Here is a 115,343-nt window from a genome sequence, read left to right on the forward strand (position 1 = left end):
CCGTTCGCCACTCTCAACTACCCGAAAGTAATCTACCGTTCGACTTGCATGTATTAGGCCTGCCGCTAGCGTTCATCCTGAGCCAGGATCAAACTCTCCATTGTAAATTATCATTATTATACACTGTTCATGAAAACGCACGAAGCAATTCCCATAAACGTCTCCCTGTCTGTTCTCAGGTTACTATTTTTTTTCGTCTTACATCACTTCAAAGAACTTAATACCACTCATTTGTGGTCTTGCTCAGATGCCTCAATCTCCCGATTTCTGCTCCGTTTTTTCCCCTTCCTTGCTGAAGGGAGTGCAAAGGTAAAAGGTTATTTTTAAACCGCAATACCTAGCGCGAAATTTATTTTTGAAAGTTTTTCAGGTTACTACTCTCGCCTCTCTCTCTACCCATCCGTTAGATCGGTGCGCAAAGGTAAGGACTCTTTTTTCTCTTCCTAGCTCTACGCCTAAATTTCTTTTTTCAATCTAATCTAGAGAATTTTCCCTAATCCCTCTAACACCGTGTGCGTCGTTTGGGAGTGCAAATATCTACCTTTTTTGATTAGGGACAAGAGGTAATGCTGGATTTTAACAGCATTTTACATAAGGGCCTGATAAAGACAGAGAAAAGTTTCTCCAAAATAAAAATGCCCTGATGATGCGATCATCAGGGCACTCTCTCTTAGATAGATTTCAATTTAAAGCTTCTTCAAAACAATGTTTTTCCAATAAACTTTGATTCCTCCACCGTCATGGATCTGAAGGTTAACACCACCTTTTCCTTGTCCAATTTTAGAGTCAGAGAAATTTACCATTTCTACTCCATTCAAATAGGAGGTCACATTATCACCTTTGACAACAATCTTCATCTTGTTCCATTCTCCAAACTTCAAGTTCTTATCTTTTTCTGGATCTGGCTTTACTAACCAGCCTCTACCGTAAGATTCATAGATCCCACCTGTGTCACGACCTGGGGGTGCTACCTCCACTTGCCACCCAGTGATCTTAGTCCCCTCAACTGTAGATCTGATAAATACCCCTGAGTTACCATTAGCTTCTTGTTTGAATTCAAGAGTGATCTCAAAATCATCATAATGCTCATTCGTACCTAAATAACCATAGCCCTTATCTGGGCCACTTTCAGAAACTAGCAAACCATCTTCCACATACCATTTTTCTGTACCATAGATGGTCCAGCCTGAAAGGTCTTTACCATTGAAGAGTTTAACTTTCTTCTGCGCGTAGGCAAAATTTACAGATGCTACTAATAGCATCATTAATAATACTTTTTTCATTTATTTATAGTTTGTCATTTGAATGTTACAACGAATCTAGGGGGATTAAAATCAAGGTCCTTTTGGCACTACTAATCATCACGGTCTGACTCACCGAACCCGAACTTAGAGTTTCCTAATTTTAATGTTTTTAAACCAAGTCTCTGCACCATGATCCTGCAGTGAAATCAATCCAGTCTTGGAAATAGCATAATCTGGGAAGTCATTCCACTTACCGGAGTTACGAGCTTTAGTCCATGCTTCTGAATAAGGGACAAACTCTACTGTTTTCTTTCCATTCAGATAATAGCTGGATCCTTCCTCCGAAAAAATAATTTTCGAAGTATTCCATTCCCCTGCAGGTTTGACTGCACCTTCATAATCAGGCTCAGTCATCGCATAATCTGCTCCTATTGATTGCCAAATCTCCAGAGGCTCAGCAAATCCTAATTGATCGATCATCTGATATTCAGGCCCTGTTTCATAAGGCGCCTTGTATTTTGGATCCTCTACCACATGATACAACACACCGCTGTTTCCACCTGGAGCTATTTTCCATGTCCATTCCATCTCAAACTCCTCAAACTCAACTGGACCAAAAACGATGTCTCCACCTATATCGCCTCCCTTCCCCAATGCCTTCAAAGCACCATCTTCTACCGTCCAGCCGTCAGAAGGAAAGCTGTCTCCGTTAAATGCTCGCCAACCGTCAGTATTGATACCATCAAAAAGAAGCATCCAGCCTTCCGCCTTCTCTTCTTCGGTAAGGGAGTTTTCTGCCACCAACACCTCTTCTACTACAGTTTCAGTAACTGAATTTTCTGCGGGCTTCGGTCCACATGACCAAACCAAAGCAACTAGTGCCACCCATGCGTATCTTGTGTTTTTCATATTTTGATTTTATTAGTTCGATGTACAATTACTACTCGAGTAGTCTCTTCAGCTAGCTTTGAGTTCAAACTATTGCTAGACCGATGGAAGGTTCACTGTTTTTGCAGGCAAAAGTTAATTGAAATTTTTAATAAAGTCTGCTATGTAAATAAATTTTTTCATGAGCGGTAGCTGACTTCTACTCATCGCATCGTATCAAAATAAGCTTTTGCATGAAGTAACCGGCTTCCATACCAGGAGAAAATCTCCCCATCTACCAAGTTGACCTTAGCCTTCGGCAAAAGTGATTGGAATGATTTGATATGATTCTCCTTGAATGGATAAGGCTCTGAACTTAACAGCAGATATTCCGGATTCAGATTGCATAATTCTTCCTCAGTCAACTCAGGATATCGTCTAGCAACTACTGCGTTTTCAAACCCAGCAAACCCCAACATCTCATTTATAAAGGTATCCACTCCTGCTACCATTATGGGATCCTTCCAAATCAAGTACACCGCACGCCCCCGCATCGGCGAGGGTTGAGCAAAATCAATACCTAATTGCCTAATGATGGCTTCTGCCTTTTCTCTAACTTCCAGCATATCACCCAAACTCAAAATCATCCCCAAACTATCCTTCAGGGTATAGATATCACTCATCCAAACAGGATACTTTTCCATCAACTTCTCGATACCCACCTGCTCATTTTCCTCTTTATTACCAATAATCAAATCAGGCTTTAACGATTCAATCACTTCCATTCTATAGTTTTTCGTACCTCCGACAATAGTTTTCCGTTTGGTCAAGCCGTGAGGATGCACACAGAATTTGGTTACTCCTACTATTTTTTCCTCCAAACCCAGATCTACAAGCAACTCAGTCTGCGAAGGAACTAAGGATATGATTCGCTGTGGAGAAGATGAAAGTGAAATTCTACGATTGAGTTGGTCAGTAAACTGCATAGTGACTTTAAGTCTATCGCTCATGGCAACCATGAACTTGGACCCATTAGCTAATGGCTACTTTATATATCTAAAATCAAATTTTGGATCAAAGTCTAGTAAGAATTCATACATCAACTCAATCACCTGCTCGATATCATCTTTGCTTGCCATTTCGACTGTCGTATGCATGTACTTCAAAGGAAGAGAAATCAAGGCTGAAGGCACCCCCTCATTAGAATAAGCAAATGCATCCGTATCCGTTCCTGTTCCTCTGGAAGCGGCAGCTCGTTGGAAAGGAATCTCGTGCTTCCGTGCTGTCTCAATTATTAGATCCAACAACTTCTTATGCACCGAAGCTCCAACAGGAAGAACTGGTCCTTTGCCTGCGGTGGTATCTCCACTGGTCACCTTATTATATAAAGGCGCCGTTGTGTCGTGACAAACATCCGTGATGATAGCCAAATTAGGTTTGATCTTGGCAGCGATCATTTGTGCACCACGAAGGCCTATTTCCTCCTGAACGGCATTTACTATATAGAGTCCAAATGGTAGTTTTTTCTTGGATTCTTTGATTTTCTTCGCCACCTGAGCGATCATGTAGCCTCCGATTCTATTGTCAAGTGCTCTTCCTGAATAAAACTTCCCATTCAATTCCGTCAACTCATCTTTGAATGTAATCACGCAACCTACGTGAATTCCCATTTCCTCCACTTCGTCTTTTGACCTCGCTCCCACATCGATGAAGATATTATCCAAGGTCGGCGCATCTTCTTTTCCTTCTTTCCTGACGTGAATCGCCGGCCAACCAAAAACTCCTGGTAATATCCCTTTATCTGTATGAATATTCACTCGCATGGAAGGAGCGATCATGTGATCCGAACCTCCATTGCGGCGCACGTAGATGTAACCGTCGTCTTTGATATAGTTCACAAACCAGCTAATCTCGTCGGCATGCGCTTCGATCACCACTTTGTATTCTGCCTTAGGGTTGATCACCGCCACAGCCGTTCCATAGCTATCTGTGAAATAATCATCCGTAAATGGCTTGATGTAATCCAACCAAATCTGTTGCCCAGATACTTCGAAGCCAGTTGGGGAGGCGTTATTTAGGTACTTATATAAAAAGGTATTCGAATCCATTTTGAAAATTGTCTTTGAAATTTAATGTTTTAAGAATATCAGAGAGGTAAGAGCATTAGTAGAATTAATTAACTCAAGCAAATCCTCTTCTTCGGTCTCCTGTCTTCCTGCTCTTTTATTACAACGGAATATTCCCATGTTTCTTTCTCGGGATCTTATCCACTTTGTTCTCTAGCATTTTGAAGGCTTTGATTAGTTTGATGCGGGTTTCGGACGGCATGATGACTTCGTCAATAAACCCTCGATGTGCTGCTCTGTATGGATTGGCAAACTTCTGAGTGTACTCATCTACTTTTTCCTGAAGTTTTGCTTCGGGGTCTTCAGCTTCTGCGATTTCTTTTTTGAAAATAATCTCCGAAGCCCCCTTCGCTCCCATTACCGCAATCTCTGCAGTCGGCCAAGCAAAATTCAAATCCGCTCCGATATGCTTAGAATTCATCACATCGTATGCTCCACCGTATGCCTTTCTCGTTATCACAGTAATTCTAGGCACGGTCGCCTCCGAAAACGCATAAAGCAACTTTGCCCCATTGGTAATAATCCCATTCCACTCTTGATCTGTCCCCGGCAAAAAACCTGGTACATCCACCAATACTAAAAGCGGAACATTAAAGCTATCGCAAGTTCTCACAAAGCGCGCTGCTTTCACAGAAGCGTCATTATCCAAGACTCCAGCCATAGATTGCGGTTGATTACCTACTACTCCTATACTTCTTCCTGCGATTCTCGCATAACCTACCACGATATTGTCGGCGAAGTTTTCATGTACTTCCAGAAAAGAGTCCTCATCAACAATGCCTCTCACTGCATCTCGAATGTCATACGGGTGATTTGGATTTTCTGGAATTAGGGCATCCAATTCTGAGCGACTTTCATCCGCGAGCATTTCATAAGGATAGACCGGAGCTATTTCCTCACAGTTTTGAGGCATGTAGCTTAGGATTTTCTTAATATGTTGGATACACTCCAGCTCATTTGCGCAAGCGAAATGCGTGACGCCACTTTTGGTACTATGAGCAGATGCTCCGCCAAGTTCCTCGGCAGTGACGTTTTCCTGCGTCACGGTCTTCACCACATTTGGTCCTGTGACGAACATATAAGAGGTATTTTCTACCATTAATATAAAGTCGGTGATCGCTGGTGAATATACTGCCCCTCCAGCGCATGGCCCCATAATAGCCGAAATCTGAGGCACCACTCCTGAGGCAAGTGTATTTCTATAAAATATATCGGCGTAGCCACCTAATGAATTTACTCCTTCTTGGATTCTAGCTCCTCCCGAATCATTCAACCCGATCACTGGCGCACCATTTTTCATCGCCATATCCATAATCTTGCAGATTTTCTCCGCATGAGTTTCTGATAAAGAACCTCCGAAAACCGTAAAGTCCTGCGAAAAAACATAAACCAATCGCCCATTCACCTCACCATAACCTGTGATCACTCCATCTCCTAGATAATGTTCTTTGTCAAGACCAAAATCCTTTGCCCGGTGCATGACGAATTTATCAATCTCCTGAAAAGTGCCTTCATCCAACAGTAACTCCACACGCTCACGAGCAGTAAGCTTACCTTTCTTATGCTGGGAAGCGATTCTCTTTTCCCCACCACCCAGAAGTGCTTCCGCATTTTTCTTCTTCAACAACTCGATCTTGCCGTTTTTTCCAGGCAAGGTATAATTGGGTTTATCCTGTATGCTCATTAGATTGTTTTTATGACTTGCTCAAATATAACAGGCTTTGCCAGCTATGAAAAATTGAAGTAGGATCTCTCAGAGGGAATCTCATCCAGCGATAATTCCTCAATAAATGAAATGCAGAAAGTCCTACTTTGAAATAACTTTCTATATTCGCCCATCCAAAAAAACTGGCAGCATATGAGTACCCGAAAGGCAGCGGTGATAGACATGGGAACCAATACCTTTCATTTGTTATTGGTCGAAATAGATAGTGTAAACTTCCATACGATTTACAAGGAGAAAATCCCTGTCAAATTGGGAAAGGGAGGCATCAATCAAAACCATATCGCTGATGACGCCAAAAAACGCGCATTGCATACCCTCACCCACTTCAAGAACCTAATTGAAGGAGAACGGATTACCAAAATTTTTGCCTTTGCCACCAGTGCCGTTCGCAATGCCGAGAATGGACAAGCCTTCGTTCAAGAGGTCAAAGAAACCTTAGGCATTGAGATCAGGGTACTTTCCGGTGAGCAGGAAGCTCAAATGATCTATGAAGGAATCCGCCTTTCCGGCTCGCTCCATGACCAAACAGAACTGATGATGGATATCGGAGGGGGTTCGGTAGAATTTATCATCGGCAATCGAAAAGAGGCTTTTTGGAAGCAAAGCTTTGAAATAGGAGGACAGCGACTGTTAGAACTTTTCCACTACCATGACCCTATCCTCCCTGAGGAAATAGAACGACTGGAAGCTTATTTGGAAGAAAAACTACACCCTCTAATCCAAGCGATCGCTACCTACAGACCCGCAGGATTGGTGGGAGCTTCCGGCACTTTTGACACGCTGACGGATATATACTTTGAATCCATGCTGCAGTGCAAGCTTACGGGGCGCCACGTATTCGAGCTGCCGGTAGAAGAATATGAAGCGATTCATCAAATGCTTCTCAGCAAAAACAGGCAGGAGCGGCTACTGATTCCAGGCATGATTGCCATGCGTGTGGATATGATCGTGGTGGCGTCGAGTTTGATCGAGTTCATCCTACGCTATATCGAGGTAGATTTTATCACCTGCTCGCATTATGCGCTCAAAGAAGGGGCGATCTCCTCCCTGCTGACTCAACCTCAAACTGCCTGATCAGGTCGTTCAAAAGATTTCCTTTCTTATCTTTAGCCAAAATTTACCGGCTGTATTTCCCCCTTTTTCCCCATGAATTACTCCTACGAACAACTCCACGCATTTACGCTAGACATGCTTACCAAAATTGGTTGCCCGGAAGATCAGGCCAAGACTGCGGCTGATGTCTTGCTATCGGCGGATCTTCGAGGAGTGGACAGTCATGGCGTGGCGAGGCTTTCGGGCTATGTGCGATTGTGGGAAAAAGGCCGAATCAACGCTACTCCAAATATCAGTATAGTACACGAAACTCCCTCCACGGCAGTAGTGGATGGAGATGGAGGATTGGGATTGGTAGTAGCTCCCTTTGCGATGAAAGTGGCAATAGATAAAGCCAAAATCGCCGGTACAGGCTGGGTTTCGGTGAAAAACTCTAATCACTATGGCATTGCAGGTTATCATGCCATGCAAGCTTTGGATCATGATATGATCGGTATTTCTCTGACTAATGCCAGCCCGCTGGTGGCCCCTACTTTTTCTCAGGAAAGACTTCTAGGAACTAACCCGATCGCTGTGGCAATCCCTGCCAAAGATCAGCCTCCATTTGTTGCCGATTTGGCTACGACGACAGCTGCCAATGGGAAACTGGAAATCCTTCAGCGTAAAGGAATGGACACCCCAACTGGCTGGGTTCAAGACAAAACAGGAAATCCTACTACTTCTGCCAATGGTGTGAAAGACGGAGGAGCTTTGCTTCCGCTGGGTGGTGATCGTGAGCACGGTTCGCACAAAGGATATGCACTAGGTTCCGTAGTGGATATTTTCTCGGCTGTTCTATCCGGTGCCAATTACGGCCCGTGGGTTCCACCATTCGTGGCGTTCTTAGAGCCAGACCCTAATCCTGTAGGCGAAGGAATTGGTCACTTCTTCGGTGCGATGCGTGTAGATGCATTCCGTCCTGCGGATGAATTCAAAGCACACATGGATAATTGGATCACTCGATTCCGATCTGCCAAACCTACTCCGGGAAATGAAAAAGTTTTAATTCCCGGAGATCCTGAGCGGGAACTGGAAGCTATCCGGATGAAAGATGGAATACCATTGTTAGATCCAGTAGTGAAGGATTTGACTGAATTGGGAGAGCGATTTGGAGTGAAGTTTTAGGAAGTGGGGTGTTGGATGTCGGGTGACCGATGCATGCCTCCCACTCTTATGAGCGAATTAGAGATTAAGTGAAAAGAGATTGGAGAGAAGAAGTTATATCCATACGATTTTTTCAAATTGACTTTATACCTTTAAAGCAAGATGTCTGACAGTCCAAAAAAATACAAACTCGACCGATCTGCCTTTCATGCAAGAAATGCCTCTGAACAAGTCAACTACGCCAAAGAATATAAAGATTCCTCTTGGCAAGAAAGGCTGCCAATCCATCGCTACTTGAATAGCATTGCCTATGGATATGACATTGACAATCCTCCTAGGATGGATAAAACAGCCTTTAGCGTAAGATCTCGGGAATAATGGGTAATATTTTTGATGAAGATTTTAGAGAGTTCATTGAAGCGTTAAACAAGCACAACGTCGAATATATTCTGGTTGGTGGTTTCTCTGTTATTTTTTATGGCTATTCTCGAACTACTGGAGTTCTTGATCTATGGGTGAATAAATCTGCCGAAAACTATGCTAGACTTGTTAAAGCTTTCAATGAATTCGGGATGCCAGTATTTGATATGACTGAGGATAATTTTTTGAATCACCCTTTTTGGGATGTATTTTCTTTTGGTAGATCGCCTGTGGCGATTGATATAATGACTTCGGTCAAAGGTTTAAATTTCCAAGAGGCATATCTAAAAAGCAAAATATTTGAAGAGCAGGGAATACAAATAAGAACCATACATAAAAATGACCTTATTAATGCCAAAAAAGCTTCCAACCGTCCTAAGGATCAAGATGACTTAGAAAATATTGGAGATTAAAATCAATTACAGAAGAAAACATGCCTCTCACTCCCCCCACCTCTCGCCCTTCTTTCGAAGAAAACCCAAAACTTGCCAAAGCCGCTCACAATTTGAGCACACTCATCACTGCCATAGCTCAAAAAAAGATCCCACACGCTCAGCAACAGAAAATCAACGAAATCATCGCTGGGGTAAATAACTTCGCCGGGCCAGATCCAGAATTGCTGAAGCAAGTAAAATCCGCACAAGCAGCCATTGTTAAACTGCTAGACCTAGAACTCAAGCTCGTGCCACAGAATCACTACCAACTTCAATGGATGGTGCTTGGCATGGCTATGTTTGGCATACCTATGGGAGTTGCCTTCGGAACCGCCTTGGGAAACTTGGCATTTTTAGGAATCTGTCTTCCCATTGGAATGGCTATAGGTATAGCCGTGGGAGCATCAAAAGACAAGAAAGCCAAAGAAGAAGGCCGACAACTGGACTGGGTAGCTAAATAGCCGGCTCTACACTCCTCGCTCCTAAATCACATCACTTCCAAGTACAAAAATCACATCTTTATACCTTACCAGCGCTTAAATCGACACAATACGTTGTTCGAGTAATTGCCAATTCCTGCCATTTTGTGAGCTCATCTGGTGTTTTTTCTCAGGTTTTCCTTACCAAACTATAACCAAATATAAATTTTACCGAGTCTATCAACATGATAAGTCAGTTATTCAAGTTATTAAGTTGATTATAGAACCTATGAAGTTGCTTATTCAAGTCAATAAGTGAACTCTATCTCCTCCAGATAGATCTAACGATCAAAAAAGAGTACTCGTCGGTGCATTTTAGTGATCATTCCTACTTTAAAAGTAGAATATCCAACTTATAAAGTAGAAAAGTTAACTGCATAAGTTGACTGGATATGTTTCGACTAGGAATGAAACTGTTTTTCACTGACTTGATTGTATAAAAGACTGATTGAGCTTAGCTAGGAGCTTCTGCAGGTATGTTTTTTACCTTAAAAATGGAGATGTACTACGAGTGGTTATTTCCCTATAGAAGCAAACTTCCAATGAAAGCTGCGTTATCTAGCTCTGAGGCTTCGCTTTAGCTCTTTTTCCCATACCAGCAAAGCGAAATTTCAGCTCATTATAGATCGTACTCGCATTGGTGATGCCCATTTTCATGGCCGATTTGACGGTTTTATAGTACAGATTTCCCTGACGATTGGCCTCATAGCCTGCAAGTGCTCGGGTAGCAGTCAGCGAATCACGGATTTGGATGACTTTAATGATGAGCGAACGCATTTGCTTGGTCAAATCATAGTCTTTTTCCAATTCTTCCAACTCCATAAAGCCCGGTATAAATTCAGGATTCGTCTTGGCAAAAGCGATGCATTTGCTCACATATAAGGACGCTTTATCTCCGAATTTGTCCTTGCGCTGCCTGTCTTTTGCAGACATCTCCACGGTGTACTTATGCAAAATCTCGGTGGATTTGCTCAGGTATTCATTCAAAAGAATCATATCCTCGTCGGATATCCGCACAGAAATCTGATTTTCAAGTCCCATGGAATCAAAAGTTTAAGTAGAGAAAAGTATGAAACTAAGATAGCTTTTTCGGAATAGAAGCCTAACAATGTCACGTAAAAATCGCTCTTCATGGACAAATGCCTGTCCACAGGAAATCACTTGCCAATGTGCTATCTTTTTGTAATTTGAAGCGCTTTTAACTCAAACCCATAAGCTATGAATCCCCTTAATCGAAGAGAATTTTTAAAAGGAAGTACCGCTTTAGCTACACTTGCCAGTTTTGGCCTGCTAGGCATGGACTTCAAAGACCGTGAAGGCCCCTTGCAAGTGGCGCTCATCGGCGCAGGCTGGTACGGAAAATCTGACCTTTTTCGCCTTATCCAAGTGGCAGATATAGAAGTAGTCGGACTTTGTGATCCAGACAAAAATATGCTGAAAGCCGCTGGAGATATGGTCGCAACACGTCAGAAGTCTGGAAAAGTCCCAGCGCTTTATGAAAATTACAAAGAGCTTTTAGCTAAGGAAAAACCGGAATATGTTATAATCGGTTCTCCGGACCATTGGCATGCGCTACAATGCATTGACGCGCTGAAAGCGGGAGCGCATGTCTATGTACAAAAGCCGATTTCTGTGGATGTGATAGAAGGAGAAGCGATGGTCGCAGCTGCTAGAAAATATAAAAAAGTAGTGCAAGTGGGAACTCAGCGCAAAAGCACCCCGCACCTCATCGATGCAAAAGAGCAAATCATTGATACCGGCAAGCTCGGCAAGATTTCACATGTAGAAGTTTGCTGCTATTTCCACATGCGTGCCAATGGAAATCCTCCCGTGGAACCTGTTCCTGACTTTTTCAATTACGACCTGTGGACTGGCCCAGCTCCACTTCGCGAGTATGATGGACTGCCGCACAGACGTTGGTGGAGAACTTTCATGGAGTATGGAAATGGTATTACGGGAGACATGTGCGTACACATGCTGGACACCGTTCGATGGATGTTGAAACTTGGCTGGCCCACTCAGATCACTTCCACGGGTGGAATTTATGTGCAGAAAGATGGAAAATCCAACATCTCCGATACCCAATCGGCGATCTTCGAATACCCAGAACTCAATGTTGTATGGCAACATAGAAGTTGGGGAAATCCAGATGATGCAGATTATCCATGGGCGTTTAAGATTTTTGGAGAAAAAGGTATGCTTGCTGGAAGTACGATGCGAGCAGATTATACTCCTTTGGACAAAAATGAAAAACCAATTCATTTTGAGTGCCTTTTCGAAAGAGAAAAATATCCAGAAGACCTTACAGAACCAGATATAGAGCTAAATGCTGCACCAGCAACTCGCCTTCACATGCGGAATTGGCTGGAGGCTATAGATAAAAACACGCTTCCGGTGGCAGATATAGAGGAAGGGCATATTTCTACTGCAGCCTGTATCTTAGCAAATATCTCGATGGAGCTAGGAGGCAGGACGTTGAAATACGATCCAAAAACGATGACTGTTCTTGATGATAAGGAGGCAACTGCACTTCTAAGAAGACCTTATCGAAAAGGCTACACGCATCCCGAGCCTAAGAGCGTTTGATTGATCGCTCAGATTACAAAATTTTCCAAAACCGACTGCTTTATCCAAAGGGTCGGTTTTGTTATTTTTACACCTGACCTTATTACTCCCTAACTATGGTGTCCATCACCCCCGCCAAACTTGAAGATCTGATCCACGTGCAATCTATTGCTCAACGTACCTGGCCTGATACCTTCAAAAATATCCTATCTCCAACTCAGATAGAATATATGCTGAATTGGATGTATAGCTTGCAAATGCTTGAAGAGCAGCTAAAGGATGGCTATCAATTTTTCTTGGCTGAGGAGAATGAGGAAAAGCTAGGCTTCTCTGGAATAGAAATCAACAATGAGCCCGGGAAGACAAAAATCCACAAAATCTATATTCTTCCTTCGGCGCAGGGAAAAGGTATAGGGAAAAAGCTAATCCAGCTGATAAAAGAAATTGCAATAGAACATAACCAAAAAAGTCTCCTCCTCAATGTCAACAAATACAATCAAAACGCGATTGCTTTCTATGAATATTTGGGATTTGTGAATATCAAAGCTGAGGTCATCGACATCGGAAATGGGTATGTGATGGATGATTATGTGTTTGAGATGGGGCTTTAAGTTTTTTCTCGCGGCGGCGCGGCGGCGCAACATAAGATTTATTTAATTTTTCTAACCATTCTGGCGAAAGTCTTAAGACCTGTCTGCACAGCATGCAGGCTTGCTCTAAACGAGTAATGATTTGAGTCACTTTCACCTTTGAGATGCCTGCCTACCGAAGGAAGGTCACCCATATCGCAGGCTGAGGATCTCCTCGAAAGTTTCTGTAGGAAGTTAAAACCTTCGAGGAGGTTGTTCACTCCTACGTCGCTCACGACGACACCTCAAAGGTTGGTTAACACCGTCTCCCAAAGAACCAACCCATTGGCAGGAGCAGGGGGTAATCTTTCAAACTTTTCTGCCGATTCAAAGCGTTTCTCAATCTCAGAAATTTCCATTTCTCCTTTACCTATTTGCCAAATCGCTGACATCATCATACGCACCTGATGATGGAGAAAACCTGTACCGGTGATTTCGAAGTAAAACATCTCCTGCGGAAAAAATTGTCCTAGAAATTCATTCGAGGTAGAAATCTTAGCAGAAATTACTTCACGCACATAATCAGTCTTATTTTCCGAAGGCTTACAAAAGCCTTTGAAATCATGCTGTCCCAGAAATAATTCACAAGCATCATGCATCAATTTCCAATTTAATTTTCCTGAGATATTAAAGAGAAAAGCAGAAGCAAAAGGATGAAACTTTGAAGCATTTGAAAAATAGTAGCGGTAGGTTTTCTGCTGAACTGATTGGATCAAATTGAAAGTGGCAGGGACATCTTTCACAGAATTAAGCTGAATGTCCTGAGGAAGATGTTCGTTAAACTCAGGCAATAGGGTATGCATAGCGACTTTTTCACGAAGGAAAACCTGCACATATCCACCCAGGCAAGAAACTCCAGAGTCTGTTCGGCTCGCTCCTATCAGCGAAAAATCCTCATGCCCGAGCACATGTCTAAGCACTCGTTCCAGTCTCTTTTGAACAGTCGGCTGACTCGGTTGCGGAACCCAGCCTTTGTAGCGCGCTCCAAAATAGGATATGGTAAAAAGGTAGGATTGTGGTCGGGATTGCAAGGATAATAAAGAGTTGAGATTTAAAATGAGGTAATTGAAGATGCTATTTCAACTCCAAGTAGTATTCCATGGTGCGATAAGTGTCCACATCAGGGTAACCATCTGAAGTTGGTTTTAAAGTTTTGAAATGATTTTTAGGAAAAAGGGATTCTTTCACAAGTTGATTATATAACTTTTTATTACTGGGAGGAGTGGCATTTTGAATCATCGTAGGCGGCAGAGTACCATCTCCTTCACGACGGATCCCCCATTTTACCAACCCATTTTCGTCAGTCACAAAGGCTGCATTCTCTTTAGTATGAACTTCAGTAGCGATGGACCAAGCTATCCCACGATCTTTGCCCGGCTCGGTAAAACCTACCATAAATGCGTATCGTTTCCCTCCCTCCAAATCCAGTTCAGAATCCCCTTTAAGATCAAATCGAATGTATCTCAGATGTCCCTCTTGCTCGCCATTTGGCTTACCTTCTCGCTGATACACAGGCTGAGTAGTGTGTGGAACATCAGGAAAAACTCCGCCAGAAACAAGATGGAGGAAGGTATATTCATCACCTTCTAAAAAATCATCGCAACGGTTGAATTGATGGTCAAAGCCATGGGTAGCTTCATCACCTTTGAATGTTCCATTTTCGTTAATTCTAATTTCCTCACCTTTTTTGGAATTCACCTCAAAGAAAACAAGATACATCTCGGCTCCAGAAGCTCCAGCCATCAGCGCATTATCTCCCTTTGAAGTTCTGAGGACCAAGGCATCCACTTTCACATTTTTCCCCGCTGGCACATTAAATACCTGGCCCATATCTCTATTTCGCTGGAAATAGCCAAAGCCATTGCTATCCGGACTTCCTTTCCAGAGTAACGTTTCTTGCGACTCATTACGAATACTCGTGTTGCCGTGATTTACTTTCTCTGTGGGAATATGAAAATAAAGGCCTTTCATCAGCTTATCTTGAGGCAATTCGTAGGTTTTGCCGAGATCATAAATTTCAAGTTGTGACTGGCAAAGAGCCTGCATGTGCAGCAAGGTCAAAATGCAAATACCGACAATAGAGGTTAATCTTATCATTAGGTTTGGAGTTAGGTTAGTTGTGCTGACTAAATAAACAAAATATTTCCAAAAGCACCGAGATGAGTTGGTGCCTAGCTTTTCGCTTAAGTAACACTTGGTAAATATACTAGGCTCCAAATCTCAATGAGCCAGAAAAGCTTGGGCAGCAATACAAAAATTAATTCTTACAGGTGATTTATCAGCTTTAAGTTTGAGATTAAAGCCCTCAAACGGGTTGGTATATAAAAAGGAGTTATAATTCCGCGACTAAAAAGTAAAAAACCACCCCATTTCTGAGGTGGTTCATATTTTTTAAAGCTAGTTTTAAGCCAAAATCTTAGCAGCTAGCCAGTCGCCAACTTCAGAAGTCTTGTAAGCGGTACCGCCATCAGCGATATCCTCTGTCACGTATCCTTCTTCTAGTGATTGATTCACCACATCAGAAATCAATTGTGCTTCTGCCTTCAAGTCAAAAGCATAATCAAACATCATCGCTGCAGAAAGAACTGTTGCCAATGGATTGGCGATATCTTTTCCAGCTGCCTGAGGATAAGATCCGTGAATTGGTTCGAACAATTTGATAGAAGTACCCAAAGATGCAGATGGCATCAAGCCCATAGAACCTGAGATCACTGAAGCCTCATCTGTCAAGATATCTCCGAATAAGTTTTCAGTAATCAAGACATCGTAAGCTTTTGGCCATTGAATCAATCGCATCGCTACTGCATCTACGAATTCGTATTCTACTTTCACATCTGGATATTCCGGAGCAAGTTCTTGTACGGTTTCTCTCCAAAGTCTGGAAGTCGCCATCACGTTTGCTTTGTCCACGCAGGTCAATAGTTTTCTTCTTTTTTGCGCAGCTTCGAACCCCATTCGTGCCAGACGAGTGATTTCTTCTTTGCTGTACACATTGGTATCAAAAGCCTTCGTGCCTTGCTCATTTCTTCCTCTTGGCTCGCCGAAGTAGATTCCTCCAGTCAGTTCTCTAAAGAAAACAAAGTCAACCCCATCCACCCGATCTAATTTCAAAGGAGATTTGTGCACCAAGGAAGGGAAAGTGAAGGTAGGGCGCACGTTGGCAAATAAGCCTAATTTCTGACGCATCAACAACAATCCTTGCTCGGGACGCACCTTAGCCTTGGGATCATTGTCATATTTGGGATCACCGATAGCACCGAAAAGAACCGCATCCGAAGCTGCAGCGATTTCGTGGGTAGCATCTGGGTAGGGTTCACCAGTCGCATCAATTGCGGCCGCTCCTACTACTGCTTCTGTAAATGTGATGTTGTGTCCGAATTTCTGGGCTATAGCTTTCACTACTTTCACAGCCTGGTCGATTACTTCAGGTCCTATGCCGTCACCCGGCAACAGCGCGATATTCATTTCCATAAAACTTGGATTCTTCTTTCGTTGGTGTTTGATTGAATGATTCGACGATGTTCAGCATTTTCTCCGTGGCCATCATCGCAGCCACTGTTTGATCGGGATCTAGCCCTTTCGTTTTAAATATTTTTCCATAATCCCATGTCACGACCGTCTCCACAAATGCATCTGTTTTTCCTCCTGGAGGAATAGAGACATGATAATCTATCAACTTAGGGAGTTGTCTCTTTCTGCATTTGTAGATTTCTTTCACAGCTCTCATGAATGCATCATATTGTCCATCTCCAGAAGCATGAGCATCATAGGCTTTTCCGTAAATATTCAGTCTGAGCTGCACAGAAGGTTTGAGCCCATGCGAATGAGTCATGTGATAACCTTCGATGAAAATATTCTTGGAGATAGAGTTGTTCTGCAAGACATCCGAAATGATGTAAGGCAAATCTTCTGTGGTTACGCGCTCCTTTTTATCGCCGAGCTCGATGATGCGCTGAGTCACTTTGGTAAGCTCATCCTTTTCCAAAGAAATCCCCAATTCTTCCAGGTTCTTGAGAATATTGGCTTTGCCGGAAGTTTTGCCTAGCGCATATTTCCGTTGACGTCCAAATCGCTCAGGAAGCAAATCGTTGAAGTAGAGGTTCTTTTTATTATCTCCGTCTGCGTGAATTCCCGCAGTTTGGGTAAAGACATTTTCACCTACCACAGGCTTATTAGCAGGGATATGCTGACCGGAAAATTGCTCTACCAATTTGCTTACCCGGTAGATTTTCTGCTCCTGCACATTGATCTCCAGATCAGTGAAATCTTTGATCACAGCGATCACTGACTCCAGCGGGGCATTTCCAGCTCGCTCGCCCAGGCCGTTGATCGTCGTGTGAATCCCTGAAGCACCGTACATAATCGCTTCCATTACATTGGCTACAGAAAGATCGTAGTCATTATGCGCGTGAAAATCGAAATGTGCTTGTGGGAATTTTGAGGAGATTAGGATGAAATATGCTTTCGTTTCCTCTGGAGAAAGTAGCCCTAAAGTATCAGGAAGCATGATCCTTTTCACAGGAAGCGTAGTCAGAAAGTCAATCAGCGCTAGCGTATATTCTGGTGAATTTCGCATGCCATTAGACCAATCTTCCAGATACACATTCACATCTATTCCATTCTCCTGAGCATATGCTATGCTTTTTTGAATATCGGAGAAATGCTCTTCCTGTGTTTTTTTCAGCTGATGAACGAGATGATTTAATGAGCCTTTGGTGAGAAGATTCATCACCTTAGCACCAGCTTCCAACAACCAATCAACCGAGGCAGGGGTATCTACAAAACCAAGAACCTCCACTCGATCCAGGTAGCCTTTTTGCGCAGCCCAGTTTGTGATTTTTTGTACTCCTTCTAACTCTCCATCTGAAACTCTCGCTGAAGCCACCTCTATCCGATCCACCTTCAATTCATCCAGCAAAAGTTTAGCGATCTGCAACTTTTCTGAAGGCAAAAAGGAAACGCTCGAGGTCTGTTCACCGTCCCTCAGCGTAGTATCCATGATTTCAATGCGCTTCCTTGCGGTCATTTTCACTTATTTATTCGCTGCAAATGCGTCGATTTCCTCCGACATATTTAATAGGTAGTCGATGTCATCAAAGCCATTTTGCATATTTTGCTTCTTGTATTCATTGATGTCAAAAGACTCGGATTCTCCCGTCGAATCTAGCGTAATCTTCTGATTCGGGACATCCACGGTAATCGTAGCAGCTGGATTTGCAGTAATTGTATCCATCAATTTGTCCGCAAAAGCAGGAGATACAGTCACCGGTAGCACGCCAATATTTAGGCAGTTGTTTTTAAAGATATCTGCGAAAAAGCTGGAAACTACACATCTGAATCCGTAGTCATAAAGAGCCCATACAGCGTGCTCACGGCTGGAACCCGAACCGAAATTCCTACCAGAAACCAGTATTTTACCACTGTAAGTTGGGTCATTGAGAACAAAATCCTTTTTAGGATTGCCTTCCACATCGTATCTCCAGTCACGGAAAAGATTGTCGCCGAATCCTACACGCTCAGTAGCCTTGAGGAATCTAGCTGGGATGATTTGATCTGTATCCACATTGTCTGTCGGTAAAGGAACCGCAGTGCTTGTGAGCACAGTAAATTTATCGTAAGCCATTATATATTGATTGAAAGATTGGAAAATTGGGAAATTGGAAAATTCGATTGCTGATAAACTTTATTTACCGAATCAAATTCCTACTTCCCATTTCTGACTTCGTATTTTTAATTTTGAAATACTTCTCTTGGATCGCAGATTTCACCTTTTACGGCCACGGCAGCTACGGTCAGCGGAGAAGCGAGCATAGTCCGAGCACCTGGTCCCTGACGGCCTTCGAAGTTTCGATTGGAAGTGGAGACTGCATATTTTCCGGAAGGAATTTTATCATCGTTCATTGCCAAACATGCTGAACAGCCCGGCTGGCGAAGTTCGAATCCTGCTTCTTCCAGAATCTTCACCAAACCTTCTTCATGTGCCATTTTCTCCACTTCACGAGAACCTGGAACGATCCAAGCCGTGATGTTATCCGCTTTCTTATGTCCTTTTACAAATTGAGCAACCGAACGAATGTCTTCGATACGACCGTTGGTACAAGAACCTACGAATACGAAGTCAACTTTTTTACCCTTGATCGCTTCACCAGGCTCAAAGCCCATGTAAGCCAAAGATTTCAGGTAAGAGGTTTTATTACTTCCTTCCATTCCATCTGTGGTAGGGATATTTCCTTTCACTTTGATACCCATACCAGGATTTGTACCATAGGTGATCATCGGCTCAATATCGGCAGCATCGAAGGTATATTCCTTATCGAAAACAGCACCATCGTCTGTTTTCAGCGTTTTCCAATAAGCCACTGCCTTGTCCCAATCATCACCTTTAGGCGCGTATTGCCTTCCTTTGAGGTATTCGAAAGTAGTCTCATCTGGCGCGATCAAACCTCCACGAGCTCCCATTTCAATAGACATATTACAGACGGTCATTCTAGCTTCCATGGAAAGACTACGAATCGCAGATCCGGCATATTCTACAAAGTAGCCGGTAGCACCTGCTGCTGAGATCTGAGCAATCACGTAAAGAATCAAATCCTTGGAAGTCACCCCTGGTCCAGCTACCCCATCGATGGTAATTCTCATTTTCTTAGCCTTGGACTGCATGATACACTGCGTCGCCAAAACCATCTCCACCTCAGAGGTACCGATTCCAAAAGCAATTGCTCCGAATGCACCGTGCGTAGAAGTATGAGAGTCACCACAAACGATCGTCATACCTGGTTGGGTAATTCCAAGTTCTGGTCCGATCACGTGAACAATCCCGTGATGCGCAGAACCCAAATCGTGAAGTTCTATGCCGTATTTGGCACAGTTCTCACGAAGTTTTTCCACCTGCATCCGAGAAAGCTTGTCCTTGATCGTTTTATCTTGATCTATAGTAGGGACGTTATGATCTGGAGTAGCGATAGTTCGGCTAGGATTTTTCACTCCTATACCACGAGTTTCGAGACCTAGAAATGCTACCGGCGAGGTCACTTCATGGATAAAATGTTTATCGATGAAGAACACATCAGGGCCAGCCGGAACTGATTTCACGACATGGGCATCCCAGATTTTATCAAATAATGTTGTCTTTTCCATAATTATGCGGTCGCGTATTCTTTGACCGGGATTTTATTAAGTGCATCGACAAAAGCTTGGGCAGAAGCCAATACAATGTCTGTGTGTGAAGCGAAGCCATAGTATGGTTTCTCTCCTTTGATTAATCTCATGTGAACTTTCGCCACATCATCACTTCCGTGTGTGATCGCCTGAATGAGGAATTCTTCCAACTCTACAGCTGGCTTGGCTATTTTCTCAATAGCTTTCAAGACTGCATCCACAGGTCCATTGCCATGTGCGGAGGCAGTGTGGGCTTCCTCTCCGATTTTCAGTTCTACCTGAGCCTGAATAGTTCCGTTGGAAGAATAGGTGATTTTCCCTAACTCAATGAAATTAGACTCGGTCACAAATTTTCCTACCAAGCTCATTAAGTCTTTGCGTCCGATGTCCCGCTTGCTGTCTGCGAGGATTAAGAACTCTTCGTAAACGTCCCGGAGCGCTTCACCTTCAAGTTCTACTCCTAATGCATCCAAATGATGCTTCAAGGCAGCTCTTCCGGATCTAGCCGTTAGGACAATGGTCGATTCGCCTACTCCCACGTCTTTCGGATCGATGATCTCGTAGTTTTCTCTATGCTTCAATACCCCATCCTGATGAATCCCTGAAGAGTGGGCAAAAGCATTTCTGCCTACGATCGCCTTGTTTGGCTGCACGGGCATATTCATCAGTTTGGAAATCAAACGACTGGTATTGTAGATTCTAGGAGTAATGATATCCGTATGAACCGGAATGGATTTGTGGCATTTGATAGCCATCACTACTTCTTCCAGAGAGGTATTCCCCGCTCTTTCTCCAATACCATTGATGGTCACTTCCACTTGACGAGCTCCGTGCTGTACACCTGAGACGGTATTTGCGGTAGCCATCCCAAGGTCATTGTGACAGTGAGTCGCGATGATAGCTTTGTCAATATTTGGTACATTATTTTTCAAACCAGCGATGATCGCACCGTATTGCTCTGGAAGTGTGTAGCCCGTTGTGTCGGGAATATTCACCACCGTCGCGCCTGCTTTGATTACTTCTTCGATGATTTTATTCAAGAAATCAGGCTCTGCTCGACCTGCATCCTCGGCATAGAATTCTACATCATCGACAAATCTTCTAGCGAATTTCACCGCAGCTACACCCCGGGCAATAATATCCTCGGGAGTGGAGCGCAGCTTATATTGAATATGATAAGGAGAAACACCGATTCCGGTATGAATTCGGCCTTTTTTAGCAAATTTGAGGGATTGAGCCGCTACTTCGATATCTTTTTCTACAGCTCTAGAGAGGGCACAGATAATTGGGCTGGAAACAGCTTTAGAAATCTCCAGGACGGAGTTGAAATCTCCAGGGCTGGAAATTGGAAAGCCGGCTTCAATAATATCTACACCTAGTGCTTCCAGTGCTTTTGCTACCACGATCTTCTCCTGGGTATTCAGCTGACACCCGGGTACTTGCTCCCCATCTCTCAGGGTAGTATCAAATATCCATAGCTTATCACTCATAATTATTGGGGTTTTGTATTAGTTATTTTCTGGTCTCAATTGACGGACGACAGCACCTGCCTGCCACATTTCTGAATCTCTCAATTCTTTTAATTCAGCTTCCAATTTTACTCTGTAATCTTCTTTAGAATTGGAGTCAATAGACTTTTGAGCTTCTTTTCCTGACTTCACAGACTCATATAAAGCTTCGAAAACTGGCTTGGAAGCATCTCTGAAAGGCTTCCACCAATCCAACGCACCGCGTTGTGCTGTAGTAGAGCAGTTGGCATACATCCAGTCCATGCCGTTCTCGGCTACCAATGGCATCAACGACTGGGTCAATTCCTCCACGGTCTCGTTGAATGCCTCAGACGGGGTATGTCCATTTGATCTCAATACCTCGTACTGAGCTGCGAAAATACCCTGAATAGCTCCCATCAACGTACCTCTTTCTCCTGTCAAATCAGAAGTCACCTCACGGTAGAAGTCTGTTTCAAACAAATATCCTGAACCTACACCTATACCAAGTGCAACTACGCGGTCATAAGCTTTGCCAGTCCCGTCCTGATAGATCGCGTAGGATGAGTTCAATCCTCTTCCTTCCACAAACATTCTTCTGAGAGACGTGCCAGATCCTTTTGGTGCTACCAAGATCACATCTATATCTGCGGGAGGAATGATTCCGGTTTTCTCCTTGTAAGTCACTCCGAATCCGTGAGAGAAATACAATGCTTTACCTGGAGTAAGGTGTTTCTTCACTGTTGGCCAAAGAGCAATCTGCCCTGCATCAGAAAGAAGGAACTGAAGAATTGTGCCTTTTTCACAAGCTTCCTCCAATTCAAAAAGAGTCTCGCCAGGAACCCAGCCATCAGCTACGGCTTTGTCCCAAGTCTTGGAGCCTTTACGCTGACCTACAATCACGTTGAATCCGTTGTCTTTCAAGTTGAGCGCCTGACCAGGACCCTGTACTCCGTAACCCAATACTGCGATCACTTCGTCCTTGAGTACTTCTCTTGCTTTTTCCAGTGGAAATTCTTCCCTAGTTACTACGTTTTCTTCTGTTGAGCCGAATTTTAATTTCATCTGTTTTTTATTTATTACAAGTGTTTAATAGGTTCCTTCAGAAACCTTTTTATTGGTTTAATATTATTTGACAAAGCTATCTATAGTCAACATCCTCTTTGCGACAGCTACTCTTCCAGACCTAGCAAATTCCAAGAGGCCGTACCCCTTGAGGATTTCTAGCAGTTCCTGAGTTTGCTCCTTGTGACCCGTCAATTCCAAAACCACAAAATCAGGTTCTGCGGCAATGATTTTAGCATTATGCTGGCGGATAATCTTCTCAAGTCCTCCATCTAGGCGTGAAACCGGGATTTTGTACAAGGCAATCTCCTGATAAACAACACTCTCATCTTCATGATAAAACGCTTTGATCACATCGATGATTTTCTCGATCTGATTGACTAGTTGGATTACTGTATCCTCTGAAGCTGTGACTTCGATAGTTATCCGATGGATTCCCTCCAGGCGGCTTTCTGAGGCTGTGAGCGCATCTATATTGATACCTCTTCGAGTAAAAATGATTGTAATCCTGTTGAGGATTCCGATAAAATTTTCGGTTATAACGAAAATGGTGTAACGCTTCATAGTTGGGAGTTAGCTTAATCTTACTTCTTCTACAGAACAGCCTGTGGCGATCATAGGAAAGACATTGTCTTCTTTCTCTACTACCACTTCAAGGAAATAAGGTCCGTCGTGAATCAACATATCTTCTATCGCTTCTTGGAGATTGCCACGTTCGGTGACTTTCTGAGTTTGGATATTATAAGCTTCAGCGATTTTAATAAAGTCAGGATTGTCCAATTCGGTGAAGGAATAGCGCTTGTCAAAGAACATCTGCTGCCACTGTCTCACCATTCCCAAGAAATTATTGTTGAGCAAAACGATTTTCACAGGAGCTTTGGTCTGCATGATTGTGCCCAATTCCTGAATAGTCATCTGGATACCGCCATCCCCCACTACGCAAACAACCTGCCTGGAGAAATCATACATCTGAGCTCCAAGAGCCGCCGGAAGAGCAAACCCCATAGTTCCCAAACCACCTGAGGTAACTTGGGTTCTTGGCTTTTTATAGTTGAAATACCTCCAGGAAATCATCTGATGCTGCCCTACGTCTGTGACTAAAATAGCATCGTCGGCTTTGTATTTATTGATCTGATGAATCACTTCACCCATGGTCAATCCTGCCTTCGTAGGTGTCAAATCCGGATCTATCACTGTAGCTCTCTCCTGATCCGCTAATTCCTTAAACTTCGCCATCCAATCTGGATAGGTATTTTCTTTCACCGCTTCGGTGAGTAGCACCAGACTATTCTTACAGCTACCAAGAACAGCCACTTCACATTTTACGTTTTTATTGATCTCTGCCGGATCGAGTTCCAGATGGATCACCTTTGCTTGCTTGGCATAGCGCTTCAGATCCCCGGTCACACGATCATCAAATCTCATCCCCACTGCAATCAAAATATCGCACTGATTTGTCAGCATATTTGGCGCATAGTTACCATGCATACCAAGTTTACCTACATAATTTGGATGATCTTCTGACAAGGCTCCTGATCCCAGCAAGGTACAAGCGGCAGGGATGCCAGATTTATCCAGAAATGCTTTGAGTTCAGCCTCAGCCTCGCCCAAGATAACTCCCTGACCAAATAATACATAAGGTCTTTTGGCCATATTGATTAGAAAAGCCGCTTCTTGAATGGCGGATTTCTCTACAGGGATATACGTTCTGTAAGATCTAAAACCCAAACATTTGCTGTAGTTATACTCACCAAAGTTGGTCTGAGCATCCTTAGTGATATCGATCAAAACAGCTCCCGGCCTTCCAGATTTGGCAATATAAAAGCCCTTAGCAATCGCAGGCGCTATATCCTCAACTCTTCTTACCTGAATATTCCACTTAGTAGCTGCCATAGAAATTCCTAGGACATCTGTCTCCTGAAAAGCATCTGTACCCAGAAGGTGTGAAGCTACCTGACCTGTAATACAAACCAAAGGAGTACTGTCGATCTGCGCATCAGCCAGGCCGGTGATCAAATTCGTAGCTCCAGGACCCGAAGTGGCTAGACATACCCCGACTTTGCCGGAGACTCTGGCATAACCTTGAGCTGCATGGATCGCTCCCTGTTCATGACGCGTGAGTACGTGTCTTACTTCATCATGGTAATCATGTAATGCGTCGTAAACAGGCATGATCGCCCCTCCGGGATACCCGAAGATAATTTCCGCATTCTCGGCGATGAGTGATCTGACTACGATGTCAGCTCCTCTTATCATTGATTCCTTCATGGGCTTAAAATTTGTCTGTTACGCAGCCTTCAGATGCGGTAGAAACTAATTTGTTGTATTTCTTCAATGTCCCCTGGAGTTCAGGCATTTCTTTCTGTTTCCAAGATTTTTTTCTTTCTTCCAATTCCTCATCGGAGACTGCTACAGAAAGCTTCAATCCTTCTGCATCGATGGTGATGATGTCTCCATTTCTTACTAAGCCAATCGGCCCACCGCTCCAGGCTTCTGGGGTGACGTGTCCTACCACGAATCCATGGGTACCACCAGAGAATCTGCCATCTGTAATCAGCGCAACCTCCGAGCCCAGGCCAGCTCCAATAATCATAGAAGTTGGTTTCAGCATTTCCGGCATTCCGGGACCTCCTTTTGGACCTATATTTCTGATTACTAATACTTCGCCCTTTTGTACTTTATGATCCCGGATGGCATCATTTGCCTCTAGCTCCGAGTCAAATACATGGGCAGGACCAGTGAATGAACTTCCTTCTTTCCCTGTGATTTTGGCCACAGCTCCTCCCGGGGCCAAATTCCCATCGAGTATGCAAAGATGACCGGTGGCTTTAAGAGGAGTTTCCAGCGGATGAATCACATTCACCATAGAAACAATCACAGGATCTATATTTTTTAGATTTTCTTCTACCGTTTGCCCAGTCACTGTCAGGCAATCTCCATGCAAAAAGCCTTTCTGAAGCATGTACTTCATAAATGCCGGAATACCACCCTGCTCATGTAGATCTTCCATCATGAATTTTCCTGATGGCTTGAAGTCACCGATCATTGGGGTTTTAGCGTTAATCGCTTTGAAGTCTTCTATAGTAAAATCTACACCGGCAGTTCTCGCTATAGCAATGATATGCATCACCGCATTGGTACTTCCACCCAGCGCTATCGCGACGGTGACGGCATTTTCTATACTTTTTCTGGTGACGATATCGCTTGGTTTGATGTCTTTTTCCAAAAGAATTCTCATGTACTTATTCACATCTCTGCACTCCTGCAGTTTTTCAGGAGAATTTGCAGGATTGGAAGCCGAATAGGGCAAGGACATCCCTAATGCTTCTATGGCAGAAGACATGGTGTTCGCAGTGTACATTCCTCCACAAGCTCCTGCGCCCGGGCAGGCATTTCGGATTACACCGTCATAATCTTCATCGGAGATATTTCCGTTTACTCTCTTTCCAAAAGCTTCAAAAGCCGAAACAATATTCAGTTTTTCCCCTTTATAAGTACCTGAAGCGATCGTTCCGCCATACACCATAATTGATGGCCTATCGATACGCAGCATTCCCATCACAGCACCAGGCATATTCTTATCACAACCCGCTACTGCCACGCATCCATCAAATGAATGTCCAAGGATAAAAGACTCAATGGAATCCGCTATAATCTCCCGGGAAACCAAAGAATAGCGCATTCCCAGCGTACCCATAGAAGTCCCATCTGAAATACCAATGGTATTAAAAACCAAACCGGTCAGATCATGGTCCTGAGAGGACACTTTGATCAGACCGGCAAAGTCGTTCAGGTGCATATTGCAGGGATTACTCTCGTAGCCGCAGCTCGCTATCCCTACAAATGGCTGTTTCATTTTCTTATCACTCATCCCAGTGGCATACAACATAGCCATGCCTGCTGGGTGCTCTGGGTTATCACTTATTTCCCAACTGTGTTTCTTTAGGGTCATATCTTGGGGTATAAAAAAAGTGCCTCAGGTTAGTGAGGCACTTCAGATTTATTTTTATTTCATTATAAAGAATAGTCTAGTGCCTCACATTCAAAATCCAATGAGAATAATTAAGCTTAGCAAAATGACTACTTTATACATAGAGGTTTTTAGAGACTTACTTCTACTCTGTGCAGAAGTGTGAGACAAACTTAAAACCGAAATTTGAGACTTACAATATTTAATTTTACATTTTTCAACTATCTCAGATAAAAAATGTATGTGAAATTTATTTTATCAAAATATAAATCTGCAAGACAGGCGGATTACCCCCAGTATTCAGCAAATGATTTGTTGAATATTTGGATTTCCAAAATTTTGTACTGATTTCCACTTTCTTCAAACATTAGTAAAAGTTTTTCTCTTTTTTTTAATAAGAAAAATGATATACCACATTTACTTCAATAAAAGCTAGAATTATTACCGAATTATCAATTGACCTAGAGACCAATTCCCCTAAAAATTCTTCTAATTTTGAATAAAAAACATCCCAATGATTTCATTTCCAAATGCTAAGATCAACCTAGGACTTCACATCACTGCCAAAAGGAAAGATGGATACCATGAGATCGAGACGTGTATGGTCCCTATTCCCTTGACTGATGCACTGGAAATGGTCGTCAACACTAAAAAAACAACTTTTGAAAGTTCTGGCCTGGATATACCTGGGAACACAGCTGACAATCTTATCCTAAAAGCACAGAAGCTGCTGAAAAAAGACTTTCCAAATCTTCCGGAATTGAGCATTCACCTGTATAAAAACATCCCGATGGGAGCTGGACTGGGAGGAGGTTCCGCAGATGCCGCGTTTGCGCTGAAGTTGATGAATAATCTCTTTGATCTGATTTTAGATGATTTCTTCCTAGAAGAATATGCAGCTCAGCTTGGAAGTGACTGTGCTTTTTTCATTGAAAACACCCCGAAAATCGCCAGAGGTCGTGGGGAAATCTTGGAACCTGTTGATATGGACTTGATAGGAACTCATTTGGTGCTGATCAATCCTGGAATACACATTGGTACCAAAGAAGCCTACGCAGGCGTCACTCCCGCTTCGCCAAAAGTTAATTTAAAAGAAGTATTGGCTGATCGAGGCAGATGGAAAGATGAACTGGTCAATGATTTCGAAGCAAGCATTTTTCCCAATCACCCAGAGATCGCAGCGATAAAAGAAAAACTCTATGAAAATGGCTCTTTTTACTCGGCCATGTCTGGTTCTGGTTCTTCAGTCTTTGGGCTGTTTAAAGAAAAGCCTACTTCTATTAATTGGCATGAATCTTATTTTAATTTTGAAACGGCGCTTTAATATATTAGAAATAAGAGAGTTACAATATGTGTTTATTTTCCATATATGTAATTCCTAAATACAAATCACAAGGGCGACTTATACAAGTACACTTCCAGACGACCTACTCCAGCGGCTAGCGGATTATGCAAAATAGCTTTCTCTGCCAAAGAATAAAGTGGTTGAAAACGCCCCCAATCTCTACCTCGATCATCTAAAGAGTGCAGAATATATCAAGTCCTATAGCTAAGCTGCTGAAGATAAGGCAGGGTAAAATCTGGATGTCTGACCTCAGCCCTGTGATAGGTTCTGAGCGATCTGGGAGAAGACCAGTAGTGATCCTCAGCGGGAATGTGATGAACAAATTTCTGCAACCTGCTAGTAGTGATCACCGCTCCACTTACTTCCATAATCAAAAATTATCAGGGAAATCCGGTTTTAGAACCATCAAGTGTAAATGGGCTGAAAGTTGAGTCTGAACTACTCGTTTTTCATAGTAGATCTAAATGATTATTCGCTTTTCTACCAGTGAGGTGGAATAAGCAACGTAGCAACTGTTAAACTTAAGAATTGAGGCCGCTTCGGTCATCGTTCTTCCAACCAGATAAGCAAGGAATATAAGATGACTGGCATTATTGCGGATAGTCATATAGATCTATTTCGAAAGATCTACTGATAGAGAAAATCGGAGAAACATCTACTAAGTAGCTAAATGAAGCATTAGCCACGTTGAAGGATATTACTACTTTTTAAAATAGATCAACCCAACGGTCTAACTGGCTTTCTGCGCTTGTTCAGGTAATTCAAAACGGGATAAGTCAGCACCGACACCAGAATTATTCCCGTCCCTAAGTAAAACTGCGGAGTCATTTTTTCACTTTCCCCAAAAATCAAAACAGCCAGAACAATCCCATATACCGGCTCCAAATTCACAGTCAAATTGATTGAAAAAACTGAAAGTCTCTTCATCAATTCTACCGAAACGGAAAACGCATACACCGTACAAATCCCACCAAGAATAAATAACCAAAACCAATCGAAGCCGATCCAGCTAAGCTGAAGGCCATCTTCAGTCATGAAGTTGGAGTAAATTGGCATAAAGAGAACCGTGAACAAACATGCCCCAGCCATCTCGTAGAAGGTAATTTGATAGGGATTGTGTTTGTGAGCCAATTTTCCATTGAGCACGGAGAAAACAGCCCCAAGAAACGCAGAGCCCAAGGCCATGCTTATTCCTAGCCAATAGCCCGACTCAAAACTGAAAATGACCAATAAGCCTGAAATCACCATCAGACCTAGGCCTACCTCGTACCATTTGATCTTGGTTCGATTGAATAATGGCTCTACAAAAGCTGTCCAAAGCGAGGTGGTGGCCATTCCAGCCAAGCAAACAGAAGCTGTAGATACTCTGGCTGACCAGAAAAAAAGAATCCAATGCAATGCAATCACAAAACCGACTCCAGTCACTTTCATCATATCTGGAAATGGCATGAGCAAATTTTTCTTCTTCAAAAGAAAAAGTCCCGCTACCCCCACTGAAGCTATCAAAGTTCTGTAGAAAACTAACTCTATGGCGGGTAAACTGATCAACAAACCTAAAATGGCGGTAAAACCCCAAATGAGTACAATCAGATGGAGCATCAGGTAATCCTTAAGCGTAGCGTTCATCTAGCGTGGAACTGTTTTATAAAGTAATAGTCCAGTGACAGCGAAAATAATATTGGGTAGCCAAACCGCGAAAATCGGGTAATCCGTGCCGTTTTCTGCAAATGTCCTGGATAGTATAAAGAGTATGATATAGATAAAAGCTAGTAAAAAGCCCATGGCGATCTGAAAACCAGAGCCACCCCTAGTCTTCCTTGCAGACATAATCACGCCAATGAAGGTGAGAATAATCGCTGCAAAAGGAGACATAAATCGAACGTAGCGTTCTATTTTATAAAAACCCACATTATCGGCGCCACGGCTTTCTAACACTTTTATTTGCCTGCTCAATTCAGGGAGCTTCAATGTTTCGTGATGGTTTTCTGGAAGATTAAAATCATCGGGAGTGATAGACAGCGTGGTGTCCAGCTTATCCCCTACCTCGAAGTCTTCCCCATCCTCCCGCAGTTCTCGTAGTCTCCAATTCATAAGTGTCCATACACTTTTTGCAGTATCCCATTCAATCCGATCTGCCGAGAGTTTTGCCAATAATTCGCCGTCTTTGATGGTTTCCAAGGTGAAGGTATGACCAGTATTTCCAGTTTTAAAAAACCTGCTTAAGTAAGCATAGGAATTCTCGCCCACCTGGATATGAAGGTTGGATTCAGAAGACGTTTTCTCCTTATCCAAATAAGTAATTCTGAACTTAGTTACTCCAGCCGTGGCCCCTGGCAAAACCCAGCCATTCAACAAGAAGCTAGCCCCACCGATCATGCTGGCCGCAAAAAGAAATGGCCGCAGCATCCTCATAAAACTCACTCCACTACTCAGGATCGCAATGATCTCGGTCCTTCCTGCCATTTTGGAAGTAATAAAAATAACTGTGATGAAGACTGTGATGGGAGTCAGGAGATTGTTCAGATACAGTCCATAATTGATCATGTATTTAAAAATCTCATTAGAAGGCACATCATTCCTGATATATGTGTCGTTCTTTTCGGTAAAATCCAAAACCAAAACCACCAGAATTAGCATGACCACTACGAAGAAGTAGGTCTTGAGAAAATCCTTGATGATCAGTTTGTCGAGTATCTTCATATCAGAGTCTGGTGCTCACTTTTTTCACCATTTGATCTTTCCAAACGGCAAAATCCCCAGCTAGGATATGCTCCCTAGCTTGGCCTACCAGCCAAAGGTAAAAACTCAAGTTATGAATGCTGGCTATTTGTGCAGCCAAAATTTCCTTACTTATCGTCAGATGCCTAAGATATGCCTTGCTATAAAAGGTGCTCACATATCCCCCTACCGTAGGATCAATGCCCGTGAAGTCATCTTTCCACTTCTCATTACGGATATTAATAAAGCCTTCAGAGGTAAACAACATTCCGTTTCGCGCATTTCGAGTAGGCATCACGCAGTCAAACATATCCACTCCGAGAGCGATACATTCCAATATATTCGCAGGTGTTCCTACGCCCATGAGGTAACGAGGTTTGTCCTGAGGTAAAATATCCGTCACCAACTCGGTCATCTCATACATCATCTCGGCAGGCTCCCCCACAGAAAGTCCACCAATGGCATTGCCCTGTTGGTTAGTCGATGCGATGAATTCTGCACTTTGCTTACGCAAATCCTTATACACGGAACCCTGTACTATGGGAAATAGCGTCTGATTATAACCATATTTTCCTTCAGTCTCATCGAATCTACCGATGCAGCGCGTCAACCAGCGGTGAGTCATCTCCATGGAATTCCGAGCATAGCCATATTCACATGGATATGGTGTGCACTCGTCAAAAGCCATGATAATGTCGGCACCAATCGTCCGCTGAATATCCATGACATTCTCCGGCGTAAAGTGATGCTTTGACCCATCGATATGCGATTTGAACATCACGCCATCTTCTTTGATCTTACGAGTTCCAGAAAGAGAAAAAACCTGATACCCTCCACTATCTGTCAGAATTGGCTTCTCCCAACCGTTAAATTTGTGCAGTCCACCGGCCTTTTCGAGCACATCCAGACCAGGTCTCAAATACAAGTGGTAGGTATTCCCAAGGATGATCTGAGCCTTGATATCCTGATCCAATTCCCGCTGATGAACCGCTTTCACAGAGCCGGCTGTACCAACAGGCATGAAAATCGGTGTTTGAATCTCGCCGTGATCGGTTTGGACTACGCCTGCTCTGGCTTTGCTCTTGGAATCTTGGTGGGCTAAAGTAAACTTCATATCGCTAAAGGGTTGCTGGCGAGACTTTCTACAGATTGTCCCGTTCAGCCTACAAAAATATACGCTTATTCTTAAATGGTTTGCTGAATTTGATTTTATATTTGCGCAGCAAAAGCGACCTATGGGCCTATTTTTACTTTGGTTTTTCTTCGGTATTGGCATACTTGTCCAAGCTATTTACCTCTTGGTCATTTTTGGAAAAGTGGCTTTTTACGCTGGCAGCAAATCTCCACAGACCACTAAAAACGAAGAGGGTGTGACCGTGGTGATCTGTGCTCACAACGAATTCTCCAACCTCAAAACACTCATTCCCAAACTCTTCGAACAGGATTATCCTGCCTTTGATGTGATGATCGTGAACGACCGATCCACAGATAGCACAAAGCGATTATTGGAGAAAATGATGGAGAGTTTTCCCAAACTCCGCTCAGTCACTATCAAATACACTCCCGCGCATGTCACAGCGAAAAAGTATGCATTGACCCTCGGCATCAAAGTAGCTAAGCATGATATCATCCTACTCACTGATGCAGATTGCTTGCCCGAATCAACACAATGGATCAGAAAAATGACAGATCCCATTCGAAATGAGGGAAAGACCTTTGCTTTTGGATTTTCGGGATACGAGCAGAAGCCTGGCTTCCTTAACAACTGGATTCAGTTCGAGACTTTACTCACGGCATTATATTATATGTCGTTTGGACTTTGGAAGCGCCCATTTATGGCAGTCGGGAGAAACCTTTGCTACCGTAGAAGCTTCTTTCTAGGCGTCAAGGCATTCAAACATCTTTGGCACATTGAAGGAGGTGATGACGACCTTTTTGTCAACCTCTACACGAATGGTGACAATACTTCCATCGTTTTGGACCCTGAGGCAAATACGATTTCCAAACCCAAGGAGACATTCAAAGAATATTTAATTCAGAAAAAAAGGCATCTGCATGCAGGGAAATACTATGACGGTGCCGATAAGCGAAAGATTGGATTATATTCCTTTTCGCATGCATTATTCTGGATTGCAGGGATTGGATTGCTGATTTATTTCGGTTTAGACCAAAGCTGGGAACGTTTTTCCGCTGTTTTCGGTATTATCCTTTTGAGGTCTATTCTTACGGTGTTTGTCTTCAATGCTGCTGAGAAAAAGATCCAAGGAACTAAATCACCCAAAACTATCTGGCTACTTGATTTCTTGTATTTAGGTTACTTTTGGATTTTAGGGACTATTTCCCATCAGGCAAAAGACATCCAATGGAAATAAATGAACGCGGTTTTTCAAAGAAAGCACTCGAAGATTTCGAGCTGATCGATCAAGCAGTACAGCAGAAGGATCAGCAAGCATTCGCTTCTTTAATGAAGCGCTACAAAAAGGCCGTTTATTACATGATCTTGAAAATGATCAGAGATACTGACGATGCGGAAGATCTGACCATGGAAGCTTTTGCCAAAGCCTTCAAAAACCTTCACAGGTTCAAGAAAGACTACACATTTTCCACTTGGCTCTTTAGAATAGCCACCAACAATACCATCGATTTCATCCGAAAGAAAAAGCTCAAAACTATGAGCCTGAACACCACCATGTCCGATGATGGAGGAAATGCAGTAACCATCGACGTGCAGGATGATGACAATAATCCTCAGGACGAATTCATTCGGACTCAGCGGATTGAGATGGTGCGGATTTTTGTGGACAAACTTCCTACGAAGTATCGTAAATTAGTTCAGCTTCGCTATTTCGACGAGCTTTCGTATGAGGAAATCGCCCAAGAACTCGAAAAACCATTGGGAACTGTGAAAGCCCAACTTCATCGCTCCAGAGAATTACTTTACGAAATTGCCGCTGGCAAACAAAAACACATTTGATGAACTCAGGCACTCAGCTTATTCAGTCTTATTTCCCTGAACTCACAGAAGGTCAGCTTGCTCAGTTCGACAAACTACAAGAGCTTTATGAGGATTGGAATTCCAAAATAAATGTGATTTCCCGTAAAGACATGGAGCAATTCTACGTGCATCACGTGCTGCATTCCTTAGGAATCGTGAAAGTCATGCCTTTTGAGCCAGGAACGAAGATTCTGGATATCGGCACTGGAGGTGGATTCCCAGGGATTCCGCTGGCAATCATGTTTCCAGAGACGCATTTTCACCTAGTGGATTCTATCGGCAAAAAGATCACTGTAGTCAAAGATGTGGTGAAGCAACTAAAGCTCTCTAATGTGGAAGCACAGCAAGCTAGAGCCGAGCAATTGGTTAGAAAATATGACTTTGTAATCAGTAGAGCAGTTACTCGAATGGTGAATTTTTACCCTTGGGTGAAAAACAAAATCCGTAAGGAAGACATCAACGAGTATCCAAACGGCATCCTTTATCTAAAAGGTGGAGAAGTGGATGAAGAAATGGAAGAGCTAGGCAAATCCTACGTGGTCTATCATTTGGAGGACTACTTCCAAGAGGAATTTTTTGAGACCAAAAAGGTCATCTATATGCCTTGGGAAGATAAGAGGTAGGTTGGTTGTTGGGCGCTGGAAGTCGGATAAACTATGAAAAAGCTCTCAATAATGCACTTTAGAAAATATACTTTTTTACATTAAATGTATCTTCAAAGATACACCTATCTGTAAATATTGTATCTTTGAAGATACAATGCAGGAACTAATTCGAAGATATCAAAGCTTAATTACAGGAATTGATCTGAAATTCGAGCGTTCCCTTTTGACTAAAATCAACTGGGATGCTCGTGCAATAGGTATTAAAGGTGCGCGTGGAACTGGAAAATCAACCCTATTGCTTCAGCACCTCAAGGCTTCAAATTATGGCGAAAAGGCTATTTATTTTTCACTAGATGATCTGTATTTCAAAAACTCCACACTGCTAGAAACTGGGGAAGCCTTCTATCAAGCAGGTGGTAGAAAGCTTTTTTTAGATGAAGTTCACAAGTACCCCGACTGGCATCGGGAAGTAAAAAACTTATACGATTTCTACCCTGATCTTCAACTGGCATTTTCAGGCTCATCGATTCTTGAGCTTCAAAAATCGAGTGTTGATCTAAGTCGAAGAGTCCTTTTTTATGAGCTCACTGCTTTATCCTTCAGGGAATTTCTCCAATTAAAATATGGCTTTGATTTCCCTGCTTACACTTTCGAAGAAATCCAAAGCAACCATATTGAGATAGCAAGGAGCATAAAACAACTACTTGAATCTCCGCTCCCCTATTTCCAAGAATTCCTGTCGTACGGATCCTATCCTTTTTTCAATGAAGGCCTTGAAGAATATAGCTACAGATTACAACAAATAATTAATGTCATAATCGATTATGATCTTCCTGAAGCAAAGGACATATCGGTCAGTACACAGAACAAATTAAAAAAACTACTTTATGTGATTTCTGAATCGGTTCCTTTTACGCCAAATGTGTCTAAGCTCGCAACACAAATAGAAACAACACGTCCCATTCTACTTGAAATGCTTCATATATTGGAAGAAGCTAGGCTAATACGCAATCTAAGGTCTGCGACGAAAGGAATCAGTCTGATGAATAAGCCAGAAAAAATACTACTCTCCAATGCAAATCTAGTTAAATCACTATCCGAAAAGGGCTGGAACTCTGGAAACATCAGAGAAACCTTTGCACTCGATCAACTTCAGAATGCTGGCTTTACTATTACCCATCCTTCAAAAGGTGACTTTTTGGTTAATGAAGAAGTTCTATTGGAAATTGGAGGAAAAAACAAAGCTTTAACCCAAGTAGCTCACCATGAAAATCACTTTGTTTTTTCGGATGAATTAGAAATAGGCTGGGGAAAGCAGATTCCTCTTTATCTGTTGGGTTTCTTATTATAAGGGTGAGCGTTTCGCTCTACTTTTTAGAAGATTAAGTTTCACAATTTCAAAATAGAAATACAGCCTGACTCTAAATACATTTACTAAATCCTATGCTCTCTGCGCAAACCTCCGTGTTCATCATGGTTTAAAAAACTTTCGCAAAATTCTCTGACAATTACCTCCAGTACGCTTGCCTCCTTTCAGAGATTAGCCCTAATTTGAAGGCTCAATTACCCAAGCTGTATGTATTTAATTTTTGATACCGAAACCACCGGTCTTCCTCGCGATTACAATGCTCCCATGTCCGACGTGGACAACTGGCCACGCCTTGTCCAGCTCGCTTGGCAACTGCATGATGCTAAGGGAAATCTGATTTCAAATCACAATTACATCATCCGCCCCGAAGGATTTACCATTCCATACAATGCGGAAAAAGTCCATGGAATTTCCACCAAGCGCGCCTTAGCCGAGGGTCATGACCTAAAGCAAATCCTTGGGATTTTTGAAGGAGATGTGAAGCAAGCCAAATATTTGGTTGGACACAATGTCGAGTTTGATGTCAACGTCACCGGGTCGGAGTATTACCGTGCTGAGGCTACTATGCCATTGACAGCAAAACAGCTGGACACCAAAGACATTTCAACGGATTTCTGTGCACTTCCCGGCGGCCGAGGAGGCAAGTACAAATGGCCAACACTCACTGAGCTTCACCAAAAACTATTTGGAAAAGGCTTCGGGGATGCGCACGATGCAGCGTATGACGTGGATGCAACTGCTCGCTGTTTCTTCGGCTTGATCACCCAAGGAGTGCAAGCTCCTGAAGCTGGAATTTCTATCGCTGAAGTAATCTACGAAGCTCCGAAACTGGAGGAAGCGAACTTTGCGCAAGCAAAAGATGCTCAAAAAGCTGCTGCAAAAGATGTATTAAAGCAAGCTGGAAAAGCTGACATTTCAGACCTCACAGACATTCCATTCACTCACTTGCATGTGCATAGCCAATACTCAGTCTTGCAAGCCACTTCTGAGATTCCTGCGATGATTGCTCGCGCAAAAGAACTAGGAATGCCAGCGATTGCTCTGACAGATCACGGCAATATGATGGGTGCTTTCCACTTCGTAAAAGAAGCCTTGGCAAAAGACATCAAACCGATTTTGGGTTGTGAATTCAATCTCTGTCGTGACCGGAAAAACAAGTCAAACAAGGATGACGGCTACCAAACTGTACTCCTTGCAAAAAATAAAGCAGGATATCATAACCTGGCCAAATTGGCTTCCTACGCCAACATAGAAGGCTTTTACTACGTCCCGCGAATCGATAAAGATCTGCTAGTTCAATATAAAGGCGATCTGATTGCCACCACGGGAGGACTTTGGGGAGAGATTCCTTTTCTTATTCTCAATGTGGGTGAAACTCAGGCAGAGGAAGCTTTCGTCTGGTGGAAAGAACAATTTGGTGAAGACTTTTACGTAGAACTCAACCGTCATGGAGTTCCTGAAGAGGAGAAAGTAAACGAAGTACTTCTGGATTTTGCAGCAAAGTATGACGTAAAGTATTTCGCAGCAAACAATTCTTACTACAGCGAAAAAACCGATGCCAAAGCGCATGACGTGTTGCTATGCGTGAAAGATGGAGAGCTATACGACAAACCGAAAAAGTACATCGGCAAGCGTGGACGTGAATTTCGCTATGGCTTTCCAAATGATGAATTCTACATCAAGACTCCCGATGAGATGAAAAAGCTCTTCGCGGATTTGCCGGAGGCTATAGCGTGTACGAGTGAGATTACTGAAAAAATCGAGACCTATAAACTCGCGCGGGAAGTGCTACTTCCTGCTTTTGAAATCCCCGAAGAATTTAAGCATGCGGAGGATGAAATAGATGGAGGAAAGCGTGGAGAAAATGCTTTCCTAAGGCATCTGACTTACGAAGGAGCCAAAAAACGCTACCCAGTAATCACACCAGAGATCACAGAACGTCTGGACTTTGAATTGGCAACTATTGAGAATACGGGCTACCCAGGTTACTTTCTGATCGTACAGGATTTCATTGTTGAAGCCAGGAAGATGGGCGTTTCCGTAGGTCCAGGTCGTGGATCTGCTGCTGGATCAGCTGTTGCTTATTGCACAGGCATTACCAATATCGATCCTATCGCTTACAACCTCCTTTTCGAGAGATTCCTGAATCCTGACAGGGTTTCCCTTCCCGATATTGATATTGACTTTGACGATGAAGGCCGGGGTTCGGTGATCGATTATGTGATCAAAAAATACGGTTCCAATCAAGTTGCCCAAATCATCACCTACGGAACGATGGCAGCCAAGTCAGCCATCCGAGATACCGCACGTGTTCTAAATCTGCCGCTTCCAGAAGCTGGCAGACTTGCCGGCCTTGTACCTGACATTAAGCTAAAAGCATTATTTGGTTTAGCTGGAAATCGGGCTGCACTTTCCGACAAACTCAAAGGCCAAGCCGAGATGATCGCCAAAGCAGACGAACTCATCCGAATCTCCAAAGGTCAGGATGATTCCGCCAAAACGATCAATCAGGCCACGATGCTGGAAGGTTCGGTTCGAAATCTCGGAATCCATGCTTGCGGTGTAATCATCACTCCCGCGGACATTACGAACTATGTACCGGTAGCTTTGGCCAAGGATTCTGACATGGTTTGTACGCAGTTTGACAACTCCGTGGTGGAATCTGCCGGTTTGCTCAAGATGGACTTTTTAGGATTAAAAACCCTTACCCTGATAAAAACCGCGGTTCGAATCGTCAAGGAAAGACATGGGATTGAGCTGGATGCGGATCACTTTCCGATTGATGATACGAAGACATACGAGCTTTTCCAGCGTGGCGAAACGGTCGGAATCTTTCAATATGAATCTGCCGGGATGCAGAAGTACATGCGCGAGCTGAAGCCAACAGTCTTTGCGGATTTGATTGCCATGAACGCCTTGTATCGTCCAGGACCATTGGCGTACATTCCTTCTTTTATCAAAAGAAAGCATGGAACGGAAGCGATCGAATACGATTTGGACGACATGCAAGAGTACTTGGAAGAAACGTATGGCATTACCGTTTACCAAGAGCAAGTGATGCTTTTATCTCAAAAACTAGCTGGATTCACCAAAGGTGAGGCGGATGTTTTGCGTAAGGCGATGGGTAAAAAGCAGAAGGATGTACTGGATAAGATGAAGCCTAAATTCGTAGAACAAGCTTCAGCCAAAGGTCACGATGCCAAGAAACTTTCGAAGATTTGGACTGACTGGGAAGCTTTTGCCTCTTATGCCTTCAACAAGTCCCACTCAACTTGCTACGCATGGATCGCTTATCAAACAGCGTATTTGAAAGCGCATTATCCAGCGGAATACCTTGCTTCGGTGCTGAGTAACAACATGAATGACATCACGCAAGTGACGTTTTTCATGGAGGAATGCAAGCGAGCTGGAATCCCAGTTTTAGGCCCTGATGTGAATGAATCAAAAAATGGATTTACGGTAAACCAAGCTGGAGAAATCCGATTTGGGATGGCTGCTATCAAAGGCGCTGGCTCCGCAGCAGTGGATGCGATTATTGAGGAGCGAGAGAAAAACGGCCCATATAAGAACATCTTTGACTTTGCGAAGCGCGTTAGTTCCAAGGCTTTGAATAAGAAAACCATGGAAGCTTTGGCGATGGCAGGTGGGTTTGATTGCTTCCCACAGCATCATAGAAGACAATATTTGGAATCTGCAGATGGCGATCTGAATCTGATAGAAAAAGCCACCAAGTACGCTCAAAAAGTACAGCAGGAAGAAGAAAGTAATCAGGTAAGTCTTTTCGGCGGAGGTGCAGGAAGCATGGAAGTCCCCCTTCCTACTATCGCGCCTATGGAGCCTTTCACGCAGCTACAGCAATTGAACATCGAAAAAGAAGTGGTTGGGCTTTATATTTCTGGTCATCCACTCGACCAATTCCGATTGGAAATTGAGTCGTTCACTAATGCCTCATTGCCTGATCTGAATGATTTGGAAAATCTAAAAAGCCGCTCAGACATCAAATTGGCTGGTTCAGTCTCGACTTTTGCACACAGGACGACTAAGAATGGCAAACCTTTTGGCACGCTAACGCTGGAAGATTATCAAGGGGCATTTACATTTTTCCTCTTCGGAGACGATTACGTGAGGTTCAAAGAATACTTTATGCCAGGCTGGTTTCTGTTTATCAGCGGGACGGTAGCGGGTAAGCGTTGGGCTGAAAACGAACTTGAATTCAAGATTAACAACATCACTTTGCTGGACGAGATCCGCGGGAAGATGGTAAAAGGTCTTCGTATCAATATCAATCTGGATGATTTGACTTTAGACTTGATGGAAAAGCTACAGGCGATTACTGAGAAGTATAAGGGCGATGCCAAGCTGTATTTTGATGTGATAGACCGCAAGGAAAATATTGCGCTGGAGCTTTTCTCCAAAAAATTCTCTATCGATCCAAGTGCAGAAATGATCACGGAACTGAAGCAGATTCCGGAGGTGATGTATAAGGTGGTGTAATTGAAAAAGCTGGAAGTTAAATGACCGAGGTTGCTTTATGAATTAGTTTGAAGCTAAAAATCTCAGTTTAAGACTTCATTAGAACAAGGCAAAGTGACTAATCCAGACCATTTCAATCCTAACCATTTTCAATCGATCATTGTCAAAAAAATCAGATGCCTCGGAACTTATTAATCCTCTATCGGCTTTTGCTCATATATTTGAAAAATAAGAAACTTTAAACTAAACATACAATGGGAAAAGCGATAGAAATTACCGACGCTAACTTTGAAGAAATCATCAAATCTGAGCAACCAATTCTAGTGGATTTTTGGGCTGAATGGTGCGGACCTTGTAAAATGATCGGTCCAGTAGTAGAAGAATTAGCTGGAGATTATGAAGGCAAAGCTGTCGTAGGTAAAGTAGATGTGGATGCAAATCCAGGTGTGGCACAAGCATTCGGCATCAGATCTATCCCAACGCTCCTTTTCTTCAAAGGTGGCGAGATCGTTGACAAACATGTCGGAGCAGTTCCAAAATCAGTTTTGGCACAAAAGCTAGATGCTCAACTTTAATTAGTTGACTATTTTACATTCAGAGCCGCAAGGAATTACTTGCGGCTTTTTTTATCTTCAAACTTTATGGCCGAGCAGTTAATTTCTTTGGAGGACTTTTGGAAGTTGCGGAATGAGTTTCCGTTGATCGATGCCCGCAGCGAAGGGGAATTTGCCCAAAGCCACGTCCCAAACTCCGTCAATATCCCGATCCTTAACAATGCCGAGAGAATAGTCGTCGGAACGCTTTACAAAGAAATGGGTTCTGAAGAGGCCACCATTAAAGGCTTTGAACTGGTCGGTCCTAGATTTCATCTTATCTTAAAAGATGCGTTGGAAAAATTCCCAGAAAAAAAAGCACTCATCTATTGCTGGCGAGGTGGCATGCGCAGCCAGATCCTTTCTTGGTTATTGACGATGGTAGGATTTGAAGTTTACCGGCTAAAAGGCGGATACAAAAGCTATAGAACTTATACTTTTGACGCAGTCAGAAAAGAAAGGAAACTACTTGTACTTGGAGGAAAAACAGGGAGCGGAAAAACCAGATTACTTCACATGCTCCAGGAAGCGGGCGAGCAAATCATCAATCTGGAAGGGCTGGCAAATCATAAAGGTTCATCATTTGGATCTATCGGCCAGCCACCTCAGCCTTCCGTGGAGCAATTTGAAAACAATTTTGCTGAGAAACTTAGAGACCTGGATGATACTAAATACATCTGGGTGGAAAACGAAAGCCGGAAAATCGGCAGAACTATTTTGCCCCAAGAATTCTATGATCAGATGCTGGCCGCGCCACTGATCGATATTGTAAAAACAGAGCAGGAACGCATCAATCTGATTGCTGAAGAGTATGCAGATCTTCCGACAGATGAACTGATCCTAGCTGTACTCAGATTGAAAAAACGCCTAGGCGGGCTAAGAACTTCCCAAGCGATAGAGGCAATCGTGGAAGGTAACGCTGAAGCTTGGATATCAAATATGTTGCTCTATTACGATAAAGCCTACGCTTTTGACTTGGACAAGCATGCCCAAGGAAAAACTATTCAACTCGATCTTCGAAATGTTGATCCTGCCACATCCGTCCAAAAACTACTTGAAGCAAAATCTCAATTTCATGGAAAATACACCAACTAGACTAACCGAATGGAGTGAAGGCTCCGGGTGCGGATGCAAAATTTCGCCGGCAATTTTAGATCAAATACTCAGTTCCAGCGGCTCATTTTCACAATCTGACCCAAAACTTTTGGTGGGAAATTCAGGGAAAGATGATGCGGCAGTTTATCAAGTTTCTGAGGATTTGGCAGTGATCAATACAGTGGATTTTTTTACACCTATCGTCGATGATCCCTTTGATTTTGGGAGAATTGCTGCCGCAAACGCACTTTCGGATGTGTATGCAATGGGTGGAAAACCGATTTTCGCGAATGCGATTCTAAGTTGGCCGGTAGAAAAACTGGCTCCCGAGCTTGCAGCTAAAGTCATGGAAGGAGCAAAAGCTATTTGCAAAACAGCTGGAATCGAATTGGCAGGCGGACATTCCATCGCTGCAAAAGATCCCATTTTTGGACTTTCAGTAAATGGGGTTATTCATCCTCATAAAATCAAAAAAAATCAAGGAGCAAAAGTGGGTGATATCATTTACCTCACCAAACCGCTGGGAGTAGGTGTATTAGCAACAGCGCTGAAGCGTCAAAAGATCTCGGACAAAGACTACATGAGTTTATTGGATACGGCTTGCAGATTAAATTCCATCGGCGAAATCATAGGCAATCACGAGGAAGTTCATGCGATGACGGATGTCACTGGCTTCGGCCTTCTTGGGCACTTAATAGAAATGTGTGAAGGGTCTGAACTTTCAGCGGAAATTGATCTCTATAGGTTGCCAATGATCGCAGGCGTGCAGGAATACATCAATCAATTTATTTTCCCTGACAATACATACCGCAACTGTCATGCATACAGTGCTAAGACAAAAGGTGTGGTGGGAATGGATCTGGTCAAGCTCTGCGATCCTCAAACGAGTGGCGGATTAATGCTTGCCGTTAATACTATGAATAAGGACAGGTTTGAAGAAGCGATGAAAGAGCAAAACCAAGTGATATGGGAAATCGGAAGATTTAAGGAGAAAAATGATTTTGTAGTGGAAGTATTGCCATGAAAAACCCATTCTGAGTATCCGCAATGATGCGAGTACCTAAGATTTCTTTGTTCATGCGGTCAAAAGACCGAGGACAGCTACAGCTTTAATTCTTAAGTAACTACCCCTGAAATGATTTAGACTCTTCACTACTGACGAAACCGCTTTATTCTTAACGAGAAATTCCGCTCTTCCAATTTTAGAAATCCGGGCACAAAAAAACCGTCATGCGACAGCTTTTTCTTCTTCTAACATTTTCTTTAATCGACTTTTGAGGACTAAATCGTCTGCATCAATTCGATACTTCATAGTCAAATATTGTGAGACCTCTTTGAGATCTTTGCCATTTTGCAGGTGAAGCTGCTGCAAGGCCTGGGTGATTAGGTCTTTTTGCATGGATATGGGATTTTAAGTGCTTTAAGATACGAATTTCTGCTTTTTAAACTCAGAAAAGAGCATAAAAATTATAGTCTAGTAGCCACGACAATGGTCTTACGTATCACCATGACTTGTCCAGATAAGTCATATAACTCCACCATCAACACATAATATCCAGGCCTCACCAACTTTCCCTGACTATCTGTGCCTGTCCAGGTAAACAAACCTGAAGCACCAAGCAACTCGTGTTGGGCCAAGACCTGAACCATCTGACCTGTAGTAGAATATATCCGAAAACTGCCTACCCAGCCAGGCTGATCCAACTCGTAGCGAATAGCCGTAAAGGTATTCCCATTACTCCCCTCAGGATCAAACACTTCAGGCTCAATCAGAATCAAATCCCCTTCAAATTCCCCAGAAATAACCTGTGAATTTTTTCTACCAGGAGTCCCATAGCCCTCTACGGCTGAGGCTGAATGCCAATTTGCAGGTGAAGAAGCTGGAGATTCCGTAGAAAGTCGCTCTAATGAGACTCCCTTCGGATCTCTCAACAGCGGATGGTGCAGCTCTTCAGAATAGGTGAATGAATCTGCTAACTCCCCTACCGAATTCAGCAAAACAACGGTTTGACCAGCTATCGGATAACTGGGAAGTGCCTTGATTTTGGTGAATTGACCAAAGGAGGATTTTGGAAAGTCTAGCTTCAGCTGATCTGTATTAGTAGTAATCGCCAGAAAGCCTTTTGGAGGAATGATCACCGAAGTCTCGCTAAGTTGCTTCAACTGATCTACTTCCCCAAATTCGTCCTTATTTGCAAGCATCCAATCTTTGACCTCCACATAGCTATCACTCACGTTAACCAGTTCGATAAACTTCGGTGATCCAGTTTTTGGATTGAAAAGAAGTTCATTGATCCAAACCTCGCCGATCTGCGCCTGTAGCGGCAGAACAAGTCGTATCACTTCATCTTGCACAAATTGGTTTCCGAAGCAATCAAAGACTCCATTGATTTGAAGGGTATAAATAGTATTTGGAGAAACTTCATTCTCCAAGAAAATCTGAATCTGGTTGGACTTGACCACAAATAAAGAGTCAATCGAAAGGTTTGGGTCAAACCCAAAGTTGGACTGATCCAACCCCACCAAAACAGGTTTTGAGAAGGTAAGTAAAAGACTCTTCTCGGTAAGAAACTCAGCAGAGATGAGCGAAAGTAAGCTTACATCTGGAGCCAAACTAAGTACTGAATTTTCGCGACCTGGAGTTCCTCTGAGCAGATCTACTGAGGCTTTCAACAAACTACTTTGATCACAGGGGTAAAAGGGATTAGGCACTTCCAAGCTGTACCCTCCGCTAGCAAAATCACTACCAGCCCAGCTACCAGTGGTGTAGGAAATGACATCAATCAATTTCCCCTGGTCATCTCTCAAACTCACTTGATCACCAGAATTCAATAATGTCGGCCAATTTCTAACCGGAATCACTCTCCCATAGTCACGCAGAAGTGACGCTTGATTTTCAGAACAAAAAATCAAGAATTCCCCAGGCTGAACCCACTCTGAGCCCAATACAACCCTATTTCTGGAATTAGCATAGCTGACGCCACTAAGCCGAATCGGATACTCCCCAGCATGAAAAATCTCTACATATTCTACATTCGGCAAGTCTAAGTCAGCTTTTGGAGCAGGCATGAGCTCATTGATCACCAAAGTTTTATGTGGAATAAAAGTAGGGTCAAAAAACTGAAAATTAAGGAGCGAGTCCTGAAGGAAGTTCCCCTCCAGGTCAGGGATTTGTAAAACCTCCAATTGGTAATTTCTTCCATTTTCGAGTTTCACTTCAAAAGTCAAATAAACTAGTGAATCTGATTTGCGCTTAGCTTCCAAAGGCTCTATCCCATCCAATTTATAATTGAGAATGAACTCAGAAAAGACTGGATCCAGCTCCTCATCAAACTGGATTTCAATTTCCCTTTCATCAAATCCACGGACATTTTTAATCTTAGGTGCAGCTGTATCTTCTACGAATTCCCCAAACTCAAAATCATCCATCAGCCATTTTGCGCAGCTCCCAATCCCAGGCCCATAGCGAATCTCTAGCTTGAGGTAAACTTCACCTGCTTCCTGCAACCCCTTAGGTAATTCAATCGCAAACAACCTGAATTCCTGATCTTCATTCTCAAATTCATCTGGCTCACCAAGTGTCTCCCGGACTGAGTAATCTCCGTCCAGCTGCTCTCCCCATCGATAAGAAACTAACGCAGATCTATCACCTGAACCATTTTTGACTGATCTAGCCCAGAACTTAACTTGGGGATCAGTGAATTGACCCGGAGCTAGCCTGATGACAATTTCTCCATCAAAAGTAGAAATAGGCTGAACAGCAAGAGCTTTACTTCCATTTCTTCCAAGTCCATTTGCCGGGTAAATCCGTGAGGAAGTTGCTCTGATTTCATTTCCAAACCATCCAGTCAAAAACTCATTAGGATAGTTTTGGATAGCAAATACACTCTCAAAATCCTGAGTCTGCCTGTTTAGATCAGCCTGAGAAATATCTTTCACTGAGAAAACAGTGAAAAACAGTAATTGCCAAATAAAAAATAAGCTCAGCATACGTAGGTCAATTAAAAAGTCTTGACTAAATATAATTATCAAAATGATGACAAACCACGACCTTTGTTGAAAATAATTCAGTTTTAGCCAAAATATTTGAAATTCAGGTCTAGAAATGAATTAGTAGCCCTTACTTTTGTGCTTCAAAAATTTTCAACAACTACTTTTAAGCAGAAGCAGATGAAATTAGCAGTGGTAGGAGCTACCGGATTGGTGGGCTCAGAAATCCTAGAGGTGCTAGCAGAGCACAACTTCCCTTTTGACGAACTTCTATTGGTCGCTAGTGAGCGATCTGTAGGTAAACAGATCGACTATCAGGGTAAACCGTACAAGGTGATAGGACTTGCTGAAGCTGTTTCATTGAAACCTGAAGTAGCTATTTTTTCCGCAGGAGGAAGCACTTCTACCGAATGGGCTCCCAAGTTTGCAGAAGTTGGCACCATCGTGATTGACAATTCCTCGGCATGGAGAATGGATCCAACAAAAAAACTGATCGTACCTGAGATCAATGCAAAAGAACTAACTAAAGACGATAAGATCATTGCCAATCCAAATTGCTCTACCATTCAAATGGTATTAGCTCTGGAGCCTTTGCGCGAGCGCTACGGCATCAAGAGAATCGTAGTTTCTACCTACCAGTCGGTGACAGGTACAGGCAAGGCTGCAGTAGATCAAATGATGGCTGAGCGTGTTGGCGAAAAGGCAGACATGGTCTATCCTCATAAAATCGATATGAACGTACTTCCTCACATAGATGTGTTCCAGGAAAATGGCTATACCAAGGAGGAAATGAAGATGATCAAGGAAACGAAAAAAATCTTCAGTGACGAATCTATCCAAGTAACTGCAACTACGGTAAGAATCCCAACTATGGGCGGCCACTCCGAAGCAGTAAATGTGGAATTTAAAGAGGATTTTGATCTGGCGGAAGTGCGTGAGCTATTGGCAGCAGCTCCCGGCGTGATCGTACAGGATGATCCGGCTAATAATGTATATCCTATGCCGATCAACGCGCATAAGAAAGACGAGGTATTCGTAGGTCGCTTGAGAAGGGATGAGTCTCAGGCAAATACACTAAATATGTGGATTGTGGCAGATAACCTTAGAAAAGGCGCTGCAACCAACGCCGTACAAATCGCAGAATACGCGCTCGCAAACGGTTTGATTTAATGGATTTGACCCAGTTTCATAGGGCCGATTTCCAACAATTTGTGCAGGATCATCTTAGGGAAGATCCTGCACTTTTGCTTTTTAGATACCAAGGCAAAACTGATTTCGATCTAAAAGCAGCGGTGCAACAAATCTCCGCACGACAAAAGGCAGCTAAGAAACTCCCTTCATGGGCTGCAAATCCTCAAGTGATTTTTCCAGCATCTATTTCTTTGGAGCAGAGCTCTTCCGAACAAACTGCTGAATTCAAGGCTAGAGGCAGAAAAGGTAAACTTATGATAGACCTCACTGGAGGCTTCGGAATAGACAGCTATTTTCTAAGCAACCATTTTGAGAAAGCCATTTACTGCGAAAAGCAGGAGGATTTGGCAGAGATTGCGGAGCATAATTTAGAAGTGCTGGCAACTGAGAAATTTGACATCGTAAAAGGTGACGGATTAGCATTTTTAGCTCAGACGGAAAAGCACTTTGATTTGATCTTTGCCGATCCTGCACGAAGGGGAAAAGGCAACCAGAAGCTATACAAACTTCAGGATTGCGAACCTGACGTGGTCAGTTCTTGGGAAATGATGAAAAGTAAAGCGGATTCGATTTTGTTAAAATTATCTCCAATGCTCGATATTTCTCAGGCACTCAGCGAGCTTCAAGATATTCAGAAAGTCCAAGTCATCTCTGTAAAAAACGAAGTAAAAGAGCTGCTCCTTCATTGGGATAAAAACTCATCCGATGCCCATAATACCATTGAAGCGGTGGATTTGGGGGCAAAAGAAAGCAGTTTTTCATTTACTGCTGAAGAGGAAGCATTGGCAACTTCTGAATATGGAGAAATGGAAAAGTATGTGATTGAACCACTTTCAGCAGTATTGAAAGCGGGTGCATTTAAGACTTTTGGAGAGCGATATGACCTGAGAAAACTTGACCAAAATAGTCATTTGTACACTTCGTCTGAAGTTCCAGTTGAAATCCCAGCGAGAATTTTCGAGGTAATCCGAGAAGTCCAGCCGAAGAAAGCAGAAGTCAAAAAGCTTTTTCCCTCAGGAAAAGTGAATGTGATCACTCGCAATTATGCCAGCGGATCAGAAGTACTGAAGAAAAAATTAGGGATAAAAGATGGAGGAGAGGACTTTTTGATCGGCACAAAAACTCAAACTGGTTTTAAGATTTTTTGGTGTAGGCTGATGTAGGCTAATTAAAAAATTTTTTGATTTGGAATCGGAATTTTAAGCTCTGAGTATCTACCCTCTTGGGTGTAGTCAAATCTCCGTAAAGACCGGATGAAGCTTTTTAATTTGGCTTAATATCCATACCAATTTGCCAACTTTCATATCGACATATACCATAAGAAAAGTAAAAATTTCTATTTATATGAAGGCGTAATTGCAAATTACGCCTAGGCTAACGCTCAATTTCAAATTATTACTACACTGCATTCAAAGGGGGATTAGGATGGACCCAGGATACGTTTTCTGCCAGCATCAGCTAAGGCATAGCCCCCAGGAATTTTGTTATCCTGCCCTGATTCTTAAATAGACTAGAATTACAACTTCTATAGGATAAGAAGGTGGTATTGCAAATTCCACCCAGTCACCACGAACTTTTGACTAAGCTGAGAGAGGGCTTCACTTTTCAAAATCAACCGAAAACCCCAAAATTAAAGCATATGGAAAACAAATGTCCAACTATCCTATTTTAGTCCGACAGTAGAGATTTTTAATAAATACTTTGATCAAGGGCTTGAAATTCAATTAAATGAATGAATCTACATTTGCCCGTTGACGAACATTTTTGTTCGGGACCTTTGCTTTACACTTTTGAAAAGTTGGTCATTTAGCCAATTTGGAGACTTTTTTAATGGCACAAAAATGGAAAAGTTTTCTCTGAGTTTTTTTCGCCAAACATAAGCAAAGATGAAAAGCTTGGATTTGTATCTTGAGATATCCCACCCAAAAAAGTAAGTATGATGATCAATAATTACCTCAAAATTGCATTAAGAGGATATCTCAGAAACAGGAGGTTTACATTTTTGAATTTACTGAGTTTGGTTGCAGGTTTATTTGTCGCCTATGTAGGAATTACTTACATCAAGTTCGAAAATAGCTACGATAGTTATCATGAAAATTCTGATCGGATTTACCGATTGGTTAGAACTTATAGGTCACAAGATTACAGCATCATTGGGTTTCCAAGTTGGTCTGATGAAGCTTCTGAAGAACAACAGCAGCAAGCAGAAAGTCTGAAATCTTCTCCGGGAATTGAAGAAGTGACTCAATTTATAAGCTCGCCTACTACGGAATTTATCACATCTGGCGAAAATCAAATTCAAAATGATGGAATTCTAACTACCAATACCCCAGCTGGCTTTGTCAAAATGTTTACTTGGAACCCAGTTTTAGGTTCATTAGATAATTTTTCAAGAGGCAACAAAAAGGCAATTCTGACTGCTTCTGTGGCTGAAAAGCTGTTTGGCTTTGATTTCTATTCACAAGCTGAACTAATTAGCAGCCCAATCCAAATTGGAGGAGAGAATTATGAATTGGTAGCTATCATAGAGAATGTTCCCGTGAATTCCCATTTTGATTTTCAGGTAGCCCTGAGCACAGATAGAATCGATTATTGGGGAAGTAGAATTTATCTTCAAACCAATGAGAACAGTAAAATAGCTGAGGTAGAAGATCAGTTAAATTCAACAATTGCCACATTTAATCCTCGATTGGCAAAGGATGAATTGTACTTTGGACATTATCTTCAACCTATTGAAAGCATTCATCTGAACTCTAATATTCTTTATGAATCCAAAACTCCTGGAAATAAAAAATACATCACCCTGATTTCCTTCTTTGCAGGATTTATTTTGATCATCACACTTTTCAATTACGCCAACCTGACTTTGGCAATTAAATCAAAAGAAAGTAAAACGATAGGGGTAAGAAAAGCTATGGGAGCCCAAAATTCCATGATTACCAGTCAATTTATAATTGAGGGTGTGCTGCTATCCTTGATTTCTATCCCCTTTGTTGGAATTTTGATTTCATTGGTAATTCCAAAATTTAATGAATTGATGGGAACAGCTATTGCCAGCAACCTGATTCAAGATCCATCGACTTTTCTCATTTTGCTTGGTTTGGCAATTCTGATTGGGATTTTGGCCAGTTTATCCCCTTCAATTTATTTGAGTATGCGTGGGGCTGTCAGTTTGTTTAAAGAAGATCTCAAACAGTCTAACTTTCAGCAATTCCCGATTAGAAAATATCTGGTAATCAGTCAATTTGTAATTCTGATTGCGATTAGCTCGGTTTCGTTTTTGATTTCTCAGCAACTCGAGTTTGTAGATAGAAAAGACATTGGATACAAGAAAGAAGGAATTCTTTACGCCTACACCTCGCAGGTAAATCAGGAAATATTTCGTCATAAGCTTCGACAGATTCCCGGGGTAATTGCAGTGGGAGCTGGCAGTTCCTTTGGGCTTCAAGCCTTCAATCAAGGGACTTATAAATTAGAAGGCTTAGAAAATGTCTATGATGATTCTAATCAATTGTATCTGGATTTAGAGGGTTTAAAAGCTTATGATTTGAAGACTACGCTTGAAGGAAATCCGAGCACTGGACTTACCTTAATCAATCGTACTGCCGCAGAAAAATTTGCCAATGTAAAAGGGGTACGAGTTGAAGATTTGATAGGTACTCAAGTAATCACAGAACCGGAATATATCAATGAAGAGACTGGACAGATAGGGTTTCCTTTTACCATTGGGGGGATTTTCGAAGACATTCATCTCTTTTCTCTACATGAGAAAGTAACTCCCTATTTTTTAACCATTTCAGAGAATGTGGAAATGGATGGCCGAAGTATCATTTCATATTATCCTGAAAATTCAGCCGAAGTTTTGGCGGGGATCAATTCTATCTATAATGAACTGGATGAATCCTTTCCTTTGGAACTGGAATATTTAAGTGAAAATGTCGCCCAACTCTATGCTCAGGATAGACAAACCGCAGATTTGCTCCTTTACTTCAATATTATCGCAGTCTTTTTGGCTGCACTTGGGATTATAGGAATCACTATTTTCTTGACTATGGCTCGGAAAAAGGAAATCGGAATTCGTAAGGTTCTTGGAGCTTCTGTTTTTTCCATCATTAAATCTTCTACTAAAGAATACTTAATACTTGTTGGAGTAGCATTTTTGATTGCTTGGCCTATAGCCTACTATGCAGCTAATTCCTGGCTTTCAAATTTTGCCTATCGAATCAATATTAATCAACTTGTTTTTGCATGCATTGGATTGATCACTTTCATCTTTACTGCTATCCTAGTAGGGATTATTGCCTACCAAGCTGCTCAAGCTAATCCTGTAAAAAGTCTGAAAAGCGAATAGAAAACAGATTAAAGAAATATTAAACCATTGATGATTTGACAACCACTTTTGGGTGTAGTGAAATCACTGTAAAGACTGGATAAAGTTTTTATATTCAGCTTAATATCCTTAACAATATGCCAACTTTCATATCGACATATACTATAAGAAAAGTAAAAACTTCTATTTATATGAAGGCGTAATAGCACATTACCTTTAGGCTAACGCTCAATTTCAAATGATTACTACACTGCACTCAAAGGGGGCGCAATTATAAATGCACTTGCTGGAGCAGGTGCTGGTGAAGCCCCCCGCATTACCGGTAGCAATAATAGGTTGTGAAATCTGTGGTTTTATTGGTACTATTGGAGGTGCTCTTTCAGGCGCAGCTGCTAACCGTGATTAATTGTAAGATATGAAAAAATTTATTATACATCTCGCGAGCAAGTATCCATATCAACTACTTAAAACCATCTCTTTAGTTTTCAACCTAGCTGCCGTAGTGGTTACGTCATTTCAAACAAAAAACGCGGTCAATTACCTTGGTACAAATGAAGCTTGGCGATTTTATTTTTCAACGATCTCTTTAGTGATCTTTTCATCTATGCTTTGTTTAACTGTTTTTTACGTGTTTTTCTATAAAAGAGATTTACCTAAAAGTCAAGTCGATTAAATGCTTGTTTAATGAGTGAAGCTCAAAAGATATTCCAGCGAGAATTTTCGAGGTAATCCGAGAAGTCCAGCCGAAGAAAGCAGAAGTTAAAAAGCTTTTTCCCTCAGGAAAAGTGAATGGATTTAAGATAACAAATTTCTAATCGCTTTCTAGGATCAATTTTGACCCTATAAAAATCAGCTAATTAGTCCAGCTTCCGGAGAAGTAGGGCAACTGTTAAAATTGTGCTCTCAGTGTAACCTCTGCGGTAAAAGAAGAATAAAAAAAGTGAAGGATTACTCCTTCACTTCTTCATAATCGACGTATTCTCCGCCTCTTATATCTTTTTGCCTTTTTTCAGCATATTTTTCGGGTATAATATCCACATGAACCCCATCCTTGGTAGTCTGAGAACGCTTCCTTTGCTCTCGTTCCGCTTCCTTGGCTACTTCATTCACATGTTGTGCAAATTTGGCCAATTTGCTTCTCAGAAAATATCGGATCAGCTGGCCAAGTAGCCAACCAACTCCGAGTACTATTACAAGAAATTTCCACACAATAGGTTAATAGTTTATTCCTTATTCAATTTAATTTTCCCTATTCAGCTTTTAGAATTAAGACTTCAGCTTTTATTATCTACTCAAATACAGATTTCGCTCCGCGTATATTTTGAGGAAGTAGTCATCCATCAGATCTTCGATAAAGTAAATCGCTTCACCGGTGGATTTCATTTCAGGCCCCAATTCTTTGTTTACTTTTGGGAATTTATGGAAAGAAAAAACTGGTTCCTTAATAGCATAACCCTTTTTGTAAGGCTTGAATTCAAAGTCAGTCACTTTTTTCTCCCCTAGCATCACCTTTACGGCGTAGTTGACATAAGGTTCCCGGTAAGCTTTGCAAATAAATGGAACTGTACGTGAAGCTCTTGGATTTGCCTCGATGATATAAACCTTGTCATTTTTGATCGCAAACTGTATGTTGATCAAGCCTACGGTTTTCAACGCCAAGGCAATCTTCTCCGTGAAAGTTTCAATCTGACGAATCACCAAATCTCCCAAGTTGTAAGGAGGAAGCACTGCGTAAGAGTCTCCTGAGTGAATACCAGCCGGCTCGATGTGCTGCATGATTCCGATGATATAGACATTCTCCCCATCACAGATTGCATCAGCTTCAGCTTCTATAGCACCTTCCAGAAAGTGATCCAGCAAAATCTCATTGTTAGGAATATCTCTCAACACATCCACTACGTGTTGCTCCAGTTCCTTCTCGTTGATCACGATTTTCATCCCTTGCCCGCCCAATACATAACTTGGACGAACCAACAGTGGGAAACCAATCGTCTTACAAAGCTCAAGCGCTTCGTCAGTATTATGTATTGTCCCAAACTCAGGATACGGCACATTCAATTCTTTCAAAAGACTAGAGAATCTCCCTCTGTCTTCTGCCAGGTCCAATGCTTCGAAACTAGTTCCGATGATCTTAATTCCGTATTTATCCAGCTTTTCGGCAAGCTTCAAGGCAGTCTGACCGCCCAATTGGACTATCACGCCTTCAGGCTTCTCATGAAGAATAATCTCGTAAATATGCTCCCAGAATACCGGCTCGAAATACAACTTATCTGCAATATCAAAATCCGTAGAAACGGTCTCAGGATTACAGTTGATCATGATCGTCTCATAGCCACATTCCTTGGCTGCTAGCACCCCATGTACGCAAGAGTAATCGAATTCAATTCCTTGACCAACACGATTTGGACCAGAACCAAGGACAACGACCTTTTTACGGTCAGAGCTTATCGATTCATTTTCGGAGCCAAAAGATGAGTAGTAATACGGAGTCTTCGCTTCGAATTCTGCTGCGCAGGTATCTACCAACTTATATACTCGCTTGATGCCCATTTCGGTGTAGCGCTTGTCGAAAACTTCGCTTTCCATGCAATCCAGCAAATGTGCTATTTGACGGTCTGCGTAGCCCTTTCGCTTAGCCAGATCCATCATCTCAAACGGAATAGTATCTATTTTATATTTCTCGATTTCTCTTTCTAGGTGAATCAATTGTTCGATTTGCTTCAAGAACCACTTGTCGATCTTGGTCAATTCCTGTATCGTTCGGAAAGAAATACCAAGCTTAAATGCATCATACACATGGAACAATCTGTTCCAGCTAGGGTTAGCCAGGGAGTACAGGATCTCTTCTTGATTCCTCAATTCTTTTCCATCTGCCCCGAGACCATTTCTCTTGATTTCCAGAGATTGACAGGCTTTCTGAAGTGCTTCTTGGAAATTTCTTCCTATTCCCATCACCTCACCTACTGACTTCATGGACAAGCCCAATCTTCTGTCAGCGCCTTTGAATTTATCGAAGTTCCAACGAGGCACTTTCACAATCACATAATCTATGGAAGGCTCAAAAAATGCCGAGGTTGTTCCTGTAATTGAGTTTTTCAACTCATCCAAATTATATCCTATGGCTAATTTAGCTGCTACTTTCGCGATCGGGTAACCAGTCGCTTTGGAAGCCAAAGCCGAAGAACGGGACACGCGTGGATTGATCTCAATACCGATGATCTCAGAGTTATCTGGACTCACAGAAAACTGGACGTTACAGCCGCCGGCAAAGGTGCCGATGCTATTCATCATCGTGATCGCAAAATTCCTCATGCGCTGATATGTCGTATCTGGCAAGGTCATCGCAGGAGCCACCGTGATAGAATCTCCCGTATGCACTCCCATCGGATCAAAATTCTCGATAGAACAGATCACGATCATGTTGCCGATATTATCACGCATCACTTCCAGCTCATATTCTTTCCAGCCGATGATACTTTGCTCGATCAATACTTCATGAACTGGAGAGGCTTGAAGTCCTGCTACGAGAGCCGCTTCGAATTCTTCCTCTTTTTCTACAAACGCTCCTCCTGCTCCACCTAAGGTATAGGAAGCTCTGATGATCAACGGAAAACCAATTTCTTGCGCGATTTCCTTTCCCTGTAGGAAAGAAGTGGCGGTACCACCTTTACAGACGCCTACGCCGATTTTTTCCATCAGCGCTTTGAATTTCTCTCTGTTTTCTGCGGTGTCAATGGCATCGATGTCCACACCGATCATTTTCACCCCATATTTATTCCAAACACCGCCCTTTTCGCAGTCAATCGCCAGGTTCAAGGCCGTTTGCCCACCCATAGTAGGAAGAACTGCATCGATATCCGGATGATCTTTTAGGATTTGAACGATGGATTTTTTCTCCAAAGGAAGCAAATACACATTATCTGCTGTGACCGGATCGGTCATGATCGTTGCAGGATTAGAATTGATCAGCGTCACAGTGATGCCTTCTTCACGAAGAGACCTGGAAGCTTGGGAACCTGCGTAATCAAATTCGCAAGCTTGACCAATAACGATGGGACCTGAACCAATGATGAGAACGTGCTTGATGCTGCTATCTTTCGGCATTAGAGAGAGGGATTGATGGTAAAGTTTTGCTTAAGTCCAAATTAGGGCAAAATTAAAAAAATATTCGGAAGAGGCATGGTAAAATGCCAAAGAAATCCAAAACTACTTTTGAATATCCAGCAATTTTAACTGGGTAAAATTTCGTTTTTAGCAAAAAAAATGAATGAGAATTATTTGTTAACCAATTATTGACATCTATTATTGTCTAATCATAAAGGACAAGAGTGGTTTTATTTCCCCTCCTTTTTTTGATAAATCCACAAATCGTAAAACATCCCACGCGATGAATAAAAGAATAATCACACTGGGTGAGATCATGCTTAGGCTCTCCACACCTGGCTATGAGCGCTTCATCAAAACCCAATCTTATGAGGTAAATTATGGCGGAGCAGAGGCAAATGTAGCTGTTTCCCTTGCATACTGGGGCTTGTCAGCTGCTCACATCACCTCCTTTCCCGATCACGACATTGGCAAAGCTGCTGTAAATACGCTTCGTTTTTCTGGAGTCGATACTTCTTTCATTCGCTATAATGAAGGTAGAATGGGGGTATATTTTGTGGAAAATGGCGCCATGCAGCGCTCTTCCAAAATCATTTACGATCGCTTCGATTCAGCTTTTGCCAAGGTCAATGTGAAAGATTTTGACTGGGAAAAAATATTCGAAGGTGCCGATTGGTTTCACTGGACAGGCATCACGCCTGCAGTATCTCAGTCTGCCGCAGACCTGTGCTTAGCTGCCGTAAAAGCTGCTTCAAAGCTAGGGGTAAAAATCAGTGCTGACATCAATTACCGTCGGAATCTATGGCAATATGGCAAAGAGCCATTAGACATTATGCCAGAGCTGATCGAGCCATCGCATCTCATAATTGCGGGCTTGACAGACTTCGAAAACTGCATGGGAATCACCGAGACAGACTATTTGCAAGCTTGTGAAAAAGCCAAAAGCATGTGCCCTGCCCTGAAGTATGTATCTACTACCCACCGGGATTCTATCTCTGCCTCAGCCAATGACCTGAACGGCGTCCTATGGAATGGGCAGGCTATGCTAGAATCCAAAACCTACGAAATGACACACATCGTGGATAGAATAGGTGGCGGTGATGCGTATATGGCTGGATTGATTTACGGATTGCTGCATTTGGATGATCAGCAAGCGCTAGATTTTGCAGTGGCGGCTTCAGTATTGAAGCACTCGATTCCAGGCGATGCCAACTATGTCTCTATTGAAGAGGTCAATCAGCTAGTGGAAGGAAAAAATGTAGGTAAACTTTTACGATGATCAGAAGAATGAAATCTACATGATAAAAATCATCCTTAATACACACGGGGCAATGATGATTTTAATCGTTAAAGATTCCATGTGACCATAAAAAATCAACTATAAACACATGAAATTTTCAAACAGTGAGATGTTAAAAGCCATGAGCGAAACAGGGATGATTCCTGTATTCAATCATGAGGATATTGAAATAGCCAAAGGCGTTCTGGATGCTTCATATAGCGCAGGAATTCGCGTGTTTGAATTCACCAACAGAGCGACAAACTCCTTGGAAGTTTTCAAAGAACTCTGTGAGTATGCATCAAAATATGAAGACATGGTCATGGGAATTGGCACTATTTTCACCATTAAGGATGCTAATGCATTCCTTGAAGCAGGAGCAGACTTTATTGTTTCCCCTGCATTGATCCCAGAATTAGCCGTGCATTGCAATTCCAAGAATGCATTCTGGATTCCAGGTTGTGCTACCATGTCTGAGATTTTTCAGGCGAAAAAGCTTGGTGCTACCCTGGTGAAAGCTTTCCCGGGAAATGTGGTAGGTTCGGCATTTGTCGCAGCTGCTAAGTCTGTCTATCCAGAGCTACATATCATGCCAACCGGCGGAGTGGAACCTACCGAAGAAAACCTGAAAGAATGGTTTGATGCTGGGGTGTACTGCGTGGGAATGGGATCCCAGCTTTTCAAAAAAGATTGGATCAAGAATCAACAATATGATTTATTGGAGCAAAAAATTGCGGAGACGCTGAAGATTATTAGAAATATATAGGCAGTATAAAGTGTAAGTGGCAAGTTGTTTATTGAGGACTACTCACCACTTACAAACTGTTCTTATTTATCTTTCTCGTTCCCTCAGGTTACCTGGGATATTATGCAGCTTTTTCAACTTCAATGAAAACCAAATGGCTCCAACTCCCAAAAGAATGAAGGTGATAGCTGTGAGGGAGACCAAAGTCAAGCCTACTACTGCTGGATTCCAAATCAATAAAAAGGACAAAATAACTCCTATTATGCTCATCCAGAGTAGTGATTGATATTCATCCCCGTGATCTTTCATACTGAGCGCAAAACTAATCCCAGCTACCGAGCGAAACATCACCCCAAAACCTACATAAAGGGGAAGTGTGACCATAGACAAAGCCGGATTGGACAGCAGAAGAATTCCTATCATAGCACTGAAAATCCCAGAAGCCAGAAACCAGCCCCAATTGTCAATGTTGTCTCTGTTTCCCAAAGCAAAAGAAATCTCCGCAATACCCGAAAGCAGGAAGGAGATACTAAAAAAAGTAGCTAAAACTAGGTAGGAAGCCAATGGAGTACGGAATACCCATATCCCCAAAAGAATAAAAATCACACCTATTATGGTAATTAAATACCAGTGTGATATTGCATTTTTAATTGATTTTAATGATTGTGAAGTCATAAAAAGATAGAGTTAAGGTTATAAGATATTTTGTTGAAATTTTACTTTTTCTGGTGGGGAATCAACTCATAATATTGCTCTAATAAGGGTACTCCATAAGTCCTTGATTTCATCTCGCTGATTTTCTTAAATCCCATTTTTTCATACAAACTCGCCGCTGCGTCCATGCCCGTACTGGTATATAAATAGGCACCTTCGTACTTGCGATCTTGATAGAACTCTATCCACTCGTTTATCAATATGCTTCCAATGCCTTGACCACGAAATTCTTTTTCCAAGATAAAATACCTTAGCTGCGCACGGTTTGAGGGTCTATGCATCAGTAACACAAAGCCTACCATCTTCCCTGCACTCTCCACCACCCAAACTCTATCTATTTTGGGATTGTACGCGCGATAGAATTCCAGCAAACTTTCCATCACATAAGCTTCGAAGCCAAGCCCAAAGTCATGTTCCTCGGCATAGACTTTCCCATGCAATGCCGCCACCTGTCCAAGATCTCCTGGCTCAAGGGTATTTCTTATGGAAAATTGGGGAGAGTGTAGCATTCATTTAAAGTAGGAAAAAATCATGAAATAGCACGCTATCACCAAAGCAAAAAATCCCTGAACGACTAAACCCTTAGAAAGCGGTGAAGGGAAAAGATTAGGACGTGGACTACCTTCACCTCATCAAACAAGTCATTTTTCAGCAGAAAGATCTGAGGCTATTTTATCAAAATTCTTGCTAATCGGACCGGAAAAGGTAATGATATCACCGTCTTTCACCACAAATGAAATACTTGTTATCGCCTTATCTCTGATATTTCCTTCTCCAAACTCTCCCTCAATATCTAATAACAAAGGATATGGAAATTGACTTGATGACATCCACTCTTTTAATTTAATAGTACCTTACCTGCATAATAAAAAATATATTCAAATTCTGGATGCTTCACATGACTCTCTTCCCAAGGATGGTGTAAGGATGACCACTTACCAATTCCTTTAGTATAAGTAACTACCTGATATCTGGCAGATGTATTGGGTGAATCACGTATAGTTTCAGGAACTCTGATCTCCTTCACACGATCTGTATGATGCATAGGAATATACTCTTCCTGACTACTGCCAGAACTTGTACAACTGATAGAAACTACCACTACGAGTAAAACAAGGGTACTATAGGTTAGGGATTTTCGCATAGAGTATAGCTGGATTATCTTCCTCTTTAACGGTTTCAATTATTGATAAAGCTTCTTTAGAGAGATTCAGGTTTTGTCTATTTCGAACAAGGTACAACGCATAGCTAATAAATAATATAGTATCATTTTCCAAACCTATGGGAGTCATAAGGTGACCATTTATATCTGCACTTACTTTTATTTTTCGCGCTACTTTTGAGTCCTTATTTAGGATTACAAGTTCCTTCCAAATCTCTCCTTCTTTTTGAATAAAGAATAGAAGACCATAAATGAACACCCTAAGTCCTGCTTCTGGAGAAGTAGGATAACTGTGCCCTCTGCGAAACCTCCGTGATCACCGCGGTTAAAAGCAAAAAAAAAGCCGCCCAAAGCTGAACGGCTATACATGTCTTAACCTTCGGTATAGTTGAAACTATCCACCTGCTCCTTGATCCAGTCCTGGTACTTTTCGGTTCGGAATTCTATCCAGTCCTTTTTGTACTTGGAGTCCTCGATCAAAAACTTGAATGCTGTGTTGGCTTTTGGTTTGGTCAGCGAACTCACCAAATCATCGGCTAGATTTTTTTCTTTGACACGACGGTCAATAAAATCCTGCATCATCTGATGCTCCTGAGCTGGCTCCATCTGGGTAAACTCGGCGTAATTGTCCGGGTTTTCCTCAATTTCGTCCAGTATATCCTCTTCATCAGGTGTCAGATCGTAATTGTAATAATCCTCGTCATCCGGCATGTGATGAATTTTTTTCTTGTCGATCTGATAGAAGCAGATCATTCCTTTGAGTAATTGGGTGGAGATAAGGTCTATCTCCTTGTCAGTGAGGGAAAGCATTGATGGTTTACAAAATTTTTCGAAAAGTAATTAAAGACAACTTGTGATCAAATTCAATCAGTAAATAAGCAATTGAAGCACCAATATAATTGGATTTACTTATTTGAATCAAGAATTCTCGAAAGCATTTCAACTTCCACCGTATGACCTCCATCAAAAGTGAGTTCTTTCACATCCTTGCCCAGTTTTTTGGTTAATTCCTGCTGAATTTCAATACTTTCGGGAGTGACAAATTCATCTTGATTTCCAATAACAAGGGTAAACTTTGTCCTGGAAAATTTTTCTATCGCAGCTTCCAATACCATGTCCTGCGCAAAACCTCCTGCCCAGAGCACCAAATGATTCACCTCGCCAGACCAGCGACTTGCCCAGCGTGTAGCCGTCGCCCCACCCTGAGAGAATCCCAACACATTGATTATTGGTCTATTTTGATACTTCGAAAGCAAATCCTCCATCAGCTGATCTAGAAAGCGGTGGTTATTTTCAATAGCCAGTTCCCGTTCATGCTTGGTCATCCAGTTGGCCCCAACTCTTCCAGAAAAACCAGTCAGGTAGCCGTAATTCGTCGCTTCAGGCGCGATGAAAAGTCGATCGGGAGAATCAAACCCTTGGAATTTTCTAATGAAAAACTCCGCCAATTGTCCATAACCATGCAAAACCAGCCAAATTTCTTTTTCCTCGAAAGTTGGCTCATGGGAAATCGAATACTGCGCTTGATACTGAAATTTGATGCTTTTCTTCAAAACCCTACCCGTTCAAATCGTCAAACTTAAACGGCAAAAGCGTTTGAATGCCAGGAAATCGAAGTATGCTTCCATCCGGATTCTGAATCAAAATAGAAATAGGTTGATTGAATCTCATCTCTGTTTCATTGATCGTCTGCCGGCAAAGTCCACAAGGTGATACGCCTGCCCAAACTTCATCTCCTTTTCTCCGCGCCACGATGGCAATGTCTGTGACTGCCTGATCCGGAAAATTTGCTCCTGCATAGCCCAACACCAATCGCTCTGCACAAACCCCCACCGGGAAACTCACATTTTCCTGATTGCTGGATTGCAAGATCTCTCCAGATTCGAGTCGGACAGCTGCTCCTACATGAAACTCAGAATAAGGCGCATAGGCCTTTTCAGACACTTTCCTTGCCCGCATCATGAGCTGCTGCTCCTTGATATCGAGTTCCTCCCAAGCTAGTTCTTCAAACTCCGCTTCTATTTTTATTTTCTTGCTCATCTATCTCTAATTGGAGTTTTCCTAACGATCAAGGTAGTAAATTGTTCCTTTTAATATTCTTGTCTCAATTTTTTACCCTTAAATATATTCTCCATTTTAGACCTAGCAACTCAAGATAACATGCATACCATTTTGATTTTAGGTGGCGGGAAATCCGCCATTTTTCTGATTGATTTCCTGGCGGAAAACTGCCAAGCGAAGGACCGCCAACTGATCTTGGCAGATATCGACTTAGCTTCTGCTCAGCAAAAGCTTAAAAATCAACCCCATACACAAGCACGACAGTTGAATATTGAAAACATAAAGGACCGACAGTCCCTGATCCAAGAGGCTGATGTGGTAATCTCCATGCTCCCGGCTTTTATGCATCCTATCGTGGCGAAGGATTGCCTGAAGTATGGTAAGCACTTTTTCTCTGCTTCCTACGAATCGGATCAAATGCGGGAAATGAAATCCGAGATCGAGCAAAAGGGTCTCTTTTTCCTCAATGAATGCGGACTGGATCCAGGGATAGATCACATGTCTGCCATGCAAATCATCAACAGAGCCAAAGCTAACGGTGAGGAAATCACCTCTTTCAAATCCTATTGCGGCGGACTCCTCGCGCCAGAATCTGAGGACAATCCCTGGAAATACAAATTCACCTGGAACCCTAGGAATGTGGTACTCGCAGGACAGGGAACCTCCCGCTACATAGAAAAAGGCGACTTGAAGTTTGTGCCCTACCATCAACTTTTCAACCGCCTCGAAACGATTCAGTTCCCTGGATTAGGAGACTTTGATGGGTATCCCAATCGGGATTCGCTTAGCTACAGAAAAGTATATAGATTGGAAAATATTGACACCATGCTCCGCGGGACGCTGCGAAGAGATGGGTATTGCAAAGCTTGGAATGTCTTCGTGCAGCTCGGCATGTGCGATGATAGCTTTCAGATGAACCTAAAAGAAGGCACTACGCTGAAGCAGTTCCTCAACTCATTTTTAGCTTACGATCCAGAACTTACCGTAGAAGAAAAGCTCGGCAACCTGATTCCGGACTTTGATTTTCCTACATGGGAAAAAATCCAGTGGCTGGGCTTTTTCGGAGATGAGGTACTGCCAAAAGTCAACGGCTCTCCGGCGGCGATTCTACAGGCTATTTTGGAAAAAAACTGGACCCTTCATCCGGAAGACAAAGACATGATCGTGATGCAGCATTTGTTCGAAATCAAAACTGCAGAAGGTACCAAAGAAATCAAATCTAGCTTAGTAAGCTTTGGCGAAGACGCAAGCTACACGGCGATGGCCAAGACCGTGGGACTTCCGCTCGCCATAGCTGTTGATTCATTTCTAGATGGAAAAATCAACCTAACAGGCCTCCACGTCCCAGTTCTCCCTGAAATTTACAATCCTATTTTGGACGAGTTGGGCAGACGAGGAATTCGGTTTGAGGAAGAGGAAAGGGTGGTTTAAAAATCTGAAATTGTGCAGGTGACCTTATCCCTTTGGTTGAAAGTCAGGATGACCGATGTCCGATGACCGGTGCGCCTGTTTCGTCCAGCTTCTGGAGAAGCAGGACAACTTCGCCCTTTGTGCATTCTTTGCGTATTTTATAGTTACTAAGGGTTTCGATAAAAAACAGCTTAGGAAGTGAAGCCCAGTAAAAAACCAGATACCACACTCGCGTAGCTAGCGTGCGGGGTTTCGTCTTCATTTTTGATAAAAATGGGAGTGGAATTAAACTCTTTTTCAGATCTAGAAAAGGCACAAATCTCCCGCTGAATTCGCTTTCCGGGTTTGTCTTGAAGTGTGAATTTTGTGGCTAAAAACATTCCTTTCTTCTCAGCCTTTTGCTCAAAATCCTGCATTTGCCGTGGCGGAAGAATAAGCCAGAACATCCCAGCCTCCGTCAATAGCACTTCCACTTTTTCCAATAAATCATCAAATGAAAGCTCGTCAGTATGCAATGCCAGATTTCGCTGCGCATCAGAGGATTTCAAGTGATCGGGAAAGTAGGGCGGGTTGCTGACGATGAGATCGTATTGTCGCGAAGGCTGAAAATCCTGAAATCTCCCCTCCCAAAGTTCCATCCGACGCGAAAAAACGTTCGTGCGAAAATTATCCAACGCCTGAGAAGCAGCCTGTGAATCAATCTCTACTGCTTGGATTTTTGCGTCAGCGAAGCGCTGTGCCAGCATCAAGGCAATCACTCCAGTGCCTGTGCCTACATCCAAGATTTGTCGCGGTGATTCAACTTCTGCCAATGCTCCCAGCATCACCGCATCTGTGCTGATTTTCATCGCACAGTGCTCTTGATTAACTCTGAATTGCTGAAACTGGAACCAGGAATTGGCCATTAGGTTCGTGCCTTACTAAAGAAGTTCATATTGAAGCGAGGCTTGTCATCCATCACATTCAGATCATCCTCAGATACTCGCTTCACACTTTCAATGGTGTAAAATGCCTTCTCATCTATACGCTTGACATTGTCCACAAATTCCTTCAGATTGTCTCTTTTCATCACCGTAAAGAGCAGATTCACCTTACCGAATCTTCCCTCTCCACCTACGTTGGTAAAGCGAAAATCCCGCTCCTTCATGTATTCAATCAACTCAGGAAGAGGCTGAGGCGTGATCACTCGTACCAGTACTCGTCCAAGAGCCAATTTCTCCTCAAAGTACATTCCTACAAAAGTCCCCATACCAAAGCCACCTGCATAGGCAAGGTAGGAAAGTGGATTATCGATATTCTGAAAAATCTGACCAATGGCAAGCAACCAAATCAAAGCCTCAAAAAAGCCTAGAAAGGGAGCAATGTTCTTTTTCCCATTCATCATAAACATGATCCTCAGGGTATTGATAGACACATCGCCTACCCTAGCACAAAAGATGAGCAAGGGCATAATCAGATAATCGAATAATTGTTCAGAAACGCCTAGGGTATGAAAGAATTCTTGCATGAGATCAGGATTCAGATTGAACCCACAAAATTACACCCTATTCCTAAGAGGGCGAAAGAAAATTTGGAATTAGATTTTGCGGGCTCTCCCGGCAGGAATGCCAAAAAAAGTAAAGGCCAAGGCGAAGAACAACAAGAAGTAAATCAGCACATTCCAGTTGTCAAATAGATCGAGAGAAACCCCAAAAAGCAAAGGCCCTAGAGCTGCCAAATAATACCCAGAAGACTGTACCATGGCAGAAAGTTTGGCAGTAGTCTGATCCTCAGCCGTGCGCAATGCGATCAGCGTATAAGCTATACTCAAACTCGATCCCATACAGATTCCCACCAGCCCGAGCGAAAGATAAGTGACGAGTTCATTTTCTATAAACAAACCCAAATAACCCAAGACATAGGCAATGCCCACTGCCAGCACCACGCCACTTTGCTCCTTGAGTTTGATTAGAATATTGGGCGCAAAATAAGATCCCAACAAAGAGACTACCTGCATCACAGAAGATACTAAACCAGCCTGTGCCGGTGTCCAACCGCGGAAAATCAACATATCTGGCAGCCAAGTCACCACGGTGAAATACATCACCGATTGACAGCCCATGAAAATCGTGATCTGCCAGGCCAACTTGGATTTCCAGACGTTTTTGGCAGGATCAGTCACTTCATGAAGATTAGCCTTCGGTCGCTGCAGCTGCGGAATCCACACGATCATCGCTAGCACCATAAATACCGCCCAGAAAGCCAGAGATCCTCTCCAGCCCAGATTCCAGTCCACCGCCAGTGGCACACTCATGCCTATAGCGATTGCTGCAAAAAGCGACATCATCGTAGCAAAAAGCGCCGTCATCAAACCTAACTTCTCAGGAAGCCTGACTTTGATAAGAGGAATCAACAGCACATTTGCTATCACGATCCCAATTCCCGTAAGCGCTGTCCCCAAGAGTAGCAATTCAATTCCTCCCAACACACGTAGAATCACTCCCGCAGCCAGAATTCCTATCCCTAGAAAAACAGCCCTCCCCATTCCAAGCCGCTTTCCTATCCCAGGGGCAAAAAGCGAAAAGGTGGCAAAAGTCAATAAGGGAAGCGTGGTGAGAAATCCAGCCAAGCCATTGGACAAACCTAAATCCTCCCTGATAAATGGAATCAGGGGCCCAACCGAGGCAATCGATGTGCGCAGATTAATCGAAATCAGGATAATTCCGGTGATGAGAAGAGATTGGGAGGCGGGTGATTTGGACAAAATGAATCGTAAAAATTAGCAAGTGAATGAGCGGCGAGAATACATGCGCAAAACTAGGGAAATTTGAGGTATTTATATTTCGATTGGGATCGTGACATTAGTGGGAGATTTTTTTACCACAAATTTCACAGAGGATGACACAGAGAACGCAATCATAATTTGACCAATTAATTTGCGCCTTAGGGTCTCCTGTACAGCTTTAGAAGACGGGAGATTTTCATTTTTTCATGGATGGTGCCCTTGGTACTGAGATTCATATTTTGACTCGCATACCCGAATTTCACTTCGCTGTATTCGGGGCTAGTATCGGTTGTGCCGTTGGCACAAAGTCCCTTGCCAAAGGCAAGGCCTGTAAAAGCCCAGAATGCAATTCTAAGTTTACGATGAAAGTTGCAACCAACGAGTGCTAACGGCATGATCGATAAGGCAAAGACTATCCTAAAAAAAATGCGCCTACTCGCCTTGGAGATAGACACACTACGGGAGACATACTTTGTAGAATCTTATAAGCAGTAAATAGTATTAATAAGACTCCACTGATTCAAAACCATTAGAGTGCGGCGCTATCAAAAAAACTGTAGCTTTTCCTATTCAAAGTTTTTCAAATGTAAAAATAAGCAGTTTGGAGTCAACTAATTGAGTAACGATAATTAATTGAATTATAGCGGGTTATAAATCTAATTTTACCATGTACTAAAAATAAAAGACCTGATTATCAGCTTTTTAACTAAATCTTTCGAATGATTTCAACCTAAAACTTGGTTGTATAAATTATGCTAGCATATATTAGGTTCAAGTTCGAGTCACCTAAGAATTCTGAATATGAAAATTCCAGACGTGGCCCATGTGAAGAATATTTAGACAACAGTCTAAAAGCATGCAGAAATGGAGCCTTGATAGCTGCTGGAGCATGCGGTCTATTATCACCGACTATACTTCCAGCTTTGGGCTGTGGTTTAAGTATGTGGTTAGGCGAACTAGTCTGTATTGAGCTTGCAAATGATGATTTTGAAACCTGTAAAACTTACGAGGTACTATGAAAAATATAAAACGATTAGAACAGTTTTCGATAGTAATAGCTGTTGCGGTGATCTTTTGTGCATTGATAATAAGGTCTATTCCTATTGCATTATGCATCTTGTTTTTTGGAGTTTTAATCCAAGGCTATATTTACTTTTTGTACCAAAAAGAGAATATGGGGACAAAGTTTCTAAGAAGTAAAATTGGACCTTTAATTGTTGGGGTTTGTTTTATTATATTCTTCTTGATAAAAGATTGATTTATTAAATAATGAGCAACCGAATAAGAAAAGATCAAGATTGCTAAGCAGTCATTTGATTTAGCACTTTTCTCCCAAGGCTTGCTTACAGGTAAAGATTTTACTGTTTGTTAAGAAGGATGGGGTTGCTTACATAGGGGTTGACCCTTGGGGGTTTCCAAAACCTCAAAAGTTAAATACGCTGCGCCGTCGCGTCGCCGCGAGAAACAAATTATCAGAATCTAAAACCTTCGAGGTTCGAAAAAAACATCAAAGGTTAAATACGTTGCGCCGCCGTGGGAAACAAACCTTCAGAATTCAAAACCTTTGAGGAGGTCCTGAAGTCTTCTACGTTCGGGATAACCTACCTACGACAGGCAGGCACTTCAAATGTTAATCCGCTTCGCTGCGCCGCCGCGCCGTTGCGGGAGGCTTTACTCCAAAACCTTCGAGGTCTGAAAAAGACCTCAAAGGTTACCTGCCTGCAACAACCCCAGCTTCCTGTTAATCTCCGAGATCTCTATCCCCACTTGCTGCAGCGTCAGCGGCTCCTGCGGGAATTCATCACTCATATAGTATTCAAATTTCCAGATCTCCCGAATTTCCTCTGCCGGCACTTCATAAGGCGTGTAAATAGGATTCAGCGAGCGTAGCAAAAAGCTTCTCTCCTCGGCCTGAAAACTCAGCATCTTAAAACTCAGCCCTTCACTTGCCGTCACCACCACGCAGGGAGTCTCTTTGGCAAGTCGCCACTCGGATAAATAAGACCCGATCACATAGGCTCCATCCGCGATTGGCAGCATGCTGTCTCCCTCCGTTTGGAACATGCGGTACTTTTTATCCTTGGGTAAATTGGGAAGTGAAAATACAGGCAGCGTGCTCAGATACTCCGGATCTCCAAAACCTCCCAGATATCCAGCTTTCGCCTTAATCGGCACCAGCTCGATATTGTCCTCATTACTTGAGCTCACCGTCGTAGCGAGGATCCGAACTTTCGACCCGCTCAGAAAAACGTCATTCCCAGCCTCCAGATCAGCAATTTTCAGTTCGCTGAGTTTGGACAGATCCACCCGAAGCAGCGTATCCACACTCATCCTGAAGTAATCCGCACACAGCAGCAAATCCTCAATTGCCGGCGATTTGCTATGTCCATTTTCATGTGCATTCAACTTGGCGCGCGTCATGCCAAGATTTTCGGCCAGCATGTCCTGACTCAATTTGCGTCGTTTTCTGAGAAATTTCAGATTAGTAGACCAGAAAAAGCTTTGAGATCCCATTTTTAATTGATACAATTAGTGACAGTAAAATGATATTAATAGTATCAAATATAGGAAAGAATCTGAGAAATGGAAAGGCATATCGTGCATTTGGATTTGGACACGTTTTTTGTGTCCGTGGAGCGGTTGAAAAATACTGCCTTGTTGGGAAAGCCGGTGATCATCGGCGGAAGTTCCGACCGTGGGGTGGTAGCTTCCTGCAGTTACGAAGCGCGGAAATTCGGCGTGCATTCTGCCATGCCGATGAAACTGGCGCGGCGACTTTGCCCTTCGGCCTTTTACGTCAAAGGGGATTTTGATAGCTACAGCAAAAGTTCGCGGCTGGTCACCGAGGTGATTCAGGAGCAAGTTCCACTGATGGAAAAAGCCTCCATAGATGAGTTTTACATTGATATGACGGGAATGGATCGCTTTTTTGGCTGTGAGAAATTCACCAAAGAACTGCGGGAAAAGATCGTCCGGGAGTCGGGCTTGCCGATTTCCTGTGCTTTGGCAGTGAACAAACTCGTCTCCAAAGTGGCCACCCATGATGCCAAACCAAACGGGCAGACGACCATCCCCTTTGGCACAGAGAAACCTTACCTCGCACCTCTTCCTATCAGACGCATGCCCGGCATAGGAGAAAAGACCTCCACGCTGCTGGAGCGGATGGGGGTGGAGAATATTCGCCTACTCAGTGAGATCCCTCCCCGGATGATGCAGAATCTACTCGGTAAGTGGGGAATAGACCTTTCCCGTAAAGCCAATGGAATCGACGAGTCTCCTGTCATCCCCTATACCGAGCAGAAGAGTATAGGCACGGAAAATACCTTCGAATCCGATACCATAGACATGAAATTTCTACATAGCCAGCTCGTGCGGATGACGGAGAAGGTAGGCTTCGAACTGCGTCAGAAAAACAAGCTCTGCGGCTGCATTACGGTGAAGCTGCGCTATGCCAATTTCGACACCGTCAGTCGTCAGTGCGTGATCTCTTACACCAGTTCGGACGAAATCCTACTCCAGCGGGCTAAGGAGCTTTTTGCGAAGCTCTATGAAAAGCGGATGCTCGTGCGCCTCATCGGCGTGAAAGTCAGCCATCTCGTGCAGGGCAATCAGCAGATCGACCTTTTCCAGGACACAGAGCAAGGAGTGAGTCTGTACCAAGCCATAGACCGAATCAAAAACCGCTACGGAGAGAATAGTCTCACCCGTGCTATCACCCTTACTCCCGCTTAGTATGTTTATCAATTGCAAAACATGGTTTAGCTACCGGTATGGAACCTACAGCACCGAGGCGCTGGTGGATGCCGCAGCCGAGCAAGGGCTCAGTTCTCTTGGGCTCTGCAATATCAATAGCACGGCGGACTGCTGGGACTTTGTGGATTTCTGTAGGGAAAAAAACATCAAGCCTCTCATCGGTGCAGAGATCCGAAATGAGGATTCTCTCTGCTACACCTTACTGGCCAGAAGTGATGCCGGACTGCTGGAGATCAACCGCTTTCTTTCTGAGCATTTACAGGAAAAAAAGGCGTTTCCTGAGCGACCGACTTGCTTTTCGGAGGTTTTGATTATCTATCCTTTTGGGAGTTTTGCTGCGCAAAGCTTAAAAGAACATGAGTTCATCGGCATCTTAGCAACTGAGCTAAATCGTGTCAAAAAGCAGGAGGTAGAAGCTTTTCCCAAGAAATGGATCATCCGCCATCCCGTCACTTTTCAAAACAAAACCTACTTCAACGTCCACCGCCTGCTGCGCGCCATTGGCAAGAATACGCTGATCAGTAAGTTGGGGGAAAAAGACTTCGCAGCTCCGGACGAGATGTTTATCCCGGAAGCGGCGCTGATGAGTGCTTTCCGGAATTTTCCCGGCATGATCAGCAACACACTTCAGCTGATAGATAGCTGTGACATAAAGACTAAACTCCATACGGATAAAAATAAAAAGCATTACAGCGCGAGTAAGGAAGACGATCGGGTCCTGCTGGAGAAACTTGCCATGGAAGGTTTGCTCTATCGCTACGGAAATAATCCTGTGGCCAAAGCCCGGGTGATCAAAGAACTGAAGATCATCGATCAACTGAATTTCAACGCCTACTTTCTCATCGTCTGGGATGTAGTCCGCTATGCCCAAAACCGTGGTTTTTACTACGTGGGCCGAGGCAGCGGTGCCAATTCCATCGTGGCCTATTGCCTGAAAATAACCGATGTGGACCCTATCAAACTTGATTTGTACTTCGAGCGATTTCTCAACCCCCACCGAACTTCCCCTCCGGATTTTGACATGGACTTCTCCTGGAAAGACCGAGATGAGGTCATCGATTATATTTTCAAGCGCTACGGCAAAGACCATGTGTCTCTACTCGGAATGTACAGTACCTTCCAACGGCGAGCAGTCATCCGTGAACTGGGGAAAGTTTTTGGCCTCCCAAAAGAAGAAATCGACCAACTCGTGCGCGGCAAAGATCAGCCCATGAACGAGGATAAAATCCAGCGCACCATTCTGAAATACGGACAACTGCTGGAGAATTTTCCCAATCACCAATCCATCCACCCTGGAGGAATGCTGATTTCCGAAAAACCGATCTATCAGTACACCGTCAATGAGATGCCTCCCAAGGGTTTTTGCACGGCACAGATCGACATGTTTCTGGCGGAAAAAATCGGCCTGTTCAAATTGGATATTCTCAGCCAGCGCGGGCTTGGGCATATCAAGGAAGCGATCCGACTGGTGAAGCAAAACAAGGGAATCGATATAGACATTCACCGAGTAGAGGAATTTATGAGTGATCCCAAGGTTGCCAGCCAGATCCGAAAAGCGGACACCATAGGTTGCTTTTACATAGAAAGTCCCGCCATGCGGCAGCTCCTCACCAAACTCAAATGCGACGACTACCTCCGGCTAGTGGCGGCGAGTTCCATCATTCGCCCGGGCGTGTCACAGTCAGGCATGATGAAGCAGTACATCGAGCGCTTCCACGATCCGAAAAAAATCGTCTATCTCCACCCCAAGATGAAGGAGCTATTGGAGGAAACTTACGGTGTGATGGTCTATCAAGAGGACGTGATCAAAGTTGCGCATCACTTTGCCGGCTTGGACATGGGCGAGGCGGATATCCTGCGCCGGGCCATGTCCGGCAAGTATAGATCGCACAATCAATTCAATGTGATCAGAGAAAAGTTCTTCGCCAACTGCAAAGCCCTTGGGCATGAGGATAGCGTGGCAGCGGAAGTCTGGAGGCAGATCGAGTCCTTCGGTGGGTATTCCTTTTCCAAGGCGCACTCAGCTTCCTTTGCGGTGGAAAGCTATCAGAGTCTGTACCTGAAGACCTACTTCCCCATGGAATTTATGGTTGCCGTGATTAATAATTTCGGAGGGTTTTACAGCACAGAGTTCTATTTCCATGAGCTCAAGCGCACGGGAGCCAAAGTAAATCCGCCCTGTGTCAATCGCAGCGAATACCTCACCAACATCAGTGGAGAGGACGTTTTTGTAGGTTTGATCCATATACAGCAGTTGGAGAAGAAGCTCTGTGATTTCATTCTCGAGGAAAGGCAAGCCAATGGCGCTTACCTGAGTTTGGAGGATTTCATCGAGCGCACACATGCCGGACCTGAGCAACTGAACATTCTGATCAGCGTAGGAGCATTTGGATTTACGGGTTTGGGAAAAAAGAAACTGCTCTGGAAAGCCAACTTCGCCCAAAAGAGACTGACTGCTATTCCGGATTCTCCAGCCCTTTTCAGAGAACCTGCAATGGACTTCACGCTACCGGATTTCCCGGATTATCCACTGGAAGATGCGCTGGACGAGATCAATGTGTTGGGCTTTGCGCTGACGGATATGTTCCGGCTTTGTGCGCATGACGGCAAAGGAACCGTCTTCGCCGAGCAGCTTCCAAGCTTGCTGGGAAAAAATGTAGAGGTACTTGGACAGTTGGTCGTGACCAAAGACGTGCGCACGATCAACCGGGAGCACATGGCTTTCGGGACTTTTCTTGATCCAAAAGGTGACTGGCTGGACACGGTTCACTTCCCTCCTTCGCTGAAACGATTTCCATTTCAGGGCAAGGGCTTTTACAAATTGCGTGGAAAAGTGGTTATTGAGTTTGGCGCTTACGCTGTAGAGGTACAGGGCATGTGGAAAGTGGGGCTTAGGGGGAAGAGGGAGGTGGTGAAGACCGCTGACGAACTTGTTATTTCGTAGATCATTTTCATAAAATGAACTTCGTAAACGAAATGGAAATAAGAACTCTTAACAAAATGCAGTCAGGAGACTGCAATATCTTAGGTTCAATTCAGGAGACTTGAACCACAGCTAAAGTATATATCACCTCACCCGCTCCTTAATCCACTCCAACACCACTTCCATCGCTTTTGGAGAGAAGGTCTGCTCTATCTCAGCATACTCGCTTGGTGCGCCAGTTTTAGCTTCTTGGAATAGGTGGTTCAAACCTGGCAATTCCATTGTCGTCACTTTGGTGTTTCCGCCTTTTGCTAAGGCAGCTTTTATCGCTTCCAAGTTCTCTTTTGCTGGGACTTGGAGGTCCTTTTCTCCGTTGATCGCCAATACAGGACAACTCACTTTCTCCAAGGCTGGAGCTGGATCGTACTTGATGAAATACTGCATCCACGGGGTAGCCAGCGAAGCCATCTGAGCCATTTGCTCGTCGACAAATTTCCCCTCCGTCATCCCGCTAGGCAAATTGGCTGTTGGGATATTTCTATACGTCTGAGCCATGTAATTTCGCAGGTCTCCCTTCAACTCTTCTGTTCCCTGATCTTTGAGCACGATATCGAAGATGCCTCGGTTGAGCATCGCGCTTTCTTCCAACTGATTAGGACTCATGCCTGATACTTCTCCGATCAGTCTTTGCTGAGCGAGAAGCAATTCATCTCCGCGAATCCCTGTTCCTGCCAGCAGCACAAGAAAGTCAATGTCATCTGAACCACCAGCTACCATCGGCGCGATGATTCCTCCTTCGCTATGACCTATCAGACCGATTTTACTTTTGTCGATCTCAGGTCTAGCCTGCAAGTACTGCACTGCCGAAGCTACATCCGTAGCAAAGTCAACCGAAGTAGCCGCAGCAAAATTTCCTGTAGAAGCTGCCGTTCCCCGATCATCAAAGCGCAAGACTGCAATCCCATTTTTGGTGAGGTAATCCGACAAGACCAGAAATGGTTTGTGCCCCATCAATTCCTCGTCGCGATTCTGTGGACCAGATCCAGAGATCAGCACTACCGCCGGGTAAGTCCCTTCCTTTTCGGGCATGGTGAGCGTCCCTGCAAGTAAAATTTCCGCTTGACTATTTTCAAAAATCACATCTTCCGAACGATAAGGAAAAGGCTTTTTAGGTTCCTGAGGTCTATTTGAACCCAGTTTTGCTATCTCCTTTCTCGATAAGTTCATAGGGAAAGATTGTCCTCCTTGATTGAAAACTCCGATGATGATGTTGTCCTCTCCCAGCGTTCCTTCGTAGGTGATATTTGCGTTGGTGATCGCGACTTTCAACTTATCATCTTCAAAACTCGCCGCAGTTGCTGGAATCCCGAATGCTCCCTGATCTGGGCTATCCATGGTGGCACTGTAACCAGTTTCGGATTTCTTGATATTGAATACCAACCTCAGTTGCACTCCGGTTACTTTCAAGACGCCATTCCATTGACCGGTGATATCTTGGGCGAAAGATGCTAGGGTGAAAAGAAATGCGAGGAGAAATAATGGGAAGATTTTCATGGGAATTGGAAATAATGTGGCTTTTCTATCGACTAAAGAAAAGTAAAAGAAACTAGTTGCCAAAATAGAGTCATGAATACTCAGCTCAATGTATTACTGCTAAGACGAAATGATTGCTATTTGAGGAAATTCTATTTGTGGCGAATTCGTCATAGTTAAAATCTGAATTTTGAACTGACATTCAAATGTCAAAACTCAACCATTTTACTAATAGTGGAATAAATAGACATACTCTGATAATGGAAAAGTTCTTCATAAAATGGAAATCCGAAGGACAAAGTTTCGCCCCATTCGGGGCTCTAAAAAAAATCAAGGTTTACCTTACCCCGCACTGCGTACGGGGTCATGAATCGTGACGCTCCTTCGGAGCTATACTTTGGCAATGGAAGAAATGGATTTAAAACCATTTGCCTCTGATAGTGATGCTTTTTTTAATTCCGTATTCTCATCGCAGCATTTGCAAAACCATTTAAAATATAGCCGTCATGATAAGAGTTTTCCGAAAAGATCCGAAGGATTGAAACCATTCATGACCCTCGGCGAAGCCGGGGGTAATCATAATATAATGTATATGGAAGCCCCGAATGGGGCGAAACTACAACGTATCACCCGTTCTGGCCTCTTTAAAACTAAGCATTCACCTGCTCAGTACTTTCTACACAGTCATGAAGCGTGACGCTCCTTCGGAGCTATGCTTTGGCAATGGAAGAAATGGATTTACGACCAATTGCCTCTGATAGTGATGCTTTTTTTAATTCCGTATTCCCATCGCAGGATTTGCAAAACCATTTAAAATATAGCCGTCATGATAAGCGTTTTCCGAAAAGATCCGAAGGATTGAAACCATTCATGACCCTCGGCGAAGCCGGGGGTAATCAGAACATAATAGGTGTGTGGAAGCCCCGAATGGGGCGAAACTACAACGTGTCACCCGTTCTGGCCTCTTTAAAACTAAGCATTCTCCTGCTCGGTACTTACTACAGAGTCATAAATCGTGACCCTCCTTCGGAGCTATACTTTGGCAATGGAAGAAATGGATTTAAAACCAATTGCCTCTGATAGTGATGCTTTTTTTAATTCCGTATTCCCAACGCAGCATTTGCAAAACCATTTAAAATATAGCCGTCATGATAAGAGTTTTCCGAAAAGATCCGGAGGATTGAAATTATTCATGACCCTCGGCAAAGCCGGGGGTAATCAGAACATAATATGTATATGGAAGCCCCGAATGGGGCGAAACTTCACCGTATCACCCGTTCTGGCCTCTTTAAAACTAAGCATTCTCCTGCTCAGAACTTACTACACAGTCATGAAGCGTGACGCTCCTTCAGAGCTAGTCTTACGGTTAAAATCAGACACCTAATTTATCTACCCGTTCAATAACCGCTTCTATTACTCTCGCAATCAAAGACAACCATTGCCTCCCTCATTCTAATTCCCTATTTTCCATCATACAATTAGCAAACCCATCCAAATCCCAACTCAGTGCTCACACTTTTTAGTTTTCTAGCCTTTACTGGCTTTGTAGCAGCCTACTCTACCTTGATGCTGCGCAAACAAAACCTTCAAACTCAAGACGGGTACTTCTTAGGAGGTCGAAGTCTCACTGGAGTAGTCATCGCTGGATCCATGCTCCTCACCAATATCTCTACCGAGCATCTGGTAGGAATGAATGGCTCAGCCTATAAAAACGGGGCTATCATCATCGCTTGGGAAGTCACTTCGGCTATTGCGCTCGTGATCGGCGCATTATATTTTATCCCAAAATACCTGAGAATGGGGCTGACCACCATCCCTGAATTCTTGGAAAAGCGCTTTGATAAAATGACGCAAGCGCTCATTTCCCTGCTATTGATCATCTCTTTTGTCGTGACGCTTTTGCCTATCGTACTCTATACTGGGGCAATCAACATTGAATCTATCTTTGGGATATCGGAAACGCTGGGAATTACTCAGGCAGAAGGAATCTGGCTTACGGTAGTTGTGGTGGGTGTAATCGGATCAGTTTATGCAATTTTCGGAGGACTCAAAATGGTGGCCTATACGGATACCATCAACGGTTTTGGCTTGCTCATCGCAGGCTTACTTGTACCGATTTTTGCACTCTGGGATATTGGGGATGGAAATATTATTACCGGTCTGACTAAAGTTTTCAATAATGCTCCTGAGAAGTTCAATGTAATTAGTAAAGAACCTTCGATTGGGCCAGGCTCTAGAGATTCCATTCTGCCTTTCGAAGTGCTATTTACAGGCCTGATCATCAATCAGCTCTACTTCTGGACTATGCATCAATCCATCGTGCAGCGAGCATTGGGCGCGGTGAGTTTGAAGGAAGCTCAAAAAGGGCTTTTGTTTACAGGAATTCTGAAAATCCTCATTCCGTTGGTGATTGTGCTTCCAGGGATTATTGGGTTCTACTATTTCGGAGATTCGTTTTTTGATTCTCAAGACAGCGTATATCCAGAATTGGTCAAGCGGGTACTTCCCACTTGGATGACGGGCTTCTTTGTAGCCGTGATCATGGGAGCAATTTTGAGTACGTTCAACAGTGCGCTGAATAGTGCTGCGACGATTTTCAGTCTGGATATTTTCAAGGTTTATATCAACAAAGCCGCTAAGGAAACGCAGCTCGTTCGGATAGGAAAGTGGACTTCGGCGATTTTAGCTTTAGCAGCGATTCTTGTTGCGCCTTTTGTAGCCAATGCTCCTGCAGGACTTTACCAACTTTTGCAACAGCTGAACGGCATCTTTTTTATCCCCATGGCCACTGTGATTATTGCCGGATTCTTTTTCCCCAAAGTATCTGCTGCAGGAGCCAAAGCAGGACTACTCTTTGGGCTTGCCTTCTATATTTTGATGGATTTGGTATTCAAGGTAGATATTCACTTTGTCCACATCTGGGGAATTGAGTTTGTGCTTAACCTTATCGTTATGCATTTGGTATCTGCTAAGTATCCGGTCACCGGGCCGTTTGTGATGGCGGACTCTGGCAAACTGAGCATCGCCCCTTGGAAACATGCCAAAACTCTAGGCTGGATCTTGATTGCGATCACGGTAATTATTTATGTAATTTTAGGTACAATCGCTTAATACTATGGAGACTACGGAAAAAGAATTCAGAAACTATGACCATGTAGATGTCAAAGCTGCTGTGAAGGAACACTACCGCAAAATGCGCATGTATCAGACGTATGACTACGTGCAAAAAATGAAGGAAAAATATCTCACGTTTGACAAACCCATGAATCTCTGGGATGCAATGGAAAAGCTCAATTCACTAATCGATGTAAGTGATCCTGACTTGGACTTGCCCAATGTGCAGCATCTAATCCAGTCAGCAGAAGCGCTACGTGCTGATAATCGTGCAGACTGGATGCAGCTGGTAGGTTTGATTCATGACCTGGGAAAAGTGATGTATTTATTCGGAAGCGATGAAGATGGCACCAGCCAAGCAGAGCAGTGGGGCTTGGTCGGCGATGTGTTCGTAGTCGGGGCCAAATTGCCTGACACCTGCGTATATCCTGAGTTCAACGAATTGAATCCTGACATGAAAGATCCGCGCTACAATACAGAGCTGGGGATTTACGAAAAAGGCTGCGGCCTAGACAACTTGCAGTTAGCCTGGGGACACGACGAGTATTTTTACCAAGTTTTAAAAAACCATCCTACCAACACAATCCCTGAAGCAGGTATGGTGATGGTTCGCTATCATTCGTTTTATCCTTGGCACAATGGCGGAAGTTACGCGCAGTTTGAAGCTCCTCAAGATGCGCAATACAAGGAGTGGATTTTGGATTTCAATCAATATGACCTTTATACCAAGTCTCCAAAAATGTATGATCTGGAAGACATGAAGGATTACTACCTACCGATTGCTGAGAAATACCTGGGTAAGGGGCCGCTCTTCTGGTAAAAAAATTAGTATAAAAAAAGGCAGACACTTAGAATTGATCTGCCTTTTTTTGGTTGGATAGTTTCTATTTGGCTTTACTAATCGTGGAATTGTCCTAGAAACATTGTGCCTTTGCCTATATTTATTTCGTTCAGTCCTCCACCATTTTTCTCTGACACCCCGAAAAAGAGATTGTAAACGCAGTTATCCTTGAAAGTAACCTCAGATGTGCCACTTTGGATAGGATTACCGAGTGTCACACACTTGCCTTCAATCTTCACGCTGAGGGTATTATTGGCAAATACTTCAAATTCCCCAACTGTCCCATCAGGATACGGACTTTCTGCAGTCGCATACTGCATGGTTAATGTGTATTTCCCTACTACTGACGGCGCTACTGTGCCGGCTGATTCACCGCTGGCGATAGTACTTTGACATACCGTGTTGCAGTCTCCCAGTTCGGGTTCGTCATCGTCGGAGCAAGAAAAGCTAAGCCCTGCGAATAGCAAGCATGCAACTAAAAATAGTTTTGAGTTTTTCATAATGATAAGTGATTTTGATTACTCAAAAATCCACCTATCTCAGCTCCTGGTAAATACGACAAATGCACTAGATGAAAGCCACATCCTAAAAAATCAAATTACTTCTTTGATCCTTTCTTGATAGCCTCTACTTGAAGCTTTATAAGATTAAGCTGGTCTTGGGTTTTTTCTTTGATTTGAGAGAGGTTTCCTACTTGAGTGCTTAGTCCTTGCGAGCGTTTGATCTCAGTTTGGACCAAGCCCTCCATATCTTTTAAACGCTTTTTTTGGATCCTATCTTGACGGACATACTCACGAAACAACAGGATATGCAACAAGGCAATACTGCCAAGCACGAGCAGAATTAAAATCCCAAGTAGGTGAGTTTCAAAAATGGAGGAGACCATTGAGCATAAGGAAAAAAGATCTTTCCAAAACTACTCATTAGGTATTCAGGAGGTAATACGGCAAATGGACTATATCCAAACCCAGTTCACTCCTTACACATCTGTTTGGTTAGAATTATTCGGCAATCTGAGCGTGACTGCTGTTCCTTTTCCAGACTGTGACTGAATCTCCAACTTTCCACCAAGTTCCTCAGCCCGCTTCCGCATGTTGTAAAGGCCATTTCCTGCCTTGACCTGTGCCTCATCGAATCCCGTCCCATTATCTTTAATTGTGAATTCCAATCCATCTGGCTGTTGAAAAACACCCACATATAGCTGGCTGGGATAGGCATATTTGAGAGAATTCTGAATGGCTTCCTGCACGATTCTATAAATCTGAATTCCTTCAGATGAAACCATGCTAAAGTCTAAATCCAAACCTTTTTCCACCTCAAAATCAAAGGTAATTCCGCGTGTGGAAATGTCAGCTCGCTCCAGGTAATCTGAAATCCTGACGGAAAGCTGACCCAAGGTGATATGCCCAGAGTTCATCGCCCATATCGTATCTCTGAGCTCCGTGATGGTCTGTTTGGTGAAGTTCGCGATGGAGTCATATCGATGTGTAAGCGTCTCTTTGATCGGGTCAAAGTACTTAAGGTTTTCGATCGCAGAGATGATAAAAGTGAGTTGCGCACCAATGTTATCATGAAGATCCCGAGAAATGAGCATTCGTTGCTCTTGCAGTTTATTCTGAGTTTCTATTTGTCCTAAAGCTGATCTGAGTTTAGCTTCCTGTCTGAGTTGCTGATTTTTTAGTTTTTGCTGGGAATAAAGCAAATACCCTACGATCGCCAGAATCAAAGCAAGCGCTAAGGATCCAAATAGTTGTAGATTTTTGGTACGAATGGCTAATTCTTTTTCCGCCAGCTCCCTGTCTTTTTTCTCTGTCTGATAGCGTGCTTCCAAATCAGATGTCAGCTGTAGGATTTCTTGTTCACTTAGCTTTCGTAGCAAAGAAATGTATGCATCGGTGTAGTAAGCAGAGCTATCAGGCATATCAAGAGCTGCATATACTGGCGACATCAGCAAATACATAGTCATGATGTCTTCCTCTGCATTTTGAGATTTGAAGCCAGAGACTGCTTGAAGATAATACTGTCTAGCTGTTTCAAATTCTTTAAGATCGGAATAGGACTGGGCGAGGTTGGATTCCAGCAAAGCATAATCATATGCGGCTCCAGCCTGCTCTGCCAATTCCAGGCCTTTCATCGCATATTCTACAGCTGCCTGACTTCTTTTCTGACTATTATAAAGTGTAGCCAAGTTATTGTAAGTCGTCGCTAAATAATATACGTCTTCGTATTCAGTAAGAATATCAAGGGCTTTGAGATACACTTCTTCGGACTTTTCCTCTTGCTCTAGGTGGCGATAGATCGCTCCGAGGTTATTGTAAGTCATCGCAAGACTATAGTAGTCCTCATTTTCCTCCCGATATGCCGCTACTTTTTCTAAAATATCGCGGGCTTTAGTATAGTTTTTTAACTCCGAATAAATCACCCCGATGTTATTTCGAATGAAGTCCACGTTTTGCTCATTGCCAGTTCGCTCAAAAAAACTAAGTGCTTTGAGATAGTTTACCATTGCGGAATCGGACTGAAAATCACGCTGATAGACAGAACCTAGGTTTGTGATAGTCCCGTAGATTTTGACAGAATCCCCAGTCTCATATCGCAAGTTCAGCGCATGTTGATAATTATTCCTCGCGTCTATCAGCTCTCCTTTTTCCATATACGCATAGCCCAGGTCGCTGTAAGCTTGACTGAGCAGAATAGGGTCATCAAGTGAGGATGCTAAGGCCACATTTTCTTTGCCATAAGCGATCGCTGTATCATGAGAAACTGGCACATAATACCAAGTCAGCTCGGAGAGGATGAGCGATCTATCCGTCGGTTCTTTAGTGCTAGAAAGTTCAGATTTTAGACTGTCTAAAAGTTCGTATGTAGTCTGGGCAGAAAGTAGCTGACTTGTCAAAAGAAAGACAGTTATACCCACGAATCTGTAGAATTTACTCATAAAGCAGTGATTTGAGGGGAAATAAAACAAAAAACTCTTCAAGCGCAAGATGCAATTTAAAGCTGCTAATAGCACGATGGAGATCAGAATACCATGACCAATCCTGAAAACACTTATTTATTTGATCGATAAAGGATTAAAATAAAAATATACTACGGAATCACGCGATTTGTTGAATCCGAACTATTTCCGAATCTTAGGGTTTGAATAACGATAGTAAACCCAAATATCCCTATGCTAAATTTCACTCAAAACGAAAATCAACGAATGATCGCCCAGATGATTCGTGATTTCGGAGCCAAAGAGATCACCCCATTTCGTAAAGACTGGGACGACAGATCTCATTTTCCTTTGGAACTTTTCAAAAAACTAGGCGAACTCGGCCTAATGGGCGTATTGATCCCTACCGAATACGGAGGCTCTGGATTTGGATACATGGAATATGTAACGGCCATCGTGGAGCTCTCCAAACTTGACCCATCCGTAGGCCTTTCCATGGCAGCACATAATTCTCTTTGCTCTGGACATATTATGATGTTTGGAAATGAGGAGCAAAAAAAGAAATATCTACCTAAACTAGCTACCTGCGAATGGCTAGGTGCGTGGGGATTGACTGAACCAAATACTGGCTCTGATGCCGGAAATATGCGGACTGTTGCTAAAAAAGAAGGCGATAATTGGATTATCAACGGAGCCAAAAACTTTATTACCCATGGCGCCTCTGGTGACGTAGCGGTAGTGATTGCCAGAACTGGCGAGATTGGAGATTCGCACGGAATGACAGCATTCATTGTGGAAAGAGGAACTCCTGGTTTCAAAGGAGGGAGAAAAGAAGACAAATTGGGAATGCGTGCTTCGGAGACGGCCGAGATGCTTTTCGATGACTGTATCGTTCATGAGAGTCAAGTGCTGGGCGAAGTCGGTGATGGTTTTATTCAATCTATGAAGATCTTGGACGGTGGAAGAATTTCAATAGCGGCATTGGGTCAAGGAATAGCCGAAGGAGCTTTGGAAGCTGCCATACAATACTCCAAAGAACGTCATCAGTTCAACAAACCGATCAGTTCTTTCCAAGGTATTTCCTTCAAGTTGGCAGATATGGCTACCCAAGTCGAGGCTTCTAGCCTACTTATTTTAAAAGCAGCTGATCTGAAAAACCGAGGTGAAAAAGTGACTTTGGCAGGAGCACAAGCCAAGTATTACTCTTCAGAAGTAGCCGTTTCAGTTTCGAATGAAGCCGTTCAGATTTTTGGCGGATATGGTTTCACCAAAGATTATCCAGTAGAAAAATTCTATCGTGATTCTAAGCTTTGCACTATTGGCGAAGGAACTTCAGAGATCCAGAAATTAGTGATCGCACGAGAGATTTTAAAATAATAAGTGTAGTAGTTAGCTTAAAATTAAAGCCTGAGATCTGTAAAGATTTCAGGCTTTTTCGATGTAGGTGACTATTTAGTGATCGTAATCACCAAAAATACCAAAACCGGAATTTACTTAGACTTCACTTTTTCAGCTAGAGGCTAGTTTTTGGTAGAGGGAATTTGGGTTTTGTCGTGTGTCCCAAAAGATTAATAATTTGATACTATTTTTCTCTGGCATGTAAAACAATACTACGTTCTGGTGAATCAATACTCTCCTTATATCAGGGTATTCAGTCTTTTCACCCAAATAAGGATAAGTTAAAAGGGATTCTAACTTTTGATCAGTAAGGCTAATAAACTTATCTACAATTATATGCCACCATTTATGATCCAGAAAATAAACACACTCATAAAAGGACTCTAATGCAAGAGGAGTCCAAAAAATTTTGAGCTTCATTTCCTGTTCAACAATTCTCTTACCGAGGTATGAGGGATCAACTTCTCGTCAGGAGTAGATTTTGCAAGTTCCAATAGCTTCTTGATAGGGTCAGGTAAAGATTGCTCTCGTTTATTCTTTCGAAAATCTGCAAGAGAATCCACAAGATTTTCATCCTCTAACTCTGTGATCCATTGAATCAATTCAATTTTCTTCTGCGCGATAGTCATATTGGTACGTTATGTAGTGAAATGCTCAATTTACAAACTTAAAACTCCTAGTCCCCTAGCGAAAGTTCCTCAAGATCCAGCCACCAAATACAATCCTGCCGCCAAGGCTGCTCCTACACAAGGCCCCAAAATAGGTACCCAAGCATAGCCCCAATCCGAACTTCCTTTGTCCTTTATAGGTAGTATCGCATGCATAAGTCTTGGCCCAAAGTCTCGCGCTGGATTGATCGCATAGCCGGTAGTCCCTCCCAATGACAACCCGATCACCCACACCAGAAATGCTACTGGAATAGCACCAAGTGAACCCATGCCTATTGGGGTGCTTTCTGTATCGCCTATCTTAACTCCATCATTGTACAAAATCACTATAATTAAAACAAAGGTACCAACTACCTCCGAGAAGAAGTTTAAAGGCAAATTCCTAATCGCTGGGGAAGTTGCAAAAGGTGCTGCTTTCAGACCCGCATCGTCGGAAGTATCGTAGTGATCCTTGTAAAAAAGCCAAGCAATCCCAACCCCAATCATGGCCCCAATAACCTGAGCAAGGATATATCCAGGGGCTAAAGCCCACTCGAACTGCCCCGTCAAGGCTAGTCCAACAGTTACTGCTGGATTCAAATGAGCCCCGCTATACGGTCCTGCCACAACAACTCCAATAAAAACCGCCAATGCCCATCCTGTACTTATAGCCATAATTCCTCCCCCATTGCCTTTGGTCTTAGGCAGAAGCATATTGGCAACAACGCCCGATCCCATCAATAACAAAAGTCCAGTCCCAAGTAATTCTGCAAGATATACGTTCATGATTCTACCCAGTTTTTTGAGCGCTTTACCGCTTTGTGCCAAAATTGTATCAACTTCTTTTGCTCTTTTTTATCCATGTTTGGAACAAAGCTTTTATCTGCATTCCAGAGCGCTGCTATTTCTTTCTGATCTTTCCAGAAGCCAACTGCTAAGCCTGCTAGAAATGCAGCTCCTATGGCCGTGGTCTCGATGATCTTTGGACGTTTGATTTCACAGTCCAACAAATCCGCTTGAAATTGCATCAAGAAGTTGTTAGCCGTAGCTCCACCATCCACACGAAGCTGTTGAGTGGGTTTGCCACTGTCTTTTTCCATAGCTTTGAGGACATCAAAGACTTGATAAGCGATCGCTTCGAGTGCAGCTCTAGCCATGTGGGCTTTGGTGGTACCTCGGGTGATGCCAAAAAAAGCACCACGTGCGTCCTGATCCCAATGCGGAGCTCCCAACCCAGAAAGCGCCGGCACAAAGTAAACCCCATCATTTCCCTCTATGCTCTCTGCCATACGCTCACTTTCACGTGCATGCTTGAAGAGTTCCAAACCATCTCTCAGCCATTGAATAGCTGCTCCACCTATGAAAACAGATCCTTCCAAGGCATAATTAATCTCATCTCCGATTTTCCAGGCTATCGTAGTAAGCAACTGATTCTTTGAGCTTACTGCTACTTTGCCTGTATTCATCACCAGAAAGCAACCTGTTCCATAGGTAGTTTTGGCCATTCCTGGCTCTGTGCAAAGTTGACCGAAAAGTGCTGCCTGCTGATCTCCGGCGATGCCAGCAATAGGTATCTTCACTCTAAGGACGTCTCCTGCGGTTTCACAATAAACCTCAGAGCAGGATTTGACTTCAGGCAAAACTGAAGCTGGTATTTCAAACAAATCTAATAACTCCTGATCCCACTCTTGGGTGTGAATGTTGAAGAGCATGGTGCGACTGGCATTGGTAATATCAGTGATATGCGATTTGCCAGAGGTAAGATTCCAAATCAGCCAAGAATCCACGGTGCCGAAAGCAAGCTCTCCTGCCTCAGCTTTTTTACGCGCGGTATCCACATTGTCGAGAATCCATTTGATTTTAGTGGCAGAAAAATATGCGTCGATAATGAGTCCAGTCTTCGAAACCACCAGCTCTGAATGCCCCTTTTCTTTAAGCTCATTACAGTAACTCGCAGTTCGCCTATCCTGCCAGACGATGGCGTTATGTATTGCTTTACCGGTTTTCCTATCCCAAACAATCGTCGTTTCGCGTTGATTGGTGATTCCTATTGCTGCCACCTCATCAGCTTTAATTTTCTTATTGACCAAGGCTTCTATCATCACGGAAGACTGAGAAGTCCAGATTTCGTCGGGATCGTGCTCCACCCAGCCTGCTTTGGGAAAGTGTTGCTTGAAATCTTTTTGTGCCACCGAGACGATTTCTCCTTTTTTGTCAAAAAGTATGGCTCTAGAACTGGTAGTACCTTGATCCAGAGCCATGATGTATTGTTTATTTTGGCTCATTTTGGGTTATTATTTTATCAAATATTTCGAAGCAGTCTTGTTAAAATCCGCCAATTCAGACGCTATCCATTGTTCATCTTTCTGCATTTCTTCAGCCATCAGTTGAGCGACTATTGGAGCTGTGTCTATGGCCGCCTGGGCATCCAGAATCAGCATACGTATTCTTCTGGAAAGAACATCCTCCACTTTCATAGCCATTTCCTCACGTACGGCCCAGATGACTTCCGCTGCTATGTTGGGAAAATCCGGGTGCAGCCTCCTCGCCCACTCTTTATTTTCTTTGGACAACTCCTGAATAGGCTGAGCATCAAATCCATAAACCCCCCAGTGTCCTTCAGGAACATGATTGGTGGCACCGTGAATTTTCATATCCAGGGATCTACTTTCTTTAAGTTTTTCACCTGTGACTTTGGTGAAATACTCCACCGTATCCTCACCCATCTTTCGGAAAGTCGTCCATTTGCCTCCAGTCAATGTCACTAGCCCTGAGTCGGATAAGATAATTTTATGTGATCTAGAAATTTCCTTGGTCTTGGTACTGCCTTCCTTCGGTCTAGCGAGAGGTCTGAGACCAGCAAAAACCGACTTCACATCTGCTCGGGTTGGTGATTTGGCTAAATACCCAGCAGCCGTTTCCAGCACAAAATCTATTTCCCGCTGTAGGGCTTCTGGTTCCAACTTAGGCTTTTCACGAAGTGTATCTGTAGTGCCTACAACCAATTTTCCATGCCATGGAACTGCAAATAACACTCTGCCATCTCGAGTTTCGGGGATCATCAACGCATCTTTACCTCCTAAAAAATCAATATCTAGAACTAAATGAATTCCTTGACTGGGCTGGATCATTTTTGGCGCGGTTGGATTATCCATTTGCAAAATTTTATCCGCAAATACTCCTGTGGCGTTCACCACCATTTTGGCTTTTACTTCATATCGTTTTCTGGTGAGTTTGTCCGAAACATTCAATCCAATAATCTTTCCTTTTTCATTTTTGACCAAGCTGTTTACGCTCACATAATTAAGCACACAGGTGCCAGCTTCATCTGCAGACTGGGCGAGATTCAGCGCAAGTCTAGCATCGTCAAACTGCCCATCGTGATAGACCACGCCTCCATAAAGTCCTTTAGATTTCAGACCGGGAATTCGCCTGAGTGTTTCTTCTTTAGAGATAAATTCTGATTTGCCCAGGCTCAATCTACCCGCCATCCAATCGTACATCTTCAATCCTACACTGTACATGAGACGATCTTTCCAACTGAAAATTGGAATGATAAACGGCTGATCATGAGCTAGGTGAGGCGCGTTTTTCAGCAGTTTCCCGCGCTCCTTTAGCGCTTCAAACACCAACCCCACATCGCCTTGGGCAAGATATCTGACCCCTCCATGGACAAGTTTGGTACTTCGGCTGGACGTTCCTTTAGCGAAATCAGCTTTTTCGAAAAGCACCACTGAAAGGCCTCTGGATATCGCGTCTAATGCTACTCCGAGGCCTGAAGATCCACCGCCAATGACGGCGATATCCCAAATTTTACTTTTATCCTGTAGTTGACTGAGGTTTTCTTGGCGATTCATAGCGATTAATATACCGTTTTAAGGTAGGAAAAAAATCAGGAAAGAATAACCTAAAACGATAGAAGAATCCTCTTGACTGAAAGCGACTTAAAAATCCTTATAAAGCTTTTCTGATATTTTGATCTCGTTTGAAATTAGCTCTACTACATAGAGTTTGTTGTATTCATCGTCTGAAAAATCTTTATAAATATCTCCTTTATCCAAAAGAATATTGACCAATTGACTTACCGTGTTGCTATGTCCTACGACAAGTACATTTCCCTCAATTGTTCTTAGCTTCTTTGCCAATTCTTCCTGATCTCTCGGGTCATAGCTTTCAATCTCAATCCCGGCTTGACTTGCAGTAGGGCCGGCCGTGAGCCGAGTTCTCTTATAGTCAGTGCTAAAAATATGAGTGATTTTCTTGTCAGCCAGGATCTGCGCCAGCTTCTTGGACCGTGCTGTGCCCGCTACCGAGAGCTCAGGATCATTGCCCGTTAGCTGCTTTTCGGCATGACGGACGATGTAGATGGTTTTTGGCTCTGGCTTGCTACCGCAGGCAGCAATAAATAATACAAGTAAAAAGAGTAGGGTATATTTCATCCTGAAAAGTTAAACAATTCTATAAATGAAATTTAGTCATGTATAAAAAATGAAAATCCGGAGAAAAAAAAGCTTGCCTTTGAAAGAGAGAAGCTAAAGTCCAATAATCTCTGCGCCTTCTCTGCGAAAATCTTTGTGGCCTTTGCGGTTAAAAACATAAAAAAACCTTCGAGATTTTTTAAATCTCAAAGGTTATGAACTTATCCGCTAAAGGAATTATCCAAGTGTTGGTCTTTCGTTTTTATGGTTTCGAACTCCAAGAATTGCTCCCAGAATTCCTCCTCTGGCACTGCCGCGCGTAGGTACAGTTTTTCCTTTTTGATCGGGTGAACGAAGACCAGATTAAATGCGTGAAGGTTAATACTCGCGTCAGGATTTGGCTTTGCGAAGCCATACTTAATATCTCCTCGGATCGGGCAACCCATAGATGCAAGCTGCACTCGGATCTGATGTGGACGACCGGAAACAGGGCGTACTTCGATCAGCCAGTGATCATTCATGAAGCCCAAGGTCTTGTAATTCAACTCTGCTTTTTGTGAACCTGGCACCTCTCGGTCATGAGCTGTCACTACGTTTTTCTGCTCGTCCTTCACGAGGTAATGAGTCAATTTTCCGCTTTCTTCCCTCGGCTTTCTTTTCACCAAAGCCCAGTAAACCTTGTGAATTTCTCGCTTCCGGAAAATCTCCATCATCCGCTCCAGTCCTTTGGACGTACGGGCAAAAGCCACCAAACCACTAACCGGACGATCCAGCCTGTGAATCGGGTGTAGGAAAACTGCTCCCGGCTTATCGTATTTCTTCGCAATGTAATCTTTGAGGTAATCCGTCAACGTCTTATCCCCAGTCTTATCTCCCTGCACGAGTATTCCGGCAGCCTTATTTACTATCAACAGGTGATTGTCTTCATAGACAACTGTGAATGGTTTCTTTTTCATCTGTTTATACTTGTTTTTCAATTGACTGATAGCTAGTCCCAATAATTCTTCGGGAAAATTTCGAAGTGAATTTATCCTTTCACTTGGTGGCTTTCAGAATAGTGTTCAATTTGACAATGAGTCACAAAGGTAGGTATTTAGTAGGAGTTGAGTTACTGATTTTTAAGACGCTTCGCAAAAGTGGCAGAGTTCCTATAGGCCGTGGTGGATTTGACTGGATTTATCTAATACGCTTCTGCACAAATAAGCAATAGACAAGGAATGGTATGCGCTCATCGACTAGGATCGGTCTGTAAGAGAAATTGGTCTTAAGAAGTGATCAGCCATAGAATTACGCGGTTTACGTATGATTTTCATACTTTTTACGAAAGGTTAAAAAAACCAATAATTGCCTTAATCGGTCTGATTCTTGATATTCAAAGGAAAATTAGATTTCGACAACTATGAAAAGCCTCTTGACCTTACTAGCCATTTGTGCTAGCCTATCATTGATTACTTCCTGTTCCAATAGCCCAGAAAACACGGATACACAAGCGGAAGTGACTAGTGAAGAAAAAATCACAGAGAAAACACCACTTTACAAAGGGGATAATTCGGCCACTTCTTTAGACTGGAATGGTTCTTACAAGGGAACCGTACCCTGTGCAAGCTGCGAAGGTATAGAAACAGTTCTTACATTGAATCAGGATATGACATTCAAATTATCCACGCATTACCTCGGAAGAAATGATGCTTTGGAAGAGGATGTAATGGGAAATTTCAAATGGGATGATACAGGCTCTATCGCCATTTTGGAAAATGTAAAAAACAGACCTAATCAATTTAAGGTAGGCGAAAATAAAATCTGGCAACTTGATATGAATGGGGAAAGAGTCACAGGAGATTTGGCAGATCACTACATCCTTACCAAACAGTAATTCCTATTTGAATCGCACTACTTTGCCATGGGCTTTGGAAGTCATCCCCTGAGGAATGGAATTGGTAATTTCCTTAAATAATAGCTCCACGAGTTTTTGCTTGAGGAAACTTCGGTTTAAAATAATACTGACTTCCCGAGTAGGCGGAGTGCCTTCAAAGGGTCTCAGCCTGGATTTCTCCTCCTCAGAAAGTTCCAATGTCGCCAGCTCGGGCAACAGCGTCACGCCTTTGTAGCGGTTGACCATATTCTTCAAACCTTCGAGGGAACCACTTTCGTAGTGGAAATTTTCCGGACCACTTTGACTTTGATCGCACAGATTGAGCACTTGGTCGCGGAAGCAATGGCCCTGCTGAAGCACCCAAAAGTCCTCCTTCATTACCTTCGCCGGATCAAAAACTGACTCTTTGAGCAAGGGGTGATCTTTCGACAAATAGGCATAAAACTTCTCATAAAACATCGGCTTTTCTACCAGGCCAGCTTCTAGAAGTGGCGTCACAACGATACCCAAGTCCAGCTCATCATTTTTCAGCTTTTTCACCACCTCCTCAGTCACCATTTCCTGCACCTGAAGCTTTACGTTTGGATACTTCTCCAGGAATTTTCGGATGAAAAGATGAAGCAAATAAGGAGCAAGCGTGGGAATGATACCCAACTTGATCACCCCGGAAATGTCGCCCTTCATCTGAGCAATCAATTCTAAAATCCCTTTACTTTCTGACACTACCTTTTTGGCCTGCTCGATCACTAGGGTACCCATCTCTGTAGGAATCACGGGCATTTTACTCCGATCAAAAAGAATCACACCCAGATCCCGCTCCAGCTTGCTGAGCTGAGCACTCAGAGTAGGTTGGGTGACAAAGCAGCTCTCAGCCGCCTGGCCAAAATGCCTATGTTTATCGACTGCAATAAGGTATTCAAGTTGTTGGATGGTCATAGCTTCTGGATTATAAGGCTCAAAAATATAAATTTTAAGAAAGAGTTAGCCGGGACAATTTTTCTCCAACACCCCCTCCTGCCAGATGGCCTTTCAAATATTTTTCTATAGTTTACAAAATCAGAATGAAATTTTAACCAGACCTAGCAATACAACATAAATCTCTACTCCATACCTAATGAACAAATCCCATTTTACCCGCAGGAAGTTTCTAAGCGCTTCCATTTTGAGTACCGTAGGCCTGACGGCAATTCCCAATTTGAGTTTTGGTAAAAATGCTATGGCAGCTGATTCATCCAAAATCCGCCTAGGCTTCATTGGAGTTGGAAGGCAAGCGATGGGTTTGCTTGGCAATTTCATGAAAAACCCCAGCGTAGATGTTGTCGCCGGTGCCGATGTCTATGAGATCAAATTGGATAGATTCAAAGAACGTGTGGCCAAGCTTTATGTGGATGAAAAAAGAGAGGCTCCAGCGATGAAAGTTTATGCTGATTACAAGCAATTGCTGTCAAGTCCAGACGTAGATGCAGTGGTGATCGCCACTCCAGACCACTGGCATGCGATGATGGCAATAGACGCCTGCCAGGCCGGAAAGGATATTTACCTGGAAAAGCCGCTCACATTCACCATTCATGAAGGCAAAGAATTGATCAAGGCAGTACGTGCCAATGGTACTGTGCTCGCAGTGGGAAGCATGCAGCGCTCGGGGGCAAACTTCCAACATGCCGCCCGCATGGTGCAAAAAGGAATGCTGGGGGAAATCAAACAAGTCCTAGTAAATGTGGGAACTCCTCCTCATCCTAAACCTTATGATCTGCCAAAGCAACCTGTCCCTGCCGGCTTAAATTGGAAAACCTGGACAGGCCCACTACCGGCAATTCATTACAATGAGGAGCTCAATCCACCCATCAGCATGAATCCTGAGCAAAATGAAAAGGTCTGGGGAGCTTGGAGATGGTACAAAGAAACAGGCGGCGGATTGATGACCGATTGGGGAGCACACATGATTGATATAGCTCAGTGGGGATTGGGAATGGATAGAAGTGGACCAGTGGAGGTGATCCCTGCTACCGATTCTACTCCTTTGACATACAGGTATGCCAATGGCATAGAAATGCTGATTACGCCATTCGACGAAGGAAGACAAGGAGTGAAATTCATAGGAGAAAAAGGATGGATCAAAGTATCCCGCGGTCAATACGATACGGATGTGGTAGCTTGTGAACGAACCTTCGACAACGAGGAACTTGGATTTGGGGCACACCATTTGGATTTTATCGATTCAGTAGTGAGACGTAAAGACCCTATCGTACCAGTAGAGGTCGGTCACAATACTTGCTCTATTTGCACCATTGGTAATATTGCGCATGAATTAGGCAGACCATTGAAATGGGATCCTATCGCCCAAGTTTTCTCTGATGATTGGGAAGCGAACACCAAACTTCACTACACTTACCAAAATGGTTTTTCACTGGGATAAAATCTCACCTCTCAAGGAATAAAAGCTATCCAGCTAACTGGATTTTAAAAGTTATACAGTTAAATTGTATAAAAGATAAATCTAGTTGCTATGCTTCCTATTCATCAGCTTTCTCTCTCGCTTTATTCCAGCTCGAGATTACTCATTCAGCTCATACAAGGTTCTTTGAATGAGTTGAATCTTACTTATCCGCAATTTCTTGTCCTCTCAGTCCTGTGGGAACAGGATGGTCTAAAAGTAAATGAAATAGGAAAGCGGCTTTATCTGGATTCTGGCACGCTGACTCCCTTGTTGAAAAAACTAGAAGCCATGAACTATGTGAAAAGACAGCGGGGCGAATCAGATGAAAGAACTGTGCATGTGGAGCTCACCTACCCCGGAAAATCCCTTCAAACCAAAGTGCTAGAAATCCTATCTTCTATCAACGAAGAGTTCGCGGAGAGGGGGGAATCAAAATTGGCCGACTTAAACCATTCACTGGTAAACTTGTTAAAAGAAATTGAAACGATAAAAAAATCATCTTAAAAATGGAAAAATTAACTATTGACTATACCGCAGTGGCTGTCAACTCTGGTGGAAGAAAAGGACATGTAAAAACTGATGATGGTCTGCTGGATTTTGACGTGGCTATGCCAAAAGAAATTGGCGGAGAAGGCGGAAAGACCAATCCTGAGCAACTCTTTGCTGCGGGTTACGCAGCCTGTTTCGGGGGTGCCTTGGGAGCTGTTGCTGGCAAGACTAGCTTAAGAGATTCTGAAATTACTGCAAAAGTTCACTTGGGAAATTACGGCCCAGGAAGCTTTGGATTGGCAGTGGATATCTTTGTAAAGATCCCTCATGCTTCCACACTTGAAGAGGCACAAAAGCTAGCGGATGCAGCTCATGAAGTATGTCCTTACTCTAAAGCTACCCGTGGAAATATTGAAGTAAACGTGAAAGCAGTTTCCTGACATTAATTCAATCTTCAGACTGAGATGAGCGCTCAGTCTGAGGATTTATCGAACACTCTGTGTATGTGCTATTTGCACCACAGCTAAGACTTCCATATTGATTTTTTGCGCCATAAGAGCATCCGCTCTAGCCCCATCAGCATCCCCCAATTCGCTTTTGTATTTGGCTCTCATCGTGTAGTACACCGGGTCGTAAGGATACTCCTTGATCGCATCATCATAGGTTTTGACTGCCTTTTCGAGCTTGCCTTTCTCCTCATACTTTTTGGCCATCGCATGATAGTCCAGAGGAAGAGCATTGTAGAAAATCTTATAGCTGAACACGAGCAAATACTCTCGTTCCACAGGCCGACCTCCCACTTTGCTCGGCTTCCAGTTTGCTGTCAATTTATCTATTGCGGCCTTTGCCGGATTGGCCAGCAAATCAGAAACCCGGTCCTTGGGAGTAACTGATACCAGCTTTCCATTCTCATCAATCACTAACAAAAACGTAACATATCCCTCCGTGCCGTTCAAAGCAGCTTCTTTGGAATAGCTCAAGTCTTGACTAAGAATACTAATCAAGTTGCCTCCAGCGTAGGTCGCCTTGACAAAATCAGGTTCTGTATCAGGGTTGAAAGGAGTTTGTGCAAATGAAAAAAAGGAGACTAGAAATAAAGAAGATAAAAGGAGACTTTTAAGCATGGGTGAGAGTTGGTTTGAAATGGTAGGCAACTTTAGTTCTTACGAGGAGATTACGAACTTGTTTAGTTAAAATCATATCCACACGATTCCCTTCGAAAAATTGTTTCGATCCAGTAGTGTCATTAGTGCCTGTTTTGCGTTTTCAAATTGGTAGGAAACAGCTGTCTTTCCGGATAATTTCCCTTCAGCAAACCAGTGGTAAAGCTGCTCTAAGTTACGCTTGTTTTGATCCGCCTCTAGTGTAGAAAACCTACCCCAAAACACGCCGATGATAGAGCAGCCCTTGAGCAAAGGCAGATTCATGGGGATTTGTGGGATACCACCATTGGCAAAACCGACGATCAAGTATCGACCCTTCCAGGCTATTGCCCTCAATGCTGGCTCGGTGTATTTTCCCCCCACAGGATCCAGTACCACGTCAACTCCCCTACCATCGGTCAAGTCCTTTATTCTAGCTTTTAAATCTTCCGATTCATAATTGATTATTGCGTCTGCGCCTTTTTGTCTAGTAAGTTCAAGTTTTTCATCAGAGGAAGCCGCAGCGATCACTTTTGCTCCCATAGCCTTAGCAAGTTCTACCGCCGCCAATCCCACTCCTCCAGCCGCACCTAGTACTAGGATAGTTTCTCCTGCCTGTAGCTGAGCCCTATCTTGCAACGCATGCAAGGAAGTACTGTAAGTGTATAGTGAACCAGCGGCCGTTTCGGTAGCTATACCGCTAGGGATCATAAAAATTCGATCGGTATCCACAGCGACTTTTTCGGCAAATCCACCCCATCGACAAAGTGCTAATACACGATCTCCTACAGTTAGATGAGATACATTTTGTCCTAATTCTATTATCCTCCCCACTACTTCGCCACCTGGCGAGTAGGGAAGTTCCGGCTGGAATTGGTACTTATTTTCAAGAATGAGTAAGTCAGGATAGCTAACTCCGCAGGCCTCTACGGCCACTATTACCTTATCTTTGGTGGGTTTGGGATCAGGTAGTTCTCCCAGTTCTAACTTTTCAAGCGAGCCAAATTCTTTACAGATAATTGCTTTCATAGTAGTTTCAATTGCTCGATTTCAGGGATTGACTCGGAATAATAGGTGTATTTGAAAGTATAAGGAATGCCCAAAATTCTATATTCATACAACCCGACCGGCGCCCAAAGCGAATATTCAATTAATCACAAGAATATTTCTGGGAGACAATGAACCGATTTACTATTGAGCTCAGGATAGAATTGAATTACCTACCCTGATCAACATTTCTGAATTCCAAAACAGAGAAGTATCGCAATACATTGGGCCTATTGGCTTCAATCCATTTGTCTGACAACTTCTTTGATGATCGATGCCATCACTGGCTCAGCCTTGGCAGCAGCAGCCAGTACATCGGCAATGGAAACAGGCTGTATTTTACCCTCCACACCCAAATCCGTAATTGCCGAAAGGCCAAAAACTTCTAGTCCCATCTGCCTGGCTACAATCACCTCCGGCACAGTGCTCATCCCCACGGCATCAGCACCGATGCTTCTGATGTATTTGTATTCCGCAGGTGTTTCCAGATTGGGACCTTGCACACCTGCGTACACGCCAGTGTGAACACGAAAAGCATTTGCCTTGGCAAAACCCAATGCAATAGCTGTCAAATTCTGAGAGTAAGCATCGCTCATGTCTGGAAATCTAGGTCCGAACTCTTCAAAGTGCTTCCCCCGAAGAGGACTTTCAGGAAAGAGATCAATCTGATCACGGATGATCATCACGTCACCGACTTCCTGCGCAGGATTCAATCCTCCACAAGCATTGGAGACCAAGAGCGTTTTTACTCCTAGCTTTTTCATTACTCTGACAGGAAAAGTTACCTCCTGCATAGAATAGCCTTCGTAGTAATGAAAACGGCCCTTCATTGCCATCACTTTTTTGCCAGAAAGCTCCCCAAAGATCAATTTCCCTGAGTGACTTTCCACTGTAGAAATGGGAAAATGCGGGATATCTGAGTAATCAATTTCCTTTTCAACACTGATCTGATCTCCCAATCGACCTAGTCCTGTGCCGAGAATGATGGCGATTGAGACTTCACTTGTATATTGCGATTGGATAAAAGAAGCTGCTTCTGAAATATTAGTTAGGTAGTTCATAGGATGTAATTTGCCTGTCCTAAAGATATAAAATACAGCAAAGCATCAAACAATTAGAATAGCAAGAATGTCTTCTGTTCAGAAAAAACACAACATGATCAAGATAATCATCGGAACCAACCGCAGGAATTCTGTTTCAAAAACTATTGCTGAGCTGTATCAAAGCATTCTAAAAGAGAAGGGAGAACAATCGGAAATCCTAGAGTTAGAAGATTTACCCGGTGACTTTATAGATAATGCACTCTATGAAAATAATGGGAAACATGAGTTGTATAATAAATTCCACGATCAACTAGTGGACGGGAAAAAGTTCGTATTTATCGTCCCTGAGTACAATGGATCCTTTCCGGGAATCCTAAAAACCTTTATCGACGGGATGACCTACCCTAATACATTTAGGGGCAAAAAATGTGCAATGGTGGGATTATCATCTGGAATAGGCGGGGGTGGCATCGCTATGAGCCACCTTACCGACATCTTCCATTATCTGGGAATGAACGTCCTTGCTCTTCAACCAAAACTGGCTAAAATAGAACAAAATATGTCAGATAACCTGCTCACCAACAGGCTGTACATGGACTTGCTTCAAACCCAGGCAGACATGCTGCTAGAATTTTAGGACTTAGTCCACATTATCGTGCAGGAATCTATTATTACCTAGAATCTCATTCTCATCGCTCAAGTTGTACTTGCTGATGCTTGGCTCTGAGCTATGCTGAGGTTCGTTCAACACAACATTCTTACGCTGATAAGCCGGTACTTCCATTTTTTCCTTCAATTCCTCAGGAGTTGGATTGAAAGCACGGTTGCCCTTTAGCTTTTCGAAGCGCTCGTGAGCTCTCTGAATTGCCTTCTGCTTCATTTGCTCATAGTAATCATTAGCAAATGCCGGAGTAGCTGCCTCCTCTTCTTTTTTAGGCTGTTCTACATTTTTCTTCTCTTCCTCTTCTTCGAAAAGATCATGAACGATTTTCTCCTGTCTTGGCTTAGGCGCTTCCGCTTTCACTTCTTCTTTAGGCTTCATGAAAGAGAAAATGCTTTCTTTCTTGACAGCAGGCTTAGGAGCTTCGATTGGCTCTTCTACTTTCTTTGGTGCTTCTGCAGCTGGTCTCACTTCGGCAATTGGAGCAGCTACTGGAGCTTTAGGCAGATTGAACGTAAAAGTAGTTCCGTTCCCTACTGATTCTTCCTTCACTTTCTCAGATTTACCAGAGTCAAGATTAATTACCGTTTTTTCTTCTTCTACCTCGGCTATTGGAGCACTTGGAACTGGGGCAGGAGCAGGAATAACTACCGCCTTTTGAGTTTCTACTACTTTGGATGAACCTTGAAGTCTGTCCATTTCAAAACCAGTGGCAATCACTGTCACTCGGATAGCTTTGCCCAATTCTGGATCTATACCCTGACCGAAAATCACTTCAGCATTGTCACCTGCTTTCTCCTGGATGTACTCAGTGATTTCGCTCAATTCGTCCATAGACAATTCCTCGTCCTCACCAGACATGATGGAAAGTAGAATTTTCTCAGCACCTTTAATATCCACATTGTTCAGCAATGGTGACGAGATAGCAGCACCGGCAGCGCGTATCGCACGTCCTTCACCTTCCTCAGTGGAAGAACCCATCACGGCAGCACCAGCATCTTTCATTACAGTCTTCACATCTTCAAAATCCACGTTGACATCCTGATGAACAGTAATGATCTCAGCGATGGATCTCGCAGCAGTAGATAAAATATCATCCGCTTTGCTGAAAGCTGTTCTGATGGCCAAGTTGCCATAGATCTCTCTCAGTTTATCATTCAAAATAACCAGCACGGTATCGCAGTTTTCGCGAAGCGCTTCAATACCTGCCTGAGCTACATTCATTTTCTTCTTTCCTTCGAACATGAATGGAGCGGTCACAATACCCACAGTCAGGATATTCAACTCTTTCGCAACTCGAGCTACCACAGGAGCTGCACCAGTACCGGTACCTCCACCCATTCCAGCAGTGATGAATACCATTTTGGTATTGTCTGCTAATAGTTCTCTGATCTCATCCTCAGATTCTATTGCTGCATTTTTTCCTTGCTCAGGATTTGCGCCAGCACCCAACCCTTCAGTCAAATTGGCGCCAAGCTGCAATCTAAGTGGAACTGGGCTAGACTTAAGTGCCTGCGCGTCGGTGTTGACTACCACGAACTCAACGTCCTTAATTCCTAGACCGAACATGTGGTTTACGGCATTGGAGCCGCCTCCACCTACACCGATTACTTTAATAATCGACTTCGGATTTTTGTGTAAATCAAATCTGTAATCTTTCATGTTATCTGACATATTTATTGTTATTGGTGAAATTTCTTATGGTTTTTTTAGTGGTTTTTTAAATAGGGAAATTGACAGCAAAGCCAGCAATCTCCCCTAATCATAAGCCCTAGTAGTTAGTATCGTCTCCGATGTCATCGCTGAGAATGCCTTTCAGTTTCCCAGCTATTTTTTCGAATATATCTTTTGGATTAATGTCAATATTTTTTGCTCGCTTCACTGTTTTGCCGTTAGCTGTACGATTCGCATATCCCTGTTCTCTGTCGTCCAATGCTTTGAAGCCTGCAAGCACCAGACCCACAGAAGTAGCATACATGGGGCTTTTCACCTCTTCCACTACCGACTTGCCCAGATGCTCATTAGGATATCCTATTCTGGTATCCAGCCCAGTCATGTATTCGAAGAGCTGGCTGACAAACTGCAGTTGTGCTCCACCGCCAGTGAGAACTATCCCTCCAGCCAGCTTCTTGTAGTGTCCGCTTTGCATGATCTCATTCTGAACGATCTCGATGATTTCCTCCATTCTTGCCTGAATGATTGAAGCTAGATTTCGAATAGAAATCTCCTTTGGAGCTCTATTTCTCAAGCCGGGAATCGATACGATTTCATTTGGATTTGCCTCCTCGGTGATGGCTTTGCCAAATTTGGTTTTGAGAAGTTCCGCTTGGTTGTGCATTACCATGCAGCCTTCTTTGATGTCTTTAGTGATAATATTTCCTCCCAAAGGAATCACAGCCGTATGACGAATAATGTTTTCATAGAAAATGGCGATGTCTGTAGTTCCGCCTCCTATGTCCACCAGGCAAACGCCTGCTTCTTTTTCATCGTCACTCAGCACAGAAAGTGAACTTGCTAACGGCTCCAGAATCAGTTGCTTGGAAACTAAATCTGCGCGGCGAACACATCTGTTGATATTATTAATGGCGGTAGTCTGAGCGGTGATGATATGGAAATCAGCTTCCAGACGAGTACCAGAATGACCTACTGGGTCTTTGATCCCACCTTCGTAATCCACCGTGTAATCCTGTGGCATCACGTGAATGATAGTATTTCCCGGAGGGATTAGGATGTTTTCCATTTCACTGGAGAGTCTCCTCACATCTTCGATGGTGATCTCATCTTCCGTCGGGTGACGCATGATGCTACCGCTCTGGATTTTACTCTGGATATGCTGGCCAGCGATGCCCACGATGACATCCGCGATGTCCACATTGGCCATTTCTGACGCTTCCTCTACTGCTTTTTCGATGGCGTGCACAGTCTTGTCGATATTGGTCACTACTCCACGATCAACTCCGTCCGAAACGGCTTTGCCCATGCCTAGCACCTCGAGTTTGCCATACTCATTTTTACGACCTACGATGACACAGATCTTAGTTGTCCCAATATCCAGTCCTACAATCAATTCTTTGTTTTCCATTTCCAAGCTATTATTCACAGACTATTTGATCCTTAAACTTCACACTTACCCGATCGTAAGTATTCCAGCCCTTGCGGGCCAATATTTCCTTATAGAAGACCGAAATCCGGTCAAACTTATTTGCTATATCATGTGCATCCCCAAACTCAATGACTTGTCTTCCCACTTGTTGAAAAAGGCGAATGTTATCCTTTGAATTCACTTCTAGCTCGGTGATCTGCGCATTCCAAAACTCATCTTCAGTGATGAACTCTATCAATTCCATCAGCTCAGGCATATCCGCATTGATGTCTCCTTTATCCATCAGCTTTTCCGCATAATCACCTTCCAAAATCAACACACGACTCGTATATGAAGTGGAAGTTGGAATCACCTTTCCTTCAGTGGTGATGTATCCGTCAGCTCCCATCGGTTGTGCAATTCTCGCTATCGGCTGATGCTGGCTAATCTTTAAATTCAAGATGCCTTTTTGCCCCAGCATCGCTTCCACCGACTTCACAAAGGGATGTCCGAGCAGTCTAGTTTCTATGGCTTTCATCGGCACTTGCTCCAGCATCAATCCAGCTTTCAACTCAGGGAATGCTTCACTTAGAATTTTAGTAATCTCTGCATCTTCTACGAAATACACTCCGCTTACTCCTTCTATATCTATCTCCGTTCCTTGGAAGGTCTTATACAGCGTCTGCTTTTCTACAAAGCCTATAAAACCAACCAACACCAATGTGAGCACTACAAAAGCCGCTATTTTCTTTAGGTTAGCCTTATTCATAATGCGTATCGGTTAAGTCCCTCTTTCATCCAAGATGCAATCTCAGGCACCAGGCGGTCTATATCACCAGCACCCAGTGTCACCAAAACTTCCGGAGAGGTCTGCTTCAAATGACCCATCAACTCCTCTTTACCTACTAATTCTTTATGAGCTGTATTAATCCCTTTCAGTAGCATCGCTGATGTCACTCCCTCGATAGGAAGTTCCCGCGCAGGATAGATATCCAGCAAAATCACCGAGTCAGCCAGGGATAGACTTTCTGAGAAGCCTTCGGCAAAATCCCTGGTACGAGAAAACAAGTGCGGCTGGAAAATCACCGTTAATTTCTTCGTAGGAAACATTGCCCGAACAGAACTCAAGCAAGCTCTGATCTCCTCAGGATGATGGGCGTAGTCATCGATAAAAACATGATTACCTTCATTCACATGAATCTCAAATCTTCTCTTCACTCCTTTAAAAGAGCTTAATCCTTTTCTGATCTGCTCTTCAGAAATCTGATGATCCAATGCAATAGCGATAGCTGCCAACGCATTTTCCACATTATGAAAACCTGGAATAAATAACTCCAAGCCCTTTATTTCATTCTTACCGTCTATATAGTCAAACACAAATGATCCCGGTCTCGCTTGAATATTCTCAGCACTGATTCCAGATGACCTCAAGCCGTATTCGCGCGTAGCCACTTTCGGAAGTTTGCCTTCTCCAAGTCTTTGCCCAGCCTGCTGCTGTATGTATAATCTTCCTTTTTTATCTACCAAATTGACGAACTCAAGGAAGCCATCCAAGATGTGCTGCTCGTCTCCATAGATATCCAGGTGATCCGGATCGGCACTTGTCAGCACTATTTCATTTGGGTGAAGTCTGAGAAATGAGCGATCAAATTCATCCGCTTCCACCACAACTAAGGTTGGTTCCTTGGATTTTTTTCCACCCAAAATCAGATTGCTCTGATAGTTCTGAGTGATGCCACCTAGAAAAGCCACCACAGGTTTTCTCGCTGATTTCAGCATGTGGGCGATCATGGAAGAAGTGGTCGTTTTGCCGTGAGTCCCGGCAACGGAAATGGTGTAGTACGTGCTCGTCACTATACCTAGCACTTCAGATCTTTTCTTGAGTTGGAAGTTATTCTCTTTGAAGAAATTCAGTTGAGCACTTTCCTTAGGCATCGCCGGAGTCCAGATAATTAGTGATTTCTCAGGGTTGTCGATGACCTTACTTGGAATAGTAGCCTTGCTATCCTCAAAAGAAATCTGCATTCCCTCGGTGATCAATTCATCCGTCAGCGGCGAAGGCGTGCGGTCATAGCCGGACACAGCGTATCCTTCATGGCGGAACCAGCGAGCCAAGGCACTCATGCCTATGCCGCCTATACCGATCAAGTGGACGCTATTTATACCTTCGAAACTCATACAATCAATTGCTCTAATTCTTCCACTATGGCGATTGCCGCATTCGGCTTAGCCAGATTCTTTATATTTTTTCCTAATGCTTCAGACAGTTGTGCGTCTTTCATTAGCTCAGTTACTTTTTGTTCCAACCTGCCTACGGCTTCAGAATCCTTCAAAAGCAACGCTGCATCATGGCTGACATAAGCCATGGCATTTTTGGTTTGATGGTCCTCGGCTACATTTGGAGATGGGATAAAGATGACCGGCTTACCCACGAGCGAAAGCTCAGAAACCGACAATGCGCCAGCTCTCGACACGATCACATCAGCTGCAGCATAAGCAAGATCCATCTCGCGAATGAACTCATTGAGATGAATAGTTGTCAGGCCAGATTCAGCCAGCTTGGATTTCATTTCCTGGAAATAAAACTTGCCACACTGCCAAAGAACCTGATAGCCCTCAGCCTCCAACTTTCGCATATCTGCGAGTACCGCATTATTCAGCGTCCTAGCTCCCAGCGATCCACCCAATACCAAAAGCGTTTTTTTTGCTAGATCAAGTCCAAAATGGGCAATTGCCTTTTCTCTTTTTCCTGACAAGTCAAGAATATCCTTGCGAACAGGATTGCCTGTATAGGCGATTCTGTCAGCTGAGAAAAAACGGTCCATGTCAGGGTATGCAACACAGATTTTCTTGGCTCGTTTAGCCAAAATTTTATTGGTCAAGCCAGCATAGGAGTTTTGCTCCTGCACCAGCGTAGGAATTCCAATTTTTTGCGCAGCATAGAGAACAGGTCCACTTGCATAGCCGCCTACTCCTACCACAGCATCAGGTTTGAATTCCTTTATTATTTGCGAAGCTTGAGTTAGGCTTTTCAAGAGTTTGAAAGGAAACTTCAGGTTTTCCAAAGTCAGGCTTCTCTGCAATCCAGCCACTGGAAGACCTTTGATTCGATACCCAGCCTCTGGCACCTTCTGCATTTCCATCTTGCCCAAAGCACCCACAAATAAGATCTCGCTGGCAGGATGTTTTTCCTTCCAAGCATGGGCAATAGCGATAGCCGGATAGATATGCCCTCCGGTACCTCCACCACTGATCAAAATGCGATATGTGCGCTGTGCGTTAATAATTATGCGGTTTTAAGTCTAGATCTATTTCCTATTGTTGAGGTGCTGGCATGCGATTCGTCTTGGTGATCTCCTCGACTAACCGACAGGATAATCCCAAGGGAAATCCCTGTAAATACCAGCGATGTCCCACCCATGCTGAGGAGCGGAAGTGGCAAACCTGTGATTGGTCCCAGCCCAACTGCGACAGCCATATTGACTAATGCTTGGATTACCAATGCGAAACTCAATCCCGCAGATAGCAATCCTCCAAATGCTTTATTGGAATTTGCCACGATCCGCATGCCTCTGTAAAGCAGCGCGAGGTAGAGGAACAGCACAGAGAATCCTCCGATCAGTCCATATTCCTCGATGATGATGGCATAGATAAAATCAGAATAAGGATGCGGAAGTGAATTTCTCTGCTCAGAGTTCCCTGGACCTTTTCCTCCAATTCCTCCAGTTGCGATAGCGATATAAGACTGCTCAGCCTGAAAGGGAACCTCATCTTTATTGAGAAAATCCTCCACTCTGGAAACCAGTGTAGCACCTCTTTGGCCGATGAATCCGGCAGCGGTTAATCCCAGCGCGCCGACCAGTAAAACCATGGCCAAATACTTCACTGGAACTCTGCCAATAAACATGATTAAAAGGCAGGTAAGCAAAAGCAAAATCGCTGTTGAGAAATTCGCCATGGCGATCAATCCACTGATCAACCCTATCGCAATAATGATCGGTACAAACGTGCTTTTAAAGTCTTTGATATTATTCTGTCTTCTTGCCAGCATCCCAGCAATCGAAGCAATCAAGGCCAGTTTTGCCAAATCTGAAGGCTGGAATGCCTGATTGATTACCGGAATGGTAATCCAGCGATTTGCTTCATTGATATTGGAACCAAAAAGGTACGTCACCAACAAAAGAGGAATAGAAATAATGACGCCCAAACGTGCGTAAACGGCGTATTTTCTATAGGGAATTTTATGCGCTCCCCACATGACCACAAGCGATACTAGAATTAGCATAGAATGCCTGATCAAGTAGATCTCGGTATTTCCACCGGCATACTTGTACGCCAAGGAACCCGTAGCGGAATACACTACCAGAATACTGAAAAGCGATAATAGAATGACAATGCCCCAAATGATTGGGTCGCCTTTGAAATTTCTATCTATCCATGCCTTAAACTGATTCATGCGATGGCTTTCGGTTTTAGGTTCTCTACCGCGGTGCGGAATTGCCTCCCGCGATCCTCATAATTTTTAAATAAGTCGAAGCTGGCGCAGGCTGGGGATAGCAAAACCACATCTCCTGACTCTCCAATTTCTTGTCCCCAGATCACAGCTTCAGCGATATCTTGAGTTTCCCGGATATCTTTGATCTGAGCAGCAAATGCTTTTTTCAATTTCTCATTGTCCTTTCCTAGACAAATCAGGCTTTTCACTTTTTCGGTCAATGGGGAAAGGACCGTGTAGTCATTTCCCTTGTCCACACCTCCAGCGATCCAGATTAATGGATTTTCGTAGCTCGCTAAGGCATATGCCGTCGCCTCTACATTGGTTCCTTTGCTGTCGTTGATGAATTTCACTCCATCGACCTCTCTGATCAGCTCCATGCGATGAGGGGCGTTTTTGAACGTCGGGAAAGCCAGCATCAAATCCACCTCGCTCACTCCGGCGATCAAAGCTGCAGAACCGGCACATAGCGAATTCAGCAGGTTGTGTTTCCCTTTGAGCGAAAGAGTATCCACTGGGACACGAACTGATTTTTCCGCAATCGCAAAAACCAATTCCTCACCATTCGTCCAAGCTCCAGCATTCTGTACTTCCAAAGCAGAAATCCACAGAATAGAAGCGTTTATCTCATTTGTCTTCAGACCTTTTTGCGTCAGCTCATCTTCTGCAAAAAGAATGGCTTGATCCTCTGAAGTCATATTTTTGAAGATCCCAAACTTAGAATCTATGTAATTCTCAATCTTGTATTCGTAGCGATCCAAGTGATCAGGAGTGATGTTGCAAAGAATCGCCACTGAAGGTTTGAAGTTGACAAAACCGTCAATCTGGAAACTGCTACACTCAATCACCCACCAAGCATGATCTGTATCTAGCAGTTGACCTGCCCAGCTCTGGCCTACATTTCCAGCCAATCCCACATCCAGACCAGCTTCCTTCATCAGATGATAAGTGAGTAAAGTCGTGGTAGTCTTGCCATTGGTCCCGGTGATTGCGATCACTTTTCCTGAGCTATAGCCAAAAGCAAATTCCAACTCATCGATGATTGGAATGCCTGTCAAAGCTGCCTTAGTGACCATTTCAATCTTCGGAGAAATGCCTGGACTTTTGATGATCAGATGAGCACTTAGGATTTTATCTTCCGAATGGTTTCCCTCTTCAAAGTCAATTTCCAATCGCTCCATTTCAGCTTTTCTAGCTGGAGAAATCTGTCCTCCATCTGAAACGAAAACGGCATAGCCCTTCTGTCTGGCAAGCATTGCTGCTCCCAATCCGCTTTCTCCTGCGCCCAGAACGACTAGTTTCTTCATTTCTATTACCTCAGTTTTAATGTTGCCAAAGTGATTACTGCCAATAGAATTCCCACAATCCAGAATCGGGTTACGATTTTGGCCTCTGGGATATTTTTCTTCTGATAATGATGGTGAAGCGGGGACATCAGGAAGATCCTTCTGCCTTCCCCATATTTTTTCTTAGTGTATTTAAAATAACCCACTTGGAGCATTACACTTACATTTTCAATCACAAAAACTCCACACATCACAGGGATGAGCAGTTCTTTGCGAAGCGTCAAAGCCAACACTGCGATCACTCCTCCGAGCATCAAACTGCCCGTGTCGCCCATGAAAACCTGCGCCGGATAGGCATTGTACCAAAGGAATCCCACGCATGCACCTATGAATGCTGACGCAAAAATCACCAGCTCGCCCGAGTTGGGGATGTACATGATATTGAGATAGGAGGAGAAAATGGCGTTGCCAGAGATGTAGGCGAAAATCGCAATCGTCAATCCAATGATGGCCGAGGTTCCTGCAGCCAAACCATCTATTCCGTCGGTGATGTTGGCACCGTTGGAAACGGCCGTGATGATGAAAGTCACCACGAAAATGTATAGAATCGGAGTCATCGCCTCGCCCATGAAGCCCAACAAAGTCTCGTAGTTCAGTTCGTTGTTTTTAGTGAAAGGAATAGTAGTCTTCGCCACTTTCACGTCACGATAAGTTGGAGTCTCTACCACGCCTTCCTCGATGGAAACTGGATTGGTGAACTCACGGATAACTACACTTTCATTAAAATAAAGCGTGGAACCCACGATAATACCGATGCCGATTTGGCCGATGATTTTAAATCTTCCGGCAAGACCTTCTTTGTTTTTCTTGAAAACCTTGATGTAATCATCGATAAAACCAATCGTGCCTAGCCAAACTGTAGTGATCAGCAAAAGGATGATGTAGATATTATTCAGATCTGCGAAAAGCAACGTAGGAATCAAGATCGCAGCCATGATCATCAAGCCACCCATAGTAGGTGTACCTTTTTTCTCCTGCTGACCTTTCAAACCTAAATCTCTTACTGTCTCTCCGATCTGCTTATTTCTGATCCAGGCGATGATTTTGTGACCAAATGAAATAGTAATGACCAATGAAAAAACCGCAGCCATTCCCGCACGAAAGGAAATATAGCGAAACACCCCTGCGCCAGGCAGATCCATCACTTTGTCCAAATAGTCAAAAAGTGGGTATAACATTTCAGTTCTGTGTCAATTGTTGTAAAAATTCAGTTACTACTTCAGCATCGTCAAAGTGGTGTTTCACTCCCTTGATTTCCTGATAATCCTCATGGCCTTTGCCGGCAATGAGGATGATATCTCCTTTTTGGGAAAGCATACAAGCTGTCTTAATTGCCTCTCTGCGATCCACGATGGATAATGTTTTTCTGATTTCAGACGGACCTACGCCTGCCTGCATATCTTTTAGTATTTCTTCCGGAACTTCGAAACGTGGATTGTCGGAGGTCAGAATAGCTTTGTCACTTTCCTGAACAGCAATTTTAGCCATGATAGGACGCTTGGTTTTGTCACGATTTCCGCCGCAACCCACAACAGTAATTAGTTGCTCGCCACCTGTTCTTGCTCCGTTGATTGTCTTGAGGACATTTTCTAGCGCATCCGGAGTATGTGCATAATCCACGATTGCGGTAATTCCCGCAATGGAAATTCTATCAAATCGCCCCTTGGCTCCACGAATTCCCGACAGCTCACGAAGAACTTCATCCTCTTCCTCATCTAATAATACCGTGACTCCCAGTACTGCCAGAAGATTGTAGGCATTGAATGCCCCGATCATTCTAAACCAGATCAACTTACCGTTGATATCCAACTCCAATCCTTCGAGGGTATTTGAGATGATTTTGGCTTTGAATTCAGCTGGGGATTTTAGCGCAAAATATTGGTGGGAAGCTTTGCAATTCTGAAGCATCACTGCACCTCTCTTATCGTCACCATTTACCAGTGCAAATGCGTCTTTTGGAAGCTCATCAAACAGCTTTTTCTTCGCCTTGATGTACTCGTCGAATGTGCCATGATAATCCAAATGATCATGACTAATATTTGTAAAAACTGCTCCAGCTAGCTTCAAACCTGCAATTCTTTCCTGCACGATCGCATGCGAACTCGCTTCCATGAAGCAGTGCGTACATCCTTCCTCCACCATTTTGCGAAGTAATGCCTGTACACTCACTGCGTCTGGCGTAGTATGAGTAGCATGAATTACCGTCTCGTTAATCTTATTTTCTACCGTGGAAAGCAAACCCGTGCTATAGCCCATTCGCATAAATAGCTGATGCAGAAGCGTAGCAGTAGTCGTTTTACCATTTGTACCGGTAATCGCCACTACTTTGATATTTTCCGAAGGATTGTCAAAATAGTTGCTCGCCATAATTCCTAATGCACGAGCAGAATTCACCACTTCCACGTAGGTAATCCCTTCTGCTAGTTTCTCTGGCAATTGCTCGCAAACGATGCTCTGAGCGCCAAGTGCTATAGCTTTCTCTATGAATTCATGACCGTCAACCTGCGTTCCTTTGATCGCTACGAAAGCACTTCCTTCAGTCACTTGACGACTGTCGAAGACAATATCCTTCACACCCAATTCCATGTCTCCGGTAGTCGAGGTAAGTGATACTTTATATAATATGTCTTTCAGTATTTTCATTTATCCTAAAACCAGGTTGATGGTTGCATTTGGTGTTAATTCTGATCCAGCGGAAATCGACTGCGCTTTCACTCGACCTTTTCCAGTGTAGTTGACCTTCATCCCTTTATTTTCCAGGATAAAAAGCGCATCCCGAAGCGGAAGTCCTGAGACATCCGGGACAAGGGATTTGTCGGTGTCATTGACGCTCATCTGCACGCTTGCATCCTGAGCTACGGTCTTCACCCATTCCTCAGGATTGGCTGGAGATGCTTTCAATCCGAATTCTTCAAATATTTCTTGAAGCTCTTCTGCCTTGCCTGCTCTTACATAGGGATATTGGGAGCCTTCTAGCTCAGCTCTCACTATCTGCTGTTGATTACCAGGATTTAGCTCTATGTCAAGCGCATAGATTTTGTCCGCGATCTCTTTGAAAACCGGCGCTGAGACATCACCTCCGTAGGCGGCGAATCCCTTTGGACTATCGATCACGACAACCATTGAATATTTAGGATTGTCCGCAGGGAAATAGCCTGCGAAACTGGTGTAGTAAATTCTAGAATACTGCCCGTTGATCAGTTTCTGCGCGGTACCTGTTTTACCTGCAATTTTGTAATCCGCATTGGCGATGTTTTTGGCGGTACCATTTTCCACTACCCCTTCTAAAAGTCCTTGAAGGAGTTTTATGGTTTTTTCGGAGGCGATCTGCTTTCTGATCACTTCGGGCTGATATTGCTCCTCGATGATGGTTCCTTTGGAAATGGACTGCACGATATAAGGCTTCATCATTTTGCCACCGTTCGCTACGGCATTATACAATGCAAGCGTATGCAGTGGATTCAGCTTTACTTCATAGCCGATTGAAATCCACGGAAGAGAAACGCCTGACCAGCCTTTTTCTCCTGGCTTGTTAAAATATGGTCTGCCCTCGCCTATTAGCTGAAAGCCAAAAGGCTCACGAAGTCCTACTTTATCTACATAAGCCATGAATTTGGATGGGCTAGCGCCAAAATGTTCATCTACCAATTTAGAGACCGCCACATTGGAAGATTTTTCGAAAGACTCACGAATAGTCAAGGTGCCGTATCCGCCGTTTTTGGCATCGCGCATCGTACGATTATAGAATTTGTGAGCGCCATTCCCGGTTTCTATGGTTTCTTCCAGCGTGATTTTATTTTCTTCCAAAAGCGCCAGCATGGAAAGTAACTTGAAGGTCGAGCCCGGCTCTGTATTTCCCTGATCTCCTATGGCGTAATTGTAATTCTCGCCGTAGCCATTTCCGCTACTATTTCTCTGCAAATTGGTAATCGCCTTGATCGCGCCTGTTTTCACTTCCATCACAATCACAGAACCGAATTCTGCATCACGATCGGTCAACTGACGTCGCAAAGCAGTTTCTGCCACATCCTGAATATTCACGTCCAGCGTAGTGGTGACATCGAAGCCATTCTCTGGCTTCACATCTTCCGCATCAAAAACAGGCTTCCAACTTCCTCCAGCTAAGCGCTGAAAAAGTGCCTTACCATCTTGACCTTGGAGGTAGTTATTGAAACTATATTCGATTCCAGCACCATAGTCGTCTTCATTCAAAAAGCCAACGGTACGGCTGGCAAGGGAATTAAACGGTCTGTATCTTTTCTCAACCTTCTCGAAGATCACTCCCCCTCCCAGTCTTCCGTTTCTGAAAATCGGCCAGTTGGACATCTCCTGCATCCCTTGGTAGCCGATTTGCTGCCTGTTCAAAACCAAGTATCGTTTGTTATCAAGCCTCGCATCGTTGATCATTCTCTTATAGGAGGCCGCAGACTTATCCTTGAAGTAAGCAGAAAGTTTGTTTGCCAACGAATCGATCCCCGCTTTGTAGGTATCGGACTTGGCGATGGTTGGATCAAGTGCTACTCTATAGAAGGGTAAACTAGTCGCTAGCAAACTCCCATCTGCTGCGTAGATATTACCTCGAGTAGCTGGTACTTCACGGTACTGGAAGTTGATAGTTTCGGCTTTTTCACGCCATATGTCTCCATCCGCCATTTGCAACTTGGCGACTTTGTACGGGATAGCAGCTGAGCACAGCGCTATGAGGATGAAAACCACCCGTACTCGGATCAATATGGATCGCTTGAAATTCACTTTTCTACCTCGATTTTTATAGGTGGCTGATTGAGTTCATAAATTCCTTGCGCAGCTACTCGCTTCGCAACTTCTGACTGCATACTACTCAGCATGTATTCTGCTTCCAACGTCGTGACATCAGCTCGTAGATCTTCCACTTCTTGCTGAGCTTTTTCTATCTGGCGCACCATATTTTCTGCGCGGTGGTTGCTCCAGATGTAGATTAGTGCCAATAAAGCCACAAATCCAACCGGTGGAACCAATTGGACAGGCACTCCCTCACCCAAAATCCCAGTGACATCCAGCTTCTCTTCGATCCAGCTGAAAATGGATTTGCGAGGACCACCTTTCGGTTTATTGCCTGACTTTAGCTTCTTTTTAAATGTATTGCTCATCCCCCTGTCTTCTTCGCTATTCTTAATTTTGCACTTCTTGCTCTTGGATTAGATGCGATTTCTTCTGCATCTGCGATCACAGCTCCTCTGCTGATCGGCTCTAATGGACGAATAAGATTCCCGTAAAAATCCTTCTCCACCTCGCCTTGAAATCTCCCTTTGATCATCAGGTTTTTCACTAGTCGATCCTCCAGGCTATGGTAGCTCATCACTACCAAGCGACCTTCCGGCTTCAGCACTTCTACCGCTTGTAGCAGCATATCTTCCAAAGCACCCATCTCATCGTTAACCTCAATTCTCAACGCCTGAAAGACCTGAGCGTAGTACTTGAAATCTTTGCCTTTCGGCGCATATCTTTTCAAAAAAGCAGTAAATCCTTCGGTAGTCTCAAATGGTTGAGCAGCTCGTTCGGAGACGATAGCTTGAGCCAAAGTCTTCGCATTTTTCACCTCACCATACATCCCCAGGATCTTATGAAGCTGAGCTTCATTGTATGTATTGAGCACTTCTTTGGCAGAAATATCTGCCGACTGATTCATTCGCATATCCAGACTTCCGCTGAACCGTGTCGAAAAACCCCTGCTCGGCTCATCGATCTGATGGGAAGAGATCCCCAAATCAGCCAAGACTCCATCTACTTTCTTCACGCCGTGTAGTCTCAGGTATTTTTTCAAATCCCGAAAATTGGCAGCAACGAAAGTGAAATTGTCACTAGCCGGAATATTTGCCTCAGCATCCACATCCTGATCGAAGCCGTATAGATGGCCCTTGTCCAGCTGCTTCAGAATCTCCCGAGAATGTCCACCTCCACCGAAAGTCACGTCCACATAGATCCCATTGGGATCAATAGACAAGCCTTCAGTGCATTGGGCTAGCATCACTGGGATATGGTAAACTGACTCTGTCATGAGGTTATATGAGATGCTTTTCCATCAGACCAGAAAGGTCTGCCGGATCGACTATGATATTCTTACTATAGTTTTCCTGATTCCAGAATTCTATTCTTCCTCCGTTTCCCACGACGATCACGTCTTTCTCCAGACCCGCATAAGCCTGATAGACTTTCGGGATCAAAAGACGACCTGAGCTATCCAACTCTACATCTACTACAGAATTGAAAAAGGAGCGCTGCAGTAAGCGTTGCTCAGGATTATGGATGGAAAGGGCCTTGATTTTATTCTCAAGTTTCTTGTATTCCACCATCGGATAAAGAGCCAAACATCTATCTTCAGCCATTCGAAGCATAAGCGTACCTCCATTAGCCTCCGGAATTGCCGCCTTAATTTTGGCCGGCAATACCAGACGCCCTTTGGGATCTAGCTTGCAATCGTATTGACTGTTGAACATAATTTTCTGAACTCTTTAGAATGTTGAGTATGTAGTAAAGACAAAAGTAACAAAATGCTCTCCACTTTCTACCACTTTACTCCACAAATTCCCACTTTGACTTAAAAGTAGGGAAATCTTTATTCCATCCCAATAATTCATCGAAAAAATCAAGGTTTTTTTTAAGGGTATTCTGTTGATTAGAAAGATGTTAGGGATTCCCCAAAATGGGGCAAAACCAGTCGTATGGGCGGGTTTTTGAAGATCTTAAAAAATAGAACCGAGGTATAGTGCTGATCTTTAAATGAAAAGTGGGGGAAATTCCCACAGGTTAGATTCATTCGATCTATAAAGTGTGAGAAATTTCCCCATAACATTATTTCAAGCTGGATAAATTACTCCATAAAAAAAGCGTTCTCGAGTTGAGAACGCTTTCAAAATTAGAATTTCTATTGCTTACAGGTTATCAATAAAAGACTTTACATCTTCTTTTGTTTTACCTGTTTTCTTCTGGATTTTACCCAGAAGCTCATCTTCTTTGCCCTCTACATACATCAAATCATCGTCGGTCAAATCTCCGTATTGTTGCTTCAATTTGCCTTTGATTTCGTTCCAATTTCCTTTGATCTTATCTCCAAATGCGCTCATAATTTTTGAAATTTACTAGTGAATTTTTTTTAATTATAAGCTACTATCCATACCTTATGCCAGCCCTGACAGGACATAAAAACTCGCTTTACAAGATCGGAAAGGCTAGTTTTTGGAAAAAGAAATACGCTTGATAGAGAAGAAACACGGCATTTTGGGGAATATAATTCAGGTTCTGAAAATTATAGTCTGTGAATCTGGCTTCTTTAATAGAATGGTTATTTCACACCGTTTTTACCAAGCGAGTGGAAAGCACTTTATAAGCAAAGTATAAACTTAAGATCATCAATACCGAAGCTAAATAAAACGAGGCTCCTGGTAAGTAAATCGGCGCTTCACTAGAGGTGAAATAGGAGAACAAACTGTTCATCATCACTGGCCCCACGATGGCAGTTAAGCTTACCAGGCTCGTTAAAGCACCCTGAAGCTCTCCTTGCTCACTATCAGTAACTTGACTTGAAATAATCCCCTGAAGAGCGGGACCAGAGATTCCTCCCAAGCAATAAGGAATCAGAAAAATAAAAAGCATCCATCCTGCTGACGCTATCCCGAAACAAAATAAACCTACCGCTTGTAATGCTATACCCACATAGACTGAATTTGCCTGTCCAAACTTGGGAATCACCACACGAATTAATCCTCCTTGAACTATTGCGACCAGCAAGCCAACTACTCCTAAGGAGTAACCAACCATAGCTTCATCCCACCCAAATTTAAACATGGTGAAATACGACCAATTACTCTGTACTGCGTGACCAGCGAGGTAGATCAACACCATGGAAACGACCAATCCTGAGACGACAGGATATTTTTTCAAGTGGAGCAATGAACCGATGGGATTCGCTCTTTTCCATTCAAAAGCTCTTCTTTTTTCCCTATCCAAAGACTCGGGAAGGACAAAAAAGCCATACAACACATTAAGAAGCGAAAGTGCTGCTGCCACCAAAAAAGGAGCTCTAGGCCCAAACTCCGCACCAGCCAATCCACCGATCACTGGACCTATAATAAACCCCAAACCAAAAGCTGCCCCGATCAATCCGAAGTTTTGAGACCGCTTCTCTGGCGTACTGATATCGGCAATGTATGCGGTGGCGGTAGTAAAACTTGCACCAAACATTCCTGCAACCAATCTTCCTACAAACAGCCAAAATAAAGTCGGCGCAAACGCATGAAAAATATAATCAATACCTAATCCAAACAAGGAAAACAGCAAGACAGGCCTCCTACCAAAGCGATCTGATAGCCCGCCCATGATTGGTGAAAAAAGAAACTGCATCGCTGCAAAGGAAAATATCAACCAACCGCCATAGCGTGACGCTGCACTGAGTCCTTCACCTGTGAGTTGCTCTATGAGGCTGGGCACTACTGGAATAATTACTCCCAACCCGATCACATCCACCAAAATCGTGATGAATATAAAAAGCAAGGCACGACTGGATTTGGCTTTCATATTGGATTTTTAAAGCCCGCTATATTAGGGACTTTTAGAAAGATCTTCCCAATTAGGCACAAAAAAAACTCGCCAGAATCAGGCGAGTTCTACTATAAATTTCTAATCGAGCTATCTATTCAGTTAGCTTCGAAAAAGGGCGAGGCTATTTGTTATCGTCCTTAGCCTTCAATGCTTCCTGAAATCTCTTCTGGAATTCCTCGATTTTATGAGCATTTTCCTTTTGCCAGATTTCCATCTTGCGCTGGTATTCTTCCATCTTAGGCTGCATTTGATCTTCCCATTCCTTGATCTTCATCTCGTATTCCTTCATTTTTGGTTCATTCGCTTTTTGCCAAGCTTCCATCCTAGCCTCGAACTCCTTCATTTTAGGCCCATTTGTTTTTTCCCACTCAGCCATTCGTTTTTCAAACTCCTTCAATTTAGGTTCATAGGCTTGCTCCCATTCTTTCATTTTCTTCTCAAACTCTTCCATCTTTGGTTCGTAAGCCTTTTGCCATTTCTCCAATTCTTTCTCGTATGCCTCCAAATTCGGCTTCATTTTGGCCTCCCAACTATCCATTTTTTTGGAATAGTCTTCAGTTCGCAGCTCCAATTCTTTTAGCCATTTCTCTTTTTCAGCCTTGCTTTTATTGATGGTGTCTTTCGGGGAAAACGAATCTGTCCACACATCATAAGCAGGCGGGTTAATCATAAAATCCATGGCTGGCATAGTTCCCATGTCGAAGTCCATCGCTGGCATAGTTCCCATGTCAAAGTCCATTACTGGAGCAAGTGCAAAATCCATTACTGGAAAAGGATCTGGTATGAAGTCCGCTATCGGCATCATCTCATCAGCAGGAAATACAGGCATTGGCGGAAGATCCATCGTTGGAATATCCGCTAGCATCAGCGTATCTCCATTAGTGATGTATGTGTAGGTCGTCCTATTAGCAGATTTCACGATGATGGTGTCACCTTTGGTGATGATAGTATCTCCCTTTATATACATTCGAGAGGTAAGGGCAGCTTGCGAATCACTTCCTACTGGAATATCAACTAGCTGAATCACATCACTGGTTTCATTCAGCGTTTTCGCTTTTTCTTCAGTGACAGGTACGTCTTGTTGCGCAGTGGCCATCAGGCCGGCACTTAATAAGAGAGTTAGTAACATAGGTATAGAAATAATAGGGTTTTGTGGATAAGTTTGGGCGGGGTGGCCCAGAATTCTTTTGATACGTTGTAGGGTAGGATTTCTTTTTTTGGTGGCTGCGAGTGCAACTTCCGGGGGATTTTGCTTCGCAAAATTCAAGACTTCTGCCAGACTGTAAGCCAGTTCCATAGGCGCAATCCCAACCTTCACCGCCAGGTCATCGGCAGCATTTTCTCTCAATTCTTTCACCGTTTGATTCATCCACCAGTAGCAAGGATGATAGAAGAAAAGCACCTCTAGCGCTGATTGAAGCAGGTTTGCGAGATAATCGTTACGCTTTACGTGTGCCAGTTCATGGGCAATGATTGCCTCTAGCTGAACTGGAGTAAGGTGAAGAATAAGTCCTGCGGGAATGAGGATAATAGGTTTGAGAAAGCCGAACGTGATAGGAGAAACCCCAAAAGAAGTAAGTCGAATCTCCACCTTATTGGAGACATTCATTTTCCCCATCAGCCGATAGAGCATTTTTTCCAACTCAAAATCCTGAGGGTCTGAAGAGGATTTCCTGAGTGTTCTGACTTCTGAAAGGCTATTGACCAAGCGAAAAAGGAATAGCATCGCCCCAAAAAACCAGACATTCACCAAGAGAGGAAGTTGCAGCTCAATCCATTGGATTGACATAGCAATGAAATTCTCTAGGCTAAAGGATGGAGTTGATAGGGTAAATTCCTGCGCCGGAGCTACGTATGCAAGTCGCTCTATTAATGGTGTAGGAGTAAAATTGGAAACCTCATAAATAAAAGTGCCCAGTGTCGCCAGCAGGGATATTCCCAAAGTAGCCAAGCTCAGGTTGTACTTGAAAGCAGTGCTGTTTTTCCTAAATATTTTTAAAAATACCCAAAGGCCCGCACTTAGTATAACCAATTGCCAAAGCGAGTGTACAAGTGTCCAGCCCATCGCATACAGTAAGCTTTCCGAAATCCAGTCGTTCAGAATATTCATTAGTTCTTGTTTTCAAGTTGGTCTAAAAATGCACGAATTTCATCCAATTCCTCCTTTGATGGGTTTTCTTCACCCAATGCCTGGAGTACCAATTTCTGCGCAGAACCACCAAAAGCAGTCGTAACCAAATTTTTCAGTAGGGACTTTTGCGTCTCCTTCTGATTGGT

At 43.3% G+C, this 115,343-nt stretch carries 101 protein-coding genes and 1 rRNA gene (1 of these 102 running past the window's edge); 34 read left to right on the forward strand and 68 right to left on the reverse strand.

The genetic code is table 11. From position 1 onward, the window contains the following. The 6 genes from ABJH64_RS04120 to ABJH64_RS04145 form a co-directional block, all read right to left on the reverse strand. A 16S ribosomal RNA gene (locus ABJH64_RS04120) occupies nt 1-104 on the reverse strand; the annotation flags it as partial. A 582-nt stretch (nt 105-686) separates the two neighbouring features. Continuing rightward, entirely contained in the window at nt 687-1,283 is a 597-nt protein-coding gene (locus tag ABJH64_RS04125; protein ID WP_348274485.1) for a DUF1080 domain-containing protein, read from the reverse strand. 105 nt (nt 1,284-1,388) lie between these two features. Then, nucleotides 1,389-2,153: a DUF1080 domain-containing protein gene (locus tag ABJH64_RS04130; protein WP_348274486.1), complete on the reverse strand. Its 765-nt coding sequence runs from the start codon at nt 2,151-2,153 to the stop codon at nt 1,389-1,391. 182 nt (nt 2,154-2,335) lie between these two features. Further along, nucleotides 2,336-3,121, reverse strand: coding sequence for a helical backbone metal receptor (locus ABJH64_RS04135; protein ID WP_348299132.1), 786 nt, complete (start codon nt 3,119-3,121; stop codon nt 2,336-2,338). A 33-nt stretch (nt 3,122-3,154) separates the two neighbouring features. Next, nucleotides 3,155-4,219 carry a M42 family metallopeptidase gene (locus ABJH64_RS04140; RefSeq protein WP_348274488.1) on the reverse strand — a complete coding sequence of 355 codons (1,065 nt, stop codon included), beginning with the start codon at nt 4,217-4,219 and terminating at the stop codon, nt 3,155-3,157. 118 nt (nt 4,220-4,337) lie between these two features. Next, a complete protein-coding gene (locus ABJH64_RS04145) occupies nt 4,338-5,921 on the reverse strand; it encodes an acyl-CoA carboxylase subunit beta (protein ID WP_348274489.1) in 1,584 nt (527 codons plus the stop codon). Nucleotides 5,922-6,095: 174 nt separating this feature from the next. Between ABJH64_RS04145 and ABJH64_RS04150 the strand changes: the two genes are divergently transcribed. From ABJH64_RS04150 to ABJH64_RS04170, 5 genes are all read left to right on the forward strand, one after another. Continuing rightward, nucleotides 6,096-7,037: an exopolyphosphatase gene (locus ABJH64_RS04150; protein WP_348274490.1), complete on the forward strand. Its 942-nt coding sequence runs from the start codon at nt 6,096-6,098 to the stop codon at nt 7,035-7,037. Between the two features lie 72 nt (nt 7,038-7,109). Further along, a complete protein-coding gene (locus ABJH64_RS04155) occupies nt 7,110-8,180 on the forward strand; it encodes an Ldh family oxidoreductase (RefSeq protein WP_348274491.1) in 1,071 nt (356 codons plus the stop codon). Between the two features lie 141 nt (nt 8,181-8,321). Continuing rightward, nucleotides 8,322-8,537 carry a hypothetical protein gene (locus ABJH64_RS04160; protein WP_348274492.1) on the forward strand — a complete coding sequence of 72 codons (216 nt, stop codon included), beginning with the start codon at nt 8,322-8,324 and terminating at the stop codon, nt 8,535-8,537. Next, nucleotides 8,537-8,992 (forward strand): DUF6036 family nucleotidyltransferase, encoded by a 456-nt coding sequence (locus tag ABJH64_RS04165; protein ID WP_348274493.1) that lies wholly within the window; start codon nt 8,537-8,539, stop codon nt 8,990-8,992. Before ABJH64_RS04160 ends, ABJH64_RS04165 begins: the two co-directional genes overlap by 1 nt. Before the next feature lie 20 nt (nt 8,993-9,012). Beyond that, complete coding sequence (locus tag ABJH64_RS04170; RefSeq protein WP_348274494.1) at nt 9,013-9,474, forward strand: hypothetical protein; 462 nt, start codon at nt 9,013-9,015, stop codon at nt 9,472-9,474. Nucleotides 9,475-10,050: 576 nt separating this feature from the next. Here the strand turns inward: ABJH64_RS04170 and ABJH64_RS04175 are convergent. Then, nucleotides 10,051-10,533: a hypothetical protein gene (locus ABJH64_RS04175; protein ID WP_348274495.1), complete on the reverse strand. Its 483-nt coding sequence runs from the start codon at nt 10,531-10,533 to the stop codon at nt 10,051-10,053. 177 nt (nt 10,534-10,710) lie between these two features. Here ABJH64_RS04175 and ABJH64_RS04180 point away from each other — a divergent pair, with 177 nt between their 5' ends. Then, nucleotides 10,711-12,078 carry a Gfo/Idh/MocA family oxidoreductase gene (locus tag ABJH64_RS04180; protein WP_348299133.1) on the forward strand — a complete coding sequence of 456 codons (1,368 nt, stop codon included), beginning with the start codon at nt 10,711-10,713 and terminating at the stop codon, nt 12,076-12,078. Nucleotides 12,079-12,173: 95 nt separating this feature from the next. Next, nucleotides 12,174-12,668, forward strand: a complete 495-nt coding sequence (locus ABJH64_RS04185) for a GNAT family N-acetyltransferase (RefSeq protein ID WP_348274497.1) — start codon at nt 12,174-12,176, stop codon at nt 12,666-12,668. Between the two features lie 38 nt (nt 12,669-12,706). Here ABJH64_RS04185 and ABJH64_RS04190 read toward each other — a convergent pair whose 3' ends face one another. The 12 genes from ABJH64_RS04190 to ilvD form a co-directional block, all read right to left on the reverse strand. Beyond that, nucleotides 12,707-12,922: a hypothetical protein gene (locus tag ABJH64_RS04190; protein ID WP_348274498.1), complete on the reverse strand. Its 216-nt coding sequence runs from the start codon at nt 12,920-12,922 to the stop codon at nt 12,707-12,709. 9 nt (nt 12,923-12,931) lie between these two features. Then, nucleotides 12,932-13,717, reverse strand: a complete 786-nt coding sequence (gene truA, locus ABJH64_RS04195) for a tRNA pseudouridine(38-40) synthase TruA (protein WP_348274499.1) — start codon at nt 13,715-13,717, stop codon at nt 12,932-12,934. 43 nt (nt 13,718-13,760) lie between these two features. Beyond that, complete coding sequence (locus ABJH64_RS04200; RefSeq protein ID WP_348274500.1) at nt 13,761-14,783, reverse strand: hypothetical protein; 1,023 nt, start codon at nt 14,781-14,783, stop codon at nt 13,761-13,763. 306 nt (nt 14,784-15,089) lie between these two features. Continuing rightward, nucleotides 15,090-16,157: a 3-isopropylmalate dehydrogenase gene (leuB, locus tag ABJH64_RS04205; RefSeq protein WP_348274501.1), complete on the reverse strand. Its 1,068-nt coding sequence runs from the start codon at nt 16,155-16,157 to the stop codon at nt 15,090-15,092. Further along, nucleotides 16,126-17,712 (reverse strand): alpha-isopropylmalate synthase regulatory domain-containing protein, encoded by a 1,587-nt coding sequence (locus tag ABJH64_RS04210; protein WP_348274502.1) that lies wholly within the window; start codon nt 17,710-17,712, stop codon nt 16,126-16,128. Before ABJH64_RS04210 ends, leuB begins: the two co-directional genes overlap by 32 nt. A gap of 6 nt (nt 17,713-17,718) precedes the next feature. Next, the gene (leuD, locus tag ABJH64_RS04215; RefSeq protein ID WP_348274503.1) at nt 17,719-18,309 is read right to left on the reverse strand and encodes a 3-isopropylmalate dehydratase small subunit; all 591 of its coding nucleotides are present in this window, start codon (nt 18,307-18,309) and stop codon (nt 17,719-17,721) included. A gap of 107 nt (nt 18,310-18,416) precedes the next feature. Continuing rightward, nucleotides 18,417-19,823: a 3-isopropylmalate dehydratase large subunit gene (gene leuC, locus ABJH64_RS04220; protein ID WP_348299134.1), complete on the reverse strand. Its 1,407-nt coding sequence runs from the start codon at nt 19,821-19,823 to the stop codon at nt 18,417-18,419. 2 nt (nt 19,824-19,825) lie between these two features. Beyond that, nucleotides 19,826-21,334 carry a 2-isopropylmalate synthase gene (locus ABJH64_RS04225; RefSeq protein WP_348299135.1) on the reverse strand — a complete coding sequence of 503 codons (1,509 nt, stop codon included), beginning with the start codon at nt 21,332-21,334 and terminating at the stop codon, nt 19,826-19,828. 18 nt (nt 21,335-21,352) lie between these two features. Beyond that, nucleotides 21,353-22,396, reverse strand: a complete 1,044-nt coding sequence (ilvC, locus tag ABJH64_RS04230; protein WP_348299136.1) for a ketol-acid reductoisomerase — start codon at nt 22,394-22,396, stop codon at nt 21,353-21,355. 63 nt (nt 22,397-22,459) lie between these two features. Further along, a complete protein-coding gene (gene ilvN / locus ABJH64_RS04235) occupies nt 22,460-22,960 on the reverse strand; it encodes an acetolactate synthase small subunit (RefSeq protein WP_057939693.1) in 501 nt (166 codons plus the stop codon). A 9-nt stretch (nt 22,961-22,969) separates the two neighbouring features. Beyond that, nucleotides 22,970-24,664 carry a biosynthetic-type acetolactate synthase large subunit gene (gene ilvB / locus ABJH64_RS04240; RefSeq protein ID WP_348275998.1) on the reverse strand — a complete coding sequence of 565 codons (1,695 nt, stop codon included), beginning with the start codon at nt 24,662-24,664 and terminating at the stop codon, nt 22,970-22,972. Between the two features lie 4 nt (nt 24,665-24,668). Then, entirely contained in the window at nt 24,669-26,348 is a 1,680-nt protein-coding gene (ilvD, locus tag ABJH64_RS04245; protein ID WP_348275997.1) for a dihydroxy-acid dehydratase, read from the reverse strand. Between the two features lie 532 nt (nt 26,349-26,880). Between ilvD and ispE the strand changes: the two genes are divergently transcribed. Beyond that, the gene (gene ispE, locus ABJH64_RS04250; RefSeq protein ID WP_348275996.1) at nt 26,881-27,690 is read left to right on the forward strand and encodes a 4-(cytidine 5'-diphospho)-2-C-methyl-D-erythritol kinase; all 810 of its coding nucleotides are present in this window, start codon (nt 26,881-26,883) and stop codon (nt 27,688-27,690) included. 260 nt (nt 27,691-27,950) lie between these two features. Beyond that, on the forward strand, nt 27,951-28,142 hold the full coding sequence (locus ABJH64_RS04255; protein WP_348299141.1) for a type II toxin-antitoxin system PemK/MazF family toxin: 192 nt from the start codon (nt 27,951-27,953) through the stop codon (nt 28,140-28,142). Between the two features lie 286 nt (nt 28,143-28,428). On the opposite strand, the gene ABJH64_RS04260 is transcribed toward ABJH64_RS04255, so the two are convergent. From ABJH64_RS04260 to tgt, 3 genes are read right to left on the reverse strand one after another with little or no spacing between them, the layout of a single operon-like run. Then, nucleotides 28,429-29,337, reverse strand: a complete 909-nt coding sequence (locus ABJH64_RS04260) for a DMT family transporter (protein ID WP_348275994.1) — start codon at nt 29,335-29,337, stop codon at nt 28,429-28,431. Beyond that, the gene (locus ABJH64_RS04265; protein WP_348275993.1) at nt 29,338-30,411 is read right to left on the reverse strand and encodes an LptF/LptG family permease; all 1,074 of its coding nucleotides are present in this window, start codon (nt 30,409-30,411) and stop codon (nt 29,338-29,340) included. Nucleotide 30,412: 1 nt separating this feature from the next. After that, nucleotides 30,413-31,543 (reverse strand): tRNA guanosine(34) transglycosylase Tgt, encoded by a 1,131-nt coding sequence (tgt, locus tag ABJH64_RS04270; protein ID WP_348275992.1) that lies wholly within the window; start codon nt 31,541-31,543, stop codon nt 30,413-30,415. A 121-nt stretch (nt 31,544-31,664) separates the two neighbouring features. On the opposite strand from tgt, the gene ABJH64_RS04275 reads away from it, so the two are divergent. The 8 genes from ABJH64_RS04275 (at nt 31,665) to selD (ending at nt 42,583) form a co-directional block, all read left to right on the forward strand. Next, complete coding sequence (locus tag ABJH64_RS04275; RefSeq protein ID WP_348275991.1) at nt 31,665-32,801, forward strand: glycosyltransferase; 1,137 nt, start codon at nt 31,665-31,667, stop codon at nt 32,799-32,801. After that, entirely contained in the window at nt 32,792-33,403 is a 612-nt protein-coding gene (locus ABJH64_RS04280; RefSeq protein WP_348275990.1) for a sigma-70 family RNA polymerase sigma factor, read from the forward strand. Before ABJH64_RS04275 ends, ABJH64_RS04280 begins: the two co-directional genes overlap by 10 nt. Further along, the gene (gene rsmG / locus ABJH64_RS04285) at nt 33,403-34,047 is read left to right on the forward strand and encodes a 16S rRNA (guanine(527)-N(7))-methyltransferase RsmG (protein WP_348275989.1); all 645 of its coding nucleotides are present in this window, start codon (nt 33,403-33,405) and stop codon (nt 34,045-34,047) included. The genes ABJH64_RS04280 and rsmG overlap by 1 nt, the downstream gene beginning before the upstream one ends. A gap of 136 nt (nt 34,048-34,183) precedes the next feature. Beyond that, the gene (locus ABJH64_RS04290; protein ID WP_348275988.1) at nt 34,184-35,380 is read left to right on the forward strand and encodes an AAA family ATPase; all 1,197 of its coding nucleotides are present in this window, start codon (nt 34,184-34,186) and stop codon (nt 35,378-35,380) included. Nucleotides 35,381-35,605: 225 nt separating this feature from the next. Then, nucleotides 35,606-39,892 carry a DNA polymerase III subunit alpha gene (dnaE, locus tag ABJH64_RS04295; RefSeq protein ID WP_348275987.1) on the forward strand — a complete coding sequence of 1,429 codons (4,287 nt, stop codon included), beginning with the start codon at nt 35,606-35,608 and terminating at the stop codon, nt 39,890-39,892. A gap of 233 nt (nt 39,893-40,125) precedes the next feature. Next, the gene (trxA, locus tag ABJH64_RS04300) at nt 40,126-40,446 is read left to right on the forward strand and encodes a thioredoxin (protein ID WP_348275986.1); all 321 of its coding nucleotides are present in this window, start codon (nt 40,126-40,128) and stop codon (nt 40,444-40,446) included. Nucleotides 40,447-40,512: 66 nt separating this feature from the next. Further along, on the forward strand, nt 40,513-41,559 hold the full coding sequence (gene mnmH, locus ABJH64_RS04305; protein ID WP_348275985.1) for a tRNA 2-selenouridine(34) synthase MnmH: 1,047 nt from the start codon (nt 40,513-40,515) through the stop codon (nt 41,557-41,559). Continuing rightward, nucleotides 41,540-42,583, forward strand: a complete 1,044-nt coding sequence (gene selD / locus ABJH64_RS04310) for a selenide, water dikinase SelD (protein WP_348275984.1) — start codon at nt 41,540-41,542, stop codon at nt 42,581-42,583. The genes mnmH and selD overlap by 20 nt, the downstream gene beginning before the upstream one ends. A 204-nt stretch (nt 42,584-42,787) precedes the next feature. Here the strand turns inward: selD and ABJH64_RS04315 are convergent, their stop codons facing one another. Continuing rightward, nucleotides 42,788-42,958 carry a hypothetical protein gene (locus ABJH64_RS04315; RefSeq protein WP_348275983.1) on the reverse strand — a complete coding sequence of 57 codons (171 nt, stop codon included), beginning with the start codon at nt 42,956-42,958 and terminating at the stop codon, nt 42,788-42,790. Between the two features lie 68 nt (nt 42,959-43,026). Further along, on the reverse strand, nt 43,027-45,549 hold the full coding sequence (locus tag ABJH64_RS04320; protein ID WP_348299137.1) for a lamin tail domain-containing protein: 2,523 nt from the start codon (nt 45,547-45,549) through the stop codon (nt 43,027-43,029). 180 nt (nt 45,550-45,729) lie between these two features. Between ABJH64_RS04320 and ABJH64_RS04325 the strand changes: the two genes are divergently transcribed. The 3 genes from ABJH64_RS04325 (at nt 45,730) to ABJH64_RS04335 (ending at nt 51,091) form a co-directional block, all read left to right on the forward strand. Next, nucleotides 45,730-46,719: an aspartate-semialdehyde dehydrogenase gene (locus tag ABJH64_RS04325; protein ID WP_348275680.1), complete on the forward strand. Its 990-nt coding sequence runs from the start codon at nt 45,730-45,732 to the stop codon at nt 46,717-46,719. After that, entirely contained in the window at nt 46,719-47,903 is a 1,185-nt protein-coding gene (locus tag ABJH64_RS04330) for a class I SAM-dependent methyltransferase (protein WP_348275679.1), read from the forward strand. The genes ABJH64_RS04325 and ABJH64_RS04330 overlap by 1 nt, the downstream gene beginning before the upstream one ends. A 773-nt stretch (nt 47,904-48,676) precedes the next feature. Continuing rightward, complete coding sequence (locus ABJH64_RS04335; RefSeq protein ID WP_348275678.1) at nt 48,677-51,091, forward strand: FtsX-like permease family protein; 2,415 nt, start codon at nt 48,677-48,679, stop codon at nt 51,089-51,091. Nucleotides 51,092-52,018: 927 nt separating this feature from the next. Here the strand turns inward: ABJH64_RS04335 and ABJH64_RS04340 are convergent. Together ABJH64_RS04340 and carB are read right to left on the reverse strand one after the other, a co-directional pair. After that, on the reverse strand, nt 52,019-52,279 hold the full coding sequence (locus ABJH64_RS04340) for a DUF4834 family protein (protein ID WP_348275677.1): 261 nt from the start codon (nt 52,277-52,279) through the stop codon (nt 52,019-52,021). A gap of 75 nt (nt 52,280-52,354) precedes the next feature. After that, on the reverse strand, nt 52,355-55,174 hold the full coding sequence (gene carB, locus ABJH64_RS04345; RefSeq protein ID WP_348275676.1) for a carbamoyl-phosphate synthase large subunit: 2,820 nt from the start codon (nt 55,172-55,174) through the stop codon (nt 52,355-52,357). Between the two features lie 283 nt (nt 55,175-55,457). On the opposite strand from carB, the gene ABJH64_RS04350 reads away from it, so the two are divergent. Next, the gene (locus ABJH64_RS04350; protein WP_348299157.1) at nt 55,458-56,453 is read left to right on the forward strand and encodes a sugar kinase; all 996 of its coding nucleotides are present in this window, start codon (nt 55,458-55,460) and stop codon (nt 56,451-56,453) included. A gap of 109 nt (nt 56,454-56,562) precedes the next feature. After that, complete coding sequence (locus ABJH64_RS04355; RefSeq protein WP_348277077.1) at nt 56,563-57,219, forward strand: bifunctional 4-hydroxy-2-oxoglutarate aldolase/2-dehydro-3-deoxy-phosphogluconate aldolase; 657 nt, start codon at nt 56,563-56,565, stop codon at nt 57,217-57,219. Nucleotides 57,220-57,285: 66 nt separating this feature from the next. On the opposite strand, the gene ABJH64_RS04360 is transcribed toward ABJH64_RS04355, so the two are convergent. The 7 genes from ABJH64_RS04360 to ABJH64_RS04390 form a co-directional block, all read right to left on the reverse strand. Then, entirely contained in the window at nt 57,286-57,873 is a 588-nt protein-coding gene (locus tag ABJH64_RS04360) for a DUF308 domain-containing protein (protein ID WP_348277078.1), read from the reverse strand. A gap of 41 nt (nt 57,874-57,914) precedes the next feature. Further along, complete coding sequence (locus tag ABJH64_RS04365; protein WP_348277079.1) at nt 57,915-58,421, reverse strand: GNAT family N-acetyltransferase; 507 nt, start codon at nt 58,419-58,421, stop codon at nt 57,915-57,917. A 132-nt stretch (nt 58,422-58,553) separates the two neighbouring features. Beyond that, nucleotides 58,554-58,742, reverse strand: a complete 189-nt coding sequence (locus tag ABJH64_RS04370) for a hypothetical protein (protein WP_348277080.1) — start codon at nt 58,740-58,742, stop codon at nt 58,554-58,556. A gap of 8 nt (nt 58,743-58,750) precedes the next feature. Then, entirely contained in the window at nt 58,751-59,056 is a 306-nt protein-coding gene (locus ABJH64_RS04375; RefSeq protein WP_348277081.1) for a hypothetical protein, read from the reverse strand. Nucleotides 59,057-59,446: 390 nt separating this feature from the next. Next, nucleotides 59,447-59,884 carry a UPF0158 family protein gene (locus ABJH64_RS04380; RefSeq protein ID WP_348277083.1) on the reverse strand — a complete coding sequence of 146 codons (438 nt, stop codon included), beginning with the start codon at nt 59,882-59,884 and terminating at the stop codon, nt 59,447-59,449. Nucleotides 59,885-59,979: 95 nt separating this feature from the next. Continuing rightward, nucleotides 59,980-60,627, reverse strand: a complete 648-nt coding sequence (locus ABJH64_RS04385; RefSeq protein ID WP_348277084.1) for an alpha/beta hydrolase — start codon at nt 60,625-60,627, stop codon at nt 59,980-59,982. Between the two features lie 4 nt (nt 60,628-60,631). After that, on the reverse strand, nt 60,632-61,114 hold the full coding sequence (locus ABJH64_RS04390) for a cytidine deaminase (protein ID WP_348277085.1): 483 nt from the start codon (nt 61,112-61,114) through the stop codon (nt 60,632-60,634). A 120-nt stretch (nt 61,115-61,234) separates the two neighbouring features. Between ABJH64_RS04390 and ABJH64_RS04395 the strand changes: the two genes are divergently transcribed. Continuing rightward, on the forward strand, nt 61,235-62,566 hold the full coding sequence (locus tag ABJH64_RS04395) for a saccharopine dehydrogenase C-terminal domain-containing protein (protein WP_348277086.1): 1,332 nt from the start codon (nt 61,235-61,237) through the stop codon (nt 62,564-62,566). A gap of 170 nt (nt 62,567-62,736) precedes the next feature. Here ABJH64_RS04395 and ABJH64_RS04400 read toward each other — a convergent pair whose 3' ends face one another. The 4 genes from ABJH64_RS04400 to ABJH64_RS04415 form a co-directional block, all read right to left on the reverse strand. Next, a complete protein-coding gene (locus tag ABJH64_RS04400; protein ID WP_348277087.1) occupies nt 62,737-63,450 on the reverse strand; it encodes a methyltransferase in 714 nt (237 codons plus the stop codon). Beyond that, a complete protein-coding gene (locus ABJH64_RS04405; RefSeq protein ID WP_348277088.1) occupies nt 63,450-64,052 on the reverse strand; it encodes a DUF2179 domain-containing protein in 603 nt (200 codons plus the stop codon). The genes ABJH64_RS04400 and ABJH64_RS04405 overlap by 1 nt, the downstream gene beginning before the upstream one ends. A 69-nt stretch (nt 64,053-64,121) precedes the next feature. Further along, nucleotides 64,122-65,288, reverse strand: coding sequence for an MFS transporter (locus ABJH64_RS04410; RefSeq protein ID WP_348277089.1), 1,167 nt, complete (start codon nt 65,286-65,288; stop codon nt 64,122-64,124). Nucleotides 65,289-65,467: 179 nt separating this feature from the next. Further along, a complete protein-coding gene (locus tag ABJH64_RS04415) occupies nt 65,468-65,704 on the reverse strand; it encodes a hypothetical protein (protein WP_348277090.1) in 237 nt (78 codons plus the stop codon). Nucleotides 65,705-66,061: 357 nt separating this feature from the next. Between ABJH64_RS04415 and ABJH64_RS04420 the strand changes: the two genes are divergently transcribed. Next, on the forward strand, nt 66,062-66,328 hold the full coding sequence (locus tag ABJH64_RS04420) for a hypothetical protein (protein WP_348299155.1): 267 nt from the start codon (nt 66,062-66,064) through the stop codon (nt 66,326-66,328). Nucleotides 66,329-67,013: 685 nt separating this feature from the next. On the opposite strand, the gene ABJH64_RS04425 is transcribed toward ABJH64_RS04420, so the two are convergent. Continuing rightward, nucleotides 67,014-67,823 carry a LexA family transcriptional regulator gene (locus ABJH64_RS04425; RefSeq protein ID WP_348277091.1) on the reverse strand — a complete coding sequence of 270 codons (810 nt, stop codon included), beginning with the start codon at nt 67,821-67,823 and terminating at the stop codon, nt 67,014-67,016. Nucleotides 67,824-67,892: 69 nt separating this feature from the next. Between ABJH64_RS04425 and dinB the strand changes: the two genes are divergently transcribed. Continuing rightward, nucleotides 67,893-69,041 (forward strand): DNA polymerase IV, encoded by a 1,149-nt coding sequence (gene dinB, locus ABJH64_RS04430; protein WP_348299154.1) that lies wholly within the window; start codon nt 67,893-67,895, stop codon nt 69,039-69,041. Nucleotide 69,042: 1 nt separating this feature from the next. Next, nucleotides 69,043-72,006 carry a DNA polymerase III subunit alpha gene (dnaE, locus tag ABJH64_RS04435; protein ID WP_348276633.1) on the forward strand — a complete coding sequence of 988 codons (2,964 nt, stop codon included), beginning with the start codon at nt 69,043-69,045 and terminating at the stop codon, nt 72,004-72,006. Nucleotides 72,007-72,129: 123 nt separating this feature from the next. Here the strand turns inward: dnaE (ABJH64_RS04435) and ABJH64_RS04440 are convergent, their stop codons facing one another. Next, nucleotides 72,130-73,539, reverse strand: coding sequence for an alpha/beta fold hydrolase (locus ABJH64_RS04440; RefSeq protein ID WP_348276634.1), 1,410 nt, complete (start codon nt 73,537-73,539; stop codon nt 72,130-72,132). 1,485 nt (nt 73,540-75,024) lie between these two features. Between ABJH64_RS04440 and ABJH64_RS04445 the strand changes: the two genes are divergently transcribed. Both ABJH64_RS04445 and ABJH64_RS04450 read left to right on the forward strand, forming a co-directional pair. Continuing rightward, the gene (locus ABJH64_RS04445; RefSeq protein WP_348276635.1) at nt 75,025-76,629 is read left to right on the forward strand and encodes a solute:sodium symporter family transporter; all 1,605 of its coding nucleotides are present in this window, start codon (nt 75,025-75,027) and stop codon (nt 76,627-76,629) included. Between the two features lie 4 nt (nt 76,630-76,633). After that, entirely contained in the window at nt 76,634-77,452 is an 819-nt protein-coding gene (locus ABJH64_RS04450; protein WP_348276636.1) for an inositol oxygenase family protein, read from the forward strand. Nucleotides 77,453-77,529: 77 nt separating this feature from the next. Here the strand turns inward: ABJH64_RS04450 and ABJH64_RS04455 are convergent, their stop codons facing one another. Together ABJH64_RS04455 and ABJH64_RS04460 are read right to left on the reverse strand one after the other, a co-directional pair. Then, nucleotides 77,530-77,973 (reverse strand): hypothetical protein, encoded by a 444-nt coding sequence (locus tag ABJH64_RS04455; RefSeq protein WP_348276637.1) that lies wholly within the window; start codon nt 77,971-77,973, stop codon nt 77,530-77,532. Between the two features lie 479 nt (nt 77,974-78,452). Next, nucleotides 78,453-80,411, reverse strand: coding sequence for a sensor histidine kinase (locus tag ABJH64_RS04460; protein WP_348276638.1), 1,959 nt, complete (start codon nt 80,409-80,411; stop codon nt 78,453-78,455). A 234-nt stretch (nt 80,412-80,645) separates the two neighbouring features. On the opposite strand from ABJH64_RS04460, the gene ABJH64_RS04465 reads away from it, so the two are divergent. Continuing rightward, complete coding sequence (locus ABJH64_RS04465; RefSeq protein ID WP_348276639.1) at nt 80,646-81,788, forward strand: acyl-CoA dehydrogenase family protein; 1,143 nt, start codon at nt 80,646-80,648, stop codon at nt 81,786-81,788. A 437-nt stretch (nt 81,789-82,225) separates the two neighbouring features. Here ABJH64_RS04465 and ABJH64_RS04470 read toward each other — a convergent pair whose 3' ends face one another. From ABJH64_RS04470 to ABJH64_RS04495, 6 genes are all read right to left on the reverse strand, one after another. After that, nucleotides 82,226-82,438 carry a hypothetical protein gene (locus ABJH64_RS04470; RefSeq protein ID WP_348276640.1) on the reverse strand — a complete coding sequence of 71 codons (213 nt, stop codon included), beginning with the start codon at nt 82,436-82,438 and terminating at the stop codon, nt 82,226-82,228. Between the two features lie 69 nt (nt 82,439-82,507). Then, nucleotides 82,508-83,242, reverse strand: coding sequence for an MIP/aquaporin family protein (locus ABJH64_RS04475; protein ID WP_348276641.1), 735 nt, complete (start codon nt 83,240-83,242; stop codon nt 82,508-82,510). Then, entirely contained in the window at nt 83,239-84,741 is a 1,503-nt protein-coding gene (gene glpK / locus ABJH64_RS04480) for a glycerol kinase GlpK (protein ID WP_348276642.1), read from the reverse strand. Before glpK ends, ABJH64_RS04475 begins: the two co-directional genes overlap by 4 nt. Before the next feature lie 9 nt (nt 84,742-84,750). Further along, nucleotides 84,751-86,313, reverse strand: a complete 1,563-nt coding sequence (locus tag ABJH64_RS04485) for a glycerol-3-phosphate dehydrogenase/oxidase (protein WP_348276643.1) — start codon at nt 86,311-86,313, stop codon at nt 84,751-84,753. Between the two features lie 87 nt (nt 86,314-86,400). Beyond that, nucleotides 86,401-86,895, reverse strand: coding sequence for a phosphoglycerate mutase family protein (locus tag ABJH64_RS04490; RefSeq protein WP_348276644.1), 495 nt, complete (start codon nt 86,893-86,895; stop codon nt 86,401-86,403). Between the two features lie 200 nt (nt 86,896-87,095). Beyond that, nucleotides 87,096-87,830, reverse strand: coding sequence for an RluA family pseudouridine synthase (locus ABJH64_RS04495; RefSeq protein WP_111610068.1), 735 nt, complete (start codon nt 87,828-87,830; stop codon nt 87,096-87,098). A 443-nt stretch (nt 87,831-88,273) separates the two neighbouring features. On the opposite strand from ABJH64_RS04495, the gene ABJH64_RS04500 reads away from it, so the two are divergent. Continuing rightward, nucleotides 88,274-88,747: a copper resistance protein NlpE gene (locus tag ABJH64_RS04500; RefSeq protein ID WP_348276645.1), complete on the forward strand. Its 474-nt coding sequence runs from the start codon at nt 88,274-88,276 to the stop codon at nt 88,745-88,747. A gap of 3 nt (nt 88,748-88,750) precedes the next feature. On the opposite strand, the gene ABJH64_RS04505 is transcribed toward ABJH64_RS04500, so the two are convergent. After that, complete coding sequence (locus ABJH64_RS04505) at nt 88,751-89,683, reverse strand: hydrogen peroxide-inducible genes activator (RefSeq protein ID WP_348276646.1); 933 nt, start codon at nt 89,681-89,683, stop codon at nt 88,751-88,753. A gap of 178 nt (nt 89,684-89,861) precedes the next feature. On the opposite strand from ABJH64_RS04505, the gene ABJH64_RS04510 reads away from it, so the two are divergent. The 3 genes from ABJH64_RS04510 (at nt 89,862) to ABJH64_RS04520 (ending at nt 92,113) form a co-directional block, all read left to right on the forward strand. After that, nucleotides 89,862-91,163 (forward strand): Gfo/Idh/MocA family oxidoreductase, encoded by a 1,302-nt coding sequence (locus tag ABJH64_RS04510; protein ID WP_348276647.1) that lies wholly within the window; start codon nt 89,862-89,864, stop codon nt 91,161-91,163. Between the two features lie 90 nt (nt 91,164-91,253). Beyond that, nucleotides 91,254-91,688: a MarR family transcriptional regulator gene (locus ABJH64_RS04515; RefSeq protein WP_348276648.1), complete on the forward strand. Its 435-nt coding sequence runs from the start codon at nt 91,254-91,256 to the stop codon at nt 91,686-91,688. 2 nt (nt 91,689-91,690) lie between these two features. Further along, nucleotides 91,691-92,113 carry an organic hydroperoxide resistance protein gene (locus ABJH64_RS04520; protein WP_348276649.1) on the forward strand — a complete coding sequence of 141 codons (423 nt, stop codon included), beginning with the start codon at nt 91,691-91,693 and terminating at the stop codon, nt 92,111-92,113. A 45-nt stretch (nt 92,114-92,158) separates the two neighbouring features. Here the strand turns inward: ABJH64_RS04520 and ABJH64_RS04525 are convergent, their stop codons facing one another. The 3 genes from ABJH64_RS04525 to ABJH64_RS04535 all read right to left on the reverse strand — a co-directional run bounded on the left by ABJH64_RS04525 (nt 92,159) and on the right by ABJH64_RS04535 (nt 94,923). Beyond that, nucleotides 92,159-92,797, reverse strand: a complete 639-nt coding sequence (locus ABJH64_RS04525; RefSeq protein ID WP_348276650.1) for an energy transducer TonB — start codon at nt 92,795-92,797, stop codon at nt 92,159-92,161. Nucleotides 92,798-92,869: 72 nt separating this feature from the next. Further along, complete coding sequence (locus tag ABJH64_RS04530; RefSeq protein WP_348276651.1) at nt 92,870-93,844, reverse strand: NADPH:quinone oxidoreductase family protein; 975 nt, start codon at nt 93,842-93,844, stop codon at nt 92,870-92,872. Between the two features lie 257 nt (nt 93,845-94,101). Then, nucleotides 94,102-94,923, reverse strand: coding sequence for a purine-nucleoside phosphorylase (locus ABJH64_RS04535; RefSeq protein ID WP_348276652.1), 822 nt, complete (start codon nt 94,921-94,923; stop codon nt 94,102-94,104). Between the two features lie 94 nt (nt 94,924-95,017). Here ABJH64_RS04535 and ABJH64_RS04540 point away from each other — a divergent pair, with 94 nt between their 5' ends. Continuing rightward, a complete protein-coding gene (locus ABJH64_RS04540; protein WP_348276653.1) occupies nt 95,018-95,542 on the forward strand; it encodes an NAD(P)H-dependent oxidoreductase in 525 nt (174 codons plus the stop codon). A gap of 3 nt (nt 95,543-95,545) precedes the next feature. On the opposite strand, the gene ftsZ is transcribed toward ABJH64_RS04540, so the two are convergent. The 17 genes from ftsZ to ABJH64_RS04625 all read right to left on the reverse strand — a co-directional run. Next, entirely contained in the window at nt 95,546-97,228 is a 1,683-nt protein-coding gene (ftsZ, locus tag ABJH64_RS04545) for a cell division protein FtsZ (RefSeq protein WP_348276654.1), read from the reverse strand. Between the two features lie 109 nt (nt 97,229-97,337). Next, nucleotides 97,338-98,648, reverse strand: coding sequence for a cell division protein FtsA (ftsA, locus tag ABJH64_RS04550; RefSeq protein WP_348276655.1), 1,311 nt, complete (start codon nt 98,646-98,648; stop codon nt 97,338-97,340). A 10-nt stretch (nt 98,649-98,658) separates the two neighbouring features. Beyond that, a complete protein-coding gene (locus ABJH64_RS04555) occupies nt 98,659-99,417 on the reverse strand; it encodes a cell division protein (RefSeq protein WP_348276656.1) in 759 nt (252 codons plus the stop codon). Continuing rightward, complete coding sequence (gene murC, locus ABJH64_RS04560; protein ID WP_348299152.1) at nt 99,414-100,826, reverse strand: UDP-N-acetylmuramate--L-alanine ligase; 1,413 nt, start codon at nt 100,824-100,826, stop codon at nt 99,414-99,416. Before murC ends, ABJH64_RS04555 begins: the two co-directional genes overlap by 4 nt. Further along, nucleotides 100,823-101,905: an undecaprenyldiphospho-muramoylpentapeptide beta-N-acetylglucosaminyltransferase gene (gene murG, locus ABJH64_RS04565; RefSeq protein WP_348276658.1), complete on the reverse strand. Its 1,083-nt coding sequence runs from the start codon at nt 101,903-101,905 to the stop codon at nt 100,823-100,825. The genes murC and murG overlap by 4 nt, the downstream gene beginning before the upstream one ends. A gap of 29 nt (nt 101,906-101,934) precedes the next feature. Next, complete coding sequence (locus tag ABJH64_RS04570; RefSeq protein ID WP_348276659.1) at nt 101,935-103,104, reverse strand: FtsW/RodA/SpoVE family cell cycle protein; 1,170 nt, start codon at nt 103,102-103,104, stop codon at nt 101,935-101,937. Next, the gene (gene murD, locus ABJH64_RS04575; RefSeq protein WP_348299150.1) at nt 103,101-104,450 is read right to left on the reverse strand and encodes a UDP-N-acetylmuramoyl-L-alanine--D-glutamate ligase; all 1,350 of its coding nucleotides are present in this window, start codon (nt 104,448-104,450) and stop codon (nt 103,101-103,103) included. Before murD ends, ABJH64_RS04570 begins: the two co-directional genes overlap by 4 nt. A gap of 5 nt (nt 104,451-104,455) precedes the next feature. Continuing rightward, nucleotides 104,456-105,667: a phospho-N-acetylmuramoyl-pentapeptide-transferase gene (mraY, locus tag ABJH64_RS04580; RefSeq protein WP_348277299.1), complete on the reverse strand. Its 1,212-nt coding sequence runs from the start codon at nt 105,665-105,667 to the stop codon at nt 104,456-104,458. Nucleotide 105,668: 1 nt separating this feature from the next. Then, the gene (locus tag ABJH64_RS04585; RefSeq protein WP_348277300.1) at nt 105,669-107,132 is read right to left on the reverse strand and encodes a UDP-N-acetylmuramoyl-L-alanyl-D-glutamate--2,6-diaminopimelate ligase; all 1,464 of its coding nucleotides are present in this window, start codon (nt 107,130-107,132) and stop codon (nt 105,669-105,671) included. After that, the gene (locus ABJH64_RS04590; protein WP_348277301.1) at nt 107,133-109,241 is read right to left on the reverse strand and encodes a penicillin-binding protein; all 2,109 of its coding nucleotides are present in this window, start codon (nt 109,239-109,241) and stop codon (nt 107,133-107,135) included. After that, on the reverse strand, nt 109,238-109,618 hold the full coding sequence (locus ABJH64_RS04595; RefSeq protein WP_348277302.1) for an FtsL-like putative cell division protein: 381 nt from the start codon (nt 109,616-109,618) through the stop codon (nt 109,238-109,240). Before ABJH64_RS04595 ends, ABJH64_RS04590 begins: the two co-directional genes overlap by 4 nt. After that, nucleotides 109,615-110,526, reverse strand: coding sequence for a 16S rRNA (cytosine(1402)-N(4))-methyltransferase RsmH (gene rsmH, locus ABJH64_RS04600; protein ID WP_348277303.1), 912 nt, complete (start codon nt 110,524-110,526; stop codon nt 109,615-109,617). The genes ABJH64_RS04595 and rsmH overlap by 4 nt, the downstream gene beginning before the upstream one ends. A 4-nt stretch (nt 110,527-110,530) precedes the next feature. Beyond that, entirely contained in the window at nt 110,531-110,965 is a 435-nt protein-coding gene (gene mraZ / locus ABJH64_RS04605) for a division/cell wall cluster transcriptional repressor MraZ (RefSeq protein WP_348277304.1), read from the reverse strand. A 435-nt stretch (nt 110,966-111,400) separates the two neighbouring features. Then, complete coding sequence (locus ABJH64_RS04610) at nt 111,401-111,592, reverse strand: CsbD family protein (protein ID WP_348277305.1); 192 nt, start codon at nt 111,590-111,592, stop codon at nt 111,401-111,403. Nucleotides 111,593-111,815: 223 nt separating this feature from the next. Next, nucleotides 111,816-113,042, reverse strand: coding sequence for a TCR/Tet family MFS transporter (locus ABJH64_RS04615; RefSeq protein ID WP_348299148.1), 1,227 nt, complete (start codon nt 113,040-113,042; stop codon nt 111,816-111,818). A gap of 145 nt (nt 113,043-113,187) precedes the next feature. Beyond that, nucleotides 113,188-115,176 (reverse strand): M56 family metallopeptidase, encoded by a 1,989-nt coding sequence (locus ABJH64_RS04620; RefSeq protein WP_348274096.1) that lies wholly within the window; start codon nt 115,174-115,176, stop codon nt 113,188-113,190. Then, nucleotides 115,176-115,343 carry the end of a BlaI/MecI/CopY family transcriptional regulator gene (locus ABJH64_RS04625; protein WP_348274095.1) on the reverse strand. Its footprint extends 204 nt past the window's final position, so only the last 168 of its 372 coding nucleotides appear in the window; its start codon lies beyond the right edge, outside the window — the gene reads right to left on this strand; it ends in the stop codon at nt 115,176-115,178. Before ABJH64_RS04625 ends, ABJH64_RS04620 begins: the two co-directional genes overlap by 1 nt.

It is taken from the genome of Algoriphagus sp. (assembly GCF_039969895.1).
Classification (GTDB): domain Bacteria; phylum Bacteroidota; class Bacteroidia; order Cytophagales; family Cyclobacteriaceae; genus Algoriphagus.

Excerpts from the sequence above, each read along its gene's own strand:
- ABJH64_RS04125 (WP_348274485.1), bottom strand. The coding sequence starts at position 1,283 with ATGAAAAAAGTATTATTAATGATGCTATTAGTAGCATCTGTAAATTTT.
- ABJH64_RS04130 (WP_348274486.1), bottom strand. The coding sequence starts at position 2,153 with ATGAAAAACACAAGATACGCATGGGTGGCACTAGTTGCTTTGGTTTGG.
- ABJH64_RS04135 (WP_348299132.1), bottom strand. The coding sequence starts at position 3,121 with ATGAGCGATAGACTTAAAGTCACTATGCAGTTTACTGACCAACTCAAT.
- ABJH64_RS04140 (WP_348274488.1), bottom strand. The coding sequence starts at position 4,219 with ATGGATTCGAATACCTTTTTATATAAGTACCTAAATAACGCCTCCCCA.
- ABJH64_RS04145 (WP_348274489.1), bottom strand. The coding sequence starts at position 5,921 with ATGAGCATACAGGATAAACCCAATTATACCTTGCCTGGAAAAAACGGC.
- ABJH64_RS04150 (WP_348274490.1), top strand. The coding sequence starts at position 6,096 with ATGAGTACCCGAAAGGCAGCGGTGATAGACATGGGAACCAATACCTTT.
- ABJH64_RS04155 (WP_348274491.1), top strand. The coding sequence starts at position 7,110 with ATGAATTACTCCTACGAACAACTCCACGCATTTACGCTAGACATGCTT.
- ABJH64_RS04160 (WP_348274492.1), top strand. The coding sequence starts at position 8,322 with ATGTCTGACAGTCCAAAAAAATACAAACTCGACCGATCTGCCTTTCAT.
- ABJH64_RS04165 (WP_348274493.1), top strand. The coding sequence starts at position 8,537 with ATGGGTAATATTTTTGATGAAGATTTTAGAGAGTTCATTGAAGCGTTA.
- ABJH64_RS04170 (WP_348274494.1), top strand. The coding sequence starts at position 9,013 with ATGCCTCTCACTCCCCCCACCTCTCGCCCTTCTTTCGAAGAAAACCCA.
- ABJH64_RS04175 (WP_348274495.1), bottom strand. The coding sequence starts at position 10,533 with ATGGGACTTGAAAATCAGATTTCTGTGCGGATATCCGACGAGGATATG.
- ABJH64_RS04180 (WP_348299133.1), top strand. The coding sequence starts at position 10,711 with ATGAATCCCCTTAATCGAAGAGAATTTTTAAAAGGAAGTACCGCTTTA.
- ABJH64_RS04185 (WP_348274497.1), top strand. The coding sequence starts at position 12,174 with ATGGTGTCCATCACCCCCGCCAAACTTGAAGATCTGATCCACGTGCAA.
- ABJH64_RS04200 (WP_348274500.1), bottom strand. The coding sequence starts at position 14,783 with ATGATAAGATTAACCTCTATTGTCGGTATTTGCATTTTGACCTTGCTG.
- leuB (WP_348274501.1), bottom strand. The coding sequence starts at position 16,157 with ATGGAAATGAATATCGCGCTGTTGCCGGGTGACGGCATAGGACCTGAA.
- ABJH64_RS04210 (WP_348274502.1), bottom strand. The coding sequence starts at position 17,712 with ATGACCGCAAGGAAGCGCATTGAAATCATGGATACTACGCTGAGGGAC.
- leuD (WP_348274503.1), bottom strand. The coding sequence starts at position 18,309 with ATGGCTTACGATAAATTTACTGTGCTCACAAGCACTGCGGTTCCTTTA.
- leuC (WP_348299134.1), bottom strand. The coding sequence starts at position 19,823 with ATGGAAAAGACAACATTATTTGATAAAATCTGGGATGCCCATGTCGTG.
- ABJH64_RS04225 (WP_348299135.1), bottom strand. The coding sequence starts at position 21,334 with ATGAGTGATAAGCTATGGATATTTGATACTACCCTGAGAGATGGGGAG.
- ilvC (WP_348299136.1), bottom strand. The coding sequence starts at position 22,396 with ATGAAATTAAAATTCGGCTCAACAGAAGAAAACGTAGTAACTAGGGAA.
- ilvN (WP_057939693.1), bottom strand. The coding sequence starts at position 22,960 with ATGAAGCGTTACACCATTTTCGTTATAACCGAAAATTTTATCGGAATC.
- ilvB (WP_348275998.1), bottom strand. The coding sequence starts at position 24,664 with ATGAAGGAATCAATGATAAGAGGAGCTGACATCGTAGTCAGATCACTC.
- ilvD (WP_348275997.1), bottom strand. The coding sequence starts at position 26,348 with ATGACCCTAAAGAAACACAGTTGGGAAATAAGTGATAACCCAGAGCAC.
- ispE (WP_348275996.1), top strand. The coding sequence starts at position 26,881 with ATGATTTCATTTCCAAATGCTAAGATCAACCTAGGACTTCACATCACT.
- ABJH64_RS04255 (WP_348299141.1), top strand. The coding sequence starts at position 27,951 with ATGTCTGACCTCAGCCCTGTGATAGGTTCTGAGCGATCTGGGAGAAGA.
- ABJH64_RS04260 (WP_348275994.1), bottom strand. The coding sequence starts at position 29,337 with ATGAACGCTACGCTTAAGGATTACCTGATGCTCCATCTGATTGTACTC.
- ABJH64_RS04265 (WP_348275993.1), bottom strand. The coding sequence starts at position 30,411 with ATGAAGATACTCGACAAACTGATCATCAAGGATTTTCTCAAGACCTAC.
- tgt (WP_348275992.1), bottom strand. The coding sequence starts at position 31,543 with ATGAAGTTTACTTTAGCCCACCAAGATTCCAAGAGCAAAGCCAGAGCA.
- ABJH64_RS04275 (WP_348275991.1), top strand. The coding sequence starts at position 31,665 with ATGGGCCTATTTTTACTTTGGTTTTTCTTCGGTATTGGCATACTTGTC.
- ABJH64_RS04280 (WP_348275990.1), top strand. The coding sequence starts at position 32,792 with ATGGAAATAAATGAACGCGGTTTTTCAAAGAAAGCACTCGAAGATTTC.
- rsmG (WP_348275989.1), top strand. The coding sequence starts at position 33,403 with ATGAACTCAGGCACTCAGCTTATTCAGTCTTATTTCCCTGAACTCACA.
- ABJH64_RS04290 (WP_348275988.1), top strand. The coding sequence starts at position 34,184 with ATGCAGGAACTAATTCGAAGATATCAAAGCTTAATTACAGGAATTGAT.
- dnaE (WP_348275987.1), top strand. The coding sequence starts at position 35,606 with ATGTATTTAATTTTTGATACCGAAACCACCGGTCTTCCTCGCGATTAC.
- trxA (WP_348275986.1), top strand. The coding sequence starts at position 40,126 with ATGGGAAAAGCGATAGAAATTACCGACGCTAACTTTGAAGAAATCATC.
- mnmH (WP_348275985.1), top strand. The coding sequence starts at position 40,513 with ATGGCCGAGCAGTTAATTTCTTTGGAGGACTTTTGGAAGTTGCGGAAT.
- selD (WP_348275984.1), top strand. The coding sequence starts at position 41,540 with ATGGAAAATACACCAACTAGACTAACCGAATGGAGTGAAGGCTCCGGG.
- ABJH64_RS04315 (WP_348275983.1), bottom strand. The coding sequence starts at position 42,958 with ATGCAAAAAGACCTAATCACCCAGGCCTTGCAGCAGCTTCACCTGCAA.
- ABJH64_RS04320 (WP_348299137.1), bottom strand. The coding sequence starts at position 45,549 with ATGCTGAGCTTATTTTTTATTTGGCAATTACTGTTTTTCACTGTTTTC.
- ABJH64_RS04325 (WP_348275680.1), top strand. The coding sequence starts at position 45,730 with ATGAAATTAGCAGTGGTAGGAGCTACCGGATTGGTGGGCTCAGAAATC.
- ABJH64_RS04330 (WP_348275679.1), top strand. The coding sequence starts at position 46,719 with ATGGATTTGACCCAGTTTCATAGGGCCGATTTCCAACAATTTGTGCAG.
- ABJH64_RS04335 (WP_348275678.1), top strand. The coding sequence starts at position 48,677 with ATGATGATCAATAATTACCTCAAAATTGCATTAAGAGGATATCTCAGA.
- carB (WP_348275676.1), bottom strand. The coding sequence starts at position 55,174 with ATGCCGAAAGATAGCAGCATCAAGCACGTTCTCATCATTGGTTCAGGT.
- ABJH64_RS04350 (WP_348299157.1), top strand. The coding sequence starts at position 55,458 with ATGAATAAAAGAATAATCACACTGGGTGAGATCATGCTTAGGCTCTCC.
- ABJH64_RS04355 (WP_348277077.1), top strand. The coding sequence starts at position 56,563 with ATGAAATTTTCAAACAGTGAGATGTTAAAAGCCATGAGCGAAACAGGG.
- ABJH64_RS04360 (WP_348277078.1), bottom strand. The coding sequence starts at position 57,873 with ATGACTTCACAATCATTAAAATCAATTAAAAATGCAATATCACACTGG.
- ABJH64_RS04365 (WP_348277079.1), bottom strand. The coding sequence starts at position 58,421 with ATGCTACACTCTCCCCAATTTTCCATAAGAAATACCCTTGAGCCAGGA.
- ABJH64_RS04370 (WP_348277080.1), bottom strand. The coding sequence starts at position 58,742 with ATGTCATCAAGTCAATTTCCATATCCTTTGTTATTAGATATTGAGGGA.
- ABJH64_RS04375 (WP_348277081.1), bottom strand. The coding sequence starts at position 59,056 with ATGCGAAAATCCCTAACCTATAGTACCCTTGTTTTACTCGTAGTGGTA.
- ABJH64_RS04380 (WP_348277083.1), bottom strand. The coding sequence starts at position 59,884 with ATGCTTTCCCTCACTGACAAGGAGATAGACCTTATCTCCACCCAATTA.
- ABJH64_RS04390 (WP_348277085.1), bottom strand. The coding sequence starts at position 61,114 with ATGAGCAAGAAAATAAAAATAGAAGCGGAGTTTGAAGAACTAGCTTGG.
- ABJH64_RS04395 (WP_348277086.1), top strand. The coding sequence starts at position 61,235 with ATGCATACCATTTTGATTTTAGGTGGCGGGAAATCCGCCATTTTTCTG.
- ABJH64_RS04400 (WP_348277087.1), bottom strand. The coding sequence starts at position 63,450 with ATGGCCAATTCCTGGTTCCAGTTTCAGCAATTCAGAGTTAATCAAGAG.
- ABJH64_RS04405 (WP_348277088.1), bottom strand. The coding sequence starts at position 64,052 with ATGCAAGAATTCTTTCATACCCTAGGCGTTTCTGAACAATTATTCGAT.
- ABJH64_RS04415 (WP_348277090.1), bottom strand. The coding sequence starts at position 65,704 with ATGCCGTTAGCACTCGTTGGTTGCAACTTTCATCGTAAACTTAGAATT.
- ABJH64_RS04420 (WP_348299155.1), top strand. The coding sequence starts at position 66,062 with ATGCTAGCATATATTAGGTTCAAGTTCGAGTCACCTAAGAATTCTGAA.
- ABJH64_RS04425 (WP_348277091.1), bottom strand. The coding sequence starts at position 67,823 with ATGGGATCTCAAAGCTTTTTCTGGTCTACTAATCTGAAATTTCTCAGA.
- dinB (WP_348299154.1), top strand. The coding sequence starts at position 67,893 with ATGGAAAGGCATATCGTGCATTTGGATTTGGACACGTTTTTTGTGTCC.
- dnaE (WP_348276633.1), top strand. The coding sequence starts at position 69,043 with ATGTTTATCAATTGCAAAACATGGTTTAGCTACCGGTATGGAACCTAC.
- ABJH64_RS04440 (WP_348276634.1), bottom strand. The coding sequence starts at position 73,539 with ATGAAAATCTTCCCATTATTTCTCCTCGCATTTCTTTTCACCCTAGCA.
- ABJH64_RS04450 (WP_348276636.1), top strand. The coding sequence starts at position 76,634 with ATGGAGACTACGGAAAAAGAATTCAGAAACTATGACCATGTAGATGTC.
- ABJH64_RS04455 (WP_348276637.1), bottom strand. The coding sequence starts at position 77,973 with ATGAAAAACTCAAAACTATTTTTAGTTGCATGCTTGCTATTCGCAGGG.
- ABJH64_RS04460 (WP_348276638.1), bottom strand. The coding sequence starts at position 80,411 with ATGAGTAAATTCTACAGATTCGTGGGTATAACTGTCTTTCTTTTGACA.
- ABJH64_RS04465 (WP_348276639.1), top strand. The coding sequence starts at position 80,646 with ATGCTAAATTTCACTCAAAACGAAAATCAACGAATGATCGCCCAGATG.
- ABJH64_RS04470 (WP_348276640.1), bottom strand. The coding sequence starts at position 82,438 with ATGACTATCGCGCAGAAGAAAATTGAATTGATTCAATGGATCACAGAG.
- ABJH64_RS04475 (WP_348276641.1), bottom strand. The coding sequence starts at position 83,242 with ATGAACGTATATCTTGCAGAATTACTTGGGACTGGACTTTTGTTATTG.
- glpK (WP_348276642.1), bottom strand. The coding sequence starts at position 84,741 with ATGAGCCAAAATAAACAATACATCATGGCTCTGGATCAAGGTACTACC.
- ABJH64_RS04485 (WP_348276643.1), bottom strand. The coding sequence starts at position 86,313 with ATGAATCGCCAAGAAAACCTCAGTCAACTACAGGATAAAAGTAAAATT.
- ABJH64_RS04490 (WP_348276644.1), bottom strand. The coding sequence starts at position 86,895 with ATGAAATATACCCTACTCTTTTTACTTGTATTATTTATTGCTGCCTGC.
- ABJH64_RS04495 (WP_111610068.1), bottom strand. The coding sequence starts at position 87,830 with ATGAAAAAGAAACCATTCACAGTTGTCTATGAAGACAATCACCTGTTG.
- ABJH64_RS04500 (WP_348276645.1), top strand. The coding sequence starts at position 88,274 with ATGAAAAGCCTCTTGACCTTACTAGCCATTTGTGCTAGCCTATCATTG.
- ABJH64_RS04505 (WP_348276646.1), bottom strand. The coding sequence starts at position 89,683 with ATGACCATCCAACAACTTGAATACCTTATTGCAGTCGATAAACATAGG.
- ABJH64_RS04510 (WP_348276647.1), top strand. The coding sequence starts at position 89,862 with ATGAACAAATCCCATTTTACCCGCAGGAAGTTTCTAAGCGCTTCCATT.
- ABJH64_RS04515 (WP_348276648.1), top strand. The coding sequence starts at position 91,254 with ATGCTTCCTATTCATCAGCTTTCTCTCTCGCTTTATTCCAGCTCGAGA.
- ABJH64_RS04520 (WP_348276649.1), top strand. The coding sequence starts at position 91,691 with ATGGAAAAATTAACTATTGACTATACCGCAGTGGCTGTCAACTCTGGT.
- ABJH64_RS04525 (WP_348276650.1), bottom strand. The coding sequence starts at position 92,797 with ATGCTTAAAAGTCTCCTTTTATCTTCTTTATTTCTAGTCTCCTTTTTT.
- ABJH64_RS04530 (WP_348276651.1), bottom strand. The coding sequence starts at position 93,844 with ATGAAAGCAATTATCTGTAAAGAATTTGGCTCGCTTGAAAAGTTAGAA.
- ABJH64_RS04535 (WP_348276652.1), bottom strand. The coding sequence starts at position 94,923 with ATGAACTACCTAACTAATATTTCAGAAGCAGCTTCTTTTATCCAATCG.
- ABJH64_RS04540 (WP_348276653.1), top strand. The coding sequence starts at position 95,018 with ATGATCAAGATAATCATCGGAACCAACCGCAGGAATTCTGTTTCAAAA.
- ftsZ (WP_348276654.1), bottom strand. The coding sequence starts at position 97,228 with ATGAAAGATTACAGATTTGATTTACACAAAAATCCGAAGTCGATTATT.
- ftsA (WP_348276655.1), bottom strand. The coding sequence starts at position 98,648 with ATGGAAAACAAAGAATTGATTGTAGGACTGGATATTGGGACAACTAAG.
- ABJH64_RS04555 (WP_348276656.1), bottom strand. The coding sequence starts at position 99,417 with ATGAATAAGGCTAACCTAAAGAAAATAGCGGCTTTTGTAGTGCTCACA.
- murC (WP_348299152.1), bottom strand. The coding sequence starts at position 100,826 with ATGAGTTTCGAAGGTATAAATAGCGTCCACTTGATCGGTATAGGCGGC.
- ABJH64_RS04570 (WP_348276659.1), bottom strand. The coding sequence starts at position 103,104 with ATGAATCAGTTTAAGGCATGGATAGATAGAAATTTCAAAGGCGACCCA.
- murD (WP_348299150.1), bottom strand. The coding sequence starts at position 104,450 with ATGAAGAAACTAGTCGTTCTGGGCGCAGGAGAAAGCGGATTGGGAGCA.
- mraY (WP_348277299.1), bottom strand. The coding sequence starts at position 105,667 with ATGTTATACCCACTTTTTGACTATTTGGACAAAGTGATGGATCTGCCT.
- ABJH64_RS04585 (WP_348277300.1), bottom strand. The coding sequence starts at position 107,132 with ATGAAAATACTGAAAGACATATTATATAAAGTATCACTTACCTCGACT.
- ABJH64_RS04595 (WP_348277302.1), bottom strand. The coding sequence starts at position 109,618 with ATGAGCAATACATTTAAAAAGAAGCTAAAGTCAGGCAATAAACCGAAA.
- rsmH (WP_348277303.1), bottom strand. The coding sequence starts at position 110,526 with ATGACAGAGTCAGTTTACCATATCCCAGTGATGCTAGCCCAATGCACT.
- mraZ (WP_348277304.1), bottom strand. The coding sequence starts at position 110,965 with ATGTTCAACAGTCAATACGATTGCAAGCTAGATCCCAAAGGGCGTCTG.
- ABJH64_RS04610 (WP_348277305.1), bottom strand. The coding sequence starts at position 111,592 with ATGAGCGCATTTGGAGATAAGATCAAAGGAAATTGGAACGAAATCAAA.
- ABJH64_RS04615 (WP_348299148.1), bottom strand. The coding sequence starts at position 113,042 with ATGAAAGCCAAATCCAGTCGTGCCTTGCTTTTTATATTCATCACGATT.
- ABJH64_RS04620 (WP_348274096.1), bottom strand. The coding sequence starts at position 115,176 with ATGAATATTCTGAACGACTGGATTTCGGAAAGCTTACTGTATGCGATG.